The sequence below is a fragment of the Priestia sp. 10L35 genome, from assembly GCF_056395685.1.
The window spans coordinates 229930-343979 of the sequence record NZ_JBFTKA010000002.1 but is presented as its reverse complement, the minus strand read 5'-3'; the positions used below and the strand labels follow the sequence as shown (position 1 = coordinate 343979).

The 114050-nt window shown below is 36.5% G+C and carries 122 protein-coding genes and 4 pseudogenes (2 of these 126 only partly in view); 47 read left to right on the top strand and 79 right to left on the bottom strand.

Annotated features, from left to right (window positions below; all coding sequences use genetic code 11):
• The 4 genes from AC1DEF_RS07755 to AC1DEF_RS07740 form a co-directional block, all read left to right on the top strand.
• Positions 1-981, top strand: partial view of a Glu/Leu/Phe/Val family dehydrogenase gene (locus AC1DEF_RS07755; RefSeq protein WP_097823367.1) — the 3' portion only. Its footprint begins 312 nt before the window's first position; 981 of the gene's 1293 nt are visible here — the last part of the coding sequence; its start codon lies beyond the left edge, outside the window; its stop codon occupies positions 979-981.
• 237 nt (positions 982-1218) lie between these two features.
• Positions 1219-1779: a nitroreductase family protein gene (locus AC1DEF_RS07750; RefSeq protein WP_097823366.1), complete on the top strand. Its 561-nt coding sequence runs from the start codon at positions 1219-1221 to the stop codon at positions 1777-1779.
• Between the two features lie 455 nt (positions 1780-2234).
• Positions 2235-3002 (top strand): ABC transporter ATP-binding protein, encoded by a 768-nt coding sequence (locus AC1DEF_RS07745; RefSeq protein WP_097824359.1) that lies wholly within the window; start codon positions 2235-2237, stop codon positions 3000-3002.
• Positions 2999-4291, top strand: a complete 1293-nt coding sequence (locus AC1DEF_RS07740; protein WP_255255705.1) for an ABC transporter permease — start codon at positions 2999-3001, stop codon at positions 4289-4291. Before AC1DEF_RS07745 ends, AC1DEF_RS07740 begins: the two co-directional genes overlap by 4 nt.
• Positions 4292-4477: 186 nt before the next feature.
• Here AC1DEF_RS07740 and AC1DEF_RS07735 read toward each other — a convergent pair whose 3' ends face one another.
• Positions 4478-4702, bottom strand: coding sequence for a hypothetical protein (locus tag AC1DEF_RS07735; RefSeq protein ID WP_237074928.1), 225 nt, complete (start codon positions 4700-4702; stop codon positions 4478-4480).
• Positions 4703-5601: 899 nt separating this feature from the next.
• On the opposite strand from AC1DEF_RS07735, the gene AC1DEF_RS07730 reads away from it, so the two are divergent.
• The 12 genes from AC1DEF_RS07730 (at position 5602) to AC1DEF_RS07675 (ending at position 12109) form a co-directional block, all read left to right on the top strand.
• Entirely contained in the window at positions 5602-5781 is a 180-nt protein-coding gene (locus tag AC1DEF_RS07730; protein WP_033579037.1) for a hypothetical protein, read from the top strand.
• 14 nt (positions 5782-5795) lie between these two features.
• The gene (locus AC1DEF_RS07725; RefSeq protein ID WP_176521217.1) at positions 5796-5969 is read left to right on the top strand and encodes a hypothetical protein; all 174 of its coding nucleotides are present in this window, start codon (positions 5796-5798) and stop codon (positions 5967-5969) included.
• Positions 5970-6409: 440 nt separating this feature from the next.
• Complete coding sequence (locus AC1DEF_RS07720; RefSeq protein WP_097823364.1) at positions 6410-6739, top strand: hypothetical protein; 330 nt, start codon at positions 6410-6412, stop codon at positions 6737-6739.
• Positions 6740-6868: 129 nt separating this feature from the next.
• Positions 6869-7684: a protein-glutamine gamma-glutamyltransferase gene (locus AC1DEF_RS07715; protein ID WP_097823363.1), complete on the top strand. Its 816-nt coding sequence runs from the start codon at positions 6869-6871 to the stop codon at positions 7682-7684.
• 432 nt (positions 7685-8116) lie between these two features.
• Complete coding sequence (locus AC1DEF_RS07710) at positions 8117-8590, top strand: DinB family protein (RefSeq protein WP_097823362.1); 474 nt, start codon at positions 8117-8119, stop codon at positions 8588-8590.
• Between the two features lie 133 nt (positions 8591-8723).
• Complete coding sequence (locus tag AC1DEF_RS07705) at positions 8724-8939, top strand: DUF378 domain-containing protein (RefSeq protein ID WP_477727339.1); 216 nt, start codon at positions 8724-8726, stop codon at positions 8937-8939.
• Positions 8940-9072: 133 nt separating this feature from the next.
• Positions 9073-9258, top strand: a complete 186-nt coding sequence (locus AC1DEF_RS07700) for a hypothetical protein (protein ID WP_043982567.1) — start codon at positions 9073-9075, stop codon at positions 9256-9258.
• 15 nt (positions 9259-9273) lie between these two features.
• Positions 9274-9552 carry a hypothetical protein gene (locus AC1DEF_RS07695; protein ID WP_043982568.1) on the top strand — a complete coding sequence of 93 codons (279 nt, stop codon included), beginning with the start codon at positions 9274-9276 and terminating at the stop codon, positions 9550-9552.
• Positions 9553-9649: 97 nt separating this feature from the next.
• Positions 9650-10456, top strand: a complete 807-nt coding sequence (locus AC1DEF_RS07690; RefSeq protein ID WP_097823361.1) for a cobalamin-binding protein — start codon at positions 9650-9652, stop codon at positions 10454-10456.
• 18 nt (positions 10457-10474) lie between these two features.
• A complete protein-coding gene (fabZ, locus tag AC1DEF_RS07685; protein ID WP_477727338.1) occupies positions 10475-10900 on the top strand; it encodes a 3-hydroxyacyl-ACP dehydratase FabZ in 426 nt (141 codons plus the stop codon).
• Positions 10901-11036: 136 nt separating this feature from the next.
• Positions 11037-11312 carry a hypothetical protein gene (locus tag AC1DEF_RS07680; RefSeq protein WP_097823360.1) on the top strand — a complete coding sequence of 92 codons (276 nt, stop codon included), beginning with the start codon at positions 11037-11039 and terminating at the stop codon, positions 11310-11312.
• A 176-nt stretch (positions 11313-11488) separates the two neighbouring features.
• Positions 11489-12109 (top strand): NUDIX hydrolase, encoded by a 621-nt coding sequence (locus AC1DEF_RS07675; protein ID WP_043982570.1) that lies wholly within the window; start codon positions 11489-11491, stop codon positions 12107-12109.
• 35 nt (positions 12110-12144) lie between these two features.
• Here AC1DEF_RS07675 and AC1DEF_RS07670 read toward each other — a convergent pair whose 3' ends face one another.
• The gene (locus tag AC1DEF_RS07670) at positions 12145-12789 is read right to left on the bottom strand and encodes an SDR family oxidoreductase (protein WP_477727337.1); all 645 of its coding nucleotides are present in this window, start codon (positions 12787-12789) and stop codon (positions 12145-12147) included.
• 411 nt (positions 12790-13200) lie between these two features.
• Here AC1DEF_RS07670 and AC1DEF_RS07665 point away from each other — a divergent pair, with 411 nt between their 5' ends.
• Positions 13201-14712 (top strand): class I adenylate-forming enzyme family protein, encoded by a 1512-nt coding sequence (locus AC1DEF_RS07665; RefSeq protein ID WP_097823357.1) that lies wholly within the window; start codon positions 13201-13203, stop codon positions 14710-14712.
• A gap of 35 nt (positions 14713-14747) precedes the next feature.
• On the opposite strand, the gene AC1DEF_RS07660 is transcribed toward AC1DEF_RS07665, so the two are convergent.
• Positions 14748-15206: a MarR family winged helix-turn-helix transcriptional regulator gene (locus AC1DEF_RS07660; protein WP_013057155.1), complete on the bottom strand. Its 459-nt coding sequence runs from the start codon at positions 15204-15206 to the stop codon at positions 14748-14750.
• A gap of 400 nt (positions 15207-15606) precedes the next feature.
• Between AC1DEF_RS07660 and AC1DEF_RS07655 the strand changes: the two genes are divergently transcribed.
• A complete protein-coding gene (locus AC1DEF_RS07655; protein WP_097823356.1) occupies positions 15607-16569 on the top strand; it encodes a VanW family protein in 963 nt (320 codons plus the stop codon).
• Between the two features lie 43 nt (positions 16570-16612).
• Here the strand turns inward: AC1DEF_RS07655 and mbcS are convergent, their stop codons facing one another.
• From mbcS to gad, 7 genes and pseudogenes are all read right to left on the bottom strand, one after another.
• Positions 16613-18193: an acyl-CoA synthetase MbcS gene (mbcS, locus tag AC1DEF_RS07650; RefSeq protein WP_097823355.1), complete on the bottom strand. Its 1581-nt coding sequence runs from the start codon at positions 18191-18193 to the stop codon at positions 16613-16615.
• A gap of 155 nt (positions 18194-18348) precedes the next feature.
• Positions 18349-19047 carry a hypothetical protein gene (locus AC1DEF_RS07645; protein ID WP_097823354.1) on the bottom strand — a complete coding sequence of 233 codons (699 nt, stop codon included), beginning with the start codon at positions 19045-19047 and terminating at the stop codon, positions 18349-18351.
• Between the two features lie 1466 nt (positions 19048-20513).
• Positions 20514-21202, bottom strand: a pseudogene (locus AC1DEF_RS07640) (immunity protein Imm33 domain-containing protein).
• Positions 21203-21314: 112 nt separating this feature from the next.
• Positions 21315-22133, bottom strand: coding sequence for a TetR family transcriptional regulator (locus AC1DEF_RS07635; protein ID WP_097823353.1), 819 nt, complete (start codon positions 22131-22133; stop codon positions 21315-21317).
• A gap of 657 nt (positions 22134-22790) precedes the next feature.
• A pseudogene (locus AC1DEF_RS07630) lies at positions 22791-23213 on the bottom strand (DUF7832 domain-containing protein); the annotation flags it as partial.
• A 318-nt stretch (positions 23214-23531) separates the two neighbouring features.
• On the bottom strand, positions 23532-24539 hold the full coding sequence (locus AC1DEF_RS07625) for a hypothetical protein (protein WP_097823352.1): 1008 nt from the start codon (positions 24537-24539) through the stop codon (positions 23532-23534).
• A gap of 214 nt (positions 24540-24753) precedes the next feature.
• Entirely contained in the window at positions 24754-26157 is a 1404-nt protein-coding gene (gene gad, locus AC1DEF_RS07620) for a glutamate decarboxylase (RefSeq protein WP_043982579.1), read from the bottom strand.
• A gap of 225 nt (positions 26158-26382) precedes the next feature.
• Here gad and AC1DEF_RS07615 point away from each other — a divergent pair, with 225 nt between their 5' ends.
• Complete coding sequence (locus AC1DEF_RS07615; RefSeq protein ID WP_097823350.1) at positions 26383-26907, top strand: LURP-one-related family protein; 525 nt, start codon at positions 26383-26385, stop codon at positions 26905-26907.
• 68 nt (positions 26908-26975) lie between these two features.
• Here the strand turns inward: AC1DEF_RS07615 and AC1DEF_RS07610 are convergent, their stop codons facing one another.
• From AC1DEF_RS07610 to AC1DEF_RS07555, 12 genes are all read right to left on the bottom strand, one after another.
• Positions 26976-27287 carry a hypothetical protein gene (locus AC1DEF_RS07610; RefSeq protein ID WP_097823349.1) on the bottom strand — a complete coding sequence of 104 codons (312 nt, stop codon included), beginning with the start codon at positions 27285-27287 and terminating at the stop codon, positions 26976-26978.
• Between the two features lie 146 nt (positions 27288-27433).
• A complete protein-coding gene (locus AC1DEF_RS07605; protein ID WP_097823348.1) occupies positions 27434-29395 on the bottom strand; it encodes a GTP-binding protein in 1962 nt (653 codons plus the stop codon).
• 116 nt (positions 29396-29511) lie between these two features.
• Positions 29512-29694: a hypothetical protein gene (locus tag AC1DEF_RS07600; protein ID WP_477727366.1), complete on the bottom strand. Its 183-nt coding sequence runs from the start codon at positions 29692-29694 to the stop codon at positions 29512-29514.
• A 35-nt stretch (positions 29695-29729) separates the two neighbouring features.
• Positions 29730-29855, bottom strand: a complete 126-nt coding sequence (locus AC1DEF_RS07595) for a hypothetical protein (protein WP_477727336.1) — start codon at positions 29853-29855, stop codon at positions 29730-29732.
• A 278-nt stretch (positions 29856-30133) separates the two neighbouring features.
• Complete coding sequence (locus tag AC1DEF_RS07590; RefSeq protein WP_097823345.1) at positions 30134-30928, bottom strand: formate/nitrite transporter family protein; 795 nt, start codon at positions 30926-30928, stop codon at positions 30134-30136.
• Between the two features lie 188 nt (positions 30929-31116).
• Complete coding sequence (locus tag AC1DEF_RS07585; RefSeq protein WP_013057171.1) at positions 31117-31461, bottom strand: Na-translocating system protein MpsC family protein; 345 nt, start codon at positions 31459-31461, stop codon at positions 31117-31119.
• A 398-nt stretch (positions 31462-31859) separates the two neighbouring features.
• Positions 31860-32051 (bottom strand): hypothetical protein, encoded by a 192-nt coding sequence (locus AC1DEF_RS07580; RefSeq protein ID WP_028408436.1) that lies wholly within the window; start codon positions 32049-32051, stop codon positions 31860-31862.
• Between the two features lie 118 nt (positions 32052-32169).
• The gene (locus AC1DEF_RS07575; protein WP_025751820.1) at positions 32170-32361 is read right to left on the bottom strand and encodes a hypothetical protein; all 192 of its coding nucleotides are present in this window, start codon (positions 32359-32361) and stop codon (positions 32170-32172) included.
• A 101-nt stretch (positions 32362-32462) separates the two neighbouring features.
• On the bottom strand, positions 32463-33026 hold the full coding sequence (locus AC1DEF_RS07570; RefSeq protein WP_013083286.1) for an MFS transporter: 564 nt from the start codon (positions 33024-33026) through the stop codon (positions 32463-32465).
• Positions 33023-34459, bottom strand: coding sequence for an FAD-binding oxidoreductase (locus AC1DEF_RS07565; RefSeq protein ID WP_176521270.1), 1437 nt, complete (start codon positions 34457-34459; stop codon positions 33023-33025). Before AC1DEF_RS07565 ends, AC1DEF_RS07570 begins: the two co-directional genes overlap by 4 nt.
• A gap of 197 nt (positions 34460-34656) precedes the next feature.
• Positions 34657-34797 carry a hypothetical protein gene (locus AC1DEF_RS07560; protein ID WP_016764236.1) on the bottom strand — a complete coding sequence of 47 codons (141 nt, stop codon included), beginning with the start codon at positions 34795-34797 and terminating at the stop codon, positions 34657-34659.
• 74 nt (positions 34798-34871) lie between these two features.
• The gene (locus tag AC1DEF_RS07555) at positions 34872-36854 is read right to left on the bottom strand and encodes a methyl-accepting chemotaxis protein (RefSeq protein WP_097823343.1); all 1983 of its coding nucleotides are present in this window, start codon (positions 36852-36854) and stop codon (positions 34872-34874) included.
• Positions 36855-37003: 149 nt separating this feature from the next.
• Here AC1DEF_RS07555 and AC1DEF_RS07550 point away from each other — a divergent pair, with 149 nt between their 5' ends.
• Positions 37004-37228 carry a hypothetical protein gene (locus AC1DEF_RS07550; protein ID WP_050690136.1) on the top strand — a complete coding sequence of 75 codons (225 nt, stop codon included), beginning with the start codon at positions 37004-37006 and terminating at the stop codon, positions 37226-37228.
• 29 nt (positions 37229-37257) lie between these two features.
• On the opposite strand, the gene AC1DEF_RS07545 is transcribed toward AC1DEF_RS07550, so the two are convergent.
• Positions 37258-37758 (bottom strand): metallophosphoesterase family protein, encoded by a 501-nt coding sequence (locus AC1DEF_RS07545; RefSeq protein ID WP_097823342.1) that lies wholly within the window; start codon positions 37756-37758, stop codon positions 37258-37260.
• Positions 37759-37912: 154 nt separating this feature from the next.
• Here AC1DEF_RS07545 and AC1DEF_RS07540 point away from each other — a divergent pair, with 154 nt between their 5' ends.
• Both AC1DEF_RS07540 and AC1DEF_RS07535 read left to right on the top strand, forming a co-directional pair.
• Entirely contained in the window at positions 37913-38212 is a 300-nt protein-coding gene (locus AC1DEF_RS07540) for a heme biosynthesis protein HemY (protein ID WP_097823341.1), read from the top strand.
• Between the two features lie 148 nt (positions 38213-38360).
• Complete coding sequence (locus AC1DEF_RS07535) at positions 38361-39470, top strand: metallophosphoesterase (protein WP_097823340.1); 1110 nt, start codon at positions 38361-38363, stop codon at positions 39468-39470.
• 20 nt (positions 39471-39490) lie between these two features.
• Here AC1DEF_RS07535 and mug read toward each other — a convergent pair whose 3' ends face one another.
• From mug to pxpA, 11 genes are all read right to left on the bottom strand, one after another.
• Positions 39491-40003: a G/U mismatch-specific DNA glycosylase gene (mug, locus tag AC1DEF_RS07530; RefSeq protein ID WP_097823339.1), complete on the bottom strand. Its 513-nt coding sequence runs from the start codon at positions 40001-40003 to the stop codon at positions 39491-39493.
• A gap of 68 nt (positions 40004-40071) precedes the next feature.
• Positions 40072-41412 (bottom strand): coiled-coil domain-containing protein, encoded by a 1341-nt coding sequence (locus tag AC1DEF_RS07525; RefSeq protein WP_097823338.1) that lies wholly within the window; start codon positions 41410-41412, stop codon positions 40072-40074.
• A gap of 589 nt (positions 41413-42001) precedes the next feature.
• Entirely contained in the window at positions 42002-42811 is an 810-nt protein-coding gene (locus tag AC1DEF_RS07520) for a uroporphyrinogen-III synthase (protein ID WP_097823337.1), read from the bottom strand.
• Positions 42812-42838: 27 nt separating this feature from the next.
• On the bottom strand, positions 42839-43603 hold the full coding sequence (locus AC1DEF_RS07515; RefSeq protein ID WP_097823336.1) for an IclR family transcriptional regulator: 765 nt from the start codon (positions 43601-43603) through the stop codon (positions 42839-42841).
• 131 nt (positions 43604-43734) lie between these two features.
• Positions 43735-45099: an acetyl-CoA carboxylase biotin carboxylase subunit gene (gene accC, locus AC1DEF_RS07510; protein WP_097823335.1), complete on the bottom strand. Its 1365-nt coding sequence runs from the start codon at positions 45097-45099 to the stop codon at positions 43735-43737.
• 28 nt (positions 45100-45127) lie between these two features.
• A complete protein-coding gene (accB, locus tag AC1DEF_RS07505) occupies positions 45128-45589 on the bottom strand; it encodes an acetyl-CoA carboxylase biotin carboxyl carrier protein (RefSeq protein WP_097823334.1) in 462 nt (153 codons plus the stop codon).
• A 22-nt stretch (positions 45590-45611) separates the two neighbouring features.
• A complete protein-coding gene (locus tag AC1DEF_RS07500; RefSeq protein WP_097823333.1) occupies positions 45612-46607 on the bottom strand; it encodes a 5-oxoprolinase subunit C family protein in 996 nt (331 codons plus the stop codon).
• A complete protein-coding gene (pxpB, locus tag AC1DEF_RS07495) occupies positions 46604-47359 on the bottom strand; it encodes a 5-oxoprolinase subunit PxpB (RefSeq protein WP_097823332.1) in 756 nt (251 codons plus the stop codon). Before pxpB ends, AC1DEF_RS07500 begins: the two co-directional genes overlap by 4 nt.
• A 17-nt stretch (positions 47360-47376) precedes the next feature.
• A complete protein-coding gene (locus tag AC1DEF_RS07490) occupies positions 47377-48168 on the bottom strand; it encodes a putative hydro-lyase (RefSeq protein ID WP_097823331.1) in 792 nt (263 codons plus the stop codon).
• 52 nt (positions 48169-48220) lie between these two features.
• Entirely contained in the window at positions 48221-49459 is a 1239-nt protein-coding gene (locus AC1DEF_RS07485) for an NRAMP family divalent metal transporter (RefSeq protein ID WP_035335539.1), read from the bottom strand.
• A gap of 24 nt (positions 49460-49483) precedes the next feature.
• On the bottom strand, positions 49484-50245 hold the full coding sequence (gene pxpA / locus AC1DEF_RS07480; protein ID WP_043982608.1) for a 5-oxoprolinase subunit PxpA: 762 nt from the start codon (positions 50243-50245) through the stop codon (positions 49484-49486).
• Between the two features lie 425 nt (positions 50246-50670).
• On the opposite strand from pxpA, the gene AC1DEF_RS07475 reads away from it, so the two are divergent.
• On the top strand, positions 50671-52233 hold the full coding sequence (locus AC1DEF_RS07475) for an alpha-amylase family glycosyl hydrolase (RefSeq protein ID WP_097823330.1): 1563 nt from the start codon (positions 50671-50673) through the stop codon (positions 52231-52233).
• A 298-nt stretch (positions 52234-52531) separates the two neighbouring features.
• Here AC1DEF_RS07475 and AC1DEF_RS07470 read toward each other — a convergent pair whose 3' ends face one another.
• The 6 genes and pseudogenes from AC1DEF_RS07470 to AC1DEF_RS07445 form a co-directional block, all read right to left on the bottom strand.
• Positions 52532-52999, bottom strand: a complete 468-nt coding sequence (locus AC1DEF_RS07470) for a CDI toxin immunity protein (protein ID WP_097823329.1) — start codon at positions 52997-52999, stop codon at positions 52532-52534.
• Between the two features lie 105 nt (positions 53000-53104).
• A complete protein-coding gene (locus AC1DEF_RS07465) occupies positions 53105-53431 on the bottom strand; it encodes a DUF6678 family protein (protein WP_097823328.1) in 327 nt (108 codons plus the stop codon).
• Between the two features lie 51 nt (positions 53432-53482).
• Positions 53483-53830, bottom strand: a complete 348-nt coding sequence (locus AC1DEF_RS07460) for a hypothetical protein (protein ID WP_097823327.1) — start codon at positions 53828-53830, stop codon at positions 53483-53485.
• A gap of 23 nt (positions 53831-53853) precedes the next feature.
• A pseudogene (locus AC1DEF_RS07455) lies at positions 53854-54000 on the bottom strand (reverse transcriptase N-terminal domain-containing protein); the annotation flags it as partial.
• 644 nt (positions 54001-54644) lie between these two features.
• Positions 54645-54830, bottom strand: coding sequence for an aspartyl-phosphate phosphatase Spo0E family protein (locus tag AC1DEF_RS07450; RefSeq protein ID WP_255255702.1), 186 nt, complete (start codon positions 54828-54830; stop codon positions 54645-54647).
• Between the two features lie 347 nt (positions 54831-55177).
• Complete coding sequence (locus AC1DEF_RS07445; protein WP_097823326.1) at positions 55178-55999, bottom strand: MerR family transcriptional regulator; 822 nt, start codon at positions 55997-55999, stop codon at positions 55178-55180.
• Positions 56000-56188: 189 nt separating this feature from the next.
• Between AC1DEF_RS07445 and AC1DEF_RS07440 the strand changes: the two genes are divergently transcribed.
• From AC1DEF_RS07440 to AC1DEF_RS07425, 4 genes and pseudogenes are all read left to right on the top strand, one after another.
• Complete coding sequence (locus tag AC1DEF_RS07440) at positions 56189-57070, top strand: ABC transporter six-transmembrane domain-containing protein (protein WP_097823325.1); 882 nt, start codon at positions 56189-56191, stop codon at positions 57068-57070.
• Positions 57071-57174: 104 nt separating this feature from the next.
• Entirely contained in the window at positions 57175-57726 is a 552-nt protein-coding gene (locus AC1DEF_RS07435) for a GNAT family N-acetyltransferase (RefSeq protein ID WP_097823324.1), read from the top strand.
• A gap of 419 nt (positions 57727-58145) precedes the next feature.
• The gene (locus AC1DEF_RS07430) at positions 58146-58313 is read left to right on the top strand and encodes a hypothetical protein (protein WP_176521215.1); all 168 of its coding nucleotides are present in this window, start codon (positions 58146-58148) and stop codon (positions 58311-58313) included.
• 249 nt (positions 58314-58562) lie between these two features.
• Positions 58563-58721: pseudogene (locus AC1DEF_RS07425) on the top strand (YdhK family protein); the annotation flags it as partial.
• 150 nt (positions 58722-58871) lie between these two features.
• On the opposite strand, the gene AC1DEF_RS07420 reads toward AC1DEF_RS07425, so the two are convergent.
• The 3 genes from AC1DEF_RS07420 to AC1DEF_RS07410 form a co-directional block, all read right to left on the bottom strand.
• The gene (locus AC1DEF_RS07420; RefSeq protein ID WP_471876883.1) at positions 58872-58955 is read right to left on the bottom strand and encodes a hypothetical protein; all 84 of its coding nucleotides are present in this window, start codon (positions 58953-58955) and stop codon (positions 58872-58874) included.
• Positions 58956-59027: 72 nt separating this feature from the next.
• Positions 59028-59465 carry a ferritin-like domain-containing protein gene (locus tag AC1DEF_RS07415; RefSeq protein WP_043978945.1) on the bottom strand — a complete coding sequence of 146 codons (438 nt, stop codon included), beginning with the start codon at positions 59463-59465 and terminating at the stop codon, positions 59028-59030.
• Positions 59466-59851: 386 nt separating this feature from the next.
• Complete coding sequence (locus AC1DEF_RS07410; protein WP_097823323.1) at positions 59852-61192, bottom strand: aminotransferase-like domain-containing protein; 1341 nt, start codon at positions 61190-61192, stop codon at positions 59852-59854.
• 120 nt (positions 61193-61312) lie between these two features.
• Here AC1DEF_RS07410 and AC1DEF_RS07405 point away from each other — a divergent pair, with 120 nt between their 5' ends.
• Both AC1DEF_RS07405 and AC1DEF_RS07400 read left to right on the top strand, forming a co-directional pair.
• A complete protein-coding gene (locus tag AC1DEF_RS07405) occupies positions 61313-62233 on the top strand; it encodes a DMT family transporter (protein ID WP_097823322.1) in 921 nt (306 codons plus the stop codon).
• Positions 62234-62682: 449 nt separating this feature from the next.
• The gene (locus AC1DEF_RS07400) at positions 62683-63687 is read left to right on the top strand and encodes a DUF3231 family protein (RefSeq protein ID WP_097823321.1); all 1005 of its coding nucleotides are present in this window, start codon (positions 62683-62685) and stop codon (positions 63685-63687) included.
• Between the two features lie 147 nt (positions 63688-63834).
• On the opposite strand, the gene AC1DEF_RS07395 is transcribed toward AC1DEF_RS07400, so the two are convergent.
• Positions 63835-64269: a hypothetical protein gene (locus AC1DEF_RS07395; protein ID WP_053215305.1), complete on the bottom strand. Its 435-nt coding sequence runs from the start codon at positions 64267-64269 to the stop codon at positions 63835-63837.
• Positions 64270-64537: 268 nt separating this feature from the next.
• Between AC1DEF_RS07395 and AC1DEF_RS07390 the strand changes: the two genes are divergently transcribed.
• Entirely contained in the window at positions 64538-65557 is a 1020-nt protein-coding gene (locus tag AC1DEF_RS07390) for a DUF3231 family protein (RefSeq protein WP_097823320.1), read from the top strand.
• 507 nt (positions 65558-66064) lie between these two features.
• On the opposite strand, the gene AC1DEF_RS07385 is transcribed toward AC1DEF_RS07390, so the two are convergent.
• Positions 66065-66385: a MazG nucleotide pyrophosphohydrolase domain-containing protein gene (locus tag AC1DEF_RS07385; protein ID WP_097823319.1), complete on the bottom strand. Its 321-nt coding sequence runs from the start codon at positions 66383-66385 to the stop codon at positions 66065-66067.
• Positions 66386-66484: 99 nt separating this feature from the next.
• Between AC1DEF_RS07385 and AC1DEF_RS07380 the strand changes: the two genes are divergently transcribed.
• Positions 66485-67066, top strand: a complete 582-nt coding sequence (locus tag AC1DEF_RS07380) for an LOG family protein (RefSeq protein WP_097823318.1) — start codon at positions 66485-66487, stop codon at positions 67064-67066.
• 161 nt (positions 67067-67227) lie between these two features.
• Here AC1DEF_RS07380 and AC1DEF_RS07375 read toward each other — a convergent pair whose 3' ends face one another.
• From AC1DEF_RS07375 to AC1DEF_RS07355, 5 genes are all read right to left on the bottom strand, one after another.
• Positions 67228-67575: a cupin domain-containing protein gene (locus AC1DEF_RS07375; protein WP_097823317.1), complete on the bottom strand. Its 348-nt coding sequence runs from the start codon at positions 67573-67575 to the stop codon at positions 67228-67230.
• A 103-nt stretch (positions 67576-67678) separates the two neighbouring features.
• The gene (locus AC1DEF_RS07370; RefSeq protein WP_097823316.1) at positions 67679-68146 is read right to left on the bottom strand and encodes a DinB family protein; all 468 of its coding nucleotides are present in this window, start codon (positions 68144-68146) and stop codon (positions 67679-67681) included.
• Positions 68147-68266: 120 nt separating this feature from the next.
• Entirely contained in the window at positions 68267-68479 is a 213-nt protein-coding gene (locus AC1DEF_RS07365; protein ID WP_255255701.1) for a DUF3951 domain-containing protein, read from the bottom strand.
• Between the two features lie 175 nt (positions 68480-68654).
• Positions 68655-68960, bottom strand: coding sequence for a hypothetical protein (locus AC1DEF_RS07360; protein WP_097823315.1), 306 nt, complete (start codon positions 68958-68960; stop codon positions 68655-68657).
• Positions 68961-69119: 159 nt separating this feature from the next.
• Complete coding sequence (locus AC1DEF_RS07355; RefSeq protein WP_074684346.1) at positions 69120-69560, bottom strand: helix-turn-helix domain-containing protein; 441 nt, start codon at positions 69558-69560, stop codon at positions 69120-69122.
• A 213-nt stretch (positions 69561-69773) separates the two neighbouring features.
• Between AC1DEF_RS07355 and AC1DEF_RS07350 the strand changes: the two genes are divergently transcribed.
• The gene (locus AC1DEF_RS07350; protein ID WP_097823314.1) at positions 69774-70232 is read left to right on the top strand and encodes a hypothetical protein; all 459 of its coding nucleotides are present in this window, start codon (positions 69774-69776) and stop codon (positions 70230-70232) included.
• Positions 70233-70835: 603 nt separating this feature from the next.
• On the opposite strand, the gene AC1DEF_RS07345 is transcribed toward AC1DEF_RS07350, so the two are convergent.
• The 3 genes from AC1DEF_RS07345 to AC1DEF_RS07335 form a co-directional block, all read right to left on the bottom strand.
• Positions 70836-71381: a YxiF family protein gene (locus AC1DEF_RS07345; RefSeq protein ID WP_097823313.1), complete on the bottom strand. Its 546-nt coding sequence runs from the start codon at positions 71379-71381 to the stop codon at positions 70836-70838.
• Between the two features lie 109 nt (positions 71382-71490).
• Positions 71491-71949, bottom strand: coding sequence for a GNAT family N-acetyltransferase (locus tag AC1DEF_RS07340; protein WP_097823312.1), 459 nt, complete (start codon positions 71947-71949; stop codon positions 71491-71493).
• A complete protein-coding gene (locus tag AC1DEF_RS07335) occupies positions 71936-73369 on the bottom strand; it encodes a class I adenylate-forming enzyme family protein (RefSeq protein WP_097823311.1) in 1434 nt (477 codons plus the stop codon). The genes AC1DEF_RS07340 and AC1DEF_RS07335 overlap by 14 nt, the downstream gene beginning before the upstream one ends.
• 153 nt (positions 73370-73522) lie before the next feature.
• On the opposite strand from AC1DEF_RS07335, the gene AC1DEF_RS07330 reads away from it, so the two are divergent.
• Both AC1DEF_RS07330 and AC1DEF_RS07325 read left to right on the top strand, forming a co-directional pair.
• Positions 73523-74080 carry a biotin transporter BioY gene (locus AC1DEF_RS07330; protein WP_028408399.1) on the top strand — a complete coding sequence of 186 codons (558 nt, stop codon included), beginning with the start codon at positions 73523-73525 and terminating at the stop codon, positions 74078-74080.
• Between the two features lie 14 nt (positions 74081-74094).
• On the top strand, positions 74095-75189 hold the full coding sequence (locus AC1DEF_RS07325; protein WP_097823310.1) for an acetyl-CoA C-acyltransferase: 1095 nt from the start codon (positions 74095-74097) through the stop codon (positions 75187-75189).
• 11 nt (positions 75190-75200) lie between these two features.
• Here the strand turns inward: AC1DEF_RS07325 and AC1DEF_RS07320 are convergent, their stop codons facing one another.
• From AC1DEF_RS07320 to AC1DEF_RS07295, 6 genes are all read right to left on the bottom strand, one after another.
• Complete coding sequence (locus tag AC1DEF_RS07320; RefSeq protein ID WP_097823309.1) at positions 75201-75857, bottom strand: MtnX-like HAD-IB family phosphatase; 657 nt, start codon at positions 75855-75857, stop codon at positions 75201-75203.
• A gap of 17 nt (positions 75858-75874) precedes the next feature.
• Positions 75875-79081 (bottom strand): DEAD/DEAH box helicase, encoded by a 3207-nt coding sequence (locus AC1DEF_RS07315; RefSeq protein WP_043982772.1) that lies wholly within the window; start codon positions 79079-79081, stop codon positions 75875-75877.
• A 132-nt stretch (positions 79082-79213) separates the two neighbouring features.
• On the bottom strand, positions 79214-80431 hold the full coding sequence (locus AC1DEF_RS07310; protein WP_097823308.1) for an MFS transporter: 1218 nt from the start codon (positions 80429-80431) through the stop codon (positions 79214-79216).
• Positions 80431-80970, bottom strand: coding sequence for an NADPH-dependent FMN reductase (locus AC1DEF_RS07305; protein WP_097823307.1), 540 nt, complete (start codon positions 80968-80970; stop codon positions 80431-80433). Before AC1DEF_RS07305 ends, AC1DEF_RS07310 begins: the two co-directional genes overlap by 1 nt.
• Positions 80971-81109: 139 nt before the next feature.
• Positions 81110-81748 carry a response regulator gene (locus AC1DEF_RS07300; protein WP_097823306.1) on the bottom strand — a complete coding sequence of 213 codons (639 nt, stop codon included), beginning with the start codon at positions 81746-81748 and terminating at the stop codon, positions 81110-81112.
• Positions 81749-81763: 15 nt separating this feature from the next.
• A complete protein-coding gene (locus AC1DEF_RS07295; RefSeq protein ID WP_097823305.1) occupies positions 81764-82882 on the bottom strand; it encodes a GAF domain-containing sensor histidine kinase in 1119 nt (372 codons plus the stop codon).
• Between the two features lie 336 nt (positions 82883-83218).
• On the opposite strand from AC1DEF_RS07295, the gene AC1DEF_RS07290 reads away from it, so the two are divergent.
• Together AC1DEF_RS07290 and AC1DEF_RS07285 are read left to right on the top strand one after the other, a co-directional pair.
• The gene (locus AC1DEF_RS07290; RefSeq protein ID WP_050691151.1) at positions 83219-83557 is read left to right on the top strand and encodes a hypothetical protein; all 339 of its coding nucleotides are present in this window, start codon (positions 83219-83221) and stop codon (positions 83555-83557) included.
• A gap of 95 nt (positions 83558-83652) precedes the next feature.
• Positions 83653-83937 carry a hypothetical protein gene (locus AC1DEF_RS07285; RefSeq protein ID WP_028408390.1) on the top strand — a complete coding sequence of 95 codons (285 nt, stop codon included), beginning with the start codon at positions 83653-83655 and terminating at the stop codon, positions 83935-83937.
• 44 nt (positions 83938-83981) lie between these two features.
• On the opposite strand, the gene AC1DEF_RS07280 is transcribed toward AC1DEF_RS07285, so the two are convergent.
• Complete coding sequence (locus tag AC1DEF_RS07280) at positions 83982-84539, bottom strand: helix-turn-helix domain-containing protein (protein WP_043982780.1); 558 nt, start codon at positions 84537-84539, stop codon at positions 83982-83984.
• A gap of 100 nt (positions 84540-84639) precedes the next feature.
• Between AC1DEF_RS07280 and AC1DEF_RS07275 the strand changes: the two genes are divergently transcribed.
• Positions 84640-85617, top strand: a complete 978-nt coding sequence (locus tag AC1DEF_RS07275) for a DMT family transporter (RefSeq protein ID WP_097823304.1) — start codon at positions 84640-84642, stop codon at positions 85615-85617.
• A gap of 46 nt (positions 85618-85663) precedes the next feature.
• On the opposite strand, the gene AC1DEF_RS07270 is transcribed toward AC1DEF_RS07275, so the two are convergent.
• A complete protein-coding gene (locus tag AC1DEF_RS07270) occupies positions 85664-86452 on the bottom strand; it encodes a DUF4240 domain-containing protein (RefSeq protein ID WP_097823303.1) in 789 nt (262 codons plus the stop codon).
• Positions 86453-86818: 366 nt separating this feature from the next.
• On the opposite strand from AC1DEF_RS07270, the gene AC1DEF_RS07265 reads away from it, so the two are divergent.
• Positions 86819-87247 (top strand): GNAT family N-acetyltransferase, encoded by a 429-nt coding sequence (locus tag AC1DEF_RS07265; RefSeq protein ID WP_097823302.1) that lies wholly within the window; start codon positions 86819-86821, stop codon positions 87245-87247.
• A gap of 67 nt (positions 87248-87314) precedes the next feature.
• Here the strand turns inward: AC1DEF_RS07265 and ilvD are convergent, their stop codons facing one another.
• A complete protein-coding gene (gene ilvD, locus AC1DEF_RS07260) occupies positions 87315-88991 on the bottom strand; it encodes a dihydroxy-acid dehydratase (protein WP_028408385.1) in 1677 nt (558 codons plus the stop codon).
• A gap of 225 nt (positions 88992-89216) precedes the next feature.
• Between ilvD and AC1DEF_RS07255 the strand changes: the two genes are divergently transcribed.
• On the top strand, positions 89217-90161 hold the full coding sequence (locus AC1DEF_RS07255; RefSeq protein WP_097823301.1) for an alpha/beta hydrolase: 945 nt from the start codon (positions 89217-89219) through the stop codon (positions 90159-90161).
• An 18-nt stretch (positions 90162-90179) separates the two neighbouring features.
• Here the strand turns inward: AC1DEF_RS07255 and AC1DEF_RS07250 are convergent, their stop codons facing one another.
• The 6 genes from AC1DEF_RS07250 to AC1DEF_RS07225 form a co-directional block, all read right to left on the bottom strand.
• Positions 90180-91106: a manganese-dependent inorganic pyrophosphatase gene (locus AC1DEF_RS07250; RefSeq protein WP_014459925.1), complete on the bottom strand. Its 927-nt coding sequence runs from the start codon at positions 91104-91106 to the stop codon at positions 90180-90182.
• 411 nt (positions 91107-91517) lie between these two features.
• On the bottom strand, positions 91518-91799 hold the full coding sequence (locus tag AC1DEF_RS07245; protein ID WP_028408383.1) for a hypothetical protein: 282 nt from the start codon (positions 91797-91799) through the stop codon (positions 91518-91520).
• Positions 91800-91936: 137 nt separating this feature from the next.
• Complete coding sequence (locus AC1DEF_RS07240; protein WP_097823300.1) at positions 91937-92164, bottom strand: hypothetical protein; 228 nt, start codon at positions 92162-92164, stop codon at positions 91937-91939.
• A gap of 223 nt (positions 92165-92387) precedes the next feature.
• Entirely contained in the window at positions 92388-93461 is a 1074-nt protein-coding gene (locus AC1DEF_RS07235; protein ID WP_028408381.1) for a branched-chain amino acid aminotransferase, read from the bottom strand.
• Between the two features lie 219 nt (positions 93462-93680).
• Positions 93681-94166 (bottom strand): hypothetical protein, encoded by a 486-nt coding sequence (locus tag AC1DEF_RS07230; RefSeq protein WP_013057211.1) that lies wholly within the window; start codon positions 94164-94166, stop codon positions 93681-93683.
• 20 nt (positions 94167-94186) lie between these two features.
• Entirely contained in the window at positions 94187-94774 is a 588-nt protein-coding gene (locus AC1DEF_RS07225; RefSeq protein ID WP_097823299.1) for a lysophospholipid acyltransferase family protein, read from the bottom strand.
• A 269-nt stretch (positions 94775-95043) separates the two neighbouring features.
• On the opposite strand from AC1DEF_RS07225, the gene AC1DEF_RS07220 reads away from it, so the two are divergent.
• Genes AC1DEF_RS07220 through uraH form a run of 3 tightly spaced genes read left to right on the top strand, consistent with a single transcriptional unit; the run spans position 95044 to position 97259 of the window.
• Positions 95044-96366, top strand: coding sequence for a nucleobase:cation symporter-2 family protein (locus AC1DEF_RS07220; protein WP_097823298.1), 1323 nt, complete (start codon positions 95044-95046; stop codon positions 96364-96366).
• Between the two features lie 12 nt (positions 96367-96378).
• Positions 96379-96906 carry a 2-oxo-4-hydroxy-4-carboxy-5-ureidoimidazoline decarboxylase gene (gene uraD / locus AC1DEF_RS07215; RefSeq protein WP_097823297.1) on the top strand — a complete coding sequence of 176 codons (528 nt, stop codon included), beginning with the start codon at positions 96379-96381 and terminating at the stop codon, positions 96904-96906.
• Positions 96903-97259 carry a hydroxyisourate hydrolase gene (uraH, locus tag AC1DEF_RS07210; protein ID WP_028408377.1) on the top strand — a complete coding sequence of 119 codons (357 nt, stop codon included), beginning with the start codon at positions 96903-96905 and terminating at the stop codon, positions 97257-97259. Before uraD ends, uraH begins: the two co-directional genes overlap by 4 nt.
• Before the next feature lie 34 nt (positions 97260-97293).
• Here the strand turns inward: uraH and AC1DEF_RS07205 are convergent, their stop codons facing one another.
• A complete protein-coding gene (locus AC1DEF_RS07205) occupies positions 97294-97794 on the bottom strand; it encodes a GNAT family N-acetyltransferase (protein ID WP_025751765.1) in 501 nt (166 codons plus the stop codon).
• Positions 97795-98210: 416 nt separating this feature from the next.
• Here AC1DEF_RS07205 and AC1DEF_RS07200 point away from each other — a divergent pair, with 416 nt between their 5' ends.
• The 3 genes from AC1DEF_RS07200 to AC1DEF_RS07190 all read left to right on the top strand — a co-directional run bounded on the left by AC1DEF_RS07200 (position 98211) and on the right by AC1DEF_RS07190 (position 101577).
• Positions 98211-98705, top strand: coding sequence for a hypothetical protein (locus tag AC1DEF_RS07200; RefSeq protein ID WP_097823296.1), 495 nt, complete (start codon positions 98211-98213; stop codon positions 98703-98705).
• Positions 98706-99150: 445 nt separating this feature from the next.
• On the top strand, positions 99151-100140 hold the full coding sequence (locus AC1DEF_RS07195) for a PD-(D/E)XK nuclease family protein (RefSeq protein ID WP_477727335.1): 990 nt from the start codon (positions 99151-99153) through the stop codon (positions 100138-100140).
• A 156-nt stretch (positions 100141-100296) separates the two neighbouring features.
• Entirely contained in the window at positions 100297-101577 is a 1281-nt protein-coding gene (locus AC1DEF_RS07190) for an Nramp family divalent metal transporter (protein ID WP_097823294.1), read from the top strand.
• Positions 101578-101669: 92 nt separating this feature from the next.
• Here AC1DEF_RS07190 and AC1DEF_RS07185 read toward each other — a convergent pair whose 3' ends face one another.
• Positions 101670-101945 (bottom strand): hypothetical protein, encoded by a 276-nt coding sequence (locus tag AC1DEF_RS07185; protein ID WP_477727334.1) that lies wholly within the window; start codon positions 101943-101945, stop codon positions 101670-101672.
• A gap of 632 nt (positions 101946-102577) precedes the next feature.
• Entirely contained in the window at positions 102578-103366 is a 789-nt protein-coding gene (locus AC1DEF_RS07180) for an HAD family hydrolase (protein ID WP_097823292.1), read from the bottom strand.
• Between the two features lie 198 nt (positions 103367-103564).
• On the opposite strand from AC1DEF_RS07180, the gene AC1DEF_RS07175 reads away from it, so the two are divergent.
• On the top strand, positions 103565-104017 hold the full coding sequence (locus tag AC1DEF_RS07175) for a MarR family winged helix-turn-helix transcriptional regulator (protein ID WP_013083345.1): 453 nt from the start codon (positions 103565-103567) through the stop codon (positions 104015-104017).
• Between the two features lie 36 nt (positions 104018-104053).
• Here AC1DEF_RS07175 and AC1DEF_RS07170 read toward each other — a convergent pair whose 3' ends face one another.
• Positions 104054-104488, bottom strand: a complete 435-nt coding sequence (locus AC1DEF_RS07170) for a hypothetical protein (protein ID WP_013083346.1) — start codon at positions 104486-104488, stop codon at positions 104054-104056.
• A gap of 141 nt (positions 104489-104629) precedes the next feature.
• The gene (locus tag AC1DEF_RS07165; RefSeq protein WP_097823291.1) at positions 104630-105712 is read right to left on the bottom strand and encodes a tyrosine-type recombinase/integrase; all 1083 of its coding nucleotides are present in this window, start codon (positions 105710-105712) and stop codon (positions 104630-104632) included.
• A gap of 335 nt (positions 105713-106047) precedes the next feature.
• Between AC1DEF_RS07165 and AC1DEF_RS07160 the strand changes: the two genes are divergently transcribed.
• The gene (locus tag AC1DEF_RS07160; protein WP_097823290.1) at positions 106048-107043 is read left to right on the top strand and encodes a DUF3231 family protein; all 996 of its coding nucleotides are present in this window, start codon (positions 106048-106050) and stop codon (positions 107041-107043) included.
• A gap of 53 nt (positions 107044-107096) precedes the next feature.
• Here AC1DEF_RS07160 and AC1DEF_RS07155 read toward each other — a convergent pair whose 3' ends face one another.
• The 6 genes from AC1DEF_RS07155 to AC1DEF_RS07130 form a co-directional block, all read right to left on the bottom strand.
• Positions 107097-108287, bottom strand: coding sequence for a TcaA NTF2-like domain-containing protein (locus AC1DEF_RS07155; RefSeq protein ID WP_097823289.1), 1191 nt, complete (start codon positions 108285-108287; stop codon positions 107097-107099).
• 47 nt (positions 108288-108334) lie between these two features.
• Positions 108335-109267, bottom strand: a complete 933-nt coding sequence (locus AC1DEF_RS07150; protein ID WP_097823288.1) for a TcaA NTF2-like domain-containing protein — start codon at positions 109265-109267, stop codon at positions 108335-108337.
• Between the two features lie 140 nt (positions 109268-109407).
• The gene (gene eat / locus AC1DEF_RS07145; protein WP_028408364.1) at positions 109408-110757 is read right to left on the bottom strand and encodes an ethanolamine permease; all 1350 of its coding nucleotides are present in this window, start codon (positions 110755-110757) and stop codon (positions 109408-109410) included.
• Between the two features lie 21 nt (positions 110758-110778).
• A complete protein-coding gene (gene eutC / locus AC1DEF_RS07140; protein ID WP_097823287.1) occupies positions 110779-111492 on the bottom strand; it encodes an ethanolamine ammonia-lyase subunit EutC in 714 nt (237 codons plus the stop codon).
• A 14-nt stretch (positions 111493-111506) separates the two neighbouring features.
• Positions 111507-112877, bottom strand: a complete 1371-nt coding sequence (locus tag AC1DEF_RS07135) for an ethanolamine ammonia-lyase subunit EutB (protein ID WP_477727333.1) — start codon at positions 112875-112877, stop codon at positions 111507-111509.
• A gap of 26 nt (positions 112878-112903) precedes the next feature.
• Positions 112904-114050, bottom strand: partial view of an ethanolamine ammonia-lyase reactivating factor EutA gene (locus tag AC1DEF_RS07130; protein ID WP_477727332.1) — the 3' portion only. The gene runs 272 nt beyond the window's last position; only the last 1147 of its 1419 coding nucleotides appear in the window; its start codon lies beyond the right edge, outside the window; it ends in the stop codon at positions 112904-112906.

The window sequence follows — 114050 nt, the reverse complement described above, 5'->3', positions numbered from 1 at the left end:
ATTTGGATGAGCTTAAAATGCGGCATTGTCGACCTTCCGTACGGCGGCGGTAAAGGCGGAATTGTATGTGACCCAAGAAACATGTCTTTTGGTGAACTAGAACGACTCAGCCGCGGCTATGTAAGAGCCATCAGTCAAATAGTTGGGCCTACTAAAGATATTCCTGCACCGGATGTCTATACAAACTCTCAAATTATGGCATGGATGATGGATGAATATAGCCGACTGCGTGAGTTCGATTCTCCTGGTTTTATTACCGGAAAACCTATCGTACTCGGAGGATCTCAAGGACGCGAAACTGCAACGGCTAAAGGAGTAACCATTTGTATAGAAGAAGCTGTTAAAAAGAAAAACCTTAACTTGCAAGAAGCGCGAATTATTATTCAAGGATTCGGAAATGCCGGCAGTTTTCTCGCTAAGTTCATGCATGATGCAGGAGCAAAAGTAATTGGCATTTCAGACGCATACGGAGCTCTTTATGATCCGCTTGGTCTTGATATTGATTACCTGCTTGATCGACGCGACAGTTTTGGTACCGTAACAAATTTATTTACCAATGTGATGACAAACGAAGAACTATTAGAAAAAGAATGTGATATTTTAGTACCTGCAGCCATTTCGAATCAAATTACGGTTCGCAACGCTCATCGCATTAAAGCTTCTATTGTAGTAGAAGCAGCGAACGGACCGACTACGCTTGAAGCTACGCGCATTTTAGATGAAAAAGGCGTACTTTTAGTGCCAGATATTTTAGCGAGTGCTGGAGGCGTAACGGTTTCATACTTCGAATGGGTGCAAAATAATCAAGGATACTACTGGTCTGAAGAGGAAGTAGCTTACAAATTACGCAAGGTAATGGTAGATTCATTTGAAACGGTCTATCAAATCTCTCAAGAAAATGACGTAGATATGAGGCTTGCTGCTTACATGGCAGGAATCAAAAAATCAGCTGAAGCTTCTCGTTTCCGCGGGTGGGTATAAGATGAAAAAACGATTTGGACTCTATGTTCCAAATCGTTTTTTTATTTGACAAAACTGCCAAATAATTAAAAGAAAACCCGCTAAAAAAACAAACACGCTTAAAAAATTGGCATATTTATTTATCGTTACCTAAGTAATAATCAAAACATTTGACAGTGAGAATGATTTTCAATTATTCTATATTCAAGACAAATACATACTTATAATAAATTGAATGTAGAAAAGGAGATAGAAAGCATGAGCGTATTAGATATTATTAAAGCTAGAAGAACGATTGGGGCCATGCAAGACAAAGACGTATCAGAAGATGCTATTAACCTTATGTTAGAAGCCGGCACTTGGGCTCCTAACCATAAAAAGACAGAGCCTTGGAAGTTCCGCGTGTTTACAGGGGATTCACGCGTTCGTTTAGGAGACGAAATGGAACGTATTATGAAACAAAAAACTGCTCAATTAAGTGAAGAAGAAGCGTTGAAAAAAACAACAAAAGCAAAAAAAGGACCGCTTCGCGCTCCTGTCATTATTGCTGTAGCAGTAAGTCCTTCTGGTAAAGTGCCTGAAATTGAAGAAATCTCTGCCGTAGCGGCAAGCATACAAAATATGCTATTAGTAGCGGAAGAACAAGGTTTGGCTACAATTTGGAGAACCGGTGAAATTGTCTATCAGACAGAACTGAATGACTTTTTATCTCTAGAAGACGGAGATAAGCTCTTAGGCTTAATTTACGTCGGACATCCTAATAAAGAAGCTTCATCAAAACGTATTCCATATCAAGATAAAACGATTTGGTATCGTTAAAAGGTTATTCTCGTGTTTCTATAAATAAAAGGCAGCAGCTCATAAGTTGAGCTGCTGCCTTTTTTATTGTTTTCGAAAAGTGGCATTAAGTTGCGCTTTTATTAGCTTACCTGCAGCAGTTTTTTTAGTATCTTATGGATAACTTCTCTGGTTTCCGTAACTACTAGTAAAAGCAAAATAGGAATTGTCTGTGTTCAGTCTTCTTTCCGAAGACCAAAATAATAGGTACATGCCAAACCGAAGATAATGGGCGGCAAAAGAAAGACAATCATTTAACGGTCACCATTTTTTGTTTTTCTTGTAAATAATTAAAACTTTTTTACCTATTTTCTTCAAAATGTAAAACTATTCCTGTTTTGAAACGTACTAGATATAGTAGAAATTTACAAAAGGAGAGGCGATAAAAGCGTTAACTATCTTTGTCACTACAAAAAAACTTACTTCGAGGTGAAGACGTGAAGAATCAACATATTTTAGAGGTGAAAAATTTAACTAAAGTTTATAAAGGAGAGGGCTATGAAGTTACTGCACTAAATGATATATCCTTTCAGTTAAGGGTAGGTGAAATGGTTGCTGTTATGGGAACAAGTGGTTCAGGAAAAAGCACACTGCTGAACATTTTAGGAGCACTGGATGAACCAACTAGTGGAACGATTAAACTAAAAGGAATGCTTTCAAAAGATATGTTCCAAGAACCTCAAGCTTCAGCGTACAGAAGAGATAATATTGGGTTTATCTTTCAATCATTCCACTTATTAAAGGATTTATCTGTAGAAGAAAACATAGCTCTGCCGCTCATTTTAAAGGGACTTACATCGGATGTAATTGATTTAAAAGTAAATAACGCTGTTGAGCTCTTGGGCTTAACAGCTTGGAAGAAACACCGCCCTGTACAACTGTCAGGTGGACAACAGCAGCGCGTAGCTATAGGAAGAGCAATTATAACTGAACCACCTATTATTCTGGCAGACGAGCCTACAGGTAACCTTGATTTTAATACTTCCGAAGTCATACTACACACACTAGTAACTACAAAAAACGAACTCAGCCAAAGCATACTTCTTGTTACTCACGACCCTAATGTAGCTACTTATGCAGATCGCGTTCTATTCTTTCATGATGGCTCTATTGTCGATACATATATCTGTAGCGGAAATAGTGATTTGGATCATATACTAGAGAAGTTTAAGCTTATTACAAAAGTCGAGAGTCCTAAGATATGAAAACACTACGAGGTTTAGCTTTTCGTTTATTTAAGTCCAATAAATTTATAGTGTTTTCATCTATTGTAAGTATAGCTATTTCTACGATGCTTGTACTTAGTATGGTTTTATTCTCTTTTAATGCGCAGGACACATTAAAAAGTCAATTAAAACAAACTTACGGTGAGATGGATTTATCTGTAGGGTTTGAGATGGATCAAGGCAAAATTTTGACATCAACTTTAGTGGAAGAAATTCACCAGGATAAAATGGTAGATAAGGTATCAAAAGTATCTATTGCTCATTTGAATCTAAATAAACTAAATACCTGTATCTATACAGTAGGTGTTGAAAACGATTATTTAGCTAAAAGTCGGTATCACTTTTCCAAACCGCTGAATAAGAATTCTGTCGCAATGAACAAAGGACTAGCTAAAGATTTACACGCAAAAGTAGGAGATAAAGTTCTTATAGAAAACAAAACATATACATTAGCAGAAACGGTAAAAGATTTATCCGCTACTGGAGTAGCTCCAGATATGCTAATACTTAATCAAAAAAACGTAAAAGACTATATTCAAGCAAAAGAAAAAAGCAGCGCAGAAGCAACTTATTTATTAATAAAGGCACACAAGAATAAGAGCGCCTTAAAGTTGGCCAATCGTATAAAATCTTATAACAAGAACTTACGTATTGATATAGCTGAACAAGATGCAGGCGTGCAAAATAATTTACAATCCTTACATACATTTATTATTGTTTTATCGGCATTGGTGTTAACTATCACGTCTCTTATTCTCATTTCAAACTTTGAGCTTTTGCTCTACAAGATGAGGAATCAGTTCGCCATTATGCGTTCAATAGGAGCCAGTGCTAAACAGATTAGCAAGATTATCATACTTCAAAGCACCGTTATAAACACCGTAGGTACAGGTGTAGGATTTTTGCTAACCTTTTGCAGTCAAAGGTACTTATATAGCTGGTTAGGAAAAGTGTCAGAAATATCTTCCTTTCCATCTGACTTTAACGTAGGTACTGCCATTATCCTTACAGTTGTAATGTTTGTTATTATTCAATTCTTTTTACTCGTTCCAGCTTATACGAAATACACTTCCCCTAAAACGATATATAAAGTGACAATGATGGACAATCTGCGTTCTGTTGTAGATGCCACCGATCGAAACGATAAAAGTATAGACTTCTTCTATGATCACGTTCACTCTTCGCAAAAAGAAATTAACAGGGATATAAAACCTACGGTTAATATAACGGAGCCCGCACGTACCTTACTGATTTTGAATCGAATTTAGGTGTTGCTAAGCCTGAGTACTAAAAACGGCTGAAATGGAGACCAACTATGAAAAAGCATAAAAAAATGTTAATTGCATTTTAATGTTTTTTAAGTCTTTCGATGTTGTAATTGAGCCTATTCAAGAAATAAAAAAGCTGAGACCTAGTGTAAATAGGAGCTCAACTTTTTTAGTGTAAACTAATATTTATATCTTCTTTCGTCTGACCAAAACGAAATGTCCTGCAACCGCTAAAGCAAGAGCTAATGCAATATTTTTTACAGCTAACAGGATAATCCTCGGATACAACTGCATATCTATAGAGAATGACATTACGTTATATATCGGAATGTCTCTAGTCGTCCAATACTTGACTGCTATATATGTTAATAAAATAAATAGCGGAATAGCAATGTTTCGTGATAATACCATAAGGAAAAATCCTAAGTAACAGTACAACACAGTTTGAGGAACATAAATAATAGTTAAATTAAATAATGATATGTAAGGATAAGGGTACCTTAATGTAATAGAAATTAGTAATACGAAAAATGCCGCTAGAAAAATAAGAAAGAAAGATGTCACTCTAATAAGGCCGTAAGACAAAATAGATGGCGAGGAGTTGGGTGTTAACTCAGCTGTTTTATCTTTATCAACAGAGTGATCTAAAAATAAGTATACGGACCACCAAGCAGCTATGGGACATACAACAAATTCTATTATTCTTGATATGTATTGAAGACTTTCTAGATCAGGGGAAAAGCACGTATAAAGTATTGCAATTAAAATGATTAAAAAAGGTACATAGAAGTCTATACCCATTGATTTAGCTTCGGACGAGATGTTTATTTTTTTTAACGAAGGCCATTAGCATTTTCCTTTCTCTTAATTATAAGAGCGTAGTTACACAAATAACCAAGTTTAACTGGTAGAGTTCTTACGCATCAAATTAAGAGGTTACTAGTGTATAATTAAAACATATTTAGAAAAACAAGTAAAATAAAAATGTGATAATTTGTTAATATAAAAATCGAAGAAAATTACGCGTTTAGTAAACCTCCCGTAGCTTGTTGTTCATAATGATCAAGAAATTTTCTCTACACGGGGAAACAAGGAGGACTTTTCTAGGTTGAAGTCGTTTTTTGAAAATGTGAATGAAGAAGTATTTCTTGCTAAATAGGTAGTACCAAGATAAGCCTAGACTTAAAAATTAGGCTTATCTTGGTATGGCGTTCACTAATAACGTACTTTTTAAGAAAGGATTTGGTTGTGTATATAGAAAGTACGTTAGACGTTAGGATGGTATTTCAGTTCAGAGAGAGGTGGTAGTTATGCGTAAAAGAGATAAAGGGTTTTGGATAGCTTACCTTGTGTTTGCAATTATTATGCTATTAATCTATAAATATATACCGGCTGAAAACGGATTTCTCGTTATTGTTTTGTTTCCTCTAATTTATTGGTTCATCTACGAATTTATATTAAGGCCTAAGAAAAGAAGAAGCAATGGTTAAGGAGGGCGATTTGCTTGTTTTGGAATTATCTTAACATGTCAACAGGACTTATAATAGCTTTAGCAAACATTTTTAATTCTGCATTCCAAGGAAGTATGCGTTGGATTATGGTCGGGTGTGGTTTGTTAATTTTTATATACAATTTAATAGTAACTTTTGATCAAAAACAAAATGAAGCGGTTAAATAAAGAACAGAACTAACTAAAAGTCTCGTGGAGAACAAGCTTATTTTAAGCAAAATTTAATGAAGAGGGACATTTCTAAAAGAAGTATAAACATTTACCTAGTAGATTGCCAAGAAATTTTAGCTTCTAGATTCTATATAAGTAAAAGGGCGATCGAGATTGAAAGGAAGAGAGTGAAATAAAAATTAAAAAAACAAAGTTATTAAACATATTAGGACTTTTATTAATAATGATCGCTACGCTTTATCCAGCTGGCTACATAAAATCACTTTATACTTTTATAGCGCTATATGGTGTAGGTATGACTTTAATTTTAACTGTAGGAATTGTATCTAGAAAAAGGAGTTAATTGTTTTAGGGAGTTTAAAGTACGTAAATTTACTTTTTTATAGGTGAGGTAACGAAGATTCTGGAGTGGAAATTTTATAGGAAAGAGGGAAGAAATGGACGTTCAAAAGGTAGCAAACTTATTTTTGATTTTTGTCTTAATTGCAGCAGGCATTTCCTTGGTAATTGGCTTTGTTGTTGCTGTGAGAAGTACAAACTATAAGAAGGGATACATAAGTACTTTTATATCCAGTGTTTTCTTTTTAATACTTATTGTGAGCTGGTATGATAAAGCATCTTCAAACGTTTTTATGGGGACAATACCTTGGATTTTAAATGTTATTGCCGTCATTATTGTGTTACCACTGTACGTGTTAGTTGCTCGCTTTATATTTAAAAAGGTTACAAAAGGACAAAAAGGAACAAAAGAAAAGATTATTGGTTAAATTACTTTCTTTCATCGTTTTTTCTAATCTTCACGATTTTAAATAAATGAAGATACACAAAATCTTTTTTTATCAATATCCTGTTAGAGAAAGTGATTGATATCATTTTCTGTAAAGGAGAGAACGTCTATGATTAAAGTTAACCAACAAATTGTGAAAATAAGTGATCTAAATAATAGTTCGTTAACGAAAGAAAAAGCAGACATTTTAAAACAGATGGATACCTATAGGGAAGTGTATGAGTATGCTACATTTGACCAGCTTGATTTTGATGTATCTGTTAAACTACAAATTATTGAATCGTCTGTGTTGCTGCGCAAAAGCGGAGCCAAGTTTGCTACATTTGCACGTTCTAGGTGTAACGAAAAGTATTGGAAACGAACCGATAACGGAGGGTTTCAGCTACTGCCTACCGTTTCTCCTCATCAGGCCATCGATGATATTTTTTACAACGGACACGAATATGCGTTTGAGTGCGCGACGGCTGTTATCATCATCTTTTACAAAGCTGTATTAAATAATATTGGAAAAGCAAACTTTAACAGGCTTTTTGCTGATCTTTACTTACACGATTGGCAATATGATGAAGATCTTGAGCTTCATGGTTATAAAGGATCTGACTACTTGCCCGGAGACTGTGCGTATTTTAAAAATCCTGATTATAATCCTGATACTCCCCAGTGGAAAGGTGAAAATACAATTGTATTAGATGAAACTCTATACTTTGGTCATGGAATTGGAATTACGACGCGGGAAAGAATTATTGAAGTGTTAAATTTAAAGAGAAAAGACGACGCAAAGCAATCAGCTTACCTGTCAGATGAAATTGTCAGGCTTCACACCGCTCACCTCAGTTATTTTGCAGTTAGATACGAACCCGTTGTTTGGTACGACAGAAACAGCGCTATTATTTCCACTATTGGGTCGATTACTTACGTAGCTTGATTGATCAAAGTTTTGATACTTTGGTCTTTTTTTGTAAAAAGGAAAGAATTACATGAAGGTAAATTTAAGAATTCAAAAGGATTTTATGTATAAAAGAAGAATCCATTTAATACACAGGTCTTAAAACTAAAAGGAAAGGAGGAGATTACCATTAAAAATCGTGATAAAAGACGCAAGAGAAAACGCGGCGCATTAAAAGATTATCTAAAAAATAAGCTAGGTCAGCTAAAACCGAAGCCAAATAAAGGACCTGTCTCAAATTTGAAGTCTTCTGCTTAAAATATCCCCCTAGTTTTTATATAGGGGGATGTTTCTTTTGAATGTTCTTTTATTTTAAGGTTTAAATCTTATGAGTGGCATTTAAGAGTTAATTTGTGCACAATAGACATTGAATAGTTTATCTAATACGACAACGTAAGGAGAAATTAGACGATGGAAAACATGATTTTAAAACATATGGACGTTGTAAGAGGAATTACGCTTAGTATCCTCGAAAAAACAGCAGAAGAGGCAGCGGACATCACACCAAAAGGATTCAATAACAATATCCGCTGGAATCTTGGACACATTGCCTTTATTCAAGAAAAACTTGTGTTTGGCTTAGCTGGTGAACCGATGCAAACGCCAGAGAGTTATGAAAGCTTTTTCGGCGCAGGAACGAAACCTGCCGATTGGACGGAGGCTGCTCCTTCTCTTGAAGAAATTGCGAATGTGTTGAAAGATCAAGCACATCGTATTAAAGAGTTCATGCCCCAGCAGTTTGATAAGCAGTTAATTACACCTTTTACAAACAAAGCCGGCATCAACTTTACAACAGTTGGCGAAACGTTTTTATTCAGCTTCTATCACGAAGCGATGCATGTAGAAACGATTAAGCAAATCGGGAAAGCTGCAGCTGCACAATAAGAAAATAAAAAAGAATAAATCACATATTCTTTATAACTATTTTACATAGCGCCTATGCATATACTGATCTATACAGCGCATAAGATGTAACATGAGCTGCTTTTCCTAATGCAGTTCGCAAGGAGGTGACAACGTGAAATTTCTTTCAGGTTTAACGATTCTTCTTGTGATTTTAGGCGGTTTAAATTGGTTAGCTGTAGCATTAGGCGTGAATGTAGTAGAAGAGCTATTTGGCTCTTGGGATTGGTTAGTAACAACGATTTATTGGTTAGTTGGCCTGTCTGCTCTTTATCAAATTTTTGATAAGTTCTTCGGAACGGGAGCGAGTGTCAAAAGCAAAGCGCTATAATAAATATTATTTTTTATAATCTCTTTAGGGAGTTTGAATGTATATTCAAACTCCCTTTTTCATGGATAAAAGACGTGACAACTTTACAAAATACGGTAAAATAAGGTAATAACCAAAAAATAGGAGGGATGAGATGGAGCTTTGGGGTGTAGTACCTATCTTAGTGTTTGGAGTTCTTTATATAGGAATCATTGCTGGTATTATAGCTGTTATTGTTATAGTGTTAAAGCGAATGCAGGAGAGAAATCAATATTTACGTGAAATACGGGATGAACTGAGAAATCAAAACAGAGCAACTATAGCAGAAAATAAAGAATAGAAGAGGGTTTAATAGATGAAGAAAAGTGTACTTTCTATATTTTTTATCGTAAATCTTTTTTTTATTTACTGTTTATTATTTAATCAAGGATACATCTTTCAGCTAAAGAATCTACCTTACATATGGGCTATTTATTTACTCCTTGGCACCTGTTTAGCTTTTTATTATATGCTGCGATATAAACAAAAAAAAGACGGACAGGTGTTGCTTTCAATCGGCATTTTAACTACAAGCATTAGTTCACTTGGCTGTTTAGTTTTCTTTTACTTCTTTTATCACGCGATGGGTGGATAAAGAGCACCAAAAGCAGGGACTTCAGTGAAAGTCTCTGCTTTTTATATTTGGATCTATTGTATAATAGAAAAAAAGAAATGAATGCAGGAGGGGAACTATGCGAATTGTTTCACTTTGTCCAAGCAATACAGAACTAATAGCGTATTTAAAATGTGAGCATTTGCTCGTAGCAATTGATGATTATTCCGATTGGCCGCAGTCTATTCAAGGTCTGCCGCGTTTAGGTCCCGATTTATCTATTAATATGGATGCGGTGGAAGAAGCTAAACCCGATTTAGTCCTAGCATCACTAAGCGTTCCTGGAATGGAGCGAAATATTGAAGAACTTAAAAAACGAAAGCTTCCTTATGTCGTATATAATCCTAATTCGCTAGAAGATATCCGTCAAAATCTACAGGATTTAGGTCAGCGATTAAACATTGAAACAAAAGCAGCTGAACTGTTAAAGCGTTATGATCAGTTTCTTTCTACATATAAAGGGATTGCAAATCAAATTGATGAAAAAGCCACTGTATACTGGGAATGGTGGCCAAAACCTGTCTTTACTCCTGGCAAAGCAAACTGGCTGACTGAAATTAGTAAGTTAGCGGGAGGAGAAAATATATTTGCTGATCATAAAGAAGCAAATGTACAGAGTAATTGGGAAGAAGTGTTCAAACGAAATCCACAACATATTTGTCTGGCTTGGGTAGGCGTGCAGACAAACAAAGTAAATCCGACTATTTTACATAAAAGACCCGATTGGTCCGATATGTGTGCCATTAAAGAACATCGCGTACATGTACTAGAAGAATGGCTGTATTGTCGTCCTTCACCTAGGTTGCTGTTAGGGTTAAAAAAACTCGCGCCGCTCCTTCATCCAGATACGTTTCCTGTATTTGACGGCAAGGACCCCTTATTATAAGAAAAAGGAGCGATACCTATGAAAGATATAAAACAAATAAAACATACCATTCAACACCGCTATCCTTTTTTACTTGTTGATCGCATCTTAGAGCAAGAAGAAGGAAAGCTTGCGATAGGGATTAAACAAGTAACAGCAAATGAACCTTTTTTCAAAGGTCACTTTCCCGACTATATGGTAATGCCAGGGGTACTTATTGTCGAAGCTCTTGCTCAGCTCGGTGGATTTGCCATGGCTGCGGATGACCAACAAAAAGGAAGACTTGCTTTTTTAGCGGGGATAAACGAATGTCGTTTTAAGCGTCAAGTAAGGCCAGGAGATACACTGCGTTTAGAATTTGAGGTTCTCAAGCAGCGCGGAAAGATTGTAAGAGGAAAAGGAAAAGCATTTGTAGATAGCGAGTTGGCTTGTGAAGCGGTCATTACCTTTGCTCTTGATATATAATACAAACCAGGATAAAGCGTATTGAAGGAAAACGCCTTATGGCATAAGGGCGTTTTTTGTAAATACCTTAGTTAAACTTCCTTTTGATGAAAGAAGAAACGGGGTATAGAAGAAAAAAGGGAGAGGGGAGAATGCGGTGAGAACATTAACGGAAGTTGTTGTATTACTCACACTATTGGGTACGTATATAGGCATCTCACTACTTGTCTACAAACGGAAAAGAACGAATCCGTTTTTCTACAGCATTTACTTTTATTTAGCTACCAGCGTCATTTTGATTTGCTTGGTTATCTTTTGGCTTCAGCTTTGTTTTGGACTGACTGATAAGCAAGTAGGAGGATTGCTTATCAGTGTGGTTGCATTCTTTTTACTTATTTATGGGTTGTTAAAAACAAAACAAAAAGACAGGTAGCCGATGCTATCTGTTTTTATTTATATCCATGTTATATATTTTTATCAATTGTAGTGTCAATTGAATGGATCTCTTCATATACTAAAGATAACAGCTTTCTTTTGCAGGTTAGTTGACATCGTAGCTTATAACTCGCTATTCTTTTGATAATTCATTTTGTGAAAGGAAGTGGACGTATGGATACATCCCGTATTATAGCTAAGTTAGAAAATCGGATACCGACAATTCTTGGAATGGAGCAGTTTTCTCGCTTCGGTATTCTTGTTCCGCTTATTGAAAAACAAGGGGAACTGCATGTTTTATTTGAGGTAAGAGCGCTCGATTTACGAAGACAGCCCGGAGAAATTTGTTTTCCAGGAGGGCGTGTCGAGAAGACGGATGCAGACGAAAAAGAAACGGCTATCCGTGAAACATCCGAGGAGTTAGGGATTACGCCTGAATCTATTCAGCAAGTACAAGCTTTAGATTATATTGTTTCTCAATTTGGAACAATCATTTATCCTTATGTAGGTTTTATTGATGAGTCGCTTGAACTTCGACCGAATCCTTCGGAAGTAGCAGAAGTATTTACCGTGCCTCTTTCTTTTTTTCAGCGTACCGAACCTGATATACACAATATCCATTTCAGAGTAGAACCCGAACATAATTTTCCTTATGACGCGATTATTGGTGGTGAAAATTATAATTGGCAAACAAGAGAGATGGAAGAACATTTTTATTACTATGAAGACCGAGTCATATGGGGACTGACAGCAAAAGTGATTTATCATTTAATACATGTACTAAATGATAAATAAAAAGCAGCGAATACGGATTCGCTGCTTTTTTTATATTAAATAGATTGAATAGCCTCTGCGATAGGCGTATCGCCTGAAACTAAATCAAAAGAACGTCCGAATGTATGATCTTCACTTAGCGTTTCAACTACCACACGCGCTACATCTTCGCGAGGAATGGATCCGCGCTCTTTGTTCTCCCCAGCATCTACACCTCCTGTTCCTGGTTCGTTTAACAATCCGCCTGGTCGAACAATTGTATATGTTAATCCGCTTGCTTCTAAGATTTTATCTGCATAATGTTTGGCTACATAGTAAGGAATTAGTGAAGTATTCCAGTTTTCACGGTGATGTGCTTGAAGTGCGCTTACCATGACAAATCGTTTAATACCTAAATCTTCTGCAGCTTCCATCGCTTTTACCGCACCGTCTAAATCAATTAAAAGTGTCTTATCATGGCCTGTGTTTCCGCCTGATCCTGCGCTAAAGATAACGGCGTCACAGCCTTTCATCACTTCCTTAATTTCGTGTACAGTGCCTTCTAAGCTTGCAAAAGCCGTTTCGATACCTCTTGCCTCAAGTTCTTTTGCTTGTTCTTCTTTACGAACCATCGCACGTACAGTGTGCACATCACTTTCATTCAAAATGTTTACAATATGTTGGCCTACTTGACCATTCGCACCAATTACAAGAACTTTCATGTCTAAATTTGCTCCTTTCAAATCCAAATGCTTATATATTATTGTTTCATATTCACCGTTTTCATTCAATAAATGAGCTCAAAATCCGGTGAATAAGGGGAAAGTAAGAAAATATATTAAAAAAATGAAAAACAAGAAATAAAAACTAATTTACAAACAAAAAAAGGAAAAAAATAGTTCGTTAAACCCAGTGTCTGAACTGTTTAAATTTTGTAAAATTTTATCAAACCCTTGGTAATACAACACTTCTTAAAAACAGCATCTCTTTTAACATTTCCCGATACAACCTATATAAACACATTTTGATAATTTTAAACTTTTACTTCGGAAAAATTTTTTGTTATTATGTTTTAGTCATTAAAATATTCACGAACGAAATATTTAGTCCGAGCGGACAAAGGAGAGGATAAAATGAACACATTACAATACTTAGTCGCAGAACGTGCAGAGATTTCTCCTCAACATGAAGCACTAGTTGAACATAATGAACGTTATACATTTAATGAATTTCATGAAAAAGTAAATCAATTGTCTCATTACTTCTTAGAGAAAGGCATTCAAAAAGGAGATCGTATTGGTATTTTAGCTCATACAAGCATTGCTTACCCAGTCGTTACAATGGGAATTTTACAAGTGGGAGCAGTCGTTGTTCCATTAAGTAAGAGCATGACACCTTATGAACTTGATAGCATTATTACGAGCGGACAGTTAAAAGCGATTATCCACCACAACGAATTTATGTCTGTATTAGAAAAAGCGGAACAAACGGATGGACTTAGCTTTACGTTAAAAATTGAGGATGCACAAGAATTTACAACTCAATTCTCAGCGTATGACACAAACACACCAGAAGCACTTCCTGAAGTACTTCCTGAAGATCTAGCATTGATGATGTTCACATCTGGTACGACAGGTAAGTCAAAAGGATGTATGATTGCACACGGATCGGTAAGTGCCTTTTTAAATTCTGGCGGACAGGAAGAACGTGCAAATATTGATAAAAGCATGCGTTATTTGTTTGTTCATCCATTCTTCCACATGAGTTCGATGAGCATTTTATTTATGTGCATTAACACAGGAAACACAATGGTATGTTCTGAAGAAACAGATCCAGCTAAAGTAATTGAGGTAATTGAAAAAGAAAACATTAAAATGCTGTTTGCACTACCACCGGCATTAAAATACATCGTAGAAGAGCTTGAAAAAGGAGATCACTATGATTTCCCTCTAAAACTTGCTGTGTCAGGCGGAACAAAAGTATCAGAGTCTTTAATCGAACAATATGATCGTAACGGAATGATTTTAGCTCAAGGGTACGGAAGCACAGAAGCTTGGATTATCAGTTCATGGCATCCTCAAATGGGATGGAAGAAAGTAAGCTCTGCTGGAAAACCTGCTCCACATGTGGAAGTTAAAATTGTAGACCCCCAAACACGTCAAGAAGTTCCAACTGGAGAAAAAGGTGAAGTACTCGTACGAAGCCCTTATCTATTTAAAGGCTACTGGCAAAACGAAGAAGCAACAAACGCTGTCTTACAAGATGGCTGGTTAGCGATGGGCGATGCAGGTCGATTAGATGAAGACGGATTTCTTTACATTGAAGGACGCTATAAAGATGTAATTGTATATGGAGGAGACAACATCTACCCAGATCAAGTAGAAGAAGTTGTCCTAGCAGCAGATGGTGTGTTAGAAGCGACAGTTGTCGGCATGCCTGATGATGTGTACGGCGAAGTTCCATATGCATTTGTTGTTAAACAAGAAGCATCTGCTTTAACCGAAGAAGATGTAGTGAACTTCTGTAAAGAACGATTAGCACCATATAAAGTGCCAACTGTTGTATTTGTTTCATCACTTCCTAAAAACAGCGTAGGAAAAGTGTTGAAAAACGAAGTGAAAAAACAAGCCTTAGCACACGCATAATAAAAAAGCGGCCTTTATAGCCGCTTTTTTTATATTTATTGCTGCAATTTTTGAGATATTTTTTTCATAATGTGAAAGTATTGATCTCTTTCTTCTTCTGATAAGTGTGAAAGTAAATCTGACCAAAAATCGACACGAGTAGCTTGCAATATTTCAACAACTTTTTCGCCTTTTTCTGTCAACTCCACCCACACGCTTCGGCGGTTTTGCTTTTTATAAATACGATTCACAAGCTCATCATCTTCTAATTGATTTAATACAATGGTGATAGCACCAGGTGAGAGTCCAAGTACTTTTGTGATATCGCTAACAATACAGCTTTTTTTATCGTGAATGGTCTTTAAGATTGCCTCTTTTGTTGAAGTTAAATGGTAGGGAAGCAAATCATATTTCTCACCGATTACGGTGTTTTTATATTTTAAAAGAGCTTCTTTTACATGATCTATACTTTCTAGCTGATGACTAATCTCTTCTTTGCTATAACGTTCAGTCAAGCGTAAATCCTCCTCAAAAAACAAATTCCATTTTTACCATTATACCATGTATAATGCCCATAGAAAAATGAACAACACTGCGAAAATTGTCAGAAAAATTTTAAAATAATTACCATAATTCGTTAAAAAATCCTTGTTTTCGTGCTATTATATATAAGAATAGTAATAACAGGAAACGCATACAACATTTGTTTTCTATTGAGTTCATAAGAAAAAATGGGGTCTATAAACATCATTCGGCTTTACCTCATGTGTTGAACAAAGAAAAAAATATAAAAAATGGTGATTATTCACTTTGGCAGATCGTCTTTTATAAGATGTTTGTATAAAATGAATGTATACATATTTTTATAGAAAAAACATATTGAGGTAAAGCCGAGATATGGGGGGATTCAATTACATGAAGAAAGTCTTAGGGGCGCTTTTGCTTGGCGCGACAATTGTTAGTGCGTTTATTGCGTACAGCATGTATACCAATCATTCTGCAAAGCAAACAGCCGCGATAGAACAAAAACAAGCAGCGAAAAAAGCAGAAAAAAAGACTGAGAAAAAGAAAAAACCAGTCCTTAAAGTCGAAGACCTGACGTATCAGCTGAAAGATTCCCGTACAGGACAAGTAATGAAAGAATTCAAGCCTGTTCATTACAAGGATAAAGACGTATACGAGCAAGAAATTAAGCAATTAGCGTCTGAACTGGCAAAGGGGATCGACACGCCTATGCAAAACATAAAAATGGATGCAAATGGATCGTTAACCGGCGGGTCCAAACAAATCATTTTAAAAGAAGCAGAGCTTGTTAAAAATCTACAGAACTTAAATACTAAACAATTGGATGTGAAGGTTCCGATTTACGAAACCGCTCCAAATGTAACGGCAGCATCTGCTCAAGGGATCGCTGATGTATCGTTAGCTTCGTATTCTACACGTTTTCGTCCAAGTGATACAAGTCGAAACAGAAATGTTCAGCTATCCGCAGAAGCGATTAACAACGTTGTATTAGGTCCTGGAGATTCATTTTCTTATAATCAAACAGTTGGGGAGCGCACAGCAGAAAGAGGCTATCAGCCTGCTCCTGAAATCGTCAACAAACAGCTGGTGATGGGAATTGGCGGAGGGATCTGCCAAACATCTTCTACGCTATTTAATGCGATTGACGGCGCTGGTCTTCAAGTGACAGCTAGGTCTCACCATTCAAAACATGTAGGTTATGTACCGGCAGGAAGAGATGCAACTGTATCGTGGGGAGGACCTGATTTTAAGTTTACAAACAACAAAGATTACCCTGTCATCATTAAAGCGTACGCAAACGTAAATACCGGTGTTTTAACGGTGGATGTTCGTACTTCACAGCGTGCTATCTAATAAAAAAAGACGTATCCTAACAGATACGTCTTTTTTTCATTTATTATGCTTTTTGTTGCTCGCGTTCACGAAGTTCCACACGTCGAATTTTACCTGAATTAGTTTTTGGCAATTCATCAATAAATTCAATTACGCGAGGATACTTGTAAGGTGCAGTTAGAGCCTTTACGTGATTTTGCAGCTCTTTAATAAAACCTGCATCTGTTGTTTTTACATGATCGACAAGAACAACATACGCTTTTACAACATGGCCGCGATCAGCATCAGGGCTAGCTATAACGGCACATTCTTTCACCGCTGGATGCTTAATTAATGCATCTTCAACTTCAAATGGCCCAATTGTATAGCCGGAACTAATAATGATATCATCTCCGCGTCCTTGGAACCAGTAATAGTTATCTTCATCTTTAGAAGCGCGGTCACCTGTTAAATAGTAGTTTCCTTTATACGTTTTCTCAGTGCGCTCCATGTCTTTATAGTAGTGCTTGAAAAGAGATGGGAGGTCTCTACGAACGGCAATATCTCCAACTTCTCCAGGCTTACAAGGTTCGCCGTCTTCATTAATGATTTCTACAAATCCTTCAAGCATCGGTTTACCCATTGAACCAATCTTTGTTTTTACACCTTTTAATGTACCGATTAAAAGAGTATTCTCCGTTTGACCGTATCCATCGCGTACTTGGATATTAAAATATTTTTTAAACACATTAATCACTTCTTCATTTAGCGGTTCTCCGGCAGATACAGCGCTATGAAGGTGAGACAGGTCAAAACGTTCAAGCTCATCAATTTTAGCCATAAAGCGGTACTCTGTTGGCGTACAGCACAGTACGTTTACTTTTTCATCCTGTAAAATTTCTAAAAACTTTTTAGGTTCAAAACGCCCGTTATAGATAATGCCTGTTGCACCTTGTCCAAGTACAGATAAAAACGGAGTCCAAATCCATTTTTGCCAACCAGGACCTGCTGTTGCCCAGACCGTATCGCCTTTTTTAATATCTAACCATTCAGCAGCTGCGATACGAAGGTGAGCATAAGCCCATCCATGAGTATGAACAACGCCTTTTGGCTGTCCTGTTGTACCAGATGTATAAGGAAGGAATGCCGTATCATCCTTAGTTGTTTTAGCTGCTTGGAACTGTTCTGATGCATCAACCGTAAGTGACTCTAAGCGCGTCCATGACGTAACATCAGCACCAAACGTAATTTTATGTTGTAGAGAAGTAGGGAAGTTTTCAATCTTATCGATCTCATTGCAGAAAGGATGGTAAGAAATAATCGCTTTTGCTTCAGCGTGATGTAAACGATATTGGATATCTTTTGCGCGTAATAGTTCTGAAGAAGGAATTACAATAATACCTGCTTTTAAGCATGCTAAGTAAATAGCGTACGATTCAATAAGGCGAGGTGCAATAACCAAGACATGATCGCCTTTTATTAAACCTAGCTCTGTTAACCCGTTTGCCACTTTATTAGCTTTTGCTAACAGCTGGTTATATGTAATTTCCTCACGCGCACCGTCGGCGTGCTGCCACTTTAACGCAAGCTGATCGGATGCATGTTTTTCAATTTCCTCTGTTAAGTTGTAATGTTCACTTGGAACTAAATCTTTTAGTTGAATCATAAAAACGACTCCTTATATTATAGATATCAATGATTTTTTATCATTACTATTATTATATTACTAACTATTAGTACTTGCTACTAATTTGTTTTGGGTTTTAGTAAAAAGCAAAAAAAGACCCGCTTATCTTATTAAGACAGCGGGTATAACGTATGTTATTTAAATAAGCTCCATTTTGTATGAATAGGTACTAGCTCTTCTTCAGACTCGTCCTCTTCGTATAAACCACGTTCTTTTAAATACTCCACAAAATATAAGTCTGCTTCCTTACGTTCATCATAAGGCTTGATCGATAAAACAAACCCTACTTTATGCTGATCTTCATTTTCAACGCCTGAGAGATACGCTTTTACATTATGCTGCAAGAAAAGCTCTTTAGCAGGAATAATTAAGTCTTTAACGAACTTCGACAGCAATTCCAGCTCAAAGTCGAAGGTGAACTTAGCAATTTTTTCTAGATCTGCAAATACCACGCCGATAAAGCTCGTATTATGTATTTCGTAGTCTTTCGTTTTTTCATCCCACTCAATATGTCCGATTTCCTTTAAGTAATTAATAAAATACCCAATCCCTTCATTGCTGCCAAAAGGCTGTTTAGAAAGGACTAAACCAATCTTCTTGTACTTAGGAAGATACACGCATGAGATAGCGGCTTCAACTTTATGCTGTTGAAATAAGTGCGTTGCCCCTTGAAGCAAGGCATCTAAGACATGATGGGTAATTTTCATTTGCTTACGAGGAAAGTGATATTCATTGCGTGCTAATTCATCTGTATCAGCAAACGTTGCTCCAATAAAGCCTGTATTGGATAGGGTAGGAGGGAGCTTCTTTCTTTTTCTTTTTCGTACCGTCATTCAAAAACACTCCTTGTGATCATCAATACGATAAAAATAAAACGAACATACGTTCTTATCTAATGATACAAAAAACGTGTCGAAAAGTAAAGAGAAGTTAACGGAGAATTTGAAATTTTATAATAAAAGTAACTAAAGTTTGTAAAACGTAGCGGTTAGTAGAAGTTAAAGAGGAGAGGGGGGAGCAAAAAATAAAAGGCTGCAGATGAAAAGCATCCACAGCCTTTTATATATTCATTAACGAGCTTCTGTTAAAGCTACCATATCTTCATCATCTAAATCGATATCTACGTGACAATCCATTGTATGAATTGTTTTATCTTCATGATTTCCATAATAAATTGTAATGTTCATGAGTATCGCTCCTTTAAAACTGGATAATGACATCCAATTTATACCGTCATCTATTTGTTTAATATTATACCCGATGAAAAAGGAAACTACAACTAAAATCACTAAAAAGCTGATAAGAAAGGGGTTTCTAGTGATTTTAACAAGAAATCAGACAGAATAAAAATACTAATTAGTGTATTTTATTACAAGAAATACGAGGTTTTCACTTTTATAAATGAATAAAAATCCATTTAATGCAAACGTATGTACTAAATGAAAAATATACGTTCTGTAGCAAATAAATCCTTAAAAGATTAAACGTAAACAGATTTTATCAATTTGTAAAGAGTTTATTGAGAATACGATGAGAAAAAATAAATGAGTATAAAATCTAAATCATACAAGTAAACTCATTTATTTTTCAAAATCTATAAATATAAATCGAACTGATCAAACTTAAAAACAATCTGGTGAAATCAATATGCATTCTATAAAATCATATCCGCATTTGTTCTAATTGAACAAATATTGCTGGTAATTAGTTTAGTGAGTTAAATCATATAAATACAAACCCTATCTCATTTTTAAATTCTGTCTCACTATCATAAGTATACTTTTGTTATGAGATAGAATTTGCTTTTTATCTATTGGTTCCTAGAATATATATTATGTAAACTAGAAAAAGAAATAAAATCGTTAGGGTCTCCCTTGCTCTTAGAACCTTGGAATGTCTATCACCTTTTGCTTTTTCTTTAAAGTGTGTAGATTTGTTTTCAAGTCAGCTGGTTTTACTCTCATGATTTTAATTTGGAGCTGTAAACAGAACTCTTAAAAATCGACTGAATGATACTTTTACAGTCAAATGAGTTGAAATATGTACAAGCTATAGATTATATCTTAGAAATGGTTAAAATGACCGCTCACTTAATCACAATCGTCTGAATACGCCAGTACGTATCATTTTATATGTAACCCAGTAATTCTTCGTGGTTTATCCTAGAACTTTACAATTTTGTATCCCAAGTTTGAAGTAGCTATATTTGATGTAGAAGCGCAAAGAAAGGGAAAAAGAACAACTTCTCCCCCTCCGTTCGCTTGTAATACAAACTTTTCAAGTTACTAGTTGCAAGCCTTCACTCGCTAAGGTATGTTTCCCAATCGTAGTCATGAATTTTATCAAATTGCCCAAACTCATTTCTTTCGTAAGCACATAGAGGTGATTCATTTATAAAAGCTAAAATTGAGTCATCAACATTTAAAACAACTCCTATCCTAGAGCTACAACTTGAAAATTATCTGGATGACTAGTAAATTCATCTTCTTCGTATCCGCTAAAGATAACCCATCCTGAATCATTCGGTTCATTTGGTTTATCCTTTAACAGAAAATTAAACTCGTTTCTTTCTAAAATATCATTGCTAACTGTTACGAGGGTATTAAAGTAATAGTCCATCTTTGCAACTTCATCGTCTTCATATTCAGTATCACAAATATGTTCAGTGCCAAAATGCAGGATTTGACCAAGTTTTAAGCCCTTTAAATGATAAGGTTCATTATCAAGCTTTCCAACAAAGTTCTCTTTGTTTCTATCCGTAATTTCCACCCACATTCTTTCTCCTTTGTAACCAGCTGTATCTGAATCACTAAAGAAAATTAACTTCACCAGGTCTCCCGCTTTTAATTTATCCGTCACCGCTTTGCTTGGCTTGTAAAATGTATAAGGGGATTCTTTGTTCCTTTCAAAAACATTATCTAATTGCCAATATGTATTGATATTCTCATGTTTTTTATTAGTAGAATGTTTTTTGAACCAACTTTTCATAAAATACATTACCTCTTTGATTTATATAATTTAAATTTCTTTAATTGGATACTGAGTTAAAATAGATTCTAACCCTTGAATAAACGCATCTGTGTAAGTCGAATTTTATGTTTTAATACTCTTTCGGGTTGATGATGGTGTAAACTTTTATGCTCTTTTCCTCAATCCCTATAAAATGAGCTTTTTGCCTTGTATCTAGTCCTCTAAGGGTTCCGCTTAACTTACCTATTTTTTCAGCACCACTGTCTTCTGCTTTCCAACTGTATAAAGTTCCTTCCTTGTTGTATGGGCTGTAAAAATAGCTATATTCTCCTCTAATACTTATTGCTTGTGATCCATGTAACGTTTCAGGAGTTTGATGTGCAATAAAAGAATTCTTCTCGGGATTTACTTCAATTAACTCAAAATCTGTATATGGATATAACCAAAGTGTCGTATTTTTACCTCTGCAAATTGCATAACAATCTGCAATGGATGGAGCATCTGGTAAATGAGTGTGATATTGAAAAGTTGGTGAACCTGTATTATCAAATAATACTAACCCTTCTGTTGATATCCCTTCACCAAAAACGCCTTCGTCGAAATAGCTGCACCATATTCCTTCTTTACTAACCGCTACGTCTTGCACAGCATCTCCACAATAGAATGACCGTATGACTTCTCCATCGATATTCATAATAAACAAATTGTGCTTTTCTCCCTTAGTTCTAGGATTCATTATCAAAAAATGCTTATAATCAATCCATCTGACAAAAGGATAGTTTATTTTTAAACGTGGATAAAGAGTAGTACCGTTTACAGACAGTTCGAATCTATTATGGCGTTTTTGAACTAAGACCAGTCCATATTCATCTTTGTAATCTGCATCAATGATATTTAAACAATTATCATCAGGTTCGATGGTAAAAATAGTCGTCTCTACAATCCTCAAAGCTAGTCACCCCTTATATTATAAGAAAGCGGAAAATAAACTTAATTTAAAATTAGAAATGAATAAAAACTTCCCGCTTGCTTTGATCTTATTTATTTTCACTAGGTTTAGTGGGTATGTAAATCTACTTTTACTCAGCTACTTAGCCCATTTTTCTTCACTATCTATCCACTTGTTCTTGTGTAAATCAAAAGATTTTATATCATCATGGAAGTCTAAATAGACAGGCAATTCAAAGCTTTTACCACCCGCTTTATTCCAGCAGGAAACAAACCACCTTACAATAGTTTCTTCTTCAGCAGCAGAGATGGATTCTTCATTTTGCTCATAAAACTCCCAAAAAGCATCCGAGTTTTCAGCAGGAAGATCATAGTATTGAGTCTCGTCAAATAAAGGATGACTACCTGAAAAAATCTTTCTGTCATTTCCTTCATAAAAAACTTCATTCGCTTCATCATCCATAGAAAACATCATAATAGACAAATCAAACGGTTGCATAAAAATCTCAAAGTCCAGCAAATCAATTCCTTCATAATAATGAAAAGTCTGTATCTCTTTTATGTTTGCAATCAATACATGTTCATTTTTTTGAAGACTTTCTTTTAAGGAACTAATATAATCGTCAATTGTAAACATCGTATTCCCCTTGGTCGTTGTTTTTTTATGTTTCCAGCTATTAAAATGCTCATTAAGTTTCGGTTTTAACGTTTCATAATTTCCCCATGTGTCTTTCACTTCGTACAGAGATTTCACATGAGGAAATACTTCTTCATAATCATCCAAATAAACACCGTCTTTAAAGTCAAAATAGGCTTTTGTAAAGGCATTACCCTCCTCATTTAACATATCACTTACAAATACACCATCCCAGTTCATGTATATTTCAGTTCCTGTCATTTTCTTTTGTTTAAATTTGATGATTTCATTAGCAGCCGCTTCTTTAAATTCTTTGCTATATAAATGGTTCTCAATAATCCACCCCAGATACATTCCCGTATGTACAAAACCTTGTTTATCATCTAACCCTTCTGGAAAGTCTCCCTCATAATGCCATTTTGCTTTATCATAAACCACTGTCATATTTTCCTTCTCTTTTTTTGCTTCTTTTATTACTTCAGGTCTAGCTGATTCACTTCGAATCATAGAATTCGATTTTTCTTCGCATCCTTGTAAAAATAAAAAAGTAAACATAAATAACGAAATGTATTTTAATTTGTGCAAAAGTGGTCCTCCAAGTCTAATAAAATATTTACTAATAGCAAAGCAGTAACAACTTTCAATTTCATCTATATCATCGCTCCATTTTTCAGGGGATTCCTATAAAATAAAAATTATACCTTAAAAAAAGAAGCCATTCCTTTTTAGGAACGCTTCTTTTAATAAACTTTTTTCTTTCTATTAGTAACCATCTACCGTAACATCAGTAATGGACCCATCACTAGGACTTACTTGATACCAACCTTGTGTAGCTGTATGTTCCTCTCCTGTTTCTTCATTATCCACAACATTTTCATAAACATGGATAATATAGTTTCCTGAGTCGTCAACGTGATCATATGTTACAAGGAGAGGTGAATCTTCAGATATGCCTTGCTGATCACGAACTAGCTGGATAGCTTGCTCTTGGGAAACTGTTTGTACGGCTGGTTCCTCTTCCTCAATTGCTTCTGTATCTTCTTCTTGCTCTGGTTCTGATTCCGTTTGGACCTCATCTTCTGAATCAGCCTGAGCTTCTTCCTCATCCTCTTTTGCCTGAGCTTCCTCTTCCTCCTGCTGTTTCTTCTCTTCTTCTGCTAAACGTTCTTCTTCCGCTTTGCGATCTGCTTCTGCCTGAGCTTCAGCTTCTGCATCAGCTTTGGCCTGCGCCTCTTCTTCTTTTTGTCGGTCTTCTTCTATCTGCGCATAGTAATCATCTAATTCCTTTTCCATTTGCTGCTGTTCAAGGTCTGATAATTGCTTTTGTTGTTCTTGTATTTGGTTTTGAAGCAAAGCAATTTGTTCTTCTGAAGCATTATCAACAAAATTGATGTTTTCTACATAATCACCACTGGCGTCAAAATTAACTTCCATCATACAAAAAACATTTTGCTCTTGATTAATACCATAGTAAATATACTGATTGTCACCTACTTGGATATACTGATAACCATTCATTACGTTTAATAAGTAATCGCGATCAGCCTCTTTAGAATTAACTGCTTTTTTAATGGTTGATGCTTTTGTTTGTAATGTATTCGGCGATGATTCTTTTACAGCCGTTTTATTGCCATTTTCTTTCGTATGAACCGCTGTTGATTTCTCTGTAGGCTCTTCTTTTTGCGATACAGTTTCACTGGACTCCTCGCTACAGGCTGCTAGCAATATAGCTAACAGTGGAATACCAAAAGCAACTTTCAACATTTTCATAGACTATTATCCCCTTTTTTTATCTTTTTTTAGGTTTTATATAATTCTAAAGAACTATAAAACCTTAGGGGTTATTATACCAAAATTAAGAAAATATAAGAATATTTTCTTGTGTTGTTTATGGAATTTTTTGAAAAAATTATCTTTTTATGAATAAAAAAACACAAAGCCATGCAATTTTTCATAACACGGCTTTGTGTTTTCGTAACAAATGTTAATGATGGAATCCATTGTCGTATTTCGTGTCTTTAAGAACAGGTCTATCCAACGAGTTAAGAAATTCAACGGCTTGTTTGAAATTAACCATAAATAAATGAGCCAGGTCTCTTGAAAATCCATTTCTAACAACAATGCGCATGATTGTTATTTCTTCCATGTCTGCAGGCAGTGGATAAGCAGGAACTTGCCATCCGTACGTACGCAGTTGTCTAGACAAATCATAAAGCGTCCAGTTTGGTGTATATCCTTCTTTCAGTTTCCAAGCAAGAACCGGGATATCTGAACCATCAGCAAGAATTTCGAATGCTTCCATTTCTCCAATTTCTTTGCTGAGAAACAGCGCATTTTCTTGGGAGGTTTTTTGTACAGCATAATAGCCGTCTTTACCTAAACGCAAGAAATTGTAGTACTGCAAAAGAACTTGTGCTCCTGGTCTAGAGAAGTTGAGCGCAAAAGTTGGCATGTTGCCCCCTAAATAAGAAACGCGGAAAATAAGATCTTCAGGCAAGTCTTCTTTTTCTCTCCAAATCACCCATCCCAAGCCAGGGTAAACTAAACCATACTTGTGTCCTGACACGTTAATGGACTTTACTCGCGGCAAGCGGAAATCCCAGATAAGGTCTGGTTGAAGAAATGGAGCGATAAAACCTCCAGAAGCAGCATCTACATGAATAGGAATATCCAACCCTGTTTTTTCCTGTAACTCATCTAAAGCTTTCGCGATAGCAGCAATTGGTTCGTAAACTCCTGTATACGTCACTCCAAGAATCGGTACGACGCCAATTGTATTTTCGTCAACCGCATTAATGACGCCTTCTGCATCTAAATAAGGATGATCTGGATTAATGTTCACATAACGAGGTTCTACGTCCCAATAGTTTGCGAACTTCTCCCATACTACTTGAACGGATGAACTAAATACAATGTTCGGGCGGTCCGTTGATAGCCCTTTACTTTTACGCAGTTTCTGCCAGCGTCTTTTTAAAGCCAGTCCGCCAAGCATACATGCTTCAGATGAGCCTGTAGTAGAAACGCCCATCGTTGTATCAGGATTAGGTGAATTCCACAAATCCGCTAAAATACGTACGCATCTCTCTTCGATAGCCGCTGTCTGCGGATACTCGTCTTTATCGATCATATTTTTATCAAAAGATTCTCCGTACAAACGCTTTGCATCAGGCTCCATCCACGTAGTAACAAACGTAGCTAAATTTAAACGGGCATTTCCGTCTAAAGCAATTTCGTCATGAATGATTTGATAAGCTGTTTCTGGAAGCATACCTTGATCACTGATACGCAGCCTTGGAATCGTCACTTCTCCTTGTCGAGAAAAAAGCGGATTAACAGGAAATTCATCAGGTAAATTTTTTTGTTCACGATGCGGGTGCCATTGAGGCATAAAGTATCATCTCCTTATGTATATCTAACAAATTACTTTACGTTCCACCTGGTGTTGTAACAAGCAGGTCTCCTTTACACATTATGAGCTTTGAAACCTATTTTCATTCTTCTCATTATCCGTAGCACGTAAGGATGAACTTTATTTAATAATACCCATGAAAATGGTCTTACCAAACTCAAAAGGTGTAAAATATGGTAATATATTGTAAAAGGAGGTTTTTAAATGGAGAAACAAGGGATTATCTTGCAAGATAAGTTTTTCGAGTTAGGTGAATCTCCTATCTATAATGAATCACAAGACGTTATTGGAAATGTCGCATATAAGTTATCTATTGCTAATAAATTTGAGATTTTAAAGGACGAAGAAATTATATTTACAGGTAAATCTAAAATGTTTGCCCTTATGCCGAAGCTGATTATTTCTGATCCCCACGGAAATGAAGTTGGCATGATTCAGCGAAAATTTACTTTTTTTAAAAAGAAGTATCTTTATATCAGAAACGATGGCGATACATATGAAATTACGGGGAATATAACAGATCGCAAATTCGACGTTTTGCGTTCCGGCGTTCCTATTATTCAAGTCCGCACACTCTCTTCTTTTCTGTCATTACGTCCCCACACGTTTGTTTTAGAATTTCTCGAACCTGATCTTGTTGATAAGTGGGAAGGAATTGCGGTTGTACAAGGCGTAAGGATGATGGTGAAAGATGAAAACAGCAGTACAGCTACTGCTCCCGCTCAATAGTGGTTATAGAAGGTCATATGATATAAAAAAACGAACAAACTTTATATTGAAGTTTGTTCGTTTTTTAATTAAGGGCCAAATACTAACGTACCGATGACATGGTAGCCAATTGGTACAAGAAACAAGATGATATTTAAAATAATCGCCCATAGACAGAGCTTGTCTTTTTTTATAAAAAAACCAATAATTGCAGGAACAATCATGAGCGGAACTAAAAAGATAGGTGCAATAATAGGCAGTCCTTGAAGCTTTTCAGCCGCAATAAGTCCTGTAAAAAAGTTAAGGATCAATAAAGTATTAATAATGACATATAAAAGTGAAATTCCTCCAAGAATCCCACCTATTATACCGCTTTTAGTTGTATTAACAGTAGCATCCACGTTTCTGTCACCTCTTTTTTAGAAATATAAGTAAAGTAAACTATACTATAATGTGGTTTTTATTGTAAAGGTATGGAGAAAACAGCTGTTGAAAGATTGCAAAGATTGCTACGAAAAAAGCAATGTAGCAATCGCTACATTGCTTTTTATAAACAGTGCATTTTTTCTTCTGCTTCTTTCCAAGGAACCGTATAGCCCTGTCCTTTTGCGCAAAAGACGGACGATGAGCTGTATTCGGGATCCGCCTCTTTATTGTAGCGGATTTGTTCAATCACTTCTGCTTCATTATGACAGCGTTCATACCCTCCGAATAATAGAGACATCGCTCCTTTTCCATGCGTAAAAGATGCTAGCGTCGAACCGTAGGTCATAAAAGTAGCAACAGGAACTTTGCCTGTAATAATCGCTTTGTTTTCGGTTGTTTCAGGGGAATCAAAGCGACCGTTTGCACTTTGAACATCCGCTAATACCCTACCCATTTGATCAATATCCACTTTAATTTTGAAATCATAATACGGTTCTAGAACAATATTTTCTGCTTTTTCTAACCCTTGTCGCAGTGCACGGTACGTTGCTTCTCTAAAATCTCCTCCGCTTGTATGCTTGTTGTGAGCTCGTCCAGTACATAATGTCACTTTTATATCAGTAATAGGTGAACCCGTTAACAAACCATGATGCGGCTTTTCAAATATATGCTGACGGACTAGATTTTGATACCCCACGGATAAATCGTCGGCGTGACAAGCATTTTCAAAAGTAATTCCGCTGTTTCGTTCCGCTGCTTCTATTTTTAAATGAACTTCTGCATAGTGTTTCAACGGTTCAAAATGCCCGTAGCCCATCACCGTATTTTGAATGGATTCTTTGTACAAAATTTCTGGTTCTTCAAACTGTACGTTTATATTAAAACGTTCTTTTATCAGTTTTTCGAGGACTTCTAGCTGAATTGCTCCCATCACATGAATATGAAGCTCTTGAGCCCTTTCTTCCCACGTCACATGTAAAGAAGGGTCTTCAGCATCTAATAATTGAAAAAGTTTAATTCCTTCTTTTGGATGAACAGAAGGCTCAAAAACAACTTTTGATTTTAACGTAGGCAAAAGTTCGTAGGAGCGGCTTTCTTTTAATGTTCCAAGACCGTCTCCAATCGATGCTGAAGACAACCCTGTAACCGCAAAAAGTTCGCCAGCTGAACCTTCATTTACGTTTTTAAATGTACTTCCGTTATAAGCACGAATTCGAGTGATTTTTTCTTCGTATAGCTCTCCGTTTTTTTCATAAGCCACTTCATCACGCACCTGCATTGTCCCGCTTAGAGCTTTGATAAACGTGATGCGCATGCCGTTTTCATCGTGCCGAATTTTATATACACGACCTGAAAATGCTTCTTCCTTCGAGTAGCGAGTTTCTGTTAGCAAATCGAGCTTCTCTAAAAAACTTTCAATGCCAATATCTTGTAAAGCTGAACCACAAGCACACGGGAAAAGCTGATTGGTTTGAATAAGCTTTTGCATAGCTGCTTTCCAATAAGCTTGATCATTCTTGCCTTCCATAAATGCATCTAAAAGCTCTTCATCTTTTTCAGCTATAAATTCAATAAGTTCCTCACTTAACGAGCCATCTATAAGCTCTGACGTTATGTCAAAAACATCGGGGGTTAAGTTATGTTTAATATCGTTTATAACACGTTCAGGATTTGCTCCTACACGATCGATTTTATTGATAAAAAAGAATACGGGCACACGATGTTTTTGAAGCAGCTGCCAAACGGTTTCTGTATGGCCTTCGACTCCTTCTACTGCACTTAAGATAACAATTGCATAGTCCATCACTTGAATAGAACGTTCCATTTCAGGTGAAAAATCGACGTGGCCCGGCGTATCAATTAAATAGTAAGTAGAAGCGTTATATGAAAAAGTTCCTTGATCGGCAAATACCGTAATTCCTCGTTCTTTTTCAATCGTATGGGTATCAAGAAAGGAATCTTTGTGGTCGACTCTTCCTCGTTGTTTAATACTTTTGGTATGATAAAGAAGCTGTTCGGAAAACGTTGTCTTTCCTGCATCGACATGCGCTACGATACCGATCGTTTTGCTAGATTGTTTCATTGTTAAATACCACCTTACTGCTGTATGTATAGCTGTTACTTTCTATTTTATAATAATCGTAAGAAAAAGTGGACGACAAAGGCCTAGAACTGCTCACATCAAAAAAGAATGCGTGATTAAACATCGCATTCCCTTTTTGTACGGCGTTTAGTATCTTTTTTGCCTTTTACTATAAAAATAGCTGCTATAAAGCACCCAATTCCAGCTAAATGCATGATGTTATTACCTGTCGCGCCTAGACTGTTACTGGTCAACCCAACTAAAATGCTGCCGAATATAATCAATAAAACAGCAAACATGAACTTCAATTTTTTCACTCTCCTTTAATACGCTATTAAATATGATTTGCATACGGATCATATAAACCAGTGATTAATAATAGACCTGCTGATAAAATCAATGTTCCTGCGATTAACAAACTGTTGATACATACCTTTTTTCTCTTTTTGCGTAAAAACATTCCTGATATAAGAAATAGTAGTGCGACAGATAGCAGAATCAATCCTATACCAATATTCACTCTTTCTTTCTCTCCCTTGCGAATGTATTCTCCACCATCTAGTTAACCATAATATTATTATGGAAATAAAAAACGAACTTGACCCTTTACCGAACCTTAATTGTTTTATATGTTATCATACATAAATTGTTAAAAATACATTTTTTCACCTTTCATTATCAAAAAAGCAGCCTCTTTACTAAGAGACTGCTTTTTTTTATGACAACTGATAAAACCGCTTAAGAAGCTTTTTTTAATTGTTCTTTTTGTTTCCGTTGATAAGAAGAAAAATAAATAAGGCCTACAAATACAGCTCCTCCTATCATATTTCCAATAAAGGTAGGGATAATATTTGCAATAAAATCAACCCATGTAAAGTGACCTGCAAAAATAGCGGCGGGAATAATAAACATATTGGCTACAACGTGCTGAAAGCCAATCGCAACAAATGCCATAATCGGAAACCAAATACCAAGAATTTTCCCCGTAACATCGTCAGCGCCGTATGAAAGCCAAATAGCTAAACATACAAGCCAGTTGCAGCCCACAGCAGAAATAAGCGTTTTAAAAAACGAATCATCAATTTTAGCTTGAGCAATCGCTATCGTTTTATCTAAAAAAGGCCCTGTTTCTGTTAAACCTACAATATGTCCAAAGAAATATGCAATAAACACGGCACCTAAAAAGTTAGCAAGCGTGACCCAAAACCAGTTATGAAACAAGTGACGAAGTGAAATTTTTCTTGCATACAAAGCAATGGAAACAGACATCATATTCCCCGTAATAAGCTCCGCTCCCCCAAGTACGACCAGCATAAGACCTACAGGAAAGACGGCCCCTCCTAAAAGATTCGATAAACTTCCCCATTCAGCCGGTAAATTACCAATGACGCGTACATCTAGTAAAAAACCAAGCGCAATAAACGCGCCTCCTAAAAACCCAAGCATGAGAATGGAAGAAAGGGATAGCTTCGTTTTTGAAACCCCCGCTTCTAAAGCGATGTTTAACATTTTATCCGGCTTGTGAAATGCCATAAAACTCCTCCTTAACTAAAAAAGGCAGCACTCAAAAACACCTTTTACACAAGGTTTTTGAATGCTGCCTAATAATCCTGCACTTTCTTTACAGTATATCAGTCATCATTATCTATAATAAAATCAAATAAAAAACAAGCAGATCCTACTTCTCTTTCATTTAATTAAATTATGTATTTTACGTTGTTCTACTGAATATTGGTTTCAAACACAAACACAGAAACAGCGATATCTTCTTCTACTTTGATATCAGAAAATAAGTACTCCAGCTTAGCTCCTAACAAGTCTTCAAGCCCCTCTGGAGGAGATGAAGCGTAAAGGTTTTGAATAAGCTTTGTTCTTGCCATATGTACCGTCTCTTTACCTTCGGTTGTTCTCGCGATAAATTGTTCAGCTGGCGTTAAGTTGCCGTACAAAGTTGAAATAGCCATATTTTGAACAAATACAGTATGAATTCGTTCTGGACCTTTTCCAAAAAGTTTTTTGCGCAGCTTTCGGATAATATCATTAAAATCATGTATTTTCTTAGACACTGGTGTATGCCTCCGCTTATCTCGAGTATGTCTCTCTTGCTCATTCAAGTTTTCAACTAAGAATAAGTTACATTATACATGACGACGTTTACATTGTATACAATGTATCTGTTTTATCCCCGTTAATCCAAATCATCGCAAAACCATTACGAAATGATAAAAAAAATCCTTCACTTATTAAAGTGAAGGATTACCTTTATATCTCTACTTAAAGGTTACAAATGGATTCTCAGTTATCAAAGAAATAACTAAGAACTTTGACAAAATAGCATGTCAAAATAGTCAAGTGGTATGTTTGTACCAGTAGTTAATGCTATCACGTTAAAGCCATGGAATCCAATTAGTTTACTTTCATAATACTTTATTTAATTTAAATATTCTTTTTTGATAGGAAACCCTTAATCTTCATCACGATCTGCTCTAAATTCATCATCAGATAATGAATTTAGTTGGTGGCTAAGCTTTTCGTAGTTATCTTGTTTCTGATTTTGTTGTACATCATTAGATATAGGAGCTTCACTAGAAACAGTAGATTTTTTTCTCGTCTCTTCGCCTCCGCTAACTCCAAACCCAACATTGTTATCTGTCATCGGATTCACCTCTTTAACTGTTATTATGGAGAATTGCTCTAAAAAAATAACAGGAAACAAAAGGGATTCCCACTTAGCTAATAGCGGTCCAAGCTTCCTTACTTACACCAAATCGTATTTAAATAAGGAAATGACCTGCTTTAACCCCATAGGCAATACCAACAAAAAAACTTGCTATACCTAGTGTTTGACTTTTACATACATACTTTATAGTTAAGCCTGGAATCAGACCCCATATAATGATGAAAATAGCGAACGATACTATAATAGAAGACCATGCATCTTGCCCTGATATACTTATACCTTGCATAAACGTTTCTCCTTTCAGTACTTATATCGGGAGAACATAAATTTTTTATAGTATCTTATAATACGAACTAAAAAATTCAAGTGACCTGTCCATATATGCTTTTACAGCGAATGGTGGCGTTCAAGCTCGACTGTTTTTGGTTTTTGCCATATTAATACCCCTGCCGCTACATACATAAACGAAGTGATGTAAAAAAGGCTGCCGATTGTAAGGAAATCAATGATATACCCTGTTGCAATCACGGCTAAAGCTGCCCATATAGAGGTCCATAAATGATAGTGTCCTACTTGTTTTCCTGTATGAGCACGATCTGTCTGCCTAGATAACGCTATTTTTTCTGCTGTTTTTTGAAGAGCTCCAAGTAGCCCCATTATAACTTGAATGATATACACCTGCGTAATAGTTGATAGAACGGGAATCACAAGCATAACAACCGCCATCCCAAACGTATATAAAATGAGCAAGCGCTTTTCTCCTACTCTGTCACTCCATGAACCGATTAAAGGGTGACTCAAAGCTGCGGTTAAAGCAAAAATTCCGTAAGCTAAGCCAAATTGTGAATAACTATCGCCAAGATTTCGAAGCAGTAAAAGGTAAAAAGGAAAAACAATACTGCTTGCAGTAATCATCAGGCTTTGTGAGTGTAAGAGTTGTTTGTACGTCATTTTCCATACTCCTTATAAAATAAATTAACGAACGTTTCCTTTGGATCATATTTTCTTTTTAAATTAAAAAAGGCGGTTGTATGAGGGTAAGCCTCTTCTAATTGCTTCTTGCTTGGGTAGCCGTAGTAAGGCAAGTAATAGCTTCCCTGGTGCTGCAGCGTTACATCCACCATTTTTCTGACAACTCTTTGTGTATCAGCCATGCCTTGATGGTCTTTTTTCTGGTTAATAAGGAAAACGAGAGCAAACATGTCGTCTTTTGCATAAGACATGACGGCTTTATTGTCTTTTTCTACATAGCGAACAGTAATGTTCAGTAAATTTAATTTCTCTGTTGCTAAAACTTCGCGTAAATCATCGATGTAAGAAGCAAATTCATCAACCGGAACGAAGTATTCTTGTAAAACTTCCGTCCGGCTAGCACTTTCGTATTCCATAAAATCACTTTCAGAACGCATAACATTATTTCTTGTTTCAAGCCGTCCATTTTGTCTTAAAAAATAAGCCTTTTGTGTTTCCCACAGCATATCTTTTCCCCAGTCACTGTACCGAGACAGTCCTAGCATAAATTTAGGAAGTGCCACTATTTTTTCTGTTTTGAGCGGTTCTTTTACAGTAGAAGTATTTTGAAAAGATAAGCGATAGTTTGTGACGTACATATCTGTTAGTAATTGATTAGGAGAAACAGAAATACGCGCCATATGCATACGAACGTCAGGGTTATGCTGTACGTAGTTTTTAAAATACGCTGTATACTGTCTATAATCTAAGCGGATAATTTCATCTTCGTACCATTCATCGTCCGTCAAACGAAGCGTCACATCTAAAATGACTCCAAATAACCCGTAGCCTCCGTTTACTAAAGAAAACAGCTCAGGGTGTTTTGTCCGGCTAATTTCGATAATAGACCCGTCGGCCTGCAGGAGACGCATAGATTTTACCGTATCCATTAAAGAACCGTATCGAATATCTCTGCCGTGTACGTTCACGCTAATAGAACCTCCAACGGTAAAAATATTTTGTGATTGCATAACCTGAAGAGCAAGGCCGTCTTTATGTATATATTGCTGAATATCATTCCACGTTGTCCCGCTTTGAACCGTAATTTCTTTTTGACGTGGCTTGTAATCTACAATTTTATTGTACTGCTTCATATCAAGTAAAATAGCATTCGGATAATACGTCTGCCCTCCTTGACTGTGCTGCATGCCTGAAATCGCTATTTTTTCATGATGCTGTGAAGCGGTTTTCACCCAATCTTTCAGCTGTTTTTCAGTTGTTCCGTGCTTTATTTCTTTGACTTTTGTAGGAAGAAGCCGAGCAACATCTTTCGTTACAGGACGGCTTTGCTGCTGTTTATAAATATGATAGGAGGCATATGAACCTACTAGATAAAAAGATAAAAAAGTTCCTAACAACACGTTTTTCTTCATCACAAACTGTAAGCTCCTTTCTTTATTTCTGTGAAATTATACCATATTAAAAGTGAAATAACACTACAAAAGTGTAATTTTACACTATACTATAATTCGTTTTGAGAAAGTATATGAAAAAAACTTGTAATTTAATGTATGTTAACCTTATTGAAACAAAAAAAGAAAAGACCTAGCGTCTTTTCTTTTTTGTTTCTTTATTTTTCAGCTTCGTATGCAACTAAAGCTACTCTTTTTCCTAACGTTTGTTGAAACTGCTCTTCTAGCTGTTTCAGCTTCGCATGCATATCATCGTTAATTGAAGCTGGCTCAAAGGTCATTTTTGTTTGCTCCATCATACTGTCACCTCTTTCATGTGTGTATGTTCTACTTTTTCCAATATAAAAGAGGTCTATGACGATTTGACGAAAGTTTACAAATTAAATTTGCTAATGAGCGCTGTTAATTGTTCTGCCATTTGAGACAGAGATTGTGCGGAAACAGCAATTTCCTCCATTGAAGCCAGCTGTTCTTCAGTTGATGCGGCCACTTCTTCAGATGTAGCTGCATTTCCTTTAGCAAGGATCGCCATTTCACCTGCTGTACGAGCCACTTCTTCAACCGCTGCTGAAATTTGCTGAGCAGTCGCAGCCACTTCTTCTACTTGCGGAGTCGTTTCATTCATGCTGCTTAGAATTCGTTCGAATTTTTGAATAGCCGTTTGTGAAATTGTTCGTCCTTCTTCAACTTTGTTTGTAACTTGCTCCATTGTATGTACAGAATCCTGAGTATCTTGTTGAATAGCTTGAATAAGCTCAGAGATTTGAGATGCGGACACTTGTGATTGTTCTGCCAGCTTTCTCACTTCCGCTGCTACAACGGAAAATCCTTTTCCATGTTCTCCAGCTCGTGCCGCTTCGATTGCAGCATTTAAGGCTAGTAAATTTGTTTGAGCAGCAATACCGCTGATTACTTCTAAAATGGTTCCAACTTCTTTTGAACGTTGAAACAAAGTACGAATCGTTGTATTAGACAGCTCAACGGATTGAGAAATGGATTCCATTTGTTCGACCGTTTCTCTCACGGCTTTTTCGCCTTCTACAGCTTCAGACGTTGTGTGATTTGATAGCTGAGAAACAGCTTCTGTACGCTGAGCAATAGTAGAAACTCCTTGTACAATCTCATCTAAAGAAGCTGCATTTTGGTCAATAACAGCCGTTTGTTTTTCCGCGCTAGAAGCCACTTCTTGTATCGCAACTGATACTTGTTCAGTCGCAGCGCTCGTTTGCTGTGAGCTGGCCGTTAGCTCTTCTGAAGAAGCAGCCACTTGCTCTGCACTCATTTCAACATTTTGAATTAATGTGCGAAGATTGTTTTGCATCTGACTAAAAGCATACCCTAACTCGCCGATTTCATCCTTTGAATTGACGGTAATCGCTGTTGTCAGATTTCCTTCACTAACGCTCAGAGCCTGATTCTTAAGCTGTTTGAGCGGTTTAATAATTGATTGCAATACCACAAAAATGGTAAGACTCCCGATTATCAGACAAGCTACAATAATAAATAGTGTTTTGTAAAAGATAGGCTGTGCAGCTTCACTAACTTCTGATGAATACATAGTGCCTGCAACTTTCCAGTTTGTTGTTTTATTTGTCGTAAAGACCATCTTTTTTTCATCCCCGTTAAAGGTATATTCAAAAGACCCAGAGCTCTTTGCATAAAGCTTGTCAAAAAGAGAATCTGTCGCTTTTGTACCTGCTTTTTCCGTAGGGTGAACAATATATTTTCTTTCTCCATCTAAAAGAAATGGATATCCTTTTTCTCCGATTTTTACTTTGCTGACAGCTTTATTAATGCGGCTAATATCTAAATTCAAAGCAATAACCCCTGTGCCATCCGCCGATGTTTTCGCTACAGTAATAACGGTCTGACCTGTAGAGGCTGATGGATAAGGTTCAGTGACAACTGTTTTTCCTTTGTTTTGCATGGCTAGCTTGTACCAATCTCGTTTTCTGGGATCATAGCCTGCTTGTAGCACTTTTTTAGGCGATTGAATAAACTTCCCCTGCTGATTTCCTGTAAAAATGCTGACGGCTTCTGGATGAAGCGAAGCATATAAGTTAAAATCTTTCCTTAAAGTAGCCATATCTTTTTCATTGTAGCGCTCGTTGTTTACCACTGATGCAAAAAACTCTACATCATGAATTTTTGGTCCAATGGTATCGTCAATCACTGAATTAATAGACTGTACATTTTGCTGTGCTGTGTTAATAATTTGGTTTTCAATTTCATGTTTCGCCGTTATGTAAGCTGATACACCTATCGTAACAGATGGCACTAATAAGATCGCTGCAAATGCTAGCACCAGCTTTGTCTTAAAGTTATTAAGGGACCTTTTTTTTCTTACTCTCTCCATGCTATGTAGCCTCTCTCTCCGTAGTTAAAAGTGATCGTGCACCTTCTTTCTATCGGCAAGACTTCATATTCCTTTAGCCATCGAGTGTATACATAATTAACAATGGGAGTGAAAAGATAAGAGTACGATAAAAAAAGTAGGTGATTTTAATGGAAGAAAGTAAAAACAGCAAGTCTTTTTCAATGTTTGAAACAGAAAAGGTTAAGCGCGGGGAAGAAAAAGATATTTTTAATATCTATAAAGAAGGAGTAAAAATTGCAGAAGTAAGAGGAACGGATCCTCAAACTCAGCAGGTTATTCCGATGCATGACTTAAATGATTACGAAGAAAATAAGCTTCACGAGTATATTGCTCATTTAGACCATACAACGTAAAAAGACTAAAACAAGAGTCCTTTCTTGTTTTAGTCTTTAGGATCATAAAAAATATGTTCAAAACGCAGCGTGTTTTTTTGTATGTACAGAAGTCCAAACGAAAATTGCTTTTCACGCCGCTTGTCAGTAGCGGAACCTGGATTAAACAACGTAATATCACCAATTTGTTTATGAGTAGGAATGTGAGAATGGCCAAAAATTACTGCGTCGACTTGTTCATGTTCAAATGCCAAAAGTGCACGTTTTTCAGTCGTTTTTCCTTTGCCATGACCGTGGGTTACGCCAATCGTAACGTCGTTAAACGGAAGAAGTAATGAAGATGGTAGTACTTGCTGAAGCTCTTCACTGTCTACATTTCCAACCACCCCATGCACAGGAGCAAACACACGCAGGTCATTGTAGACATCTATCGTTTGAAAATCTCCCGTATGAATAATAGCATCAGCTGTTTTCAGTTCGGCTAGGAGTCTTTTGGGAAAATGTTTCGCTCTTTTTGGAATATGAGTGTCACCTAAAATAACGATCTTCATTCATCATACGCTCCTTTTTCGTTCATTTATGTAGTGTAGCGTATTACGTTGGAATGAAGCAACTCTATACGGAGCGTCAGGCAAAAAATTTCTCTTTTTCGTTTAAGTTTGCGAAAATACGTTACATACTAAGTTACAGAATGGAGTTTTCGAAATGGAAGTAAAAATTAATCGAAACGCAGCAAAAGTGTTAAAAAATGCATTGGCTAGCCCAGAAGGTCAAGGAAAAGTGATTCGTGTATATGTAACTATCGACCACGGTGATCACGCGCATTATGATTGGAAATTCGATACGCCGACTGAACATGATGAAATCGTAAAAACAGATAAAGATATCGATATCGTTTTAGATAAACGCGAGAAATTTTTAGAAGGCGTATGGATTCAATATTTCCACGTTCCAGAGCCTGAATTTGTGATTAGCAGCCTTCACCACGCGCATCACCATCATTAATACAAAAAACACACCTTGTTTTATAGGTGTGTTTTTTCGTTTGTGTGACAAGCAAAAATTTTATTGATAAGAAGAAGAGATAAAATTTTGTTGAAGCAATAAAAATGAGCTATAGTGGAATTACGGATGAAAGAAAAGAGGTTAGCGTATGAAAGTAAGTGTGTTAGTAAGGTCTATTTTAGTTGTTATTTTATACAATTTATTCGTTCTGTACATCGGATGGAACGCTTGGATGTGGCTTCACACAATGTTTGAAGTGGAAAACAAATGGATTCTCACAGTGATCGTTGTGTTTTTTGCTTATTCCTTTATCATCAGTCGTGCGTTTCAACAAGTGAGCATATTTAAAATTGTGGGATCGTACTGGTTAGGATTTATTCAATATTCGGTTCTTTTGCTTCCTATAAGTAATCTAGCCGTATATATTCTTACTCTTCTAGGCGCTTCGCTTTCTACAGCTATCGATTCAATCGGATTTTTCATAATTGCCGCTTTTTTATTCATTTTTGCTTACGGTACGTATAATGCTTACAGTCCTGTGGTAAGAAAATATACGATTTCGCTTGCTAAAAAGACGAATCGGAAAAACCTTCGCATTGCTGTAGCATCTGATATGCACTTTGGCACATTGTCCGGCAAAAAACATTTGCAGCGGTTAATCACTCATGTACAAAAGATACAGCCGGATCTTATTTTACTTCCTGGAGATATTATTGATGATGATCCCCACGTATTCTTTAAGAAAGAAATGGATTCTATGATGAAACAGCTCAAAGCGCCTTTAGGCACATATGGAATTTTGGGAAACCATGAGTATTACGGCGGGAAGATCCCTCAGTTTGTGGAAAGAATGAAAGAGATGAACATTCCTATTTTAATGGATGAAGTGTTAAACATAGGTGATAGCTTGTATTTAATAGGAAGAAAAGATAAGACGGACAAAAACCGAGACAGCTTTTTCGATTTAGCGAGTGAAACGGATCGTTCTCTTCCTGTCATTGCAATGGATCATCAGCCGCTTTCTTTAAAAGAAGCGGAACAAGCAGGCGTGGATTTGCTGCTATGCGGCCATACTCACAGAGGACAAATGGCACCTAATCATTTTATCACAAAGCGGTTATTTGAAATTGATTGGGGCTACAAGCAAAATAACCAACTGCATACCATTGTCTCTTCAGGATTTGGCTTTTGGGGTCCTCCGCTTCGAATCGGGAGCCGATCAGAAATTATTCAAATTGATATTTCGTTTGCAAAATAGAGAAAGCCCTAGGGCTTTCTCTATTTTAATGTACGCAGCAACATCGGAAGCTCTGCATAAATGGCGACTACTTCATCTACTTTCATCCGAACGAGCCCGCTTGAAGATGGGGCAACAAAGTCTATGATTCCTGATACCATCGATTTCTCTTGTTTACCCCACTTTACTTGCTTGCGTCCGCTGTACTGCTGATAGACACCTTTTCCAACAAAACAAACGATTTTAGGCGTATATGTAGCTATTTTTTCCTTTAAAATTTCTCTGCCTTCTGCATATTCTTCTTTTGTAATCTCATCAGCTGCCTTTGTAGGACGCTCTACAATATTTGTTAAACCGTACCCTAGCTGGAGCAGCGAGTGATCTTCCTCCGGATGATATTTACGATCTGTCAAACCTGCTTTGTGAAGAATCGTCCAGAAGCGATTGGTTGGATTCGCAAAATGATGACCCGTTTCACCTGAACGGATGCTTGGATTAAAACCGACAAATAAAATATCTAAGTTGGGTTGTATATGATCAAAAATAGAATTCATAGTCATACGCTCCTTACAATATAAAAAGAAAACATCCAGATGGGATGTTTTCTTTTTACTATACCCTATTAAATACGAACTACGCGTCCGTTGAATTTTTGTTTCCAGTAGCCGCTGCTCATGTTTGCAATTGCAACACCTGTTGAGCTTTGAGCACCGATGAACTTGCCGCCTCCTACATAAATGCCAACGTGGCCGTCTTTTTTATATGTATCGAAGAAAACAAGATCGCCAGGCTGCATTTGACTAGAAGACACTTGTGTTCCAGCATGCTTTAACGTTTCTGTACTTACAGATCCAAGAGGTCCAAGGTTAACGCCAACTTGAGAATATGCCCAGTGTACGAATGACGAGCAGTCAAATAAGCCGTGGCTAATATCAGACTGGCTGCGTCCACCGCCAAATACGTAAGCAGAGTTTCCAATCCAGCGGTTTCCTACTGTTACAACATTGCTAGCTTTTGGAGCTGGAGCGCTTGTAGGTGCCACATCATTGCTGCTTGCTTTTGGTGCTTCTGCCTTAACAGAAGATGAATCGGCTTTTTCAGCTGGTGCAGCCGCTGCTTTTTGAGCTTGCTCAGCTGCTTTCTTGGCTGCCTCTTTAGCCGCTTGTTCAGCTGCTTTTCTTGCTGCTTCTTCTGCAGCTTTTTGATCTTTAATATTTTGTTCAAGCGTAGACTGTTCATTTGCAAGAGAGCTGTCTTTTGATTGTAGAGAAGCTTTTAGTTCTTCATTTTTTGCTTCTTTATCTTTTAGTTCTTTTGCCAATGCATCTTTTTGTTTCTTTTGAGCTGCTAGCTGGACAGTCATTTCATCCAGTTCTGCCTTCATGTCTTCTAAGCTAGCAAGCTTAGACTTAACATCCGCTTGTTTTGTTTTTAATTCGTCTTGCATATTTTTAGTTTCTTTTAAAATACCACGGTCTGCATCTACAATAGTTGAAACAGCTAGCGCGCGATCTACAAAATCACCAAAACTTGAAGAACCAAGTAAAACTTGTAAATACTCTACGTTACCGCCGCTTTCCTGGAGGGAACGTGCACGATCTTTTAAAATATCGTTTCGCTTTTCAAGTTTTTCTTGAAGCAGCTTAATTTCTTTTTCAAGCTGCTCTACTTGTTTAGACGTTTCTTTAATATCGGCTTCTGTTTTTTGGGCTTTTTTATTGTTTTCTTCTTCTGCTATTGTTAATCGCTCAAGCTGTGCTTTCATTTGATCTTGTTCTGCTTGAAGGCGTGTCAATTCATCAGAAGCTGCTTTGATGTTAGATTGCACATCTTGACGCTGATTTTGAATTTGAGATTTTTGCGATTCCATATCTTGAATGGTAGAGGCATATGCTGGAGTTGATAAAACTCCTCCCAGGCCTAATAAAACCGTTGTGTTAAGTAAAAGCATTTTCTTTTTCAATATGAATTCCTCCGCTTTCTCGCTCTGTTAAACTAGTAATTTCTAATTATGTATCAATATGTATAAAAGTCTGACAATTTATGTAAAGTTCACTGTATTTGTCGATAAATAGCTAAATATGCTAATGAAAATCTACGAAAATTATACCACGATAAACGTTGAAAAAAAGAATAACAATATTACAATTGTATTTCAGTAATGTAACATTTAACGCTTGTGTATACATTCATCTTTTACCTGCAAAAATATACCTTTATATCCCTGTTAAAATAAATAATCTACCGGGCTTTATACAGCCCTGTTTTTAACATGATAAAATAGGTGATCAAGATTTTTTAAGCTGGTTGGATATAAGTTATTGCTAAAGCAAACGTAACATTTTTTTAACATCCACCTCTGTTTTTTTACCTTTTTCTACTATTTTTGCAATATTTGAAAATGATTTTCTGAAATAGTAACAAATCTATGTTTATCTGTTGTTTGTACGTGTTTAAAAAGAGAGTGATAGGTAATTATCAAACAATATTCGACAACGCTCGGATGAAGTCATACAAAAGACCTTCTCACGGTGAGGCGAGAAGGTCTTTTGTTAATCACGCTGCTGATAATAATGTTCTAAAGCTACAATTGCACTTCCCATTCTTTCTTGATCAGGAATAACAATACGATCTACTCCTTCTTCTTTTAAAGCAGCAGCGGTTACTTTTCCTACGGATACAGCTACTACAGAGCTTTTAAAGAGTTCTCGAATGTGATCAGCTTGTCCGTGTTCTCTTGCAAACGAAAATAAAAAGCGGGCCTGCGGAGCGCTTGTGAAATTAACAGCGTCGATTTTTCCGCTTATTAATTCGTTTATAAGCTGTTCCATGACTTCTGCTTTTGGCGGAATATGCTGATACGGTAAAATCTCTTTAAATTGGGCTTTTTGATTCGAAAGAAAGTCAATCAATTTTGGTGCAGGATCTCCGTGAAGCTGAAGTGCTACATGCTTTCCTTCAAAAGAAAACGAATGAAGCGCCCTGACTAGGCCTGCCGTACTTCCATCATCATCTCGAACGGTTGGAGTAACACCGAGTTTTTTTAACATATTTACGGTTTTATACCCGCGTGCAGCAATATGAGCTGCTTGTAAAGAAGACAGGAATTCGTCCGCCAGCCCTAGCTTTTCTGCTGTTTTATACAAAATTTCCGTGCCGACGCCTGTCGTAAAAATAAACCAATCATAATTTCCTTTTACCAGTTCTTTAATATCTGCTTCTAAATGTGTGTCATCTAAAAAGATGGTTCCTTGTGCAGGTCGTACAAGCGGGGTCCCGCCAAGGTTTTCAACAATTTTGCTGATTTCTTCTACTTTACGCTGACCTACGAGTGCGACTGTTTTACCTTCTAATCGTTTCAATGGTCTACCTCCATTTTTCTATGTATGCTACTTTAATGATCCTTGATAACCGAGTTTTTCAGAAATTAAGCTCGCCGCTTCTGTTACTTTTTGAATAATGAACGGCAGTCTGTCTCCTTGAAATCTTGCTTCAATTCCCGCTACGCTAATGCCTGCAACCACTTCATTTTGATGATTTACAATCGGCGCGCTCACGGATGTTGTAAAGTTTTCTAATTCAGAGGTGCTAATGGTATACCCTTTTTCTTTTGCTTCTTTTAATACATTTCTTAGCTTCTTTTGATCTGTAATAGTTCCAATACCTATTGGAGCTAGCTCCGTTTGAGTAATATATTCCTCTTGTTCTTTTTCGGGTAAATGCGCCAAGATAACGCGTGAACAAGCTCCTGCATAAAGAGGTGAACGCCTTCCAATTGATGTATAGAGACGCACTGGATGAAGCGTATCTACTTTTTCAATATACATAGCTTCATTCCCATCTCGTACAATTAAATTAACCGCTTCTTCTACTTCGTCTCGGAGCGTTTCCATTACAGGCTTTGCGATATTTCTAATATCTAAGCGATTAGCCACCAGCTGACCAAATTGCAAGAATAAAAGTCCTAGCGAATAGTATCCTTGCGCATCTTTTGTTAAAAATCCCATCTCTTCAAGCGAACCAACCATCCGGTGCAAAGAAGTTTTCGGAACGCCTGAATATTCCATCATTTCTGTGAAGGTCAGCTTAGGGTGCTTGATAAAAAGCGTGAGAATCTGCATGGATTTAACAACCGTTTTATTGTTAGCTTGCATAAAACCTTCTCCCTTATTTGTGCGAATACATGTATTTGATAGACGTATAGCTTACTAGCTAATCATATGTTCTTTTTATTATACATGAAGAAAAAAAGGAAAGCACTCCCTTATAAGAGCACTTTCCTTTCTTACACCATTTCTAGTTCTTTAATTGAAATAGGATTACTTTCTAGAAATTTGGTTGTAAAATCCCCTTCCTTAAAAGAAGGATGGTTCAGTAATTCTAAATGAAAAGGAATGGTTGTATGAATACCTATAATGATAAATTCTTCGAGCGCGCGTTTCATTCGTTGAATCGCTTCATTTCGATCTTTCCCCGTTACAATTAATTTCGCGACCATGGAATCATAAAATGGGGAAATTTCATAGCCTGGGTAAACGGCGCTGTCTACACGCACTCCGTAGCCGCCAGGAGGTAAATACATCTCGACTTTTCCAGGAGAAGGCATAAAGTTTTTAGCCGGATTTTCTGCATTGATCCGACATTCAATTGCCCATCCCTTCAACTGAATGTCCTGCTGAGCAAATGATAGCGAGTAGCCTGCTGCTACTGAAATTTGTTCTTTAATTAAGTCAATGTTTGTTACAAGTTCTGTAACAGGATGTTCAACTTGAATCCGCGTGTTCATTTCCATAAAATAAAAATGCCCGTGCTTATCTAATAGAAACTCAACTGTTCCGACACCTGTATAATCGACTGCTTTAGCTGCCGAGACTGCCGCCTTGCCCATTTTCGCACGAAGGTTTTCATCTACCGCAGGAGACGGAGCTTCTTCTACCAACTTTTGATGACGGCGTTGAATTGAACAATCTCGTTCCCCTAAATGAACCACATTCCCTTCTTCATCAGCAATGATTTGAATTTCGATGTGTTTCGGCTCTTCTAAATATTTTTCAAGATATACGCCGCCGTTTCCAAAGGCAGTTTCTGCTTCATGCTGAGCTTGACGAATTGCTTTTTCTAGCTCTTCTTCGCTATGAGCCAGTCGCATTCCTTTTCCGCCACCGCCCGCTGTGGCTTTTACGATGATGGGATAACCTATTTCTCGTGCTACTGGAATAGCTGAGCTGCTATCTTTAATCAGCCCTTCTGTTCCAGGTACAATAGGCACACCGGCTTGTTTCATTGTATCTCGCGCTACAGCTTTTGCTCCCATTTTACGGATGGCTTCCGCTTTTGGACCAATAAAGGTAACGTCATAGGATTCACACATCTCAGCAAAATCAGCATTTTCAGCTAAAAATCCATAGCCGGGATGAATAGCGTCTGCCTTGGTTACTTGCGCTACGGTAAGCAAATTACGAATGTTTAAGTAGCTTTCTTTAGAAGACGTTTTGCCAATACAAAATGACTCATCTGCTAGCTTCACGTGAAGTGCATCTTTGTCTGCTTCTGAATACACCGCCACGGTTGCAATACCCATCTCTTTACAAGCCCGAATGATACGAACTGCAATCTCGCCTCGGTTTGCGATTAAGATCTTTTTAAACATAATGACTCCTCCTGACAGTATGTATACTTTAGTGTGATTTTACGGTAAATAATGGCTGTCCAAACTCAACAACGTCTCCGTCTTTCACAAGAATTTCAAGCACTTTTCCTTCTATTCCCGCATCGACTTCGTTAAACAGCTTCATCGCTTCAATCACACATACAACATCTTTACGTTCAACTGTTTGTCCTACTTGAACGAAGGGATCGGCGTCTGCTTCTGGCTTGGCGTAAAACGTTCCAACCATTGGTGATAAGATTTGCTTTTCATTATTGTCTGCTGGGTTTACAGACATAGAATCTTGAGGCGCTTGCTCAGTGGCAGCGGCTTTTACTTCATCTGTTTTCACTTCTGTAACAGCTGTGTCTTCTAAAGGAATTCCCGCTTTATCAATGACAACTTTTGTTCCTTCATGTTCAATATGAAGCTTTTGAATACCAGATTCATTCATTAATGAAACAACTTCTTGCAATTCACGTACGTTTATCATTTCTTGTCACTCCCGTTTTGTGTTATTTAGTTGACGCAAGGTTAATAGCAATCTTCAACTCTTGAAGCATCTGTTCTTTTTCTAAATAGATTTTTTCCGCTTCATGAAGCGAAATGTGAGAAAAATAAATGGATTCTCCGGGCTTTACTTGAGCTAAAAGCGGTAAATCCGCTGTGATGACTTGAGCAATTTTAGGGTATCCCCCCGTGGTTTGACGGTCTGCTAACAGGATGATGGGATTTCCATCCGGCGGGACTTGAACAGAACCTTGTGAAACGGCTTCAGACAATAACTCTTTTTTTTCTTGAAGCTGAAGAGAAGGTCCATCCATTCGATAGCCCATTCGGTCTGATTGATTCGATACTTTAAAAGGCCCTTTCGTAAAATAACTTTTGCTTTCAGGTGTAAATAAGTCGTATTGACTGCCATTAATAACACGGACACCTGGTTTCTTTGTAAAGTGAACAAGTTCCTTATAATTTACGGACCATGAAGAAGTATATACCCCGTTTATCAGTTCATTTGAAACAAAAGCAGGCTTTGAAGTAGCAGGAACTGATAGAGATAAAACATCGTCTGTTTGTAATGCTCTTCCTTTGTAGCCGCCAATTTCACCTCTTAAATACGTACTTTTACTATTTAACACTTCACTAATAGCAAATCCTCCTGCTACAGATAAATAGGAACGACACCCTGTTTTGCAAGGACCAAATGATAAAGTGCTTCCTTTTGGAATAAATAAAGGTTTCCACATAGGTACTGGCTTTGCGTTGATCGAAGGAGTTAAATCTCCCCCTGTAATCGCTACTAAACAATCGCTTTCTATTTCAAGGGTAGGCCCCATTAGCGTAACTTCAAGTCCCGCTTCATTTTCATCGTTACCAACTAGTAAATTAGCAATTCGGAGGGAATAAGAATCCATTGCACCGCTTACAATTACACCGTGCTGCTGAAACCCTCTTCTTCCTAAATCTTGAATGCTCGTTAATAACCCGGCTTTACTGACTCGCATACTCATTTTTCCCCCTCCTTTGCCTGTAGTTCTTGATACTCTTCTTTAGAGATAGGCTCGAATTTTACAATATCTCCAGCCTGCAGCAAACTTGGTGGGTTTTGTTCCGGTAAAAACAGTTTAATAGGCGTTTGCCCAATTAATTGCCATCCTCCGGGAGTGGAAATAGGATACACCCCTGTTTGCATTCCCGCAATACCAACCGATCCAGCAGGAATAGAGGTGCGAGGAGACGGCCGGCGAGGCGTAGCAATTCTTTCAGATAACCCTCCGAGAAATGGAAATCCAGGAGCAAATCCAATCATGTATGCTAAGTATTCGCCTTCAGAATGAATACTAATTACCTCTTCAGTTGTTAAGTTATGGTGACGAGCGACATATTCAAGGTCAGGTCCATACTCTCCGCCGTAGCAAACTGGAATGGAAACCGTACGATGGTTTAACTCTTTTTCTGTCTGTTCATTCTCTAGTTTACTTTGAATGATAGAAGACACTACTTCAAAAGGAGAAACAAATTCTTTTTTCTCCTTCTTTTTCACAGCTGCTACAACTTCAAGGGGGTTATAAAAGATTGTCAGGTTCGTAAATGCCGGCACGCATTCGATAAATCCAGGAAAAGGATTTAATTCTATCGAATCTTTACACGTTTTAATTTGTTTATGAATGTCGTATTGAATGCTATCTCCAAACGTTATAACAAGCGCTGAGTCGCCAAGCGGAGAAATAACAGCTAACGCTTTTGTTACGGTTTGATTCATATCTACACCTCTTTCTTTTATAAAACACCTAGTTTTTCATCTCGAATATCTGTGATAAACATATGCCCCGGAGCATGTGTAATCATAATAGAAGGTTTTGTTTCCATTGCTACTGCTTGAGGGGTTACACCACAAGCCCAAAATACGGGCACTTCCCCTTCCTTAATCGGAACAGCATCGCCAAAATCCGGAGAGTGAAGGTCTTCAATTCCTATCGCAGCGGGATCTCCAATGTGAACAGGTCCTCCGTGCACAGCTGGAAAACGTGAAGTTACTTGGGCTGCCCGTACTACATCTTGTTGAGGAATTGGACGCATACTAACTACCGTCGAGCCGTGGAATATTCCCGCTTCAGCGCATGAAATATTTGTTTTATACATAGGAACATTACAATTTTCTTCAATGTGACGAACAGGTATGTCATTGTTTAAAAGCGCGTGTTCAAATGTAAAGCTGCAGCCGATAAGGAAAGCTACCATGTCTTCTGTCCAGTAATCTGTGATATCGGTTACTTCTTTTACTAGTTCCCCATTTTCATAGATTCGATACTTGGGAATGTCTGTACGAATATCTCCCGACGGAGCAGCAAACTTTGGCACCGGTGATCCAACGTCCGTGACATCTAAAAGAGGACACGATTTAGGGTTACGCTGACAGAACAATAGAAAGTCAAAGGCTTGTTGCTTTGGTAAAATAGCTAAATTAGCTTGAGCATAGCCGTTTGCCATGCCTGCTGTTGGTTGAATAAGCTGGTTGTTACGGATTTGCTGACGAAGTTCAGCTGGAGTTAGTTGTGAAAGGGTTGTCATATTTCTCTCTCCCATCATTGCCCACACTCAACTTACGTGCGGGCACATTGTTTTATTTAAATAATTGAGGAAGTTGATCCATCAACGTATAGCCGCCCATTAAAGCCATTACAATAACGACAAGTACACCAGAAATGGTAAGCCATAAAGGATGTTTATACTCGCCAACGATGCTTTTTTTGTATGCAGCAACCAGTAAAGTCCCAAGAGCGATCGGCAGAATTAATCCATTGATTGCTCCAACTAAAAGAAGAACTTTTACAGGTTTTCCAATTAAGACAAATGACAGAGTTGAAATAATAATAAATCCAATAATAATCCAGTTTGAGTTTTTATTAAGTTTTTCACTAAACGTTTGAATAAACGAAACAGAGGTATAAGCAGCTCCTACCACAGACGTAATAGCGGCAGACCACATAACAATACCAAAGATTTTATACCCGACGTTTCCTGCTGCGAGCTGAAACACGGATGCTGGAGGATTGGCTGGGTCAATTTGTAAACCTTTAGACACAACGCCAAGTACAGCTAAAAACAAAGCGATTCGCATAACGGAAGTGATAAGAATTCCTGTTACAGAACTTTTTGTTACTTGAGGTAAAGAATCGATGCCTTTTACGCCGGCATCTAAAAGACGATGTCCACCAGCAAAGGTGATATAACCACCGACTGTTCCTCCAACAAGCGTAACGATCGCAATGATGTCGATTTTGTCAGGTGTAAAAGATTTCACTACAGCTTCTCCAACGGGAGGTGAAGTGGTAGCGGCTACATATAGCATCAGCCCAATCATGACAAAACCTGCAATTTGCGTGAAGCGATCCATTGCTTTTCCAGCTTCTTTTACAACGAAGATTAATACAGCAATAACTGCACTAATTGCAGCGCCAGCTGTTGGAGAAATACCCGTAATCGCATTTAATCCAAGCCCCGCACCGGCAATATTTCCAATATTGAAAGCAAGTCCTCCAATAACAATTAAAATAGCGAGCACGTATCCTAATCCAGGAAATACCATATTGGCGATTTCTTGTCCTCGTTTTTCAGAAACGGCAATAATTCTCCATACGTTGGTTTGAGCAAAAATATCAAGAATAATTGAAATTAAAATAACGAATCCGAAGCTTGCAGCTAAATTTTGTGTAAATACGGTAGTTTGAGTTAAAAAGCCTGGTCCAATAGCCGATGTGGCCATTAAAAAAGCGGCTCCAAGCATTAACGTCCAGTTTACTTTAGGCGCAGCCGAAAGCTTTTGCTGAGGTGTTGATTTTTTAATTGGCTCCAATATCATCTTCCTCCTGATTGTATGTAGTTTTTATTTTGAAATAGCCTTAACTACCACTTCTGATGCTCGTAAAGAACGGTTGACATGACGGGCAAATTCAAGTGCGTGAGCTCCGTCTCCATGGATGCAAATCGTATCTGCCTGCAATTCTACATCCTTACCTTGCTGAGATTTTACCTTCCCTTCTTTCACCATTGTAATAACTTGAGAAACAGCTTCGTCGTCATTTTCAATTAAAGCATTCGGTTCTGTACGAGAAGTGAGAGAACCGTCTAACTGATAGGTACGGTCTGCAAATACTTCGTTAGCCGTCTTTAAACCAATTCTGTTACCTGCTTGAATCAGTTCACTTCCAGATAACCCAAATAAAATCAGCTCAGGATTTACGTTGTAAACAGCTTTTGCTATTGCTTCAGACAACGCTTCGTTTTTAGCAGCCATGTTATACAGTGCACCGTGAGGTTTTACATGCTGCATTGATAACCCTTCTGCTTGCAAAAAACCGTTTAATGCCCCAATTTGATAGATCACGATATCGTAGGCTTCCTGAGGTGAAATATTCATGTTTCTGCGTCCAAAACCAATAAGGTCCTGAAGACCAGGATGAGCCCCAATTTGCACTTTTTTTTCAGCGGCCAATTTTACCGTTTTTCTCATAACGCTCGGATCCCCTGCGTGAAATCCACAGGCAACGTTCACAGACGTCACGTGCTCTAAAATGGCTTCATCATTGCCAATACGATAAGCACCAAAGCTTTCCCCTAAATCACAGTTTAAATCTACTTTACTCAATGCATTCTTCCCCCTTAACCCCTTTAATGTAAGCGTAATCATTTGCAGATAGTAAATGAAATTCAAGCTTTATTATCTGCATCGATACTTTAAGTTCCGTTTTTCGGAACCATAGTACCGTTTTTCAGTTATATTTGGATTTTAGCACGAGATGATGAATTGAACAACAACATTGTCAGAATATTTGACATAGTCATTATTTTCACTTGGATAATAATCCCTTATTTTATTGCTATCTTCTATCTATAGCCTTAATATAACGCAGCCGCTTAATGTCATTAGACACAGTAAATAACTAGGTTGTCAGAATAATTACTAGTTCAAAATAATCAAAATGAAATTTTCGTTGTAATCGTTTTCAAATAGGTGCTATATTTCAATTGTAGTCAATTTATGCAAACGATTGCAAAAAAGGGGATGAAACGATGAAAGGGAAAAAATGGACAGCTTTAGCTCTAACACTGCCGCTGGCTGCTAGCTTATCAACAGGTGTTCACGCCGAAACTGTACATAAAGGTAAAGCTCCAACAGCAGATAAAAACGGTGTCTTTTATGAGGTGTATGTAAACTCTTTTTACGATGCAAATAAAGATGGACATGGTGATTTAAAAGGTCTTACACAAAAGCTGGACTATTTAAATGACGGAAATTCTCATACAAAGAATGATCTTCAAGTAAACGGGATTTGGATGATGCCAGTCAACCCTTCTCCTAGCTATCATAAATATGATGTAACGGACTATTATAACATTGATCCGCAGTACGGAAATCTGCAAGATTTTCGCAAGCTGATGAAAGAAGCAGACAAACGAGACGTAAAAGTCATTATGGACCTTGTTGTGAATCATACGAGCAGCGAACACCCTTGGTTTCAAGCTGCGTTAAAAGATAAAAACAGCAAGTACAGAGATTACTATATTTGGGCTGATAAAAATACCGACTTGAATGAAAAAGGATCTTGGGGACAGCAAGTATGGCATAAAGCTCCAAACGGAGAGTATTTTTACGGAACGTTTTGGGAAGGAATGCCTGACTTAAATTACGATAACCCTGAAGTAAGAAAAGAAATGATTAACGTCGGAAAGTTTTGGCTAAAGCAAGGCGTTGATGGCTTCCGCTTAGATGCTGCGCTTCATATTTTTAAAGGTCAAACGCCTGAAGGCGCTAAGAAAAATATCCTGTGGTGGAATGAGTTTAGAGATGCGATGAAAAAAGAAAACCCTAACGTATATCTAACGGGTGAAGTATGGGATCAGCCTGAAGTGGTAGCTCCTTACTATCAATCGCTTGATTCCCTATTTAACTTTGATTTAGCAGGGAAAATTGTCAACTCTGTAAAAGCGGGAAATGATCAAGGAATCGCCACTGCAGCAGCGGCAACGGATGAGCTGTTCAAATCATACAATCCAAACAAAATTGACGGTATTTTCTTAACCAACCATGACCAAAATCGTGTCATGAGTGAACTGAGCGGCGATGTGAACAAAGCAAAATCAGCTGCTTCTATCTTACTTACGCTTCCTGGCAACCCGTATATTTATTACGGTGAAGAAATTGGCATGACCGGTGAAAAGCCTGATGAGTTAATCCGTGAACCGTTCCGCTGGTACGAAGGAAACGGACTTGGACAAACCAGCTGGGAAACACCTGTATATAACAAAGGCGGCAACGGCGTGTCTGTAGAAGCACAAACCAAACAAAAGGATTCTTTGTTAAATCATTACCGTGAAATGATTCGCGTGCGTCAGCAGCATGAAGAGTTAGTAAAAGGAACGCTTCAATCTATTTCAGTAGACAGTAAAGAAGTTGTTGCCTATAGCCGTACGTATAAAGGCAACTCGATTAGCGTGTATCATAATATTTCAAATCAACCTGTAAAAGTATCTGTAGCAGCGAAAGGTAAATTGATTTTTGCTAGTGAAAAAGGTGCTAAAAAAGGCAAAAATCAGCTTGTAATTCCGGCTAATACAACGGTTTTAATAAAATAATAGAAAACACCTTCAAGTGATTACCTGGTAATCACTTGAAGGTGTTTTTTCATAAAAAATTAGCATGAGAACATCATCAGAAATTAGTGTAAACATAATTTCTACTGCTAATCTAATTAGTTCATAAATCTTCATAAATAATCTCTTTCTCTTCTTTATCATGAGGAAAAGGCAACGCAACATACATCGTTATCTTTTCTTTCTCACTTTCTGCCCATATTTCTCCTTGATGAAGTTCGACAATTCGTTTGGCAACGGTACCCCTTTTTTGATTTTATAACTGTTAACATAAAATACGTTATCGGAAATTGTCTAAGGAACCTATTCTAATTTCTCCGTCATGATAAATTTCTATTACGTATTTATTTTCTACATAAAGAAAAGTATCGCTACTTACAGCTACAACATCATCATATACGCTTAAGATGTTCTCAAACTTCGTCTTTAGCACAGGGAAATTGTCTGTACTCCAATATATCTCAAGATCATCGTTATTTATTAAGCTTTTTACATCTTCTAAATAAGTAATTACACAGTATTTATCAAATTTATCCCATTCTATCCTTCCGTAAAATGTGAATGGAACCTCTTTTTGAAACGAGCAATACCTTTCTTCACTTTTTTCAGGAGAATATATAATAACGCCTTTACCTAAAGCATTTACACATTCTGAAAAAAGAGGATCTTTATTCTCTTTTTTCTCTAACCTCTTTCTCTTTGCCAATAGAAACTCTAATCTTTTTTGTCGGTCTTGTTTTTTCATCATACAATACCTTTCCTCATATTTTTTGTCTTATTTGGAGGTCAAAAAATAGTTAGTATGAGATGAGATTCTAGTTATCATAACTGGGATTATAAGAACCATTAGCTATTATAAATAATCTATAGAATTATTGTTTTTAACGTAGCCATAAACTTTTATAACATCATCTTTTGTTTCTCCTGGTATGTTAATTGTTCTAAGTATATTTATTACCTGACCCTTCTCTTCTAAATTTTCAATCTTTATTTCTAACCACTCAATGTTTTTATAATTACCTTTGAAATGATAAAACCAATCTCCATCCCAATTACTTATATATTTAGTTTTGAAATCCTGTATTCTCCAAATTGTATTTATAGAACAATCGTTCATTGCATTTCTAATTTCTTGCCATTTAGTGTTATTCATTACTAATTGATATTCATAAGAACTCATGAAAAAACCACTCCCTTAGTTATCCTAAGCGTGTTATCGGTAGTAGGTAGGCTAAAACTTAATGTCTATCCACTTTCCGTTTACGAATTCCTCATAAGTTCCCCATTGAGGAGTACAAGTATTTATATCCTTAATTCTTACTGGTTTAATAATATCTTCCTGATAATCCTTAGTTGGATTTGGTACATAAATCCAAGAAGCTATACTATCTTTTTCTTTTGAAAATTCCTTGCTAAAAAAGTCTTCAGCTTCTTGTAATGTTTCAAAACTATAGTCTCCAATTGAAGGTACATCATCTGACGTATTATAAAGAAACATATTTACTTCATCTTTGATGTCCACTATCATAACTTTCTTAATGTCATTTATAGGCATATCTAATATTATGTATTTTCTCATTAAATCTCCTTACTAAAGGTGTGTTTCCTTACTTTTCTTTGTTGATTTTGTTGTTTGGCACGATAAATTCTTTGTCGTAACTTCGTTACATATTTTTGTATAATACTCCAATCAATAGAGTACCAACCTTTATGCGAGACGTGCGCCGACGCTCGTAGAGAGGTATTCATAACAGCACGCTCCTTTTCGTTAGAAGATAGCCACAAATTTATTTTCGTGTTGAAGACCCATGAGAAGTGGGCGCTCTTTCGAGCCTGTCACTGCCTGTTAAGACGACAGTATCCGTCCAGTTATACAGTGTTTCTGCTTTCCTGTCCCTTTTCAGGGTAACGGCTTTGGCTTTTTCTCATATCCCATACCCTCTGCCACATCGTTTGACTTTGCAGTCATCCTACTGCTTAGGCAGATGACATAGGGCTTACCAAGTTCCACTTTTTACAGATGCGATAGGGGTAGGTAGGTTCTTTACTCCGGGCAAGATGCGGGACGCATCAGAGCAGCATTATGATTCTGCTTTTCCTCTTGCCAATACCCAAGCAAAACTATGCACTATCTTGAGCTAACGCTTACGAAGCTTACAAACCTTCACGTTCGTTTACCGTACCTATCTTCTCCTAGCAGTGTTCTGGACCATGCATTTGTCCTCTGTTTCCACATTTCCGCATGCAACCCACGAGCCCGTTACCAGGCCCGCAGTTTTGGATGGGGATAGTTTTTGCGTCTAAACCAGTGGCGTAAGCCACACTATATAAAAGCGACTTCTTGTCGCACCATAATTCAGATTATCGGAAAACACATGCAAAAAAGCCCTTATTTATGAAGTAAGGACTTTTTTTAAATGAATTTCTTCTAATTCATTTAACTTCATATCCAATTCTTGACTTACCTTTACCGTGTTATCACTTACAAGTCCTTCCTTTAAAGCAGTATATATCATAATTTCCCTAATACGCTCTATTTCTTCTAATAGGACTTCCTGTGTTACATGTTTATTTCCCATCCCCATCATCACCTAATAAATTCCCATGTTAAATATTGTTAAATTTCACACTAACTTTTTATAACGTATTTTTCAACACTCAAATTTTCACAATTTGGATTACTATTAAAAATCGATGATTTGGGAAGACGAAAACTATAATTTTTATAAGTAATAGCTAACATACTTTATTAAAAATAGTTTTAACTATTAAATATATTGTAGAAAAACTAGTCAAGATACTGAGAAGTATCTCCAGTCTAGAACCTCATTAACCTATAGAAAAACCCCCTACGGAAATAGGAGGTTTTTTGCTTTTTAAACCTTTAGTGACCATGGTGTTCATTGCCTATATAAACTAAAACCTGTTAGTAGCTCTGAATTTGAAGTTGAATTCTTGTAATTGAATTCTCAATTCCATCCGCCGACACCTCATCAATCACGTATTCCTCATATGCATACTCGCCTATTTTTAGCCCTTTTTCTTCAACAAACTGAATCATTCGATTGTAAGCATGCTCAGTTTCGGCACCTTTTTGATACCCAACAGCATATAGTCCCCGGGGACGTGTGTGATAATGGACTTTTTCTATCCCTTCTGGAATTTTGACATATAAATGTTTGTAATTGTAAAACTCTTTTTTTTGGATTTGTTCTCTCGCAAGCAGTGCTCCAATTGGATATCCTCGATCTAATTTATGGAGTTGAATATAATGAATAAGCTCCGGAATAACCGTAGTATATTTTTGTTCGGCCTCTTCTAGTATATTTTCACTTATCATAAAGTTTTCCTCATCTAAAGACTGCAATGAAATAGAAGAAAAGTCGGTTTGTAAGGCATGTTCTGCTAACTGTAAACGCGTTTGAATAATTGCTTGTAAGTGATTAAGATTTTTAATTTTTTCTTCAATTTCAAAAGACTTCTCCTTTAAAAGTGTAATCATATTTCTTGGCTTTTTATCTGTTAGGAGAATTCTTATCTCTTTTAATGGGATACCAAATTCTTTAAATAAGGCAATCAATTGAAAGACTTCAAATTGATCATACGAATAGTACCTATATCCATTCTCTTTTTTAATTTTAGGTGAAAGTAACCCTATCTCATCATAATGAAACAGAGTTTGCTTTTTCACATGACAGAGATTCGCGAATTCACCGGTAGTAAAGTACTTTTCCAACTCTTCACTCATAAACTCCTCCTTGACTATACGGTAACCATATACTTTATGATGTTCATTGTACTGGAAAGGAGATATAAACAGCAATGATAAGTCCTTTACTCTTTTTAATTAGATGAAAAGGCGAATTGATGAATGTGAAGGTAAAGAAATAAATAGAATTAAAATTTGTTTAATTAAAGAAAAGGAAGAGTTGAAAAGATGCAAACGGTAAAAAAGACAAAATCCCCTGTCAGTCAACTCCTTCGAAGTATATGGTCAAAAAACCGTAAAGGAATTAGCCTTACGTATATACTCACCATTATTGAAAATGTTTGTGATCTCCTTTATGCTGCAACAACTGGTTTTGCAATCGATGGTTTGCTTAAAGGGAATCCTGCTAGTCTCATACCACTTGCTTTACTATGGATCCTTCACCTAGGAGTTGGCTTGTTTAGGCATGTTTACGATACAAAAGTATTTGTTGGAATTTATTCTAATGTAGCTGGAGAAATGGTGGAGCGTCAGCGTGCTGATGGAGTAAAAGGAACTCGAATTGTAGGACGCGTCTCATTGTCTCGAGAGGTAGTAGATTTCTTTCAGATGGAGTTACCAGCAGTTGCAACAACGGTTATTCGATTTTTAGGTGCTATTATCATGTTATTTTTTTATGATTGGTTCATTGGGGTCTTAAGTTTATTGGCACTCATTCCAATACTAATTATAAACAAGTGGTTTGGCCGTCGTTCTTATCGTTTGAATCATGCACTTAACAACCGGATTGAAGAAGAGGCAGATATAGTCGTTCATCGTCCACTTACCATTGTTCAAAAACATTTTGCACGATTACGTTTATGGCGTGTTGCTATTTCTAACGCTGAGGCCAAAACATGGGGGACGATGGAGATTGTCGTCATTCTCTTAACCCTAGCTACACTCCTTAGACTTACAGGTGCTGAGGGTACTACGGCTGGTGCTATTTATGCAGTTCTGGCTTATATTTGGATGTTCCAAGAGGCAGTAATCGGGCTTCCTGAAATCGTGCAAAACATCTCGCGTGTTCTTGATATTGGTGAACGCGTTGCTGAAGATGCTCACAGCTAAAATCACAAAAGCTCAGCAACCATTATTGTTACGTTATCCACTAAATTATTGTTGTTGTCTTTTCAGAGAAATAAATTCATAAATATAGGTTAGGAGAATTTTTGATGAAAAAAATTGAAACTGATCGACTACTATTGAGAAATTTTTCTAAAGAAGACTCTCACGGTCTTTTGGAATACTTGGCTAATCCAAAGGTAAGCTGCTTTCTTGAAGACAAAGTTCACACAATAGAGGAAGCTGCCTCAAAAATTCAAAAAAGAAAAAAAGACGACTCTTTTGTTGCAGTCTGCTTAAAAGGCAATAATTATCTAATAGGAGAAATATTCTACTTAAAGGAAGCTCCAAATACTTATTCCATTGGTTGGCATTTTAATGCTGAATATGAAGGGAAAGGGTACGCAAGCGAAAGTGTGAAAGCATTCCTTAATTATCTATTTACTCAAAGGGATGCAAGAAGAATCTATGCATACACTGAGGAGGATAACTATAAATCGCAAAAACTCTGTGAAAAATTAGAGATGCGTAAAGAAGGGTGTTTTGTTGAGTTTATTTCGTTTACTAAATACGAAGATGGAACACCTAGGTATGAAAATACTCTTCAGTATGCATTATTAAAAAAAGAGTGGATAAAAAATATTTCTTCTAATGGACTCTGAGGAAAAGGTATCTTCTTACTTCATCTAGATAAACGGAATTAGTGTTAAATTCAGTGATATTTAGTAATATAAAGTTAAGGAAATTTGTAGAAAAGGCCCATATTTGTCGTCAGTTAGTGTAAATAATAAAACTTTAATAATATATGAAATACTTTAATATTTACATAACAGATTATAATGAATAGAAAAAGTTATTCATTGTAATTATATTGGGTTACAGGATTTTCTTTTAAAGATATATGTATATGAATCTATAAATCTGGCCAGACTAATAACATATTCCCCCTATTCCAATAAATTTGAAAATCCTTTGCCTATATCAGCAAAGGATTATTTTTTGGAATATTCCTTTTATTGGTTGTTAATCTAGATAAAAGGGAATTAAGTATATTAATAGCACATAAAGGAGATATACATTGGTGATAAATTACGGGTACTATACTGGATCCCTGTTCGTCAGGGAATTAGAACGTTTAAAAGAAGAATATATTCAACTTGATATGGACGATATGAAAGTAATGATGAAAGAAGACATTTTACTTTTAAAAAAAGCAATGGATATGCTGTGTAGGAATAAAGTGCATTAAATTGAGCAAACTACCCAAGACGCCGTGAGGTATCTACCACTAAAATCATATTCGTATTCCCAACAGGACAACCTACTGTACAGGAGCAGTAGGTTATTCTGTTTTATAGCTGTATATTTTATACTTGTTTAGTTAACATAGAGCCTCTTTTCGGAACACACGCCAAAAAGAACCCCTTGCACCACAAGGGTGTTACTTCAGCTAAGCTTTTTCTCCATTATTACTTTGACTAATCTAGCTTAACAGAATCTAGAAGCAGACCATATGAAGGGTATGAAAGGTGCCAAAGCCACTATTGATTCAGCTGAAAAAACAACTGTGTATATGGTTGATTACACGCCAACTACTGGCGGCAAAAAAGTAAAAAATCATAAATGGGTAACAGAAAGCGAACTTTCTGCTAAATAATGATTGAGTAATTATTGTAATGTTTAGATGAGAGAGAAGCATCGGTATTGTAACAAACATACAAAAAGGAGCAAACTATTTGTTTGCTCCTTTTTGTATGTTATATCGTTTAACCTATGCAACTAATTTTTTAAACTCACCTGCACATTCTTAATCAAGACGGATATACTCCACCATCATGCCAACATTTTCTTCCTTTAAATAAGCATCATAACAGTAATTACAAGTAGTCATACATTCATTATTCTCTTATAGAAGTAAATAACAAAGAGATCAACTCACTGTTGATCTCTTTACGTACACAATTTAAAGGTTCGTGTAAAAATATAAAAACCATACAGCATGATTTTGTTCGTCTGCTGCAGCCCGTCGAAAGGCTTCTTTAGTATACACATCTTGTGCTTTATCTGAAATATCTAGATAGAAGTCTACCGTTTCTTGTTCATCTTCAATAGCAACTTGCAGCCCTTCTTTATAAGTATTTGGACACTTCTCTGAAACGCTGGCTTCAAACTGTTTACCTGTTAGGTTTGCATAAATTGTAGAGAATGTTTGATAATGCTTAATTTCGTCTTTTCTTATCTCTAGAATACGTTCACGCTCTTTTTTTGTGGGTGCAATCTTAGCTAGTTGCTCGTAACAGATAATAGCGTTATACTCCCCATTAATAGCTTTTTCAATATCATTAATTAAAACGGGATCAACTCTCATATAACTATAGGTTGGAAATTGAGGATATGTCATGTCTACCTCCTTATTCGAATCAAAATCTAATATAGTGTATGTTATAAAATCATAAGAATAGAACCTTTTTAGCAATTGATACATTTACTAGATAAGTATAAAGTATTGAAAGAAATATTATAAATAAAGGTATAACTCTACATATCTCCAAGAGAAGGCTATAAAAGCAGGATTAAACCTGCTTTTTTCTTTTATTCATACAACCTTGAGAAAAAACATGATGTTCATTCTAATTAATATCATGTTCACTTTTAGTTAACATAAAACAAATTACCGGTAGGAATAAATATAAAAGGCACGTGAGAAAAATGTACATCATTATAAGAATAATACTTTTAAGTCTCTTCTTCTTAAACAGTGTTAAAGGCCTTAATTACATTAAGTAATTAAAAGAAATAGTTATCTCTTTTTTTTAAAGCACTTGCAATTTTTTTGACTCCTTCTTCAACTCGGTGATTTTCAACATTTGACACATTTAACTTTAAAACCCGTTCTTTGTGAAAGTTGGCTAGATAATTACTTTCAACTGAATCCAGATATACACGCTGTTCATATAAATAACGAATAAATAACTTCATATTTACTTGTCTAGGTAACAAAATATGACCATGCATAACTATTTCTGACGATGACTCGTAATTAGCCAGATGATTTTGCAGTGATTGATGAAGAACTTCGGCACGTTTATGGTAAATACTACTTACTTTTAATTTATTATGTTTAAACATACCGCTTTTTATATAAAGATATAGTGCAGCTTGTGAAATCATAGAGCTATCTATATCTATGGTCGTTCTAAATTTTTGAAAGGTGTTAAGAATAGTGGTAGGAAGAACGGCTAGACCAATTCTTAAACCTGGAAACATGATTTTTGAAAAGCTCTTTAAGTAGATAACCTGTTCTTTAATATCCTTTGCAAAAAGAGGATCATTCTTTGTGTTATATTCAAAATCTGCTAAATAGTCATCTTCTATAATATACACATTGTATTTATAAGCTAACTGTAAAATAGCTTCTTTGTCTTTTTTGCTATATGACGTTCCTAAAGGATTATGGAAGCGTGGCATTGTATAAAAAAATTTAATCTCTTCTTCATTGAATATTTTTTCTAATTGCTTTAGATCAATACCTTGTGCTGTACGTGGAATCCCTATTGTACGAATTCCATATGTTTTCAACATATCCATATACAAATGGTAACTAGGTTGTTCAACTAAAATAGTAGATCCGTTATTTGGAAATGGCATCATGCTTAGTAAAGCGAGTGCCTGCTGAACCCCTGAAGTGATGAAAATCTGTTCAGATTTCGCAAATACTTGATAAGATTCTAAGAGTTTTTTAGCTTCTGTAATTAATAAAGATAAACCTTTTGGTGTTCCATAACGAAACAATTCTTCTTGATATGTATCAATCGCTTTATTAATACACTGTTGAAAGTCTTTATAAGGAAATGCATGCCACGTTGGAGATGATGTTGCAAAATCAATGCCTTCAGTAAATGTTGGTACTTCGAAGACCTGATGTTCCACGACGTAATAACCACTCTTTGGAATGGAATAAATAATATGTTGCTCTTCTAATCGTTTTAAGGCAGCTAATATTGTACTTTTATTACAAATATATTGTTGCGATAAGCCTCTAATTGAGGGTAATTTTGCCCCTGCTGGAAAGTCTCCAGACTGTATCTTTTGAAGTAGGGATTGATAAATTGTTTCATATTTAAGCATAGTATTCCTCCAAATACACATCTGTACCGATACAGATGTGTATTTTTTATATCGTAGATACTGTTAGTTTCTCTTACTATAATGATAACCGGCCGGGTAAATCTAAAGGGGGTCATTCATATGGCTGAAAAGAAAAAAGCATATATAGCAGCACTTACTTATGCCATTATTATCGGATTATCATTTATGTTTGTCAAAGTTGCATTAATTATTGCTACACCTTTTGATGCATTAGCACATCGATTTACTATTGCTTTTATAGGGGTTACAATCTTAAAAGTATTAACGAAAAAATCATTAAAAGTAACCAAAAAGGATATAGGGATTATTGCCTTGTTAGCTATTTTATACCCCACTCTCTTTTTTGCTTTTCAGGTATTTGGACTAGTGAATATATCATCATCTGAAGCTGGAATCATTCAAGCAACAATCCCAATTTTCACATTAATCTTTGCGAGCATATTTTTAAAAGAAACATCTACATCTGGTCAAAAGATAGCTATTATTTTCTCGGTAGTAGGTGTGATATATATTATGTATATGAACGATATAGGAAATAAAAATCCTAGTCTACTAGGAAGTGGTTTGATTTTAATTTCCGCACTTGTATCGTCCCTATACAATGTATGTGCTAGAAATTTAACTCAACGATATTCCTTATTCACTATCACATATATAATGACTTTATTTGGTTTTATTACATTTAATGGTTTGGCATTGACAAATCATCTAATAAATAACACTATCCATCAATTTATGGAGCCTTTTGTTCATCTAGATTTTGTGATTGCAATTGTCTATCTAGGTTTATTATCATCTTTAGTCACGTCCTATCTTTCTAATTACGCCTTATCAAAAATAGAAGCATCTAAAATGAGTGTCTTCAGTAATTTTGCTACACTCATTACAATCTTGGCAGGAGTAATTTTTTTGAAAGAACAATTTCACCTTTATCATCTAGTCGGGGCCATTATCATTATTGCAGGAGTTATTGGGACAAATTACTTTGGTACAAAAGGTAAACACAGTGAAAAAGCCTAGTTTCTTTTTAGAATATATACAAGTCTAGTTACCATAATGGATTTTATAGGAAACCATAAACAAATAGCAGCTTAATTCAAGCTGCTATTTGTTATACATACTTTTCCTTTATCTGAGCATTCTACTTAAGAAAAGCTGAAATATTCACTCTATATATAAAGGTGGATTCATATAAATGAATGGTAAAATTCATAAAGTCTTTCTTACAATTTTAGGTATTTCTGCTATTCCCTTTGCTATTCTCTTTCTTACAGACCAGTTAGTTAGGATAACCAATAGAAAAGAGCTACCTTAGATCTGGTAACTTTTTCTTTTTGGACTATATCTACTACGAATTTCTAGTTACCACAATGGATTTTATCGGAAATTACATGCTAAAAACCTTATTTTATTAAGAAAAAATTCATATCTATTAATAAGTTAGTAAATATTATCCAAGAGGTGATAATTTGGATAAGAATAAGTTAAAACTCACATCTTCCGAAATAGGAACACTATGGGGAGAGTATGTAAACGGAACGATGACAGATGTAGTAAATCGATATATGTTCTCTATTATTGAGGATGAGTCAATAAAGATCGTTTTTGAAGATGCTATCAAGACCTTCGCAAAACAAAAGAAACAAATCGTAGCTTTTATAGAAAAGGAAGGGTTTCCAGTTCCAATTGGATTTACTGAGTCCGACCTCAATAAAGGTACTAAAAGATTATTCACTGATATATTCTGCTTGAATTATTTACATATCATGACGTTACATGGCTTGCTAGGACATACAACTTCATTAGGTGTTTCTGTCAGAGAAGACTTACGCCACTTCTACGATACATGTGATAATGATGCAAAAAGGATGTATCATCAAACGATTGAATTATTACTTGAAAAAGGGGAGTTTCAGAGGGACCCTTATTTTTATCCTGCTACGAACCCAGAATTTATTTCTAGCCAGGATTTCACGGATGGTTTTTTCGGAAAAGGAAGACGTTTAACGGCAATAGAAATCATAAGTATTTCTTTCAACCTTAAAAAAAGCATTATGGCTAAATCTCTTTCCATTGGATTTAGTCAGGTCGCTCAATCAAAAGAAGTAAGAAAATTTTTAGAGGCGTCGGAGAAAACAGCTGATGATCAAATACAATCCTTTTTAAAAATCATGCACGCAGATAATTTACCCGTTCCTAAATCGTGGGAGACAGAAGTAACAACTTCAACAGACTCTCCTTTTTCTGATAAATTAATGATGTATCATATTGGTTTCTTATTCCAAGCTGCACAAGCATATCACGGAACAGGTTTAGCATCAGCCATGCGAACAGATCTTGTAACAACTTACGAAGGCACCATTCTCAAAAATCTAATGGTAACAAAAAAATGGTTTAATATTATGGTGAAAAACAAATGGTTAGAACAACCACCACTTGCTCCTAACAGAAAAGAAATTGCAAAAGAGAAATGAGAAAAAACATCCATACAGGTGGATGTTTTTTCTGTTTTTCGGCAGTATACGATATGCAAATCTAGTTAACATAATGTACCTTCTAGGAAATAAAACAGAAAGGGCTTCAAATAGATATGAGGCCTTTATATTTATATAAAGAAAAGCTTATTTCTTTAAGATATTATGCTTTACTAAACTTCGATAATAGCTATAAATAATAAAATACGCCATTAAATAACTAATAAAAGTTCCAATAATATTCCATCCATTAAAATACTCTACTTTTCCTAAGATTAAACCAATGCCTTCAAAGCCTGTAGTAAAGAAAGTAAAACAAAGTAAAAGGATAATCGTATTAATCTTTTTTTTCATCTTGAAATAAATTAAAAAAGAAGATAAGACAGGATAGAAACCCATATTTAAAGGGAGTGCTGATAAGCTTAAATCTCTAAAAGTCGGTTTGAATTGCCAGAAGTAATTACTGCCCCAATCATTTAGTATAAAAGCTACTGTCATTCCTATTGGTGCAATTAAAAGAACGATTATAGGTTCTTTTTTGTATAATATGAAACCAAAAATCCAAGGTACAACAAATCCCATAATAGTATTTACTAGTATTTCCTCTCTTCTCCTCTCACTAAGTTAATCTCTTATTAGAATTGTCTTTCCCTGCATACGATATACAAAGTTAGTTTAAATAATGTCAGTATTCGGCAATCAATTAATGAGAAACCCTTAATTCATTAGCATATTTTCATAATAGCTTCCTTTCATTTAGGGTTCTATTCCTACTTATCCTCATCTTTATTCATAGGAAAAAATTTATTGGAGAAAATAATACAAATTATTAGAGTATGGAGGAAGTTAAGTGAAAGAGAAAAATCAGATTAGGCTAACCTCAGCAGAAATCGCTCAATTGTGGGCTCAATACTTAAGTGACAGTGCTAGTCAGTGTATATTACTTTATTTTTTAGAAAAAGTAGAAGATGAGGAAATCAAACCTATCATTGAATATGCTGCACAATTATCTAGTAGACATATACAAGAAATAGCTAACATACTGACTGAAGAGAAACATACGCTTCCCCAAGGATTTAAGGTAGAAGATGATGTTAATTTAACGGCGCCCAGACTTTATTCAGATACATATGTATTACAATTCATTCATCAAATGTCCAAGATTGGCCTAACAAGCTATGCGGCTAGTTTATCTTCAACAGTAAGAAAAGATATTACAGATTATTACAAGTCATGCCTAGTAGATACCATGACCTTATTTGAAATGTCCAAGGATACATTATTAACAAAAGGGCTATATGTCAGATCTCCTTATTTCCCCAATTTAGATCATGTTGATCTTGTTGAGAAGCAAAGCTTTATATGGGACCTTTTTGGAGAAAAAAGACCTCTTACAGCAATAGAAGCAAGTAATCTTTATGCAAATACGCAAAGAAATGCGTTAGGTATTGCTACTCTAATGGGTTTTAGTCAAGTAGCCAAGTCAAAGGATGTTACACAATTCTTTATTAAGGGCATTGAAATTGCTAAAAAACATGTTCAATTGTTTAGTGAAAAATTAGCAGAGAGTGATATTCCTATCGCTGTATCATGGGCTGTAGAGGTAACAAATGTGACAAGTCACGTCTTCTCAGAAAAATTAATGATGTATTATGTTGCTGCCTTAAATGCGTTAGGTATAGGTTTCTATGGTACTTGTATAGCTCAAAGTCCTAGAATGGATTTAGGGGTCATGTATAACAAAATGTCCGTGCAAGTACAGATTTATTCAGAAGATGGAGCCAATATCATGATTAAAAACAAATGGCTAGAACAGCCTCCATTAGCTTCTGATAGAAAAGAGCTTGCAAATAAGAATAATCAATCCTAACTTTGAACAAACTACTCAAGACGCCGTGAGGCATCAGCCAACAACTACAGCTAAAAAGCAGAAAAAACTACTACTTCTCTCCGTCGGCGTAGTTTTTTCTGCTTTTTAGGCTGTATACGCTATACAACCTTAGTTAACATAATGTCTCTTCAAGGAACCAAGCAAGCAAAAGAACCCTTGCGGCAGTAGGGTTCAGCTAAGGATTCTTTTGCTTGAGTATGCGTCTTTTTATACATCGTTGATATGACTACGTTCTTTGGGTAGTTGAAAGAAACGAGAATGTATAAAAAGAGCTCCTTTTATACATATGCAATATCTCACCAGAGATAGCTTTTTTTAGGAAAAAATGTTAATATATAATTCCATAATGATGATGTTCAAAAGGCAACCTCTACTGAAGACCAGAGGTTGCCTTTTAATTTTGCTTACCTTTTGATTAAACAAATTATAACCTAATACTATATTTTAGATATGTACATGTATATTTCACTTTTATCACATCTATATTTATCTATTAGAATAACGCTCTGCAAGCTTCTCTTTATGTGAGCTAAATATTTCTTCTAAAGAAATATCATAATTGTTAGCAATAACAATCAAGTTACCTAACACATCTCCTAGTTCTTCCGTTAATTCTTTCTTATTTTCTTCCAAAGTTCCAGTTACTTCATCTGGTCGATCCCTTCCGATTTCTAAAGCCCTAATAGCTCGTGCTACTTCACCTGTTTCCTCGGCAAGAAAACCAATTCGAATAAAGATATCTAAATCTGACCAACCTCTCATTTTGTAGTAGTCCTTTACCCATTGTTGAAATTCTGTTACGTTCATTAAATGGTTCCACCTTCCTTTTTTAACTTCAACTAAGTTTACCAAATCATCCATTATTATGTATAATCAATAACGGTGATTACATAGGAGGGGATCTTTATGAAAAGAATAGCTGTATTTTGTGGATCAAGTAATGGAGCATCTGACCTTTATATTCAAGGTGCAAAGGATCTGGGAAAAGAACTTGCTAAACGTAATATTTCGCTTGTATATGGTGGAGCAAGTGTTGGAGTAATGGGTGCTGTGGCTGATGCTGTGTTAGAAGCTGGCGGACATGTCATTGGCGTCATGCCTACTTTCCTTGAAGAAAGAGAAATTTCTCATAAAAACCTGTCAGAACTTATTGTTGTTGAATCTATGCATGAGAGAAAAGCCAAGATGGCTGAACTTGTAGATGGATTCATTACGTTACCAGGCGGTCCAGGTACATTAGAGGAATTCTTTGAAATTTTCACATGGGCTCAGTTAGGGTTACATCAGAAGCCTTGCGGATTATTGAATATTAATGATTATTACACACCACTTATTTCTTTATTTAATCATATGACAGAAGAGCAATTTCTACAGGAAAAATATCGTTCTATGGCTCTTGTAGATACAGAACCACAAGGTTTATTAGATCAATTCAATACATATCAACCTCCTTCAGTTAAAACATATATCACAAAAGCTCAAAGCTAACAAAAGAACAGGATTAGTTACTATCTAATCCTGTTCTTTTTTGTATATTTGCAATGTAACTTACCATAATCAACGTTATCAGAATTTATTTGTATATATTAAAAGCCATTTAAACCTTATCTTAAATGGCTTTCACAGTATCTATGTTCTTTTTCTTTTATTTACTCATCAATGATGATAGTATCAGCGTTTTGATCCTCGAAACAAAGATTTACAGTTCTTTGTTTAGCTCTGGTTCTATGTATAGTTCCAGCTGGAATAAGTAATGTATCATTTGGTTTTAAAACAACTGTATCCTTGTCTTTAAAGTCAATTAATAATTCTCCTTCTAAAACCATAAATAGCTCATCTGAATTAGAATGGTAGTGCCATTTGTATTCACCTGAAAATACAGCTATACGAAGGCAATGGTTATTAATATTTGATACAGCAAAATTTACATGTTGGTCTTTAATATCTTGTGTAATTTCCTGAAGATTAATCTTTTCTAACTCTAATTTCTCTACCATTACAATTCTCCTTTGATTATCATTAATTAATTTTTATCTTTTATTCTATTACATGTCCTATTAACGAAAACAATATTATTTGTAAATACAAAAGTTATAGACTTCAAATCTTTTTAGTTAATATCTTCTTTATAGATTGAATTACCCCTACATGTAAACCTTCATGATATAAAGTATGTAATAATATCTGTGCAGTATTATCAAATCCTAATAATACTGGATCAACAAGATTTTGATCTAATTCTCTACTAAAGTCTTCCATGATACGATAGGGCTGCTTCTCTAAATGATCAATTAACTCATTTTTTAAAGGAACACAATCGTTCCAAGTAAATGGACTGGAACCATAAGCAAAGTACTCCTTATAAAATGGAGGAAGCTTTAAAGAATTCTTTATTCGTTCATACAGCCATATTTCTTGGTCTACAAATATATGTCCTACATTCCAACGAATTGAGTTATTATGGCTTTCCGGAATAATATCCATAAAATCATCTGGTATCTCTTCAATTAGCTTAAGTGTTTGTTTTCGAGTAAATAACATTTGATTAAATATTATTTTATCCTCCATGTCATCCCCTCACTTCCCTTTATTAGTAAATACCTATTATTTTACTATATCGACAATTTTTAAGCTGTATATCATATACATTATAAGGTCCATTTTCGACACCACAATAAATATCCTTACTCAATTTTTACTATCTCCATTTTCATCTTCTTTTTTAATTTCTTCTTTTTCCTCATGAAATTCCTCAGTAGTTTGGGCAGAAATATAATCAAATGGAGTATAGTAATTGCTTGGTAGTTTTCTTCTGAAAACCGTTTTGATGATTACAATCATGATAGGAACCACTGTAAGTATTAATATAAATAACATTGTAAGATACAATAACGAATTCAATTATTTTCCCCTTATAAGTTCTGACATGTTTTAATTTCCTTATAATTACATTTTAACATGCCGTTAAAGCTTAAACATTAATGAATAATATATACACCCATAGTTACCATAATGGATTTTATCGGCACAAATAAAGGGCCTGAGAATATAAAATCTTCCATGCCCTTTATTTCATTTAAGCCTCTCCTTGTACCTGATCCTTTATCATGACTCCAAATAAAGCAAAGAAGTTTAACACAACTAGAAATCCATAATAAATTCCAAGTCCATCAAAAAATAGAGAGAGAATAGGAAATATAATAGATTCTAAGCCAAATAATATAATAATAATCCCAAATGCTTTAGCAAGCTGCTTTTCGTTCTTAGGTGTAAACATCTTTTCATATCCAGCGATAAAAGTAGTTTTTCCTTTTCTCCATACAAGCTGCCCTCCATAAATAATCAAGCAACTTAAGATACATACCAACAATACTTTCAACATTAAGAAAACACCTTCTTCCTAAACAAGAATTTCATTTCGTGTGTAATATTTCACCATATTATTTTATTTAATAACATGAATATCATATGCAGATCTAGTTTACATAAACACGCTTCTAGGCAACAAAAAAGCTTTGATTCGGATAATCAAAGCTTTTTACTACTGTTCATTGAAATCTTTCTTTATGTTTTTCAAAAATTTTAATATATCTTTATAGAAGCAGATAATCAGCGTTCCAATAATATTTAAAAAAGTAGAAACAATTAAGTTTCCTAAAGCAATACCAAGAAAAATACCAAGAAAGATAATGACTATACCTATATAAAAACCTGGATTCAACATTTCTTCATCGTCAAGCTCTTTGCTTTCATCTTGGTTGTTATCGATTTTTCTTTGTAATGTAGGATCATTCTTAATAAGTTCATCAATGGTAGTTTCGTATATCTCGCTCAACCTTAAAAGATTTTGAATATCAGGATATCCTTTATTATTTTCCCATTTATAAACGGCTTGTCTAGATACATTAATCTGTTGAGCAAGCTCTTCTCTAGACATATTTTTTTCTTCTCTTAACCTTTGTAATTGATCACCCAATCTCAACTAACTCACCTCTATAAACCACTTTATAACAAATCTGTAAAATTAGCTATAAACGCTTTGTAATAAGGTGTAAACAATAGTTAACATAGTGTTTTTTATCAGTAATCAGTAAATTCTGCTCTTCATTTAGCCTGTTTAGCAAAATAAAAATTACGTATATCACCTCTAATTGGAAGAATAATACTATTATCTTTTGATTTGGAGGGATCTATAATGAGGAAAGCACATATCTTAATTGTTAGTAGTTGTTTATGTTCCATCATTCTTGGTTCTGTTAATACTTACGCTTATAAACCAGAAAAGCTTCCCACGTCTCAATCGTCAGAACATTGGAAAGTAATGATAGACAAACCCGATGTTAAGAATTTGAAGGATAATGAGGAGTTTAATACCTATAGTATCGATGTGAGAAACTTAGGTGCACAGGTTTATGATGCTACAGTAGAAATCTATAGAGATGAGCCAAATACAAATACTAAAAGCGAATTAATCACATTTAAAATACCTGATTCACAGAATTTCTTCCATCATCAAAATCAACCTATTTCGGTTAACTCAAAAAAGATTGAAGTAGTTGTAACATGGAAAGAAGAACCCTTTAGAGTTATGAAGGATGGACAGAAATATTCAGCACGAAAGTTTAGACAAACATTTTTATTTCCACAAAATTAAACTTAAAAGCCCTCTTTGTTTAAAGAGAGGCTTTTCTTTATTTATTCTTCATTTAAATAATCACCAATTTCAGAAGGGAAATAGGTATAAATACTTCAATTCCTTTAACACTTTATAATAGATTTAAATATCGCGTCCGCAAAAGTATACTTTTACGAACTTTTGATTTATATAGAAAATCTATCATTTTCACCGTTCGTTTAAGTTTTGAAATAATATACGAACGTTCTCTAAAACACATAAAACTTTGCGAACGTTCTTGTTAGAAAGAAATGATGGATTCAAATCAAATCTTGATAGTGTTTTAGAACAAATAGCTTAAAAATAGTAGGATTCCACATCAAACTTTTAATATAAGTTTTGAAAAAGAAATGGGGCCAGCTTGAGATGAAAAATAATTGATTATAGTCATATCTAAAAAAACACACCTTATTTAATTAATAGTATCTTCTCTCATTATTTCTTTATATTGAAAGAGCTTTATTTACATACGGTGTTTTACACCCTTAATCATGTGGAAACCAATAAGTGCAAAAAAAACTGCACCTAGATTTAAAATAATCAAAGGTGCAGTTTTTATTAAACATTATAATTTAATCTTCTTTATTCAATTCCCCAATAGAAAATTGAGTCCATTCCATACTCATCTTTACTGATGAAAATGCCAAATTTCTCATCAACATTTATAAGTATGAACCAGAAATAAGCTTCAGAATTATTAGCTTCTGTATAATCTAATACACTTTCTAAGTTTTCATAAAAATCTTTTAATTTAATTATTAAATTAGGCAATTGTTCATGTTTTCTACCATTGTAAATTACAACTTTTTGATTGAGATAACCCTTTATTTTGTTTTGAAATTCTTCTAATTCAACTTTTATTCTTTGTTCATCGTGTTCGAAGAATGCCTTAAGTTTAAGCTTTGACGAATAAATAAACTCTAGTTTGTCCAGGTAAACTTTTTCGTTATTTATCTCAAACGATGAAATATATGGAATGCATTTTTTGAAATCTTCTTCAGCTCTTTTTAAGTAGTTTTTTCTCTTTAATTCAGCTATTTTTTCTTTTCTTAAATAGTTATCTATTGTTCTTCTCTCGCTTTTTGTATCCTGAACGATTTTCTGGGTAATGGGTGCTTCTTTGATCATATCTACCTTTTTTATAAGGATTTAACCCATCTACCACGTGAAAATACGGACCTCTTCCATTTGCATTCCAGTACAGTAAAAAATCCGTGGATATAACCCACGGATTTTTTTATAGCTCTTTTTCCAAGCAGTTAACTTGGTTATGATGCAGCGGCTTAGTGGCATACTGTGTAAAACCAAGGCGTTCCCAAAACAGCTTAGCTCTAGGATTTTGAGACAGAACCCCAAGACGTAGAACGGAAATTCCCTCTTCTTTTAGCTTGTCTTCAAATGCTAGATACGCCTGCGTTCCGAAACTGAAATTGTGATAGGCGCTATGAATAATGAAAGCTCCAATCCACGGATGGTCATCGTTTGGATTTTGTTTCATGTAATCAATAACCCCTACGTATGTATCGTCGGCTTTTATAAAGTAACTGTCCGTTTTTCCATTCATATATTCTTTAAAAAGCTCTTCTTCACTCCGCTCTTTTTTGCCGTTTTCTAACACGTTATAAGCTTCGTTTGAATTGATAATCTCTGACACAATATACATCGTGTCAGCTGTAATAGGTTCAAATGAGATCATATGTCTTCCCTTCTTTCTCTGTAAAGTAGCTGTATATCGTTGCTTTATCAATTTTACCATTTTTCATTCGCGGAAAGGACGTTAAAACTCTCCATACGCGCGGGATTTTATAAGCAGATACTCGTTGTATCAGCGCTTGTCTCACATCAGAAAGAGAAATGTTCTCTAAAACAATTGCTGCACCTACTACTTCTGAACGTTCAGCATCTACTACGCTAAAAACGGCTGCTTCGCTAACGCCCGGTATTTGTAAAAGCAGCTCTTCAATTTCTTCGGCATACACTAGACTTCCGCTGCTTTTGATTATGTTTCTGTCTCTTCCTACGATGGTAATGCTTCCGTCTTGAAGCTGAACCGCAATATCGTGTGACGTAACATATCCGTTAAAAAACGAGCGGTTCGTTTCTTCGCTGTCCTTAACAAACCCTTCAAATGCTTGAGTTGTTTTCACGAATAGTGTTCCTTTATCTCCTTTTTCTACTTCTTTTCCACGCTCGTTCAGGATTAAAACGTCTACGCTGTCAACAGGATAGCCTACTGTATGAGGCAGCGTTTCCGCTGTATGTGGTGAAAGCACCGTAACAAATCCCATTTCAGAAGATCCGTAATATTCATACAGATAGGCATTAGGAAATGCTTGTGAAAATTTCTTTCGAACGGAAGGAGATAATTTATTGCCTACTGAAATCACGTTTTTTGGCAGAAGTCGTTTTTCTTTTGGTCTGCTTTGTACATAACGAAGCAATGGCGAAATTAATGCAGGTGTAATGGACATACAGCTAGCTTCTTTGTGAAAAACAGACGAAGGTGTAAACGCTTCTAGCATGATAGCGTGCATACCGCTGCAAAGCGCATGCAAAACTGGGTAAAGCTGGGCAGAATACGAGATATGTAAAGGAACAAGCACCTTGTCGTGTTGCTCTAAAGAAAATATATCCGACCACTCTTGAAATGATGAAGACCAAGAATAATGCGATTTTACAAACCCTTTTGGTCTCCCTGTTGATCCAGAGGTAAATCCAAATAAAAATAGATCGGACAGTGCATTCACTTGCCGTACGGGCAGGATTGGTTTTTCTTTTGTTATGTTAGTTAAAGAAGATGTTTTCCATAGCCAATTTGGGGATTGAATAGAAAAATAGGTATCCACTTCAGCCTCTGTTAGCTCATTATGTAAAAGCATCACAATTCCGCCGGCTTTTAAAATCGCTAAAAATGACACAACAGCATCTGCATTGTTTGGCATACTTAACGCAACGAGCTCTCCTTTTTCCATCCCTTTTTCTTTCAGCTGATTTTCGGCTTTGCATACATGATCCCACATTTGACCGTAGCTTAGCTTATTAATAGAATCCGATAGTGCCAGTTTGCCAGGCGTTTGTTGACACTGATAAAAAATTAGTTCTTCAATTCGTTTCATTACTGCTTAAACTCCCTTTTTCTTTTACTTTTAGTGTACCGTAAATGTACGTTTGAGAAAACAAAATGTAAACTTTAATAAAAATTAAGTTGACTAATTTGAGTTTTATAAGATACGATAGTCATGTTTTATCATACATAGCGGAGGTTTACGATGAAAACAAAAGATATGACGTATGTTGCATTATTCACGGCTATAATGGGCGCTCTAGGACTCGTCCCTCCTATTTTTTTATCCTTTACACCCGTTCCAATTACTCTTCAGCCTATGGGTGTCATGCTGTCAGGAGGAATTCTTGGAGCTAGACTTGGAGCTTTAAGTCAATTTCTTTTTTTATGTTTGCTGGCGGCTGGCGTTCCTTTACTTGCTGGAGGACGCGGAGGAATCGGGGTATTTTTGAGTCCGAGTGCTGGGTATATCATTGGCTATGTGTTTGCAGCTTTCTTTATTGGCTGGACGCTGTCACGATTAAAAAATGTAACGGTTGCAAAGGCATTTGCCGTAAATGTGTTATTTGGGATTGGGTTGGTATATGCATGCGGCATTCCTGTACAGGCACTACAGCTTCACATTCCATTTCTAAAGTCCCTTCAACTAAGCTTTGTTTATCTTCCAGGTGACTGTATAAAAGCAGTGGTCGCGGCTTATCTAATTACAAAAGTTCGAAAAGCAGTAGCGGTACCTGGTCGTTCTAACACGGCTTCTATGTAAGGAAGTGATGACTTATCTATCAAGCAGCAATTGTAAAAGCGAAGCGTACGGTCATTGGAAAAGAAAATGGTCTACTGAAAGATTTTCATGTTCAAGAGCTAACGGCTCCTTTATTAAAGCACCTTAGCGCTGGAATTGAATATGAAATCGATGACATTATTTTAGGGAATGTTGTAGGTCCAGGAGGAAACGTAGCTAGGCTATCCGCTTTAGAAGCAGACCTCCCTTTTTCTATCCCGGGAATGACCATTGATCGTCAGTGCGGAGCTGGCTTAGAGGCCATTCGAATGGCCAGCTATTTGATAAAAGCAGGCGCTGGAACGTGTTATTTAGCTGGAGGCGTTGAAAGTACAAGTACTTCTCCTTTTGAAAAAAGAGCACGTTTTTCTCCTGATAAAATTGGTGACCCTGACATGGGGATCGCAGCAGAAAACGTAGCTCAGCGATACAATATATCTAAAGATCAGCAGGACAGATATTCTCTTTTAAGTCATGAAAGAAGCTGGGAGGCTTTTGAAAAGAGGTTGTTTGAAGAAGAAACGCTTCCTCTGCCAAACGTGATGCACGATGAAGCATTTATGAAAAAACGAAACCTAACAAAGCTGCTGCAAAAAGTCAGCCCCGTCTTTTTAAAAAATGAAGGCACCGTCACCGCAGCCAACAGCTGTGGAATTAACGACGGAGCCTGCATTGCCCTTGTGATGGAAGAGCAAAAAGCACGGGCCTTAGGCTTTCAGCCCGTTTTGCGTTTTATTGACGCTGATATTTCAGGAGTGTCACCTCTTTACCCTGCTATTGCACCAGTTTCTGCGATTAAAAATATCTTGAAGCGAAATTCTCTTACGGTAGATGATATTGACTTATTTGAAATCAATGAAGCCTTTGCCGTTAAAGTTGTCGCTTGTATGCAAGAACTGGGAATATCACAAGAGAAAGTGAATATTCGCGGAGGCGCATTGACGCTAGGACACCCTTACGGAGCATCGGGAGCTATTTTAGCTACGCGTCTTTTTTATGAAAGCAAGCGCCGTGACGTGCGATATGTCATAGCGTCTTTAGGAAGCGGAGGCGGAATAGGAACAGCGGTATTATTTGAAGTAATCAAATAATACCGCTGTTTTTATCTTTTTCTTATCACGTTGTGTTGTATTAAATGTTGCTCAATATCTTCAAATGTCTCAACCGGAACAAATGAAACGTTTTGTTCGCGCAGTAAATCTTGCAAAGAATCTTTTGCAAATGTGACGTCTGCATATTTTGCCGGATGCGAATCCGGCTCGCTGTCTCCAGCAAAATAAATCGTTTCGTATGTCTCTTTTAGTTCTTTAATAACAGTCGATTTATCAATGCCGTAGCGTTCTGAATGCCATCTGTGAGCAGGGTCTAGACGCAAGTGAACGTTGTTTTGATGGAAATAGCCTTCATTCGAATAAACTTCCACTTTTTCAACACCGTATTTATCTAAAATCGGTTTAATATAGTACGTTGTTCCAGCGCTTAAAATATAAAAATCTCCGCCGTTTTCCTGAACAGCTTTAATAAAAGCGGGCACGTATTCATCAATTGGAATATTCGCTACTTCTTCTAAAATTTTCGGTTCTTCTTGATGAATGGATTGAAAAACAGTAGATAAAAAATCAATATCTTTCATTTCTCCTGCTTTCCATCGGCGGAAAAGCTCTTCACCTTCTGGAAAATACTTTTCAATCACAATCCAGTAAAAATCTTTTTTTGAAATTGTTCCATCAAAATCTGATACAAACGCCCATTTTTTCATTCCTTACACGTCCTTTGCTACATACTAAGCAGTTCTCGAAGCTCTTCTTCTGTCAAACTAGAAAGCATTGTTTCTCCCGGCTGAATAACCTGTTCGATGAGTTCTTTTTTCTTTTGCTGCAAGCCGTAAATTTTTTCTTCGATGGTTCCTTGAGAAATAAGCTTGATAACCTGCACAACATTTTTTTGCCCAATGCGGTGTGCACGTCCTGCTGCTTGTTCTTCAATCGCCGGGTTCCACCATAAGTCATATAAAATAACCGTATCGGCTCCCGTTAAATTTAAGCCTGTGCCTCCGGCTTTTAATGAAATTAAGAAAATGTCTTGTTCTCCATTATTAAACCGATCGGCCATTTCCACTCGTTCTTTTGATGGCGTTTGACCGTCTAAATAAAAGTATGAGAGATTTTCTTTTTGGAGCTCTTCTCGAATAATGTGAAGCATGCTTGTAAACTGAGAGAAGATTAACAAACGTTTTCCGTTGGCAACCGCATTTCTTGTAATCTCAAGCAGCTGCTCTAATTTGCTTGAATCCCCTTCATAATTTTCAACGAATAAAGACGGATGACAGCAAATCTGGCGAAGTCTTGTTAATCCTGCCAAGATCTTCATTCGGTTTTTATTAAAATCTTCACCGGCTAAAGATGATTTTAACTGTTCTAAATACCCTACATATAATTCTTTTTGTTCTTTAGTCAGCTCAGATAAATGAGTTGTTTCAATTTTATCAGGCAGTTCTTTTAACACATCCTTTTTTACTCGTCGCAGTAAAAATGGTCTTACAATTCGACTGACCTGCTCCGATGACATGTTTTTAAACTGGCGAAGCCCTGGAAATAAGCCAGGAAGAATGGTCTGAAAAATTGACCAAAGCTCATCAAGTGAGTTTTCAATAGGCGTACCGCTCAGCGCAAAACGTTTTTTAGCTGAAATAGTCCTAACAGCTACTGCTGTTTTCGTTGTATGATTTTTAATACTTTGAGCCTCATCTAGAATTAAAGCATGAAAATGAAGATGCTGATACAAATCGATATCTTGACGCAGCGTTGGGTAAGATGTAATCCATACGTCAGCTGTGCGTTTTAGCTTCTCCTCACGCTCGCTCGGCGTTCCTGTAATGGTTTGAACCGTTAAATTCGGTGCAAATTTTTCCAATTCGTTACGCCAGTTATAAATCAAGGAAGCCGGCACAACAATTAAAAAAGCACTGCTATCTTCATCAAGCTCTTTTTCAGATAGGATATAGGCAATGCTTTGAAGCGTTTTTCCAAGCCCCATATCATCAGCCAGCACGCCTCCTAAAGAGTAGTGAGCCAGAGATTTAAACCACTTAAACCCATTGTACTGATAATCACGCAGTGATGCCTGCAAGGATTCCGGTACTTCCCAATCCATTTCCTCTGGAGATTTGAGCTGTGTAAGTAATCTTTTAAATGCTGAGCCGAACTTAGCCGCTGATTTATCACCCGCACTCATAATCTCTTCCACTTGCATTCCTCTGTATAAAGGTACTTGCAATGAGTTATCCTTTAAGTCTTTCTCGGTTACGTTCAGCTCACGAAACAGATTTTGAATATGCTCAAATCCTTCGTTTTCAAGAGGAATAAACGCACCGTTATCTAGACGATGATAGCTTTTCTTTTCTAAAACAGATTTTAAAACATCTTGAACGGTCTGATGATTAATGTCTCCTAAATCAAAATTAATTTCTAATAATCCATTGCTGTTTTTGATGTCAACCGTTGTTACTGGCGCAGAAAAATCCGTATAAGCATAATCTTTCATCTCATCCGTAATATACACATCCGCTATTTCATCAAGCTTTGGAACAATATGAAACAAAAATTCATATAAAGATGATTCATCTTGATTTAAATACAGCTGGTTTTTATAAATGTTTAAAGGAGCTGTTTCAATTAAATCCATCACGCGGTCTTCTTTTTCTAAATCTCGTATTAAGATTTTATCGTACTTTTCAGGTTGAGGTGAAAATGGATTAATTGAAATCTCCCCATAATGGTACCGAAGCGTCACAAACAGCTGTTCATCTTCCTGGTCAATAAATACTTTTGCTTTTAGTTCAGGTGCAATAATCTGATGGGATACTTCTTTTGCGATATCCACTTTCCCCACTTTTTTTAGTCCTGGAACGACGTGAGATAAAAAATTGCCCATCTGCTCTTCTGCTATAGGTACGACTGGCTTCAAAGGCGCCGTTTTTCGAAGCCCTTCAAGAAGCATGCGCTGATCTTGAGATAGCTCATAAAACGTCCCCTTTAAAAATAGCCACCCGTATCGATCGAAAAACGAAGCTTGATGAAGCTCCGTAAAGTCTAGTTCAAATCCAGCTGCCGGGTGCTTATTTAACTGAAATGAAAAAGGAGCTGAGCTTTCAGCAAAGATAATATTTTCATATGAGTGCCCGTCATGAATAAATGTAAAGTTCCGATCTTTGAGCAATTGAAATAACTCTTTGGCTATGATGGAGGGAATGATTAGTTCTCTGTTATTTGCAGACGAACGATACATGGAATAAGAATTTTTATAAAACGATTCATTTGTCATAATATCCATCAGCAGCTCAATGATTTTCCTATCTTCTTCTATAAAAAAATGTTCCGCTGGGTCATATTCGAAGCGCTTGGTAAATTCGTGAGTTTTAAATTCTTTAGCGTCTGTTAAAAATTCTTGAATGTTTTTTACTACGTACGTCCGATCGACGCCTACTTTCATTTCAAGCGCTACGTACATTCCTTCTGAACGTAAAAATTCTTCTGAGTAAGACTTGCAAATAAATTCCACTTTCAACGGATCTTTATCTGCATACTTTCTGTGGTCGCTTATTGTTTGCTGATAGCTCGAAAATAAGTCGATAAAGTGATTTACATTTTCGTATTCTTTGCTTTGGCGAAAAGGCTTTGTTTTAATTGGCTGCGGCTTTGCTCGCTCATCGCAAATGGTTAATAAAACAGCTACTTCGTGTTTGCATTCTGAAAACTCGTGATAAGCAGGACAATCGCAGAATGAATAAAAAGAATTTCCTTTTTGTTCAACCATTACTGTATACATTTCCGCACCTCGAACGGATGCTGTCCACGTAGTGGTCTGTTCATTGTATTCCAAATCAAGCACACGCCCCTGCTTGTAATACGTGTGCCCTCTATAGTACGTTCTGCTTGAGTACGAATCTTTTAATTGTTCTTTGTTTAATGTTTTATTTATCATCGCTTCACAATCTTCCAATCGCATAACAGTCAATGCTGTTTCTGTTTAATTTCTATTCAGAACAAATAATGTTCAACGTCATAAACGTTGAACATTATTTGTCAATTCCTCTATTATAACATGCAACAGACATTATAAAACACTCTTAAGCAATGCGGACTGTTTTCGCTGTTTTCTTTTGTAGAGTATCCAGCCAGCTCCAGCGGATGATAATAAAAGCAGACTAAGTCCTAAAAAAGCCAGTCCTATACGATCGTTAGCCGTAACGTACGTAAAGAAGAAAATCAGTAAAATTCGAATACCTAACGTGATAAAGCGAAAAAAGCTGTCGACTCTTCCCACGATGATATTCGGTATTTTCTGCATCATAAACGTATTTCGAGCTACTCTTGTACCTGCATTTGCAAAAGCAAGAAGAAACACAATAGAAAAATAAACCGGCAAAAGCTTCATAAAGAAGATGATAGATATTCCGAGTGCAAAAAGGCTTATATTCAGCATAATCGCTAGCTCTGTGCCTATTCTTTTCATAATAGATACGATGAATAACCCTGCCGTTAACGCCCCGAAACCATATACAGCACTTTCAATCCCATATGCTGCTGGACTTGCGTTTAATTCTTGAGTCAGATAAATAGGAAATAAATAGTTCGTCATCATCACAGCGATGAAAGGCATAAAAGAAAGCAGTAAAAAAATAGAGAACGAGCGATTTTCTTTTATAAATGTTAACCCTTCTTTCATAGCAGTGTGTTTCTTGTCGTTTCGTTCCCTGTTTTGTTTATATGGAATACTCAATAGACAAAGAAATGCAGCTATATACGTAGCGGCATCGACTGTTAAAATCCATTGAAGCGACCAACGAGTAATGACTAGACTCGCCAAAGCTCCTGCAAGCATACTCGATAGCTGCCCTTGTATTTCCATGATACTGTTTAATGATTGAAACGCATCTTTTGAAAAAACTTCTTGATTTAAAGCGAAAATCGTTGGATAAAAAAACGTGTAGTAAAGGTTTCCGGTTCCGTACAAAATGACGTAGTGAATCGTTGAATAGTCTGTAACAAAACCGACGATTACAAATAACATGACCGTGATAAAACCTGTCAATTCTACGGTTAACAGCAGTTTCTTTCGTGACATTCGATCAATAAGAACGCCGATATACGGAGTAGCCATAAAGCTAATCACCGTCATAATCAGCATAATCGTACCAAATAGTCTATTTCCATGTGGAGATGCAACTAACAGTAAAGGAATGGCAAGCATCGTAATACCGGAGCCGATAGAGGATAAAACATTAGCAGCTACTACGGCCTGAAAGCGCCGGTCTTTGTAAAGCGCCTTCATCAAACATTTTGCTTAGCTTCTAAAATTTGCTTAGACACTTGTGTATACAGAGTCAGCTCATTAACTAATTCATGAATTCCGTCAGCTGCGTTTTTTCGTAAAGTCCCTTTTTCCACGATGTCTGCAGGGTCTAATACCAACTGCTTAGATAGAACATTCGCATACAAGGCGCGTGTAACGGTTCTAAGGTTATTTAAAGCATTAATGCCTCCTTTTCCTCCTCCTGATACTGCTAAAAGTGCTACGGACTTATGCGCAAAATACGCACTGTTTAAGAAGTCAAACGCGTTTTTTAACGCTCCGCTCATAGCTCCGTGGTACTCGGGCGTCGCAAGTAAAATACCATCCGCTTTTTCTATTTTTTCAATTAGCTCTTGCACTTCTTCTGTTTCATACTGATGAGGTTCACCTGTGAATATAGGAAGCGATAATTGGCTTAAATCTAAAAAAGAACTTTGATAGCTTTTGTGAAGCTCTCTCGTCACTTGTGTTGTTCGACCTGTTTCTCTGGGACTTCCATTGATAATAAGTATGTTCATGCTTATCTACTCCTCTGTCGTTTGGTTATATGTATAGTATAGGGATGGTTGAACTTTTTTTCGTCATGCTATTGGTAGAAAGAAAGCTACCGATATAGACGGAGAAGCACAGAGAAAAACCTACAACTAAAGTCGTAGGTTAGGAAATGCCGTGCTGCACAGCATATAGAGCAGCTTGCGTGCGGTCTTGAACCCCAAGCTTGGATAAAATATTAGATACATGTGTTTTTACTGTTTTTTCTGTAATATGTAAGGAAGCACCAATTTCTTTGTTGCTTTTACCTTTTGCAATTTCTTTTAATACGTCTTTTTCTCGTTTCGTTAAGTGGTCAATAAAATTGACTTTCTTTTCGCTGCTCTTGGTTAACCGTGTTAGCAAGTGTGTGGTGACTTTTGGATGAAGCTGATTTTCTCCATTCATTAGCTTTCGAATAGCGGCTACAAGTTCATCGGGGTCACTTTCTTTTAGCTGATAGCCTGAAGCTCCAGCTTCTAATGCCGGTATCACATGGTCTTGATCCGAAAAGCTTGTTAAAATCATGACTTGTATATGCGGTGCTTGTTTTTTTAATTCTTTTGTTGCTTCGATTCCGTCGAGAACCGGCATCGATAAATCCATTAACACAATGTGTGGTTCTAGGGATATTGCTAACTTTAAAGCTTCCTCTCCGTTAGAAGCTTCTCCTACAATTTCTAAGTCTGGCTGCGTCTGTAAGAAAAAAACAAGCCCTTTTCGGACAACGTGGTGATCATCTGCGATTAGAATCTTTATTTTCATATGCGCTCCTTTCTGTTATGAAAGAGGAATAGATACTTCCACAACCGTTCCGTTTCCTATGCTGCTTGTAACAGATAGATTGCCATTTAATCTGTTTATTCGCTCCTGCATGGTTTTTAACCCAAGCGTCGGCAATTCTGCTGAAGCGCTATATATAAATCCATTGCCGCTATCTTGAATTTTCATACTTACTTGTTCTTTGCTTATATTTACGTTTAAATGTACCTCTGCCGTACCCGCATGCTTTCGGCAATTATTAAAAGCTTCTTGCCCGACTCTCCACAGTGTCTCTTCAATCACAGCAGGCAAAACAGACACTCCTTTAATTTGTTCTTTTACGTTAAGCCCTAGCATTTGACCATAGCTTTTTAACGCGCTGACAATGCCGTTTTCTAATCCTTGAGGACGAAGCTGCCAAATTAATGCTTTCATTTCCACTTGGGCATGCTGAGCGGTTTCTTGGATTAAGGAAAAAGTCTCTTTTAACTGTACATCTTTTGCTAAGCTGCTTCCGGCTTTGGCTGTGACATTAATCGAAAACAACAGCTGATTAACAGAATCGTGAAGATCTTTGGCCAGTCTGTTTCTTTCTTCAATAAGTTTTACCTCTTGCTGAGATTGAGTCAGCTTAATCCGCTTGATAGCCGTGCCAATTTGAAGAGCGACGGATCCTAATAAATCAAGCTCTCGCTGTTCAAAATGAATTTTATGAGGGGCAGCTACATTTAATAATCCAAAGCGCTCATCCCCTGCTTGTAAGGGAACCGTTGCGTGATGAGTAATGTCATGTGTATCCCCCCACTCATGAATGACGGAATCTTCAAGTCTCTTGCACTCCATAATATTAGACGCTTTTTGAAGCCGGCCATCCATATACCGATCAACACACCAGCAGCTTCCGTTACACATAGGCTGAGCGGTTTTGTTTAATAAAGCCGGCGGCAAATGCTGAGCGGCAATCATCTCATGTTTTCCATTTTCGTCAATAAAAAAGATCCATCCTGTTTCTAAATCTGTTATTTGCAGCAGTTTTAAAAGAGCATCGTGAAGCATTGTATGTAAATTAGTACCTTCATTTAAAATCTCGGCAATGTCTTTTAAAATCTTAAGCTCTGAAATATGATCTTTTTCCATAGCCTCTCTCCTATATGATGTATTTTCCATTTTTTATTTTATCACAATTAAAGACGATTCCGGCTCATAGGACGTTATTTTTAAGGTGTTTCCGCTTAGGTATGCAAGAGTTTTTGACATCAATAATAAAAATCCCAAAAAGTATGTCAGGTAGTTTAACAAGTAGCTAGAGTCTTTACGTAAAACGAACTATACTACAGATAATTCACGTAAGAAAAGAAAAAACGAAAGGAAATGAGAAGAAAAAAATATTAAAATTAATACATTGAAAACGCTTCCAAATATGAAGGCATAGTGCTATTATATAATTATTAACAGAATAGGGATGTGAGAAAGATGAATAAATTATTTTTAGAAGAGTTACGATACATTATCTTGTGTGAAGTGCCTATGACAAAGTACCGAGTAGAGCAGCTCCAAGACAAATTTGATCAAAGCCCATACTTAATTAATGAACTTTATCAACTCCTATTCGAAAAGCGTCACATTTTAGCTTTTGTTGATGATATTGAATCATCCCTGTATGACTATATTGTGAATAAAGAAATGATGGATGCTAAAACGTATTATGGAGCTATTACACACGTAGCAAATCTTTTCGGCGAAACGCCTACATATATAAAATGCAAAATAAAAAAATATAGAGAGTCTTCGATTTCAAGTATCAGTGCCTAAAAGTTGCGCACAGCTGATTCAAATAAAAAGCAAAAAAGAAATCCTAGCACAAGGGTTTCTTTTTTGTACCACTAACATATAGGGAGGAAAATAAGATGAAGACATTTTTTATCACGAATCGCTATTCGTTTCTTGAAACGCAAGTAAATGAATACATGCAATCTTTACTGGTGAAAACGCCTGAACAAGTTATTTTATATTTTGAAAGACAAATTCGAAAGTATAAAGTATATTTACAGAAAAAACATCATTATCCAGAGTGTATGGTTCAATCTATCCACCGTTTAATTGAAGAATATTCATTAAGTATCATTAAAGTGAAAAAGTATATTAGCTACCAAAACAAGCTGATGAATAAACAGCTATTAGAGCCGCAGTAAAACGAATCATTTTTTATGGTTCGTTTTACTGCGGCTCTGCCGTTTTACGCCTCATATTTTAGCAGTAAATGCAGAACAGCGGGACGTTCTTCAAGATTTTTGTATGAGTGTACATGACTTCCTTCAAATTTTATAGAGTCAAATTGTTTTAGTTCGTATAGCTCTTCTTCTATTTTCATTTCAATTCTGCCTTCCATTACCGTTGCTACTTCAATTAATCCTTTATGATGAGGTTCGGGATAGTATGTAGCGAGAGGAGAAAGAAAGGCTCGGTACATTTCAATAGTTGAATCTATTTGATTTTGAAAAATAAATTCTACTTTCCACGCTTCGTCCGGTCCTTTGAGAGAAAAACCTTCTCCGCACTTAGATACAGCCACTGAAGGTTCAACTGACACTAATTTAGTTAAAGGGATATTTAAACCTGTTGTTATTTTCCACATTACTCCTAGGGTTGGATTAGTCTCCCCTCTTTCAATTTTCCCTAACGTGAGTTTGCTGACTCCTGTCCTATCTGCTAATTCATCGAGTGTGAATTCTCGCTGTGTTCTTATTTTTCTAAGCTCGTTGCCTACCTTTTTCATCATTTCTTCTGAATGCATTTTTTTCTTCCTTTCTTTTTTATATTATGATACACTTTTTTTGTATATAAGTATACTATAATATACATTTAGGTATTTTTATTAATTAGGAGGAAAAAGTATGAAAGCAATTTTATGGGGGCTTCTCTCGTCTATGTTCTTTTCTGCTACATTTATTGTGAATCGTGCCATGAATGTATCTGGAACAAGCTGGGCTTGGACAGCATCTCTTCGTTTTTTATTAGCACTACCTATTTTACTCATTTTAGTACTTGTACAAAAGAAGTTTACACCATTATGGATGGAAATGAAAAAGCATCCTTTCGCTTGGTTAGGCTGGGGAACTCTTGCAGGAATTGGATTTTATTCATTATTAAGTTTTTCTTCACTTTTTGGACCGTCATGGCTTATAGCTGGAACGTGGCAAGTAACGATCTTGGCAGGTGCGCTCATTTCTCCACTTTTCTATGTAACGATTCAAACTGCAGATGGAAACAAAAAAGTAAGAGGAAACATTCCACTCAAAACGCTTGGTATTTCAACATTTATTTTAGTGGGCGTGATTCTCATGCAAGTTAAAGAAGCTGAAAACATCACGCTTTCACAGTTTGTGTTGGGTTTTCTCCCTGTCGTCATGGCTGCTTTTTTATATCCGCTTGGAAATCGAAAAATGATGGAAGTCTGCAAAGGAAAATTAGATACATTTCAACGTGTTTTAGGTATGGCTATCGGTAGTATACCGCTAAGTATCATCTATGCGATATATGGATTTTATACAACTGGTATGCCAACAGTTCCTCAATTTTCGCAAGCTTTTATATTAGCGATGAGTTCAGGTGTAATTGCGACGATGACTTTCTTTCACGCAACAGACTTGGCAAAAGAAAATTTAGCTTTGCTTGGAGCGGTTGAAGCAACTCAATCGGGCAGCATGATTTTTACCGTTCTTGGCGAAGTGTTTCTATTAAATGGGCGTATGCCAACAGGGATCGCGTTAGCTGGTATGATGATAATTGTAATCGGAATGATCATAAATAGTATGTTAAACAAAAAAACAAAACTATCTCAGACCGCGCCGTCACCCACTCTATCAAAATAAGAAAAGAAGAGATGAAACTCTGTATATAGAGTTTCATCTCTTCTTTTTAGTATTCGAGGTGATTGTTCCAATAGCGACTCCACAGCACAGGGAATCGCATCTGTAAACCGTCCTCATCATCTTCATCCCAATCAAGATCCAAATCTTGCTCATCGTACCATATTGGGTCAAACTGGTCATATTTATCGTAATAATAATCGTTATCTAAACCTGTCTTTTCTTCATAAGCTTCACACGCAACAGCAAGTAATTCTTCTAATTGAGGAGCATAGCCTTCTGCTTCTAGTGGTTGAAGAACAGAAATCATCGTCTCAGGAGATTCAATTGCTTTATAATAAATGTCTTTTCCTTGATATAAAAGCCAGGCTCTAAAATAATCAAAACAATCATCTGAACAACCGCCCATTACAATATAAGCTGCTGCCCACAATGAAGAAGTATAGGATTGATCAAAATGCTGATTTAATAGCTGATCAAAGCGGAAAATGTCTTTTTCAGAACGCTTTGCTAGCGTGGAGCGGAGCCATTCCATTTGCTCGTCGACATCTAATTTTGTCTTCGCTTTTTTTATCAGTTCCCAAAAGAGAGCCTCTGACATCGTACTGTCTTTCATTACTTGCATTGAACAAGTTAAAGGCTTATACCCTTTCTTCAATTTTGCACGAATCAGCTTTTCAGCTTCCGCTTCACAAGCTTCTGCGGAAGCAAACTCTTTCACTTGCATGCGACCGGCTGTATCAACTTTTCCAAAGTGAATGATTAACTTGCTGTCTCTTCTTTCAACTTTCCAAAATTTATTCGATTGCTCATCTTTATACACTAAGGTTATTTGCATGATACATTCCCCTTTTTCATCCTACTACTATTGTGAATATTTCTCTTTTTACAAGTTATGTAGAGCCATGGCGCTTCATAATACATTTTCTTTCCTTTTGTAACATGTTCCAGTTGATTTTAATTCTTTCTAAAGTTTGTTAAAAGCTGAAGGACTATTTTTTGAGCACACTCCGCTCAGCACTTAAATTCAATGCTACTGATACAGTTCAAACAGCGAGAAATTAAAACATCATGTATGTAATATTTCACTTGTTTGTTTTTTGTTGCATTTACAACATTTTGTTTTTCCTTTATACTCTTTTATATCAGATATCTTTATTATACAAAAAAGAAGCATAAATTCGCAGCAAAGGAAGGATTTTCGATGAAAATTAAGCAAGTTACAACAAAAGAGCAGCTTGAAGAAGTATTTCATATACGTAAAACAGTGTTTGTTGAAGAACAAGGTGTGCCATTAAAAGATGAATTTGATGAACATGAGAAAACGGCAAAACATATGTTGATTTACTATAACAATGAACCGGCAGCTTCTGGTAGATTCCGCATAGTAGACGATTACGCCAAAATAGAGCGGATATGCGTATTAAAGGAATTTAGAAAATACGGGCTCGGAAAAGAAGTGGTGGCTAGCTTAGAAGAAGCAGCGAAAAAAGAAAGATTAACTCAAGCTAAGCTTCACGGTCAAGTTCAGGCTGAACCTTTTTATCATAAATTAGGCTATAAGACGGTTTCAGATGTCTTTATGGAAGACGGTATTCCACACGTTATTATGAAAAAAGAATTTTCGTGTTAAAAATGCTTCTTTGCCCAGTTACTTTAATAAAGAAAAAGGCTCTCAGCAGAGAGCCTTTTTTGTACTATTAGATTTTCATAATTCCGCCCGTGCTTGCAGAAGTTACAAGTTTAGAATATCTTGCAAGATAGCCTTTTTTCACTTTCGGCTCAAAGCCTTTCCAGTTTGCTTTTCGTTCTGCCCAAACATCTGGAGAAACTTGAACATTCATCGAACGATCTTCAATGTCAATCACGATGTGGTCGCCATCTTCGACAAATGCTAGTGGTCCGCCTTCAGCAGCTTCTGGAGACGCGTGGCCAATTGATAATCCACGGGAAGCCCCAGAGAAGCGTCCGTCCGTTAATAGCGCTACTTTTGCGCCTAGTCCCATTCCCATAATTTGAGAAGTTGGAGCTAGCATTTCAGGCATTCCCGGTCCGCCTTTTGGTCCTTCATAACGAATGACTACGACATGTCCTTCTTTTACTTTTCCGTTAGCAATACCGTGCAGCGCCTCATCTTGAGACTCAAATACAATTGCTGGTCCTTCGTGGCGAGTAATGCCGTCTTGAACACCGCCTGTTTTAATGATCGCGCCGTCTGGAGCTAAGTTGCCAAACAATACAGCAAGTCCGCCTTTTTCTGTGAAAGGCTTATCGATTGGATGAATAACGTTATAGTCTTTTACATCGCACCCAGCAATGTTTTCACCTAGCGTTTTTCCAGTAACCGTCATCGTATCTAAATGAAGAGCTCCTTCTTTTTTAGATAGCTCGTTTAAAGCAGCCGATACGCCTCCTGCTTCATGTAAGTCTTCAATAAATACATCCGAAGCCGGAGCCAGTTTTGCCAAGTGAGGCACGCGTTCTGCCACTTCATTAATACGCTCTAATGGATACTCAATTTCAGCTTCATTCGCAAGAGCTAGCGTATGAAGAACTGTATTTGTAGAACCGCCTAACGCCATATCTAAAGCAAATGCGTTGTCGATTGCTTTTTCTGTTACGATATCACGTGGTTTTAAATCTAATTTAATTAATTCCATAAGCTGTTTAGCTGATTTTTTAACAAATTCTCTACGTTCAGGAGCAACTGCTAAGATTGTACCATTTCCAGGTAAAGCAAGTCCTAACGCTTCAGCTAAGCAGTTCATTGAGTTCGCTGTAAACATTCCTGAACAAGATCCGCATGTCGGACAGCCGAATTGTTCTAATTCAAGCAATCCTTTATCATCAAGTTTACCCGCTTGATGAGCTCCTACGCCTTCAAATACTGAAGAAAGAGAAATCTTACGACCGTCGCTCGTTACGCCAGCCTTCATTGGTCCGCCGCTAACGAAAACTGTCGGAATATTCAGACGTAATGAAGCCATTAACATCCCAGGCGTGATTTTATCACAGTTTGGAATACATACCATTCCATCAAACCAGTGAGCAGATACTACCGTTTCAACTGAGTCAGCAATGATTTCACGACTTGGTAATGAATAGCGCATACCGATATGTCCCATCGCAATACCGTCATCTACACCGATAGTGTTCATTTCAAAAGGTACGCCACCAGCTTCGCGAATCGCATCTTTTACGATTTTACCAAACTCTTGTAAGTGAACATGACCTGGTACAATATCAATATATGAATTGACAACCGCAATAAACGGTTTGCCGAAATCCTCTTCTTTTACACCAGCTGCACGCAGTAGGCTGCGGTGCGGTGCTCTGTCGAATCCTTTTTTGATCATGTTACTTCTTAATTCTGCCACAATAATTCCCTCCGTATTCATCTAACCTATTAAAAACTGAATCTTTTTAAATTGTTTAATAATTTTTAATATAAATACTAATTTAACAAATCACATAATGGTTTGTAAAGGTTTATGACAAAATAATCATTTTTTATTTCAAAATAGTAAAATCACCTGCATAAATTAGTATAATATATACATATATCCCTTATTTTACAGGAAAGCAGAAGGTGGATGCTGAGCATGAAACAATCCTTTTACTACAGAGGTCATCAGGAAAAAGAAATATTTGCACAAAAATGGGATGTTGAAAACAATTCTGCAAAAGGCGTTGTTCAAATAGCCCATGGGATGGCCGAACATATTGGACGCTACGAATACTTTGCTAGTGTATTAACTCAACATGGCTACATCGTATATGGAAATGATCACCGCGGTCACGGTCAAACAGCTTTAAAAGATGAAGAAAAGCGTTTTTTTGCTGAAGAAAATGGTTTTGACACCGTAGTTTACGACATGATTGCTCTGACTAAGCACATTTCAACGGAACATTCCGGCTTACCAATCTTTCTTTTCGGTCACAGCATGGGTTCTTTTCTAACGAGAAGATATATTCAATTGAATACAGAGCACATTCATGGTGTGATGCTCTCAGGTACTGGCAGCATTCCTTCTCTTTCACTGAAGGGCGGCATATTAGCTGCGAAAATAGAGAAAAAAAGAAAAGGGTTACGATCTGCTAGTCCATTGCTTGATAAACTTTCTTTTGGACAGTATAACAAATCCTTTCATCCTGCTCGAACACCTTTTGATTGGTTAAGTCAAGATAATGAGGCTGTAGATTTATATGTAAATGACCCTTACTGCGGAGGAGTTTTCACAGCGGGATTTTTCTATGACTTATTAACAGGAATCAAACAAATCTCTAACTTAGCTAATATAAAGCTAGTACCATCAAACCTGCCTGTTTATTTAATATCTGGAGAACATGATCCAGTAGGCAGCTATACAAAAGGGGTACTCAAAGTATATAACGACTTTAAAAAAGCCGGATTGCAGGACGTAAGCTACCGCTTTTTTACACAGTGCCGTCATGAGTTGCTTAATGAATTAATTAAAGATGAAGTGATAGAAGATATACTAAATTGGCTTGACGTGCATATGGACAAAAAAACGGTTCGTGTCTAAACACGAACCGTTTTTTTATTAAGCAAATACAGATGTTAATACAGGAACTACTTGCTTTTTACGTGATACAACGCCTTCTAAGACAGCTGTATTGTTTTCAAGCGTTACGTTGTATGCTTCTTCTACTTTTGAAGCAGCAGAGCCTAGTGCTAATGCAGTAGAGTTGCTGTTTAAAATATCTGTAACAACTAAAAGGAATAATTGTAATCCTTTTTCTTCGATTGTTTTAGTAATAGCTTCTTCCAATTCAACTTTGCGCACTAAAACGTCGTTTACATCAATTGCATTCACTTGTGCAATTTCTACTTTACTTGTACCCATGCTGAATTCTTTAGCATCTAATGAAATTAATTGTGAAGCTGTTTTATCGCCTAAGTCAGCTCCAGCTTTCAGCATTGCTAATCCGTACTCTTCTGCATCTACACCTGCAATTTCCGCTAATTCTTTAGCAGCTGCAACGTCTTGGTCTGTGCAAGTTGGTGATTTGAATAATAAAGAATCAGAAATGATAGCTGATAGCATAAGACCTGCGATGTTAGGTTCAATTTCTACGCCGTTTTCTTTATACATCTTGTTTAAGATCGTTGCCGTACATCCAACTGGCTCTGCACGATAGTATAAAGGATCTGCTGTTTCAAAGTTAGCAATACGGTGATGATCAATTACTTCAAGCACACGAACTTGATCAATATCGTTTGCACTTTGCTGGCGTTCGTTGTGGTCCACTAAAATAACTTCATTTGTTTCTTTAGATACTTCATCAACGAAACGTGGTAGTTCAGCGTTGAACTTTTCAAGAGCAAATTGCGTTTCACCGTTAATATCGCCTAATCGAATTGGTTCAGCGTCTACACCTAATTTATTCTTTAAATCAGCGTATGCAATTGCAGAACAGATTGTATCTGTGTCAGGATTTTTATGTCCAAAAATTAACGTCTTTGCCATCTTAAATCTCTCTCCTTCTTACGTATGTAAATAGCATTCTTGCGTAAAGTTAGTTAATTCGTTCACGCAACATTGCCATTTTAACATAAACTTTTACATTATTTTAATTTTTTTGCGAAAAATGATGTTCATCCGCAGATATTTTGCCATTTTGTATCTTTTTCATAGTAAAAACACCTCTATTTCCGATATAAATAGAGGGTTTTATAGGTTCATTATATAAAAATTAGTGATAAAACACAACCCGTCTCTTCATCACTTGATAGCTAACTTAAACGCAGTATCTTGCCAATTTTTATAAAGAAAAAGTAAGGAAGCAGTGACTATTATTAAAGAGAATATGTATTATTTTGCCCTTGTTTATATAAAATAACCCAAAAAAGCCCCCTTGTTAAAGGGCGCTTTTTTGGGTTATCGTCGCAGTGTAAAGTTGAAATGTTCATTTACTTTAGCTCCTAGCTCTTCAAGAAACTGCTGAGCAGTCATTTCCTCTACGCTTTGAGTATACCAAGCAAGCTGAGATTTTTTATGAACATTGTTGTAATATACATCTCTTGACCAATATGTTTTTGATCGGTATGTATAATTAAAGTGAATGAATAGTTCACTCCCGTCTGGACACTGCAACAATACGCGGTAATGTGGATTACGACGATTTTTATCTAAACTCATTTCTTTGATCTGCGCTAACATTATTCACCTCTAAAACCATTACTTAATCATTTAAAGGTAAATGCCATACCACGCTATATCCTAGCTCTGCCATCAACTAGAAAATCATATATTTTCTAAAATTCTACACGATATAGGACAAAAGAGGAAGAGATAATTTATTGATGGACGTGTAAAGTTTCATATAAATCTTTTAGCTGCTCAGGGTATTGAGACCTTACGTAATAACCCGTAGGATGGTGCTCGATTAAATGAGAAGCAAACAAATAGCCGATGAGCACGTGCATTTGTTCATCTGAGGTTTCTTGGTTTAATTCTCTTTTGAGTCGTTCAGTTAAGTGTGAAGCCAGCTGTTTAATTTTTTCATCATGTGATAAAAAAAGCATCTTGTTCTCCCCCTTATAACGAATAAGTAATGCTGTAAATTTCAATAAAGACAAAGTATTGCTTTTATAAGGATAATTATATTTTATTTTACAATAAAAGTATATAAATAGTTCGAAATATTCAAAAATAACTTGTTTCTTTTGGACTATTCGGCAACAAACAAAAAAAGAAGCGGGAGCTGTCCCGCTTCTTTAACGTAAAAAGATATTCGATTGCCGAAATTTATTCTACTTCCACTGCCCAGCCGAATGGATCTTCCACTGTACCATTTTGAATACCTGTTAGAGTGTCATACAGTTTTTGTGATACTTCTCCTGTGTTTCCATCGTTAATGACCATTTTCTCGTTATTCCAAAATAGTTCGCCAATTGGAGAAATAACTGCAGCTGTACCTGTTCCAAATGCCTCTTCTAGTTTGCCTTCGGAATAAGCTTGCTTAATTTCTTCCATAGAAATACGGCGCTCAGTTACAGGCATATCCCAGTGTTTTAGCAGCTCAATGATAGATTTACGCGTAATTCCTTCCAAAATGCTTCCGTTCACAGATGGCGTTACTACTTCTCCATCGATTTTGAAGAAAATATTCATGCTTCCTACTTCTTCAATGTATTTGCGTTCAACGCCGTCTAACCACAGTACTTGTGAATAGCCTTTTGAGTCAGAAAGCTGCTGAGCTTTTAAGCTTGAAGCATAGTTTCCGCCTGTTTTAGCTGTTCCTGTCCCTCCGGCTACAGCACGAACAAATTCGCTTTCAACCGCGATTTTTACAGGAGCAATCCCTTCTTTGTAATATGAACCAACTGGAGAAAGAATAATGATAAATTGATAGCGGTCAGATGGTGCTACTCCTAAGTAAGGCTCTGTTGCGATGACAAATGGGCGAATGTATAATGATGTACCTTCAGCAGTAGGAATCCATTCGCGGTCAATTTTAATCAGCTGCTTTAACGCTTCTAGCGCTAAGTCTTCATCAACATGAGGAATACAAAGACGATCGTTTGATTTATTTAAACGTTTGAAGTTCTCATCTGGTCTAAATAATAATACTTGCTCTTTTTTTGTTACATATGCTTTTAGTCCTTCAAAAACAGACTGCCCGTAATGAAAGATCATGGATGCCGGATCTAATGTGATAGGTTGATAAGGTACAATACGAGCATCGTGCCATCCTTGGCCTTCTGTATAATCCATAATGAACATATGGTCCGTGAAGATTTTCCCGAATTGCAATTGATCAGATTGCGGCTTTTCTTTTTTTGTTTGACTTAGTGTTACATCGATTGAATAAGTTGTCATAGTTGTTTCTCCTTGCTCTTTATATTTACGGGTTTTTCGCTTAAACCTCTATATAAGTTACATTGTACAACTTTAGGGAAGCGTGTCACAATAGTTAGAGACGAAAAATTCTAAAAATTTTATAAAAATTATAAAGAAATAGCACCTAATCGAATTAAGTGCTGAATTGAAAAGGTTTTCTTTCTAAAAAAACTATTTCTACATTTTATTTACAACCATTTATAAACCAATTTTCACTCGAAGCTTTTCATCTTGTATTGAAAATTGTTTGATTTTCCCTACTGGAATGACCTTGACTTTATCAATTTCATTGAGATTGATATGAATTTGTTTTTCTTCATACGTAGTAACAGGCGGCTTGTGAAAAATTCGATAGTTGATCCAATTTTGATTAAGAGGTTTCATTTCATGGATTTTGAATAGAAGCGTACGTTCTTTTGCCTCAAGAGGTTCTAGCACAATGGAAAATGGAATTCTCACTAGAAATTTTTTAATAATTCCATTCACGTGAATATAGGAGTCTTGAAATGAAATAGAAAATTGCTGAATTTGATCTTGCTTTGTCATTTGCTTTTGAAAAATCCGCATGAGCATAGAAGCGGATATAGGAACGGTTACCCCGCTTTCAGCCATCTTTTCTTTCATTTTTGCCTGCACATCATCACTAATTACATCGTTTAGCTTTCTCTGTACCCAATCCTTCATGGTGCACCTCCGCTATGAAGTTATCTTGCTGTTTCCTCTAACGCACGAATTGAAGATGTTAAATGGTTTGACACGTCGGCAAGGCGATCTTTTGTCAGTTTATCTTCTCCAAGGTAGATAGGTTTTCCAAAGGAGATAACAATAGGACCCTTCGAAAATAGTTCTTTTACATTGGTAGGTCCTTTGTAAACTGCGGGTACAATAGGAACCTTTGCCATGCTCGCTATAGTGACTGCTCCTTTTTTTAAGGGGACGTCTTCCTCTGTTCGCGTGCCACTAGGGAAAATCCCGACGATATGTCCTTCTTTTGCTAATTTAATAGGTATTTTAATGCTGCTGGGTCCCGGGTTGTTACGATCTACTGGGAATGCGTTGAGTTTTTTTAATACATTACTAGTGAGTATATGATTAAAAAGCTCCTTTTTTGCCATAAAATGAATTTGGTGAGGCAAAACAGCCGCACCAAGCGCTACAACGTCTACCCATCCCTTATGCGAACAAGCGATCACAAAACCCGTGTCTGTTGGTAAAGACTCTTTATTCCTTATGTAAAGCTTCCCTCTTCTTTTTAATAAAAATTTACATACGTGAGCCGCAAGATTATACATAAACATTTCCTCTTCCCTCTATTGTTTGAAAATATATACAAAATTATATCACTTGATATTAATATCTGGTACTGAAAAATAAATGTAACATCTTTTTACACAATAGCTTACCTGCTTCTCTATATATTGTAAAAAAGTAGATATTGAAACCTCTGTTTTTGGTCAACTTGACTAATGACATCCCTTAAAAAACATTTTACTATTAATGTATCATTATAAATGTAATATTTATTAACATTGCATGTGATATAATTAAAGGAGGTTTTTAGGTGAATAACCAAAATCGACCGTTTCGACTAGCTTCATTGGGATTACAGCACGTACTTGCTATGTATGCGGGTGCCATTCTCGTTCCGCTGATGGTGGGACGCGCCTTGAATTTAAATGCCCATGACTTATCCTATCTTGTGGCCATTGATTTACTAACATGCGGACTAGCTACGCTGCTGCAGGCATGGACGAACAGGTGGTTTGGTATTGGTCTTCCTGTTGTACTTGGAAGCTCATTTGTAGCGGTGACTCCTATGATTGCAATTGGAACTCAATATGGAATTAGTGCTGTTTACGGAGCGATTATTGCCGGTGGTATTTTCATCGTACTGGCAGCAAGTTTTTTAGGCAAAATTATTAAATTTTTCCCTCCCGTTGTCACCGGAACGGTTGTGACGATGATTGGTTTATCCCTTGTACCATCCGCTGTCCGAAATATGGCAGGAGGAGTCGGAAGCAAAGATTTTGGTTCTCTTTCTAATCTTCTTCTTTCTTTTGGTGTTCTAGCGCTTATTTTAATTTTAAATCGATTTTTCAGCGGTTTTCTTCGTTCTCTTTCTGTGTTGATTGGAATTGTAGTTGGAACAATAGCCGCTGTATTAAGGGGAAAAGTTGATTTTACTAATTTTAATGAAGCTTCTTGGCTGCACATTCCCACTCCTTTTTATTTCGGGATGCCTACTTTTGAAATCGGCCCTATTTTAACAATGATTCTCGTATGCTTGGTCATTATCATTGAGTCTACAGGCGTATTTTTAGCGTTAGGAAAGCTGTGTGATCGAGAATTAACAGAAAAAGATTTTACAAAAGGCTACCGTGCAGAAGGAATCGCCATTGTCCTTGGAGGGCTATTTAATGCTTTCCCTTACAATACATTCGCTCAGAATGTAGGACTGGTTCAATTATCGAAAGTAAAAACAAAAAATGTAGTGGTAATAGCCGGCTTCATTCTCGTATTACTGGGGCTTGTTCCGAAAATAGCTGCTTTTACAACCATTATTCCCACCCCTGTTTTAGGAGGAGCAATGGTGGTGTTGTTTGGTTTAGTTATTTCATCAGGCATCAAAATGCTAAGTGCTGTTGATTTGGCCAAACAAGAAAATTTGCTGATTATTGCTTGCTCTCTTTCACTCGGCCTTGGCGTAACGGTAGTACCTGATTTATTCACTCAGCTCCCAAGTGCTTTGCGCGTAATTGTAAGTGATGGAGTTATTACGGGAAGTTTGGCTGCCATTTTATTAAATCTCTTTTTTAACGCATCAATTGAACGAAAAGTACCTTCTGTCTCTTTGGATAAGACAGATTATTCAGAAATAAAATAAAGGTGGTGTAGTATGAATAACGTATCCGTGCAGTATGTAAATCAGCTTAGCAAGCAGCATTTTGTTTCACTAGTTGGTGATATATTTGAACATTCACCTTGGGTTGCTGAAGAGGCTTATTCTAAAGGCCCTTTCTCTTCCGTTGAACAACTTCATGGCATGATGAAAGAAATTGTAGCGCAAGCATCTATAGAAAAACAGCTGAAGCTGCTGCAAGCTCATCCAAATCTAGGTGAAAATATTGCCATGACATCTGCTTCTACTGAAGAACAAACCAAAGCAGGCTTACAAAACTTAACACAAGATGAGTATGAACAGTTTTCTTCTCTTAATGGAACGTATATGGAGAAGTTTCCGTTTCCTTTTATTTTGGCAGTACGAGGTAAACAAAAAGAAGATATCTACGAGGCAATGCAAAGTCGTTTACTAAATACCGAGCAAACGGAGTTTGATACAGCATTAGAAGAAGTATATAAGATTGCTTTCTTTCGCTTAACTGATAAAATCACTGAAGATAAGGAGGCAAAGAAACGAGCATGACTAAAATCACAACGCATATTTTAGATCTTACCCACGGATGTCCGGCTGCTTTTGTCAAAGTTGATTTTTATCATATTCAGTCGGAAAGTAAACGAATAAAAATTTCACACGGTACTACAAATGAAGACGGGAGGTTAGTAACTCCGCTCTTCTCTTCTGAAGAGTTTGAATCAGGAGATTACGAACTTCTGTTTCATATTGGGGAATATTATAAAAAACAAGAAGTCCAAACAACAAATCCGCCCTTTTTAAATCAAGTTTCTGTTCGAGTCGGATTGTCTTCTGAACAAGAACATTATCACGTCCCTTTGCTTGTGTCACCGTGGGGATACCAAATTTATAGAGGAAGTTAAAGAAGAAACGGCGTCTTTAAACGTCGTTTCTTTTTTAGTTTAGCAATTTAGACATATAGTACTCATCAATAAACAAACCGCCAATTCGGAGTGAATGTTTTTTTGTTCCTTCAATTTCGAATCCTACTTTATCATATAAAGAAAGAGCCTTTTCATGCTGTATAGCGACTGTCAGTTCAAGACGATGAATATGGTGTTCTCTCGCCCATTCTTCAAGTGCACCGATTAAAGCCGTCCCAATCCCTTGATTTTGAAACGTCTTTCGAATTCCTAATGTCAAAGAAGCGATGTGAGCGTTTCGGTTAGCTTCACCCCCTGTTGCAGCTATATATCCCACAAGCATCTCGCTTTCTTCTGCGACAATAATCGTAGAGTTTGGCTGCTGCTTAAAGATTTCGATGTTTTTCTCCTGTTGATCTGTACTCAGCTTTCGCTCTCCGCTTTCAAACAGCATAAACTTACTTTCTTCTTCAATCTGTTTAAGCAAATCTACAAAGTTTGCAGCATCATGTAATTCTAGTTCTCTAATTTCCATGCTGATCCCCCTTTTTCTGTGTCCCTTTTGTTTGTATATGTATTGGTTCACCTTTATAAAATATAGCTTTACAGTTTCTTACGAAAAATACGAATTTTTAAGAAGTGGAAGTAGAACAAAAAACCTACTAATCTCCTTTTTTTTGAAATGCTTTTTTCCTTTGTATAATTTTAAATCACTTATCAACTTCTGTAAATTTTTTAGGTTTCCTCTTTCGATTTCCATTTATCTTCCTTTTATATAGGTTTGATTTTGATCTAAGGAGACCTTTTATAGAAAACGCATGACTATTATCCTGTCTTTTGTGAAGAAAGAAAGCAATAAATGTAATTTCACTTGTAATCGTTTAGAATAGAAAAAGTGGAAATTTTATGTACCTATCCTCCTTAATTATTGGTCTGTGAAAGGAAATTATTATGAAAGTACAACCCGCAAAATGTGGTGTATATGTCTTAAGCGGTCTAGGAGCTGTTATAGTGTTCTTCTTACTTTTACTTAAGAACAGTGCTTTCTTTCTAGAGGAAGAATACAATCAAAACAAACCTGAAGCTGCGCTTGCGGTCAACGAACATACCTATCACCTTCACAAAGGTTCTATTAACTGGTCAAACGGCCGTTCAACAACAAAAAAAGAAATAAATGTATATGATTTATATACATACATATCGCAGCAAGAAAGTATCCCATTGCAGCAGCAACAATCAGTTAAGCTCCATTTTTCGAACTTAGACGGTGCTTATATTCGTAGTGTGAGTGTGCATATATGGAGAGATAACGGTGAAAAAACCAAGCTGTTTGTCAAAAATAATGAATTTAAGGTTCCTAAAAATCAAGGTTTGTACGTTGTTGATATTGCGATTACCTCTACAAGAGGAACAATGCAATATGCGGCAAATGTGCAAATACAGTAAGTTTTTTATATATTTACGTTTGGTCGAGAAAATCGGATAAGAAAACTCTTGTTGCAAGCAGGAAACGATGTGTGGAATAAAAAAGAAGTATTAGAAATATAGTGAAAGCATTCAAATAAAAGTCCTTAACTCTTTCAGAAAATAATCCCACAAAAAAAGAGAGCGCTAGCGCTCTCTTTTTTATAAAATGAAAAAGACGTCCACGCAGGACGTCTTTGATGCGTTTGTGGCGGGGACCGTGTGACCACATTCACACGTTTAGCTCGAAAGCATGTCCTTCGACTTACACAAATTAGCTCATCGCTTTATTAATATAACATCCGCCACAGAAAAAAGCAATCAATTTTTAAATAGTTTTTTCTATTTATACATATTTCACGAGAATCCACAAAATAATATGCATGCGTAGCTATTCACTCTCTACATTTTCAGTCTATTTTAACTCATGTACGAATATACTAATAGACCAACCTATGCGCAGTTTTTGAAAAAGGATGTGAATAGCTTGTTTCAAATCACTGATTTCCCTGAATTTTCATGGTCGTACTCCAGGCATAAAATGGTCACACAGTGTAAACGAAAGTATGCATATCATTATTATGTCTCACATAACGGATGGCTTGACAGCGCTTCTGCTCAGTCTCAGAGCGCTTATCGTCTAAAAAAGGTTTCCACTTTATCTATGTACGCCGGACAAGCCGTGCGTCAAGTGATTACAGAGGCCATTTCTGACTATACATCTACAAAGCTTGTCCCTAATGAACAGAACTTAACGGAGAAAGCGCAGCAGCTACTAAATAACGCACTGCGTGATTCTACTGACTATGGAGAGCTTTGGTATCATAAGCCTGCTCAGTATAAGATGCTTTTAGAATTCTACGAAAACGGCTATATTTCTAAAAAAGATCTTAAAGACATGCAAAAACGGGTACACATTTGTGTACATCACTTTTTACAAAGTAAATCGTTTTGCGAAATCGTATCTTCACCTTTTTTAGAAGTGGAGCCTCATCAGTCGTTTCGTTCTATAAATGTGTATGATCATAAAGTATATGCGCCTTTTCATTCTCTTTTTAAAAACCCAGTCACAGACGAATTTACGATTGTTGATTGGAAAACAAGTAAACAAACAAAAGATGATTTGTTTCAACTGGCGATATACGCCCTCTACGTGCTAGCCGAATATAATATTTCCGTTGATCAGATAAAAGTCCGAAACGAATACTTGCTTTCAGGCAGTGCGCGTACGTATCAGCTTACTCTTCATGAAATTGAAGCTGTTCTTCAGCAAGTTGATACAAGTATTGATTATATGAAAACTTTTTTGGAAGACTCAGAGGTAAATCAGCCTCTTCCGCTTGAGCATTTCCCTCAAACAGATACGCCTGCCTCCTGTCACGGCTGTGCATTTAAAGAATTGTGCCAAACGGGATAAAAAACAGCTGAAGATGATCTATATTTTTTGCTGAACTTTTTTATTGTCAAAAGAACCTTTGCTAGCATATAATTTGCATTAAGGAAACATTTTATACTTCATATAAAAAAATTAGCTTGGACTATTTATTGTTCATCAAAGAAAGGAGCACTAGACATGAAAGATCAAAACGGCAGTAAAGCATTATCGGCTATGCAGCTAAGTGCTCAAGACGTATTGTCGGGTAAAACAAAAGGAATTAAGCGATTATTGCCTTTCTTAGGGCCTGCTTTTATCGCAGCGGTTGCTTATATTGACCCAGGTAATTTTGCTACTAACATTGCAGCAGGCTCTCAATACGGATACATGCTGCTTTGGGTTGTATTAATTTCTAACTTAATGGCTGTCTTAATTCAATCGTTATCAGCTAAATTAGGGATTGCAACGGGCTTGAATTTACCCGAGATAGCACAGGAACACTTCCCGTCCTTCGTTTCTTTTGGACTTTGGATCCAAGGAGAATTGGTCATTATGGCGACGGATTTAGCAGAATTTATCGGGGCTGCTCTTGGAATTTATTTATTATTTCATATTCCTTTGTTCCCAGCTGCACTTATCGCAGCGGTAGGCTCTTTTGCTATTTTAGAGTTACAAAGACGAGGTGTTCGACTGCTAGAAGCAGCGATTGCGGCGATGGTTTTTATTGTGGTATTAGCTTTTGGGACTCAAATGTTTCTTGCGCATCCAGACGGTGCAAGTGTTGTCCACGGCTTATTTGTCCCTCAGTTTCACGGGACAGACAGCGTGCTGTTGGCTTCTGGGATTTTAGGTGCTACAGTTATGCCACACGCAATTTATTTGCACTCAGCTCTTACGCAGCGCCGCGTGGTAGGAACTACAGAATCGGAGAAAAAAGCGATTTTCCGCTTTGAATTTATTGATATTGTGATTGCCATGATTATCGCTGGTGCAATTAATGCAAGCATGCTGATTGTCGCAGCCGCTCTATTCTTTAAAAACGGACTAAACGTGCAAGATTTGGACGTGGCTTTTACACAATTTGAACATTTAATTGGTCCCTTTGCAGCTATTGCTTTCGGAGTTGGATTATTATCTTCAGGACTTTCAAGTTCTTCGGTCGGAACAATGTCTGGAGATGTCATCATGCAAGGATTTATTAAACGCAGAATTCCTTTATATCTTCGCCGGCTCATTACAATTATTCCACCGCTTTTGATTATTGGGTTTGGCGTAAATCCAACAAGTGCACTAGTTGTCAGTCAAGTTATTTTATCGTTCGGAATTGCATTTGCGCTCGTTCCTCTTATCATGTTTACAAGCAACAAAAAAATCATGGGCGGATTGGTTAATCATAAAGCTACAACGGCTGTAGCTTGGGTGATAGCAGCATTAGTCATTTGTTTAAATGTCTTTTTGATTTACCAAACGTTCGCATAGTAAGTAAATCAAACTTTCAAGAAAAAACAAAAAAGAGACCCTAAAAAGTTAGATATAGTCTAACAATTGGGTCTCTTTTTTATTATTTTTTATTAAACGATAGTAAAAATGAAGTAGACGAGAGTTCCAATAATGGCCGACAGTACTAAGCAACCCAGTGGATATAAATAAGAATAGTTTTCTTTACGGATTGAAAGAATACGATCGACAATAAAAATAAGAATGACGCTCATCATTCCGAATTCAAACATTAATAACCCAAAAATGGCGTGAAATATGAATGACATGATAAAATCAATTTTTTTACTACGGTCTTTTACAAAAGCACTGACTAATAAATCGACGATAACCGTGCCTAACGTCCCCATTATTAAAAAGAAGGGTATGGAAAATAAAAGGTATAAAGGAAATAAATCAATGAAATGCGGACTGGTTTTTTTAATAGAAAAATTGGGAATTGACTCTTTTATCCCTGGCATAAAACAAAAAAGTAAAGTAAAAAGAAACGCAGCTATAATAGCGGCTGATAGCTTTCTATTTAAATGCATGTTTATTTTTTTATTACTAAATTCAGTAGTTGTTTTTGTATGTTTATAATTCATATGTCTTTAACGTGGTGTACGCACCTTTTCCTTTCTCATAACTTTTTTATTTATATTTTATGTCTATCTTTTGTTACCAGCAGTTACAATGATACACGTTCTTTTTGAACTTGACTACACTAACGCGCTTTATGTCTATTCTCTTTTTCTTTTTATGTCTATCGTTTGCTCCGCTTCCCTTGTATATTCCTTCTTTTTATTCAGGGGTTGTAGTATCGTTTGCTCTTTCTATGAGAAACAAGATGGTTTTACAAAAAAACGCCTTCTTTTTCTATAAAACAAAAGACAGGCGTTTTTTCTGTATGTAATTAATAATCTTGTTTGGCTTCTTCAAACTTAAACACATCCGCTCTATAACAAAAAAGAGACGATTTCCGCCTCTTTTTTGTTTGTTCGTATTATGAATTTAGTTCATCTAAAATTGAATGCAGTTCACTTAAATGGGTAATTTCATAAGTAGGAATGACTTCATTTCGCTCTTTATCGTGACGATTAATCCATACAGATTTCATTCCAACGCGAGAAGAACCCAGTATATCTGTCATTAAATTATCTCCAACCATAATCGCTTCATCTTTCTTTAAATCCATAAGTGATAAAGCATAGTCGAAAATAGATGGATCAGGTTTACCGCGGCCAAATGCACCTGAAATCACAATCTCATCAAAATATGGAACTAGTTCTGATGTAATATCCAATTTGGTATTTTGTAAGTCAGGTGAACCGTTTGTTAACAGCAGCAGCTTGTACTTTCCTTTTAATTGATCAAGCACTTCAAACGTTTCTTCGTATACAAACGGTGTTTTGCGGCGCTCTAATGGAAAACGCTCAGCTAGCTCTGCTCCAAAAGCATCATCGTGAATTCCTAGGGCACGAAGACCTCGAGTCCAAGCTTCTTTGCGATAAGTAGGAACAATATCTTTCATTTTGCGGAATTCATCATGATCGTCTAAAAAATTTCCCCATAATCCTTCAAATGGATTAATGCCAATCATTTGCGTAAACTCATAGGTTTCATACGAAGCATATAATTCTCTTGCTTCCTTACGCACCGCTTCTTCTAGTTCTTCAGGTTTTAAATTATATTTCTCACTTGCATATGTACATGTTGCAACGAATGCTTCTTTTACGCTTTTTTGGTCCCAAAGTAGCGTGTCATCTAAGTCGAAAAATACCGCTTTAATCATGGATGTGTGTACCCCCTACTGTTTTTGAAAAAGTTTAACTATTCTTACACTAGATTACAAGGATACACACAATAAGTCTAGTGTATTTGCAATTTATTCTGTAAATTTATTTTTATAAAGCGTCCTCTTTACAAACAAATTTACAGAAATAAAAACAGCTGATATAATCACAGCATGTATGTATGCAGGAGGTTTTATATGGAATCGTTAGAAGAAATGTTCGGCATTCCCACCGTTCGTACAAGTAAGCGCTTAAGCAGAGTAGTTGCCGCACGCTTGCGCCCTTTTGGGATTACACCAGAACAGTGGACCGTTTTAAAACGCGTATCAGAAGCTGAATATAGTACGCAGAAACAATTAGCTGAACGAGCGGATAAAGATCAAGCGACGCTGACTAAAATTTTAGATTTACTAGAAAAACAAAATTGGATTCAGCGTATCAGAAATCCAGAAGATCGCCGCTCGTTTTTTATTCAAATAACAGAAGATGGCCTGCGTTTAAAAACAGAAGTAACGCCCGCTGTAGAGCAGGTATTTTTCGAATTAACGTCCGAATTAAACGAGCAGCAGGTGAAAATTTATACCGAAACTTTACAAAAGCTTGAATACCGCGCCGAACAATTGCTTCAAGACACAGAAGACCTGCGTTAAATACCCAAAACCCCACAGCTAACATTCTGCGGGGTTTTACACGTAGTTGGCGATGCATAGCACTTCTTTGATTTTTGAAATCACTTGTTTGGTTTCATCTGTTAAAGAGGTGAATTTAAACGCGATGGATTCTGCATTTGGATTAATGAAGGGTTCTTTGTTCGTGTCTTTGCGGTAGTCTTCAATTTGTTCTAAACAATATTTTAAAATAAACGACAAGTTCGCACGTCGAAATCTCAAACTGACGGTAGAAGGCCATCTTTTTTGAAACTGATTGCTTCCCTCATACTGAATCGCTCCGATGTAGCGTTCTCCGGATAAAAAAGATTCTTTGCTTCGATATAGCTGAACGGTTTGGGCTGTTCCGCTCCAGTCAATATAAATACCTGCTGTTTCACAAACTTCGTATATGTAATGAAAAAGCTCCGTTACTTCTCCGAAATGGTAGTGAAGCGGATGTTTAGCCGTCATAGGTAGCTCCCTCCTTTATCGACTTTCTACCATTATATTGTAGGAAAAGTAACTTATTCATTTATACAACTTATTTCATACGCATCAGCAGTAAAAATGAAAATATATGTTTTTTAGTTTACATAAAAATATTATAAGTAATTAGCGATAACCCGATTTTCGAAACGCGTCGTATACCGTATCTTCTTGAAGTTTTTCAAGATAAACGTTCGTTGTAGCAATAGAAGAATGCCCTACTACTTGCTTCACAACCGCAAGCGGAACGTCATTAGCTAAACTGTTTGTAATAAAGGTATGACGAAACCAATGAGGAGAAATAGACGCGTTTCCTTTTACTTTATAAACAGCTGATTTAATCGTTCGATACAACGTTGTATAGGATAATCGCTTCTTTTCGCCGGTACGATAGTACTCTTTAATGGAGTAAAAAAGCGGGTCGGTGTCAAAAGGACTTAGTTCAGTGCTTTCATTTAACGCTTGCCGGTAAGTGAAAAGCGTTTCTTTCACATCATCAAACACGGGAATCGTTCGTTCTTTTTTTCCTTTACCAATCACATCTACAACCAAATTTCCGCGGCGGTCTTCCCGGAAGCTTCCCCAATTTAAACTCAGCAGTTCACTTGAACGCATTCCACTCATATACAAAAGCATTCCCATTAAGCGATTGCGCGCTTTGAATTCCTTTTCATACTGACGAATGCGCACGACTGATTCTAATGCATTTACAATCACCTGAGCTTCGCGGTCGGTTAGTTCTCGGTACTCGGTGCGATTTTGTTTTTCCTTGTCGCTGTAATGTCCTTTTGCAATAGATGGTTTTTCAATCCACGTTGTATACAGCGAAGGATAAAAATGAGTAGCGTGTCCAAACTCTAGCATTCTTCTAAAAAATTCTAGCTTTCTTGCAGCGGTACGATTGGCATATTGATTCATCATTTCTTCATTAAATAATTTGACTTCCATAAATCCAATCGATTTTAATGTAATCTCTCGTTCGTAGAAAAAAGACAGAATCGTTTTCATGTCTTGATTGTAAGATCTGATCGTATGAGGAGAAAGTGATTTTTTGATAATACGCATTGAAAAAAAGAGCTGAATAAACTCTTCATCTGAAACGTGCTTCAAATTCAAATTGTTATCTTCATCTAACAGCTCTGCCTCTTCCCACTGCTCTTTTAGCTGACGAAACGAATTTTTCACAGGCGACAATTTAAATTCTTCCATTTTACCCCTCCTAATGAATAAAAACAAAGGTACCCCTTTCAAGTGATCCAGAATGGAATATAACGATTTTTTATCAATTCGCAACAAATACCATTAAAAATCTTCAAAAACCTCTCAAAACCCAATTTAAAAAGCCGGTTTTTAAAGATTTTAACAAAAACATCCATTATATGTAAAATTAATTCTATTTTCTGCTTATTTCTCTACTTTATCATATGAACGCTTGATAAGGAAGAGTTATCTTGCGTTATTTTGATAAAGGATTTTGATTGTGTTGGACAGCAATGTTTTGGGAACACTAGTAGGAGTTTAAGTAATAATTGGAGGTACCGAATTTGGATAATCAGAAAAATAGATTGACGTCATCAGAAATTACAAGTTTATGGGTACAATACATCCAAGACACTATGTCTGTTTGTATTAGTAAATATGTGTTAGCAAAGGTTAAAGATCCTGAGGTTTATTCTCTTTTTGAATTCACTTTAGAACTGGCTGAAAAACATTTGCACGTGCTTAGAGATATTTTTAAAGCTGAAAAATTAGATTTACCGATTGGCTTTACTGATAAAGATGTAAATCTAGATGCTCCCCCTTTGTTTACGGACACCTTTTGGTTAGTGTATATACACGAAATGACCATGCACGGGTTGGCTGGATATAGTATATCTTTTAGTGTTTCAGCACGCAAAGATATACGTGACCATTATTATCAATGCAATATTGATGCGATGGACCTTTATAATAAATCTATTGAAATTCTTATATCGAAAGGGATTTATCAACGATCTCCCTACTTTTCTAAAACAGAAAGAGGTCACTCGATTACAGAATGGGGATATGTTATGGACCTATTCGGAGATAAAAGACAGCTAAATTCAATGGAAGCTGGAAACATTTACTTTAATTTAAAAAAGAGCGTGGCAGCTAAAGCACTTGTGAATGGCTTCAAACAGGTAACGAAAGATAAAGATATCCATAGCTTTATGGAGGAATGTTTGCACACAGCCAGTAAGAATATAAACATTTTTTCTTCCTTACTTCAACAAGAAAACTTGCAGTCTCCACGCTTGATGGATGCTGAAATTACAAATTCTGACGTAGCCCCTTTTTCTGATAAACTAATGGTATTTCATGCGGGATTTTTGTTTCATTTAGCTACTACATATTATGCTGCAGCTATGATAACTAGTATGAGAATAGACGTAGCCGGACATTGTGATGCTTCTATTTTAAGGGATTTAAAAACCATCTCTTCTTTTGGCCGAATAATGATCAAAAAAGGATGGATCGAAAAACTGCCAAGAGCAGATGATCGGAAAGAATTGTCTTAATATCCTGCGAACTTACCTGTAAATAAAAAACATCACGCAGAGCGTGATGTTTTTTAAAGTGATTCAATTTTAGTCAGGTGCAGCTGTTTATTGCTGTAGGAAACGGTATAGGTTCGATAATACTCTTTTTCCTGACTTTGACCGTTCGTTGTAATTGAAATGACTTCTTTCGTTTGGATTGTATAGACCGCTTCGTTCTCTTCTTCACTCACAGATTCCACGTCTAATACCGAATAATCAACGAGTTCTTCTCGAATGTCTCTTTCGTACAGCATTTTCACAAGCTGCTTTTGATCATTCCACAAAACACTATCCCGCTGGATATAAGGCTCGACGTGTTCAAATTTATTCGTGTTAATGGACTTTGTTAAATCTCGCAAATAATGTTCAATGAAAATATCCGCTGTTTCTTGATCAACTTTTTGGATGTTTTTTAAATTAAAATCTTTTTCTTCCTTCTCTTCTTTTTCTTTTTCACCTTCTTTAAAATCGTCGATTCGCTGAGAACTGTTTTTGCTGATGGCATACGTTTTATTATTCTCTTTGAAAACCAAGATTTCTTCCTTTTCGCCTTTTTCATTTGTGCGGGTAGATTCACCTTGATATGAAATATCACTAGAAGGATTAATTGACTTTACGTATTTGATATATTCATCGGCCGTAATGTTGAGGTATTTTTGATGATAGGTAACTTCATCCCATTCGTTTAATTTCCAGTGTTTATTAACGTATTTAAAATTCATGTAAATGGTCAGTCCGCCGCTTCCTTCTTTACTAATTGGCTCAATAGCGGAGACTGAAAATTGCCCAGCATGATTGTTAATAAGTTCAAAGCGAATAAGATGAGTTACATCAGGAAAAAAGCTCATATTGCATTCTTTGCAGTAATAATTAGTAGAAATACTTTTTAGCTTTGTTGCAATTAAAGATGAAGTTGCGTATGGCGTTAGCGCTTTTTTTAGCGTTTCATAATCAGCAGGGTTAGATTCATTTTCCCATTCGTACTCTTCGCCTAATTCTTTATAGGTACTTGAAATTTTGTTCATCGTCTCAACCGCAGTTTTTTCTGCTTTTTTTTCTGATACAAGATCAGGCGGAAGAGATGACTTAGCTTGATCTTTTGGGATCACTTCATCTGAGGAAGGTTCAGTTGGTTTGGATAACTTAACTGTTTCTTTTTCTTCACAGGCCGTCAAAACCATTAGCAGCAGTAGAACGAATGCAATCGTCCATTTTTTATGCATAAGGTGTCCTCCTCAATGCCGAATTTAGTCTGTTTTTAAAATGATCTTTAATTCTCAAACGTATCGAGCACGTAATCACCGCTTGGAATTCCCCACTTTGCCTTTTTATTTTGATCTGTTTTAGCAAGTAATGAAATGGAATTTTCTTTGAGCGTAATGACAATGGTTCCTTTATTTCCTTGTCCATCATTTTCATATTCAATGGCTGCTTGGTTATTTTCAAAGCGAATATTTTTTTGTTCAACGGTTGACACGCGGATTTTGCTAGGTGGCTGGTACGAATTTATTTTAATCGTTGCTTCCGAGTTGGATGTAGCAAAAAAATGAATGATAGGAGATCCGTTATCATTGCCAGTGGTCCATTTTCCATCGTAGTCGTGTAAATCTGTTGTTTGTGTAGTGGGAGTTTCAGTGGTTGCATTTGGTTTAGATGAAAAGTCAAATGGTTCTACACTCGATAACTTTAACGTATCGTTTTGATAAACGGCTGTATAAAGGCGGTCACAAATTTTAGTATAAGGATCTTTACCCGGCTGTTTTAATAAGCTTTCCTCGTGGGTTTGTATTTTGAACACATGGTTAGGTTTTTCATACCAATTGACAATATGGAACGTTTGCTTCTTCTGCTCGATGCCTTGGCGTGTGAAATTTTCAACAAGAAGGTTTTGCTCTTTATAAAAAGAACTGTCAGCTTTCAAAAAAGCTTTTAAATCATCAAAAGAGTTTTGATCCACTGCCTTTCCAAACGCTGAAAAGTAATCAGTCATCCAGGCTGTAATAAATTTCCCGCTCATTGCTTCTTTATTTAAATCAATCGATTGAATGCTTTCTACCTGTGTTTTTGGTTCGTTTAGTACTTTTTTTGCATCTTTTTCTACTATCATTGTATTTCCGTCTTTTAATGTTTCTTCTTGCTGACAGGCTGATAACAGAATAGATGAAACAACCGTGATAATGATTGTATTACGTTTGTTCATCATAATTGCCCCTTCTTTATCTAATATAAATGTATGTATATTCTTCCAACAAACAGACCTAGTATATCATTCTACAAAAAAACGCTCAACCCTTTAATTTCGCAAGAAAAACGGCTTGCCTTTACAGCGAGCCGTTTTCTTTCCTATTTAATGGATGCTTCTTGATATGAATTGGCTGCTTCTTTTTTGAGCTGTCTAGAGCCATAAAAGACATAGTAAATAATTGAAAGAAGGAAAATTCCAAGAATCACATAAATTAAAGGTAGAGAAACGCCAAACAGCATTAAATTTGTTGTAAGAACACTGTATTTTATGATGCTGTACAAGCACAGAATCCCTAATACTAAGGCAATGCTTGGCACGACCGGGTAGTTCACTTTAAAAGGACGGGACAGGTTAGGTTCTTTTTTGCGTAAAATGAAAAGAGAAACTAAACTGATGCAGTACATCATCATTGCTCCGAACACGGATAAGATAATAAGTGCATTGGCAAACGTTGCAGATCCTGCACAAATCACGCCGATTGCTCCCGGAATCAACAAACCGCCGACAGGAACTCCTTTTTTATTCGTTTTTGCAAGAAATTTAGGGAAGTAACCATCTCGTGCAAGCGCATAGGTTTGTCTTGAAAATCCCATGATGATTCCATTTAAGCTAGCAATCAAGCCGAATAGCCCGATAATAGCAACAACGGTTGAAATGCCGTTTCCGTATACAGAAGACAGCGCCTGCGGAAGTGGATAATCGGCTAGCTTCCCGCTTCCTCCGCCAAGTCCTGCTGTTACAAATAGTGTAAACAACGTTGCGGTTGCTAGAGTAATAATCGCTCCAATAAATCCTTTAGGAATGTTTTTCTTAGGATTTTCCACTTCTTCCGCTGCCATTGCTCCACCTTCTATTGCCAGATAGAACCAAACAGCGAATGGAATAGCTGCTAGTACCCCTGTTGGCCCGTTAATAAATGAATGATCATTAAAAATATTTGATGTTTGTACATGAGGCAAACCAGCTACATAAAAAATAGATAAACCAATTAGTGCAACAATGGTAGCTGTAAGCTCAATCACCGCTACTTCTTTTACCCCGATTAAATTTAATAAAACAAAGAAAATAAAGGCACCTACCGTTGCATATACAGGGTTAACGGCTGGAATGAGAAAATGCAGGTATGCTCCTGTTGACACTGCAATAGCAGGAGGAGCAAAAATAAATTCAAGCAAGCAGGCAATTCCTGCGATATATCCCCCAAAAGGTCCAAGTGCTCTTCTTGCATAAGCTGAAGGTCCACCGGCTTGCGGGATAGATGTTGAAAGCTCTGCATAACTAAACATAAACGTTGTGTAAAACACAGTTACAATTAAGGTTGCAATTGCAAGCCCAATAATCCCGCCTTGTTCAAACCCGTAATTCCACCCAAAGTATTGTCCTGAAATAACCATACCAACTGAAATAGCCCATAAATGAATAGGTTTTAATTGTTTTTGTAAAGCCATATGTTCTCCTCCTTTTGATGTTTAGACAATAAGATGTACACCGCTTGTTTGCTGCTTAATCATTTTGTCAATCATGGTACCGATATGTGCGGCTGCCTCAATAGGAGGCGTCCCTCTTTTATGAATATTAGAAATAACCATACGATCAGACTCTTTTTTGCCTTTGCTAGGTTCATAGCACATGTAAGCACTCATGGATTCAGCACTGACCAGTCCAGGTCGCTCTCCAATCAATAGCACAAGTGCTTTTGGCTTTATGATCTCGCCAACTTCATCCATACACGCAACCCGTCCCCCTTTTACAAAAAATGAAGTCCCGATATGAAGTCCATATGACTGCAGGGAGTCAATTAAAGCTGGATACACGTCGCTTATGTTTTCTTCGATTGCCTTGGCGCTCAGTCCATCTGAGACTACTACTTGTACATCAGGCTGCGGCACGCAGTTTTTGAAAATTTCTTTCTTAGCGTTATCTGCTAATAACCTTCCTTGATCCGGCCGTTTTAAATAATGTTCTTTTGACTCCACGCGTGTATTCACAGAGAAAAGGTTAAACTCGGCTAAAATATCTTCTGAAACTACTCCATATACAGAGTCTACGGCTGCAGCATGATCCGTGCGAAAAGATAAAACGTCTTTTGTTAGCGGTCTTGTTCCTGTACGGCCGACACCTATGCGAGCAGGGGTAAATTGTTTAAGTGTTTCAAGCTGATCGCGATTTGACTTTGGTATCATAGTAAGCACCTTCCTTAAATCAAATTCATAAAAATAGTTGGGTCTCCGGCTCTAGATGTAAAGCGCCCGTTGTCCATAATACGCTGATCTTCAAGCCACTTTTGAAATAACGGCGTTGGGGTACGGCCTAACACATTACGTACTGTTGCAATGTCATGATAACTAAGAGACTGGTAGTTTAGCATGCAGTCATCAGCCATGGGAACTCCTATGACAAAGTTCACTCCAGCTGTTCCCAGAAGCATACTTAAATTATCCATATCATTTTGATCAGCATCCATGTGGTTGGTGTAACATACGTCTACTCCCATAGGCAGGCCGTGCATTTTACCCATGAAATGATCTTCTAACCCAGCTCGTAGAACTTGTTTGCTGTTATATAAGTATTCAGGTCCAATAAATCCAACAACTGTATTAACTAAGAAAGGCTTGTAGTGACGAGCTAAGCCGTAGCATCTAGCTTCGAGCGTTACTTGATCAATGTTATAGTGAGCTTCTGCTGACAGTTCAGAACCTTGTCCTGTTTCAAAATACCAGCGGTTTGGACCTTTTGCCGTTCCTTTTTCATGAATTAGCGCTGTCGCTTCATCAAGCATAGACAGTGAAATTCCAAATGAATCATTACCAGCTTCTGTACCTGCTAAACTTTGAAAAATCAAGTCTGCTGATGCTCCTTTTTCAATTGCTCTCATTTGACTCGTTACGTGTGATAATACACAGTTTTGAGTAGGAATTGACCATTCGTTGATTATATTTTTTGTTTCATTTAAAAGCGCGTAAATATTATCCGTTGTATCAATAACAGGGTTAATTCCGATAACCGCATCTCCAATTCCATAGCTTAACGCTTCGTATAGCGATGCTCTCATTCCCTTTAAGTTATCTGAAGGATGATTAGGCTGGGTCCGAGAAGCCAATACTCCTTTTTGGCCGATAGTCGTTTGACAAGTAGTTTGCACTTCTATCTTGGCAGCTCCTTGAATTAAATCTAAATTGGACATAATTTTAGTAGCTGCCGCAATCATTTCGCTGCTTAATCCTTTGCTAAGTGCAAGAAGGTCTTCTCCGCTATGCTGATCGGATAAAATGTATTCTCTTAAATCCCCTACTGTCCAATTTTTAATAATGTCGTAAACAGATGAATCAATCTGACTTTCGATTAATGCCGAGACGTTGTCTTCATCTGCGCTGAGCAGCGGGTAATTTCGAATATCAGCAAGTGTGATATCAGCTAGAACTTGCTTTGCTGCCATTCGTTCTTTCATTGACTCAGCGCTAACTCCTGCGAGCTGATCTCCAGAACGCTCTTCGTTTGCTTTGGCCATGATTTCTTTTAAGCTATAAAATGAAAATGTTTCTCCTAACATTCGTGTAGTTTTAAACATCGTTTCCTCCTTGTGTGTTCAGCTGATTATGATGAAAAAGCGAGCGTTTTAACGGAAACGGAGATCGCTTCTCCGGCTATTGGTAACCCTAGATCGATGTAATCTCCGTGTGTAAAATCAATTTGATCTAAACAAATAATTTCTAACTCTTTCCTCTGTTTAGCTAGTGCTTGTCCTAAAGCTTTTGCAATATCTTGTTCGCATAGAACAACGAGGCACTTAGCTCCCTTAAAACAAGCAATAAATTCATCGCTTATTATTTTTGCTAATTCTTGAAGCATCTTATAGCTGCAGTAAGGAAAATGAGATAAAGCAATAGCAGCAGGGGGGTCTTCTGCGCTGAAAATAGTTGAAGCCTGCATACATGCCGCTCGAACTCTTTCTTGAAACAGCTGCGGATTCCACGTCTCTTCTTGCTGAACGGGTATCTCTACAATCGGGATATTTTTTAACGGCAGCCGCTTCGACCCAATATATACGGTTGATCCGCTAACTTCTGTATTTTGCATACCAGCCCCAATTACAGTAGCGCGCGTTGTCTCAGCGGATTGAGATACTTGAATGGATTGAAAATGATATGCTAGAAGCGGACCAACGTCTCCGTGTATGGCCACTTCCTTCACTGTTATTGGCTTTTGCTTCTCCATCATTGCTCCTACTCCTCCTGAAACCATGATCGTTTCAGGATGTATAGAAGATCTTGTATGAGGAGAAACGAGCAGCGAGGAATTTTGATTCAGCGCTTTTACATAATTCACGGTTTCTTCAGCTAGTAATTGACAGATAGACGAAAGCTTTTCAAATGCTGCTTTTTCACCTTCTCGCAGTGTCAAAGAATTATTTTTCAAAAATTCAGTTAAATGAGACGAAACGTAGGTAACAAGACCGTCTTCATTTAGTCGAATTAATCTCCCGCCTACATGCAGTGTAAACGTTTCTATCACTTTTCCATTTTGACATAAAGCGATGTTAGCAGTGCCTCCTCCTACATCAATATTGGCAATTACTGCATTTGTTTCAGCAGAACGCTCTATTGCTCCCGATCCTTTTGCAGCTAATATTCCTTCCAAGTCAGCGCCGGCTGTTGCAACAACAAAATCCCCAGCATGTTCGGCTAGATAGTGAACGATACTTTCTGCATTTTGCTTTCTGGCCGTTTCTCCTGTGATGATC

Bases quoted from the DNA above. Each gene is read 5' to 3' on its own strand.
- AC1DEF_RS07750 (WP_097823366.1), top strand. From the start codon at position 1,219: ATGAGCGTATTAGATATTATTAAAGCTAGAAGAACGATTGGGGCCATG.
- AC1DEF_RS07740 (WP_255255705.1), top strand. From the start codon at position 2,999: ATGAAAACACTACGAGGTTTAGCTTTTCGTTTATTTAAGTCCAATAAA.
- AC1DEF_RS07735 (WP_237074928.1), bottom strand. From the start codon at position 4,702: ATGGTATTATCACGAAACATTGCTATTCCGCTATTTATTTTATTAACA.
- AC1DEF_RS07730 (WP_033579037.1), top strand. From the start codon at position 5,602: ATGCGTAAAAGAGATAAAGGGTTTTGGATAGCTTACCTTGTGTTTGCA.
- AC1DEF_RS07720 (WP_097823364.1), top strand. From the start codon at position 6,410: ATGGACGTTCAAAAGGTAGCAAACTTATTTTTGATTTTTGTCTTAATT.
- AC1DEF_RS07715 (WP_097823363.1), top strand. From the start codon at position 6,869: ATGATTAAAGTTAACCAACAAATTGTGAAAATAAGTGATCTAAATAAT.
- AC1DEF_RS07710 (WP_097823362.1), top strand. From the start codon at position 8,117: ATGGAAAACATGATTTTAAAACATATGGACGTTGTAAGAGGAATTACG.
- AC1DEF_RS07700 (WP_043982567.1), top strand. From the start codon at position 9,073: ATGGAGCTTTGGGGTGTAGTACCTATCTTAGTGTTTGGAGTTCTTTAT.
- AC1DEF_RS07695 (WP_043982568.1), top strand. From the start codon at position 9,274: ATGAAGAAAAGTGTACTTTCTATATTTTTTATCGTAAATCTTTTTTTT.
- AC1DEF_RS07690 (WP_097823361.1), top strand. From the start codon at position 9,650: ATGCGAATTGTTTCACTTTGTCCAAGCAATACAGAACTAATAGCGTAT.
- fabZ (WP_477727338.1), top strand. From the start codon at position 10,475: ATGAAAGATATAAAACAAATAAAACATACCATTCAACACCGCTATCCT.
- AC1DEF_RS07675 (WP_043982570.1), top strand. From the start codon at position 11,489: ATGGATACATCCCGTATTATAGCTAAGTTAGAAAATCGGATACCGACA.
- AC1DEF_RS07670 (WP_477727337.1), bottom strand. From the start codon at position 12,789: ATGAAAGTTCTTGTAATTGGTGCGAATGGTCAAGTAGGCCAACATATT.
- AC1DEF_RS07665 (WP_097823357.1), top strand. From the start codon at position 13,201: ATGAACACATTACAATACTTAGTCGCAGAACGTGCAGAGATTTCTCCT.
- AC1DEF_RS07655 (WP_097823356.1), top strand. From the start codon at position 15,607: ATGAAGAAAGTCTTAGGGGCGCTTTTGCTTGGCGCGACAATTGTTAGT.
- mbcS (WP_097823355.1), bottom strand. From the start codon at position 18,193: ATGATTCAACTAAAAGATTTAGTTCCAAGTGAACATTACAACTTAACA.
- AC1DEF_RS07645 (WP_097823354.1), bottom strand. From the start codon at position 19,047: ATGACGGTACGAAAAAGAAAAAGAAAGAAGCTCCCTCCTACCCTATCC.
- AC1DEF_RS07625 (WP_097823352.1), bottom strand. From the start codon at position 24,539: ATGAAAATGTTGAAAGTTGCTTTTGGTATTCCACTGTTAGCTATATTG.
- gad (WP_043982579.1), bottom strand. From the start codon at position 26,157: ATGCCTCAATGGCACCCGCATCGTGAACAAAAAAATTTACCTGATGAA.
- AC1DEF_RS07615 (WP_097823350.1), top strand. From the start codon at position 26,383: ATGGAGAAACAAGGGATTATCTTGCAAGATAAGTTTTTCGAGTTAGGT.
- AC1DEF_RS07605 (WP_097823348.1), bottom strand. From the start codon at position 29,395: ATGAAACAATCTAGCAAAACGATCGGTATCGTAGCGCATGTCGATGCA.
- AC1DEF_RS07600 (WP_477727366.1), bottom strand. From the start codon at position 29,694: ATGTTTGCTGTTTTATTGATTATATTCGGCAGCATTTTAGTTGGGTTG.
- AC1DEF_RS07595 (WP_477727336.1), bottom strand. From the start codon at position 29,855: ATGTTTTTACGCAAAAAGAGAAAAAAGGTATGTATCAACAGTTTGTTA.
- AC1DEF_RS07590 (WP_097823345.1), bottom strand. From the start codon at position 30,928: ATGGCATTTCACAAGCCGGATAAAATGTTAAACATCGCTTTAGAAGCG.
- AC1DEF_RS07580 (WP_028408436.1), bottom strand. From the start codon at position 32,051: ATGACAGATAACAATGTTGGGTTTGGAGTTAGCGGAGGCGAAGAGACG.
- AC1DEF_RS07575 (WP_025751820.1), bottom strand. From the start codon at position 32,361: ATGCAAGGTATAAGTATATCAGGGCAAGATGCATGGTCTTCTATTATA.
- AC1DEF_RS07570 (WP_013083286.1), bottom strand. From the start codon at position 33,026: ATGACGTACAAACAACTCTTACACTCACAAAGCCTGATGATTACTGCA.
- AC1DEF_RS07565 (WP_176521270.1), bottom strand. From the start codon at position 34,459: ATGAAGAAAAACGTGTTGTTAGGAACTTTTTTATCTTTTTATCTAGTA.
- AC1DEF_RS07560 (WP_016764236.1), bottom strand. From the start codon at position 34,797: ATGATGGAGCAAACAAAAATGACCTTTGAGCCAGCTTCAATTAACGAT.
- AC1DEF_RS07555 (WP_097823343.1), bottom strand. From the start codon at position 36,854: ATGGAGAGAGTAAGAAAAAAAAGGTCCCTTAATAACTTTAAGACAAAG.
- AC1DEF_RS07550 (WP_050690136.1), top strand. From the start codon at position 37,004: ATGGAAGAAAGTAAAAACAGCAAGTCTTTTTCAATGTTTGAAACAGAA.
- AC1DEF_RS07545 (WP_097823342.1), bottom strand. From the start codon at position 37,758: ATGAAGATCGTTATTTTAGGTGACACTCATATTCCAAAAAGAGCGAAA.
- AC1DEF_RS07540 (WP_097823341.1), top strand. From the start codon at position 37,913: ATGGAAGTAAAAATTAATCGAAACGCAGCAAAAGTGTTAAAAAATGCA.
- AC1DEF_RS07535 (WP_097823340.1), top strand. From the start codon at position 38,361: ATGAAAGTAAGTGTGTTAGTAAGGTCTATTTTAGTTGTTATTTTATAC.
- mug (WP_097823339.1), bottom strand. From the start codon at position 40,003: ATGAATTCTATTTTTGATCATATACAACCCAACTTAGATATTTTATTT.
- AC1DEF_RS07515 (WP_097823336.1), bottom strand. From the start codon at position 43,603: ATGCAAGCTAACAATAAAACGGTTGTTAAATCCATGCAGATTCTCACG.
- accC (WP_097823335.1), bottom strand. From the start codon at position 45,099: ATGTTTAAAAAGATCTTAATCGCAAACCGAGGCGAGATTGCAGTTCGT.
- accB (WP_097823334.1), bottom strand. From the start codon at position 45,589: ATGATAAACGTACGTGAATTGCAAGAAGTTGTTTCATTAATGAATGAA.
- AC1DEF_RS07500 (WP_097823333.1), bottom strand. From the start codon at position 46,607: ATGAGTATGCGAGTCAGTAAAGCCGGGTTATTAACGAGCATTCAAGAT.
- pxpB (WP_097823332.1), bottom strand. From the start codon at position 47,359: ATGAATCAAACCGTAACAAAAGCGTTAGCTGTTATTTCTCCGCTTGGC.
- AC1DEF_RS07490 (WP_097823331.1), bottom strand. From the start codon at position 48,168: ATGACAACCCTTTCACAACTAACTCCAGCTGAACTTCGTCAGCAAATC.
- AC1DEF_RS07485 (WP_035335539.1), bottom strand. From the start codon at position 49,459: ATGATATTGGAGCCAATTAAAAAATCAACACCTCAGCAAAAGCTTTCG.
- AC1DEF_RS07475 (WP_097823330.1), top strand. From the start codon at position 50,671: ATGAAAGGGAAAAAATGGACAGCTTTAGCTCTAACACTGCCGCTGGCT.
- AC1DEF_RS07470 (WP_097823329.1), bottom strand. From the start codon at position 52,999: ATGATGAAAAAACAAGACCGACAAAAAAGATTAGAGTTTCTATTGGCA.
- AC1DEF_RS07465 (WP_097823328.1), bottom strand. From the start codon at position 53,431: ATGAGTTCTTATGAATATCAATTAGTAATGAATAACACTAAATGGCAA.
- AC1DEF_RS07460 (WP_097823327.1), bottom strand. From the start codon at position 53,830: ATGAGAAAATACATAATATTAGATATGCCTATAAATGACATTAAGAAA.
- AC1DEF_RS07450 (WP_255255702.1), bottom strand. From the start codon at position 54,830: ATGGGAAATAAACATGTAACACAGGAAGTCCTATTAGAAGAAATAGAG.
- AC1DEF_RS07445 (WP_097823326.1), bottom strand. From the start codon at position 55,999: ATGAGTGAAGAGTTGGAAAAGTACTTTACTACCGGTGAATTCGCGAAT.
- AC1DEF_RS07440 (WP_097823325.1), top strand. From the start codon at position 56,189: ATGCAAACGGTAAAAAAGACAAAATCCCCTGTCAGTCAACTCCTTCGA.
- AC1DEF_RS07435 (WP_097823324.1), top strand. From the start codon at position 57,175: ATGAAAAAAATTGAAACTGATCGACTACTATTGAGAAATTTTTCTAAA.
- AC1DEF_RS07420 (WP_471876883.1), bottom strand. From the start codon at position 58,955: ATGACTACTTGTAATTACTGTTATGATGCTTATTTAAAGGAAGAAAAT.
- AC1DEF_RS07415 (WP_043978945.1), bottom strand. From the start codon at position 59,465: ATGACATATCCTCAATTTCCAACCTATAGTTATATGAGAGTTGATCCC.
- AC1DEF_RS07410 (WP_097823323.1), bottom strand. From the start codon at position 61,192: ATGCTTAAATATGAAACAATTTATCAATCCCTACTTCAAAAGATACAG.
- AC1DEF_RS07405 (WP_097823322.1), top strand. From the start codon at position 61,313: ATGGCTGAAAAGAAAAAAGCATATATAGCAGCACTTACTTATGCCATT.
- AC1DEF_RS07395 (WP_053215305.1), bottom strand. From the start codon at position 64,269: ATGGGATTTGTTGTACCTTGGATTTTTGGTTTCATATTATACAAAAAA.
- AC1DEF_RS07385 (WP_097823319.1), bottom strand. From the start codon at position 66,385: ATGAACGTAACAGAATTTCAACAATGGGTAAAGGACTACTACAAAATG.
- AC1DEF_RS07380 (WP_097823318.1), top strand. From the start codon at position 66,485: ATGAAAAGAATAGCTGTATTTTGTGGATCAAGTAATGGAGCATCTGAC.
- AC1DEF_RS07375 (WP_097823317.1), bottom strand. From the start codon at position 67,575: ATGGTAGAGAAATTAGAGTTAGAAAAGATTAATCTTCAGGAAATTACA.
- AC1DEF_RS07370 (WP_097823316.1), bottom strand. From the start codon at position 68,146: ATGGAGGATAAAATAATATTTAATCAAATGTTATTTACTCGAAAACAA.
- AC1DEF_RS07360 (WP_097823315.1), bottom strand. From the start codon at position 68,960: ATGTTGAAAGTATTGTTGGTATGTATCTTAAGTTGCTTGATTATTTAT.
- AC1DEF_RS07350 (WP_097823314.1), top strand. From the start codon at position 69,774: ATGAGGAAAGCACATATCTTAATTGTTAGTAGTTGTTTATGTTCCATC.
- AC1DEF_RS07345 (WP_097823313.1), bottom strand. From the start codon at position 71,381: ATGATCAAAGAAGCACCCATTACCCAGAAAATCGTTCAGGATACAAAA.
- AC1DEF_RS07340 (WP_097823312.1), bottom strand. From the start codon at position 71,949: ATGATCTCATTTGAACCTATTACAGCTGACACGATGTATATTGTGTCA.
- AC1DEF_RS07335 (WP_097823311.1), bottom strand. From the start codon at position 73,369: ATGAAACGAATTGAAGAACTAATTTTTTATCAGTGTCAACAAACGCCT.
- AC1DEF_RS07330 (WP_028408399.1), top strand. From the start codon at position 73,523: ATGAAAACAAAAGATATGACGTATGTTGCATTATTCACGGCTATAATG.
- AC1DEF_RS07320 (WP_097823309.1), bottom strand. From the start codon at position 75,857: ATGAAAAAATGGGCGTTTGTATCAGATTTTGATGGAACAATTTCAAAA.
- AC1DEF_RS07315 (WP_043982772.1), bottom strand. From the start codon at position 79,081: ATGATAAATAAAACATTAAACAAAGAACAATTAAAAGATTCGTACTCA.
- AC1DEF_RS07310 (WP_097823308.1), bottom strand. From the start codon at position 80,431: ATGAAGGCGCTTTACAAAGACCGGCGCTTTCAGGCCGTAGTAGCTGCT.
- AC1DEF_RS07305 (WP_097823307.1), bottom strand. From the start codon at position 80,970: ATGAACATACTTATTATCAATGGAAGTCCCAGAGAAACAGGTCGAACA.
- AC1DEF_RS07300 (WP_097823306.1), bottom strand. From the start codon at position 81,748: ATGAAAATAAAGATTCTAATCGCAGATGATCACCACGTTGTCCGAAAA.
- AC1DEF_RS07295 (WP_097823305.1), bottom strand. From the start codon at position 82,882: ATGGAAAAAGATCATATTTCAGAGCTTAAGATTTTAAAAGACATTGCC.
- AC1DEF_RS07290 (WP_050691151.1), top strand. From the start codon at position 83,219: ATGAATAAATTATTTTTAGAAGAGTTACGATACATTATCTTGTGTGAA.
- AC1DEF_RS07285 (WP_028408390.1), top strand. From the start codon at position 83,653: ATGAAGACATTTTTTATCACGAATCGCTATTCGTTTCTTGAAACGCAA.
- AC1DEF_RS07280 (WP_043982780.1), bottom strand. From the start codon at position 84,539: ATGCATTCAGAAGAAATGATGAAAAAGGTAGGCAACGAGCTTAGAAAA.
- AC1DEF_RS07275 (WP_097823304.1), top strand. From the start codon at position 84,640: ATGAAAGCAATTTTATGGGGGCTTCTCTCGTCTATGTTCTTTTCTGCT.
- AC1DEF_RS07270 (WP_097823303.1), bottom strand. From the start codon at position 86,452: ATGCAAATAACCTTAGTGTATAAAGATGAGCAATCGAATAAATTTTGG.
- AC1DEF_RS07265 (WP_097823302.1), top strand. From the start codon at position 86,819: ATGAAAATTAAGCAAGTTACAACAAAAGAGCAGCTTGAAGAAGTATTT.
- AC1DEF_RS07255 (WP_097823301.1), top strand. From the start codon at position 89,217: ATGAAACAATCCTTTTACTACAGAGGTCATCAGGAAAAAGAAATATTT.
- AC1DEF_RS07250 (WP_014459925.1), bottom strand. From the start codon at position 91,106: ATGGCAAAGACGTTAATTTTTGGACATAAAAATCCTGACACAGATACA.
- AC1DEF_RS07245 (WP_028408383.1), bottom strand. From the start codon at position 91,799: ATGTTAGCGCAGATCAAAGAAATGAGTTTAGATAAAAATCGTCGTAAT.
- AC1DEF_RS07240 (WP_097823300.1), bottom strand. From the start codon at position 92,164: ATGCTTTTTTTATCACATGATGAAAAAATTAAACAGCTGGCTTCACAC.
- AC1DEF_RS07235 (WP_028408381.1), bottom strand. From the start codon at position 93,461: ATGACAACTTATTCAATCGATGTAACACTAAGTCAAACAAAAAAAGAA.
- AC1DEF_RS07230 (WP_013057211.1), bottom strand. From the start codon at position 94,166: ATGAAGGATTGGGTACAGAGAAAGCTAAACGATGTAATTAGTGATGAT.
- AC1DEF_RS07225 (WP_097823299.1), bottom strand. From the start codon at position 94,774: ATGTATAATCTTGCGGCTCACGTATGTAAATTTTTATTAAAAAGAAGA.
- uraD (WP_097823297.1), top strand. From the start codon at position 96,379: ATGAATAACGTATCCGTGCAGTATGTAAATCAGCTTAGCAAGCAGCAT.
- uraH (WP_028408377.1), top strand. From the start codon at position 96,903: ATGACTAAAATCACAACGCATATTTTAGATCTTACCCACGGATGTCCG.
- AC1DEF_RS07205 (WP_025751765.1), bottom strand. From the start codon at position 97,794: ATGGAAATTAGAGAACTAGAATTACATGATGCTGCAAACTTTGTAGAT.
- AC1DEF_RS07200 (WP_097823296.1), top strand. From the start codon at position 98,211: ATGAAAGTACAACCCGCAAAATGTGGTGTATATGTCTTAAGCGGTCTA.
- AC1DEF_RS07195 (WP_477727335.1), top strand. From the start codon at position 99,151: ATGTACGAATATACTAATAGACCAACCTATGCGCAGTTTTTGAAAAAG.
- AC1DEF_RS07190 (WP_097823294.1), top strand. From the start codon at position 100,297: ATGAAAGATCAAAACGGCAGTAAAGCATTATCGGCTATGCAGCTAAGT.
- AC1DEF_RS07185 (WP_477727334.1), bottom strand. From the start codon at position 101,945: ATGGGGACGTTAGGCACGGTTATCGTCGATTTATTAGTCAGTGCTTTT.
- AC1DEF_RS07180 (WP_097823292.1), bottom strand. From the start codon at position 103,366: ATGATTAAAGCGGTATTTTTCGACTTAGATGACACGCTACTTTGGGAC.
- AC1DEF_RS07175 (WP_013083345.1), top strand. From the start codon at position 103,565: ATGGAATCGTTAGAAGAAATGTTCGGCATTCCCACCGTTCGTACAAGT.
- AC1DEF_RS07170 (WP_013083346.1), bottom strand. From the start codon at position 104,488: ATGACGGCTAAACATCCGCTTCACTACCATTTCGGAGAAGTAACGGAG.
- AC1DEF_RS07165 (WP_097823291.1), bottom strand. From the start codon at position 105,712: ATGGAAGAATTTAAATTGTCGCCTGTGAAAAATTCGTTTCGTCAGCTA.
- AC1DEF_RS07155 (WP_097823289.1), bottom strand. From the start codon at position 108,287: ATGCATAAAAAATGGACGATTGCATTCGTTCTACTGCTGCTAATGGTT.
- AC1DEF_RS07150 (WP_097823288.1), bottom strand. From the start codon at position 109,267: ATGATGAACAAACGTAATACAATCATTATCACGGTTGTTTCATCTATT.
- eat (WP_028408364.1), bottom strand. From the start codon at position 110,757: ATGGCTTTACAAAAACAATTAAAACCTATTCATTTATGGGCTATTTCA.
- eutC (WP_097823287.1), bottom strand. From the start codon at position 111,492: ATGATACCAAAGTCAAATCGCGATCAGCTTGAAACACTTAAACAATTT.
- AC1DEF_RS07135 (WP_477727333.1), bottom strand. From the start codon at position 112,877: ATGTTTAAAACTACACGAATGTTAGGAGAAACATTTTCATTTTATAGC.